Annotated in this window: 106 protein-coding genes, 5 tRNA genes and 1 riboswitch (1 of these 112 only partly in view); of the genes, 45 read left to right on the forward strand and 66 right to left on the reverse strand. The window is 38.0% G+C overall.

Features of this window, described 5'->3' with window-relative positions; translation table 11 throughout:
* Positions 1–278: 278 nt before the first annotated feature.
* Positions 279–1,100, reverse strand: coding sequence for a helix-turn-helix domain-containing protein (locus ACJVDH_RS01125; protein ID WP_443945748.1), 822 nt, complete (start codon positions 1,098–1,100; stop codon positions 279–281).
* A gap of 36 nt (positions 1,101–1,136) precedes the next feature.
* On the reverse strand, positions 1,137–2,108 hold the full coding sequence (locus ACJVDH_RS01130; protein ID WP_443945749.1) for an aldo/keto reductase: 972 nt from the start codon (positions 2,106–2,108) through the stop codon (positions 1,137–1,139).
* Between the two features lie 80 nt (positions 2,109–2,188).
* Between ACJVDH_RS01130 and ACJVDH_RS01135 the strand changes: the two genes are divergently transcribed.
* Together ACJVDH_RS01135 and queD are read left to right on the forward strand one after the other, a co-directional pair.
* Entirely contained in the window at positions 2,189–2,344 is a 156-nt protein-coding gene (locus ACJVDH_RS01135) for a hypothetical protein (protein WP_443945750.1), read from the forward strand.
* Positions 2,345–2,356: 12 nt separating this feature from the next.
* Positions 2,357–2,728 (forward strand): 6-carboxytetrahydropterin synthase QueD, encoded by a 372-nt coding sequence (queD, locus tag ACJVDH_RS01140; protein ID WP_443945751.1) that lies wholly within the window; start codon positions 2,357–2,359, stop codon positions 2,726–2,728.
* 69 nt (positions 2,729–2,797) lie between these two features.
* On the opposite strand, the gene ACJVDH_RS01145 is transcribed toward queD, so the two are convergent.
* On the reverse strand, positions 2,798–3,400 hold the full coding sequence (locus tag ACJVDH_RS01145) for an FMN-dependent NADH-azoreductase (protein WP_443945752.1): 603 nt from the start codon (positions 3,398–3,400) through the stop codon (positions 2,798–2,800).
* 191 nt (positions 3,401–3,591) lie between these two features.
* On the opposite strand from ACJVDH_RS01145, the gene ACJVDH_RS01150 reads away from it, so the two are divergent.
* Complete coding sequence (locus tag ACJVDH_RS01150) at positions 3,592–3,969, forward strand: winged helix-turn-helix transcriptional regulator (RefSeq protein WP_443945753.1); 378 nt, start codon at positions 3,592–3,594, stop codon at positions 3,967–3,969.
* 575 nt (positions 3,970–4,544) lie between these two features.
* Here ACJVDH_RS01150 and ACJVDH_RS01155 read toward each other — a convergent pair.
* From ACJVDH_RS01155 to ACJVDH_RS01200, 10 genes are all read right to left on the reverse strand, one after another.
* Positions 4,545–5,054: a hypothetical protein gene (locus tag ACJVDH_RS01155; RefSeq protein ID WP_443945754.1), complete on the reverse strand. Its 510-nt coding sequence runs from the start codon at positions 5,052–5,054 to the stop codon at positions 4,545–4,547.
* A gap of 35 nt (positions 5,055–5,089) precedes the next feature.
* Positions 5,090–5,560, reverse strand: a complete 471-nt coding sequence (locus ACJVDH_RS01160) for a hypothetical protein (RefSeq protein WP_443945755.1) — start codon at positions 5,558–5,560, stop codon at positions 5,090–5,092.
* Positions 5,561–5,565: 5 nt separating this feature from the next.
* Positions 5,566–7,299: a hypothetical protein gene (locus ACJVDH_RS01165; RefSeq protein ID WP_443945756.1), complete on the reverse strand. Its 1,734-nt coding sequence runs from the start codon at positions 7,297–7,299 to the stop codon at positions 5,566–5,568.
* Positions 7,300–7,303: 4 nt separating this feature from the next.
* The gene (locus ACJVDH_RS01170; RefSeq protein ID WP_443945757.1) at positions 7,304–7,951 is read right to left on the reverse strand and encodes an HNH endonuclease; all 648 of its coding nucleotides are present in this window, start codon (positions 7,949–7,951) and stop codon (positions 7,304–7,306) included.
* Positions 7,948–8,907 carry a hypothetical protein gene (locus ACJVDH_RS01175; RefSeq protein ID WP_443945758.1) on the reverse strand — a complete coding sequence of 320 codons (960 nt, stop codon included), beginning with the start codon at positions 8,905–8,907 and terminating at the stop codon, positions 7,948–7,950. The genes ACJVDH_RS01170 and ACJVDH_RS01175 overlap by 4 nt, the downstream gene beginning before the upstream one ends.
* Entirely contained in the window at positions 8,900–11,020 is a 2,121-nt protein-coding gene (locus ACJVDH_RS01180; protein WP_443945759.1) for an AAA family ATPase, read from the reverse strand. The genes ACJVDH_RS01175 and ACJVDH_RS01180 overlap by 8 nt, the downstream gene beginning before the upstream one ends.
* Complete coding sequence (locus tag ACJVDH_RS01185) at positions 11,017–11,694, reverse strand: hypothetical protein (RefSeq protein WP_443945760.1); 678 nt, start codon at positions 11,692–11,694, stop codon at positions 11,017–11,019. The genes ACJVDH_RS01180 and ACJVDH_RS01185 overlap by 4 nt, the downstream gene beginning before the upstream one ends.
* A 184-nt stretch (positions 11,695–11,878) precedes the next feature.
* Positions 11,879–12,370, reverse strand: a complete 492-nt coding sequence (locus ACJVDH_RS01190; protein WP_443945761.1) for a hypothetical protein — start codon at positions 12,368–12,370, stop codon at positions 11,879–11,881.
* Positions 12,371–12,376: 6 nt separating this feature from the next.
* Positions 12,377–14,383 carry an ATP-binding protein gene (locus ACJVDH_RS01195; protein WP_443945762.1) on the reverse strand — a complete coding sequence of 669 codons (2,007 nt, stop codon included), beginning with the start codon at positions 14,381–14,383 and terminating at the stop codon, positions 12,377–12,379.
* 4 nt (positions 14,384–14,387) lie between these two features.
* Complete coding sequence (locus ACJVDH_RS01200; protein ID WP_443945763.1) at positions 14,388–15,380, reverse strand: DNA-methyltransferase; 993 nt, start codon at positions 15,378–15,380, stop codon at positions 14,388–14,390.
* Between the two features lie 518 nt (positions 15,381–15,898).
* Here ACJVDH_RS01200 and ACJVDH_RS01205 point away from each other — a divergent pair.
* The gene (locus ACJVDH_RS01205; RefSeq protein WP_443945764.1) at positions 15,899–17,353 is read left to right on the forward strand and encodes a recombinase family protein; all 1,455 of its coding nucleotides are present in this window, start codon (positions 15,899–15,901) and stop codon (positions 17,351–17,353) included.
* A gap of 398 nt (positions 17,354–17,751) precedes the next feature.
* Here ACJVDH_RS01205 and ACJVDH_RS01210 read toward each other — a convergent pair.
* The 5 genes from ACJVDH_RS01210 to ACJVDH_RS01230 all read right to left on the reverse strand — a co-directional run bounded on the left by ACJVDH_RS01210 (position 17,752) and on the right by ACJVDH_RS01230 (position 19,424).
* Positions 17,752–17,823: transfer RNA gene (locus ACJVDH_RS01210), tRNA-Glu, on the reverse strand.
* A gap of 30 nt (positions 17,824–17,853) precedes the next feature.
* Positions 17,854–17,929: transfer RNA gene (locus ACJVDH_RS01215), tRNA-Met, on the reverse strand.
* Positions 17,930–18,053: 124 nt separating this feature from the next.
* Positions 18,054–18,548, reverse strand: coding sequence for a hypothetical protein (locus ACJVDH_RS01220; protein ID WP_443945765.1), 495 nt, complete (start codon positions 18,546–18,548; stop codon positions 18,054–18,056).
* Entirely contained in the window at positions 18,538–19,014 is a 477-nt protein-coding gene (locus ACJVDH_RS01225; RefSeq protein WP_443945766.1) for a hypothetical protein, read from the reverse strand. The genes ACJVDH_RS01220 and ACJVDH_RS01225 overlap by 11 nt, the downstream gene beginning before the upstream one ends.
* Before the next feature lie 59 nt (positions 19,015–19,073).
* Entirely contained in the window at positions 19,074–19,424 is a 351-nt protein-coding gene (locus ACJVDH_RS01230) for a DUF2200 domain-containing protein (protein ID WP_443945767.1), read from the reverse strand.
* A 365-nt stretch (positions 19,425–19,789) separates the two neighbouring features.
* Here ACJVDH_RS01230 and ACJVDH_RS01235 point away from each other — a divergent pair, with 365 nt between their 5' ends.
* The gene (locus ACJVDH_RS01235) at positions 19,790–20,425 is read left to right on the forward strand and encodes a DUF6266 family protein (RefSeq protein ID WP_443945768.1); all 636 of its coding nucleotides are present in this window, start codon (positions 19,790–19,792) and stop codon (positions 20,423–20,425) included.
* Between the two features lie 91 nt (positions 20,426–20,516).
* Here ACJVDH_RS01235 and ACJVDH_RS01240 read toward each other — a convergent pair.
* From ACJVDH_RS01240 to ACJVDH_RS01250, 3 genes are all read right to left on the reverse strand, one after another.
* Positions 20,517–20,588, reverse strand: a tRNA-Glu gene (locus ACJVDH_RS01240).
* Positions 20,589–20,672: 84 nt separating this feature from the next.
* Positions 20,673–20,744, reverse strand: a tRNA-Glu gene (locus ACJVDH_RS01245).
* Positions 20,745–20,772: 28 nt separating this feature from the next.
* Positions 20,773–20,848 (reverse strand) — tRNA-Met (locus ACJVDH_RS01250).
* A 112-nt stretch (positions 20,849–20,960) separates the two neighbouring features.
* Between ACJVDH_RS01250 and era the strand changes: the two genes are divergently transcribed.
* The 4 genes from era (at position 20,961) to ACJVDH_RS01270 (ending at position 24,834) form a co-directional block, all read left to right on the forward strand.
* The gene (era, locus tag ACJVDH_RS01255) at positions 20,961–21,863 is read left to right on the forward strand and encodes a GTPase Era (protein WP_443945769.1); all 903 of its coding nucleotides are present in this window, start codon (positions 20,961–20,963) and stop codon (positions 21,861–21,863) included.
* Between the two features lie 18 nt (positions 21,864–21,881).
* Positions 21,882–22,388, forward strand: a complete 507-nt coding sequence (locus ACJVDH_RS01260) for a TlpA family protein disulfide reductase (protein ID WP_443945770.1) — start codon at positions 21,882–21,884, stop codon at positions 22,386–22,388.
* A 186-nt stretch (positions 22,389–22,574) separates the two neighbouring features.
* On the forward strand, positions 22,575–23,876 hold the full coding sequence (gene der / locus ACJVDH_RS01265) for a ribosome biogenesis GTPase Der (protein WP_443945771.1): 1,302 nt from the start codon (positions 22,575–22,577) through the stop codon (positions 23,874–23,876).
* Between the two features lie 448 nt (positions 23,877–24,324).
* Positions 24,325–24,834: a GNAT family N-acetyltransferase gene (locus tag ACJVDH_RS01270; RefSeq protein WP_443945772.1), complete on the forward strand. Its 510-nt coding sequence runs from the start codon at positions 24,325–24,327 to the stop codon at positions 24,832–24,834.
* A 44-nt stretch (positions 24,835–24,878) separates the two neighbouring features.
* Here the strand turns inward: ACJVDH_RS01270 and ACJVDH_RS01275 are convergent, their stop codons facing one another.
* The 3 genes from ACJVDH_RS01275 to ACJVDH_RS01285 form a co-directional block, all read right to left on the reverse strand.
* Positions 24,879–25,385 (reverse strand): GNAT family N-acetyltransferase, encoded by a 507-nt coding sequence (locus ACJVDH_RS01275; protein ID WP_443945773.1) that lies wholly within the window; start codon positions 25,383–25,385, stop codon positions 24,879–24,881.
* Position 25,386: 1 nt separating this feature from the next.
* The gene (locus ACJVDH_RS01280; RefSeq protein ID WP_443945774.1) at positions 25,387–25,983 is read right to left on the reverse strand and encodes a short chain dehydrogenase; all 597 of its coding nucleotides are present in this window, start codon (positions 25,981–25,983) and stop codon (positions 25,387–25,389) included.
* Positions 25,984–26,073: 90 nt separating this feature from the next.
* On the reverse strand, positions 26,074–27,681 hold the full coding sequence (locus tag ACJVDH_RS01285; RefSeq protein ID WP_443945775.1) for a S41 family peptidase: 1,608 nt from the start codon (positions 27,679–27,681) through the stop codon (positions 26,074–26,076).
* Between the two features lie 189 nt (positions 27,682–27,870).
* Between ACJVDH_RS01285 and murQ the strand changes: the two genes are divergently transcribed.
* From murQ to ACJVDH_RS01300, 3 genes are all read left to right on the forward strand, one after another.
* Positions 27,871–28,686 carry an N-acetylmuramic acid 6-phosphate etherase gene (gene murQ, locus ACJVDH_RS01290; protein ID WP_443945776.1) on the forward strand — a complete coding sequence of 272 codons (816 nt, stop codon included), beginning with the start codon at positions 27,871–27,873 and terminating at the stop codon, positions 28,684–28,686.
* A gap of 71 nt (positions 28,687–28,757) precedes the next feature.
* Entirely contained in the window at positions 28,758–29,324 is a 567-nt protein-coding gene (locus ACJVDH_RS01295) for a hypothetical protein (protein ID WP_443945777.1), read from the forward strand.
* Between the two features lie 36 nt (positions 29,325–29,360).
* Positions 29,361–30,116 (forward strand): Bax inhibitor-1/YccA family protein, encoded by a 756-nt coding sequence (locus tag ACJVDH_RS01300; protein WP_443945778.1) that lies wholly within the window; start codon positions 29,361–29,363, stop codon positions 30,114–30,116.
* Positions 30,117–30,187: 71 nt separating this feature from the next.
* Here the strand turns inward: ACJVDH_RS01300 and ACJVDH_RS01305 are convergent, their stop codons facing one another.
* Positions 30,188–30,745, reverse strand: a complete 558-nt coding sequence (locus tag ACJVDH_RS01305) for a hypothetical protein (RefSeq protein ID WP_443945779.1) — start codon at positions 30,743–30,745, stop codon at positions 30,188–30,190.
* A gap of 210 nt (positions 30,746–30,955) precedes the next feature.
* Positions 30,956–31,061: riboswitch (SAM riboswitch) on the forward strand.
* A gap of 170 nt (positions 31,062–31,231) precedes the next feature.
* Between ACJVDH_RS01305 and metH the strand changes: the two genes are divergently transcribed.
* The 9 genes from metH (at position 31,232) to ACJVDH_RS01350 (ending at position 45,697) form a co-directional block, all read left to right on the forward strand.
* Positions 31,232–34,948, forward strand: a complete 3,717-nt coding sequence (metH, locus tag ACJVDH_RS01310) for a methionine synthase (protein WP_443945780.1) — start codon at positions 31,232–31,234, stop codon at positions 34,946–34,948.
* 69 nt (positions 34,949–35,017) lie between these two features.
* Positions 35,018–35,971 carry a methylenetetrahydrofolate reductase gene (locus ACJVDH_RS01315; RefSeq protein ID WP_443945781.1) on the forward strand — a complete coding sequence of 318 codons (954 nt, stop codon included), beginning with the start codon at positions 35,018–35,020 and terminating at the stop codon, positions 35,969–35,971.
* Positions 35,972–36,375: 404 nt separating this feature from the next.
* Positions 36,376–36,576: a class I lanthipeptide gene (locus ACJVDH_RS01320; RefSeq protein ID WP_443945782.1), complete on the forward strand. Its 201-nt coding sequence runs from the start codon at positions 36,376–36,378 to the stop codon at positions 36,574–36,576.
* Positions 36,577–36,665: 89 nt separating this feature from the next.
* Positions 36,666–37,604, forward strand: a complete 939-nt coding sequence (locus tag ACJVDH_RS01325; RefSeq protein ID WP_443945783.1) for a sensor histidine kinase — start codon at positions 36,666–36,668, stop codon at positions 37,602–37,604.
* Positions 37,601–38,323 (forward strand): LytR/AlgR family response regulator transcription factor, encoded by a 723-nt coding sequence (locus ACJVDH_RS01330; RefSeq protein ID WP_443945784.1) that lies wholly within the window; start codon positions 37,601–37,603, stop codon positions 38,321–38,323. The genes ACJVDH_RS01325 and ACJVDH_RS01330 overlap by 4 nt, the downstream gene beginning before the upstream one ends.
* A gap of 87 nt (positions 38,324–38,410) precedes the next feature.
* Positions 38,411–41,581, forward strand: coding sequence for a lantibiotic dehydratase (locus ACJVDH_RS01335; protein ID WP_443945785.1), 3,171 nt, complete (start codon positions 38,411–38,413; stop codon positions 41,579–41,581).
* 5 nt (positions 41,582–41,586) lie between these two features.
* Positions 41,587–43,776, forward strand: a complete 2,190-nt coding sequence (locus ACJVDH_RS01340) for a peptidase domain-containing ABC transporter (RefSeq protein WP_443945786.1) — start codon at positions 41,587–41,589, stop codon at positions 43,774–43,776.
* A gap of 1 nt (position 43,777) precedes the next feature.
* The gene (locus ACJVDH_RS01345; RefSeq protein WP_443945787.1) at positions 43,778–44,497 is read left to right on the forward strand and encodes an HlyD family efflux transporter periplasmic adaptor subunit; all 720 of its coding nucleotides are present in this window, start codon (positions 43,778–43,780) and stop codon (positions 44,495–44,497) included.
* Positions 44,498–45,697: a lanthionine synthetase C family protein gene (locus ACJVDH_RS01350; protein WP_443945788.1), complete on the forward strand. Its 1,200-nt coding sequence runs from the start codon at positions 44,498–44,500 to the stop codon at positions 45,695–45,697.
* A gap of 398 nt (positions 45,698–46,095) precedes the next feature.
* Here ACJVDH_RS01350 and ACJVDH_RS01355 read toward each other — a convergent pair whose 3' ends face one another.
* The 20 genes from ACJVDH_RS01355 to ACJVDH_RS01450 all read right to left on the reverse strand — a co-directional run bounded on the left by ACJVDH_RS01355 (position 46,096) and on the right by ACJVDH_RS01450 (position 55,554).
* Positions 46,096–46,305, reverse strand: a complete 210-nt coding sequence (locus ACJVDH_RS01355; RefSeq protein ID WP_443945789.1) for a class I lanthipeptide — start codon at positions 46,303–46,305, stop codon at positions 46,096–46,098.
* A 69-nt stretch (positions 46,306–46,374) separates the two neighbouring features.
* A complete protein-coding gene (locus ACJVDH_RS01360) occupies positions 46,375–46,584 on the reverse strand; it encodes a class I lanthipeptide (RefSeq protein ID WP_443945790.1) in 210 nt (69 codons plus the stop codon).
* Between the two features lie 69 nt (positions 46,585–46,653).
* Positions 46,654–46,863 carry a class I lanthipeptide gene (locus ACJVDH_RS01365; protein ID WP_443945791.1) on the reverse strand — a complete coding sequence of 70 codons (210 nt, stop codon included), beginning with the start codon at positions 46,861–46,863 and terminating at the stop codon, positions 46,654–46,656.
* Between the two features lie 69 nt (positions 46,864–46,932).
* Entirely contained in the window at positions 46,933–47,142 is a 210-nt protein-coding gene (locus tag ACJVDH_RS01370) for a class I lanthipeptide (RefSeq protein WP_443945791.1), read from the reverse strand.
* Positions 47,143–47,211: 69 nt separating this feature from the next.
* Positions 47,212–47,421, reverse strand: a complete 210-nt coding sequence (locus ACJVDH_RS01375) for a class I lanthipeptide (RefSeq protein ID WP_443945791.1) — start codon at positions 47,419–47,421, stop codon at positions 47,212–47,214.
* A 70-nt stretch (positions 47,422–47,491) separates the two neighbouring features.
* Positions 47,492–47,701 carry a class I lanthipeptide gene (locus ACJVDH_RS01380; RefSeq protein ID WP_443945791.1) on the reverse strand — a complete coding sequence of 70 codons (210 nt, stop codon included), beginning with the start codon at positions 47,699–47,701 and terminating at the stop codon, positions 47,492–47,494.
* Between the two features lie 70 nt (positions 47,702–47,771).
* Entirely contained in the window at positions 47,772–47,981 is a 210-nt protein-coding gene (locus ACJVDH_RS01385) for a class I lanthipeptide (RefSeq protein ID WP_443945791.1), read from the reverse strand.
* Positions 47,982–48,051: 70 nt separating this feature from the next.
* Positions 48,052–48,261, reverse strand: coding sequence for a class I lanthipeptide (locus ACJVDH_RS01390; RefSeq protein WP_443945791.1), 210 nt, complete (start codon positions 48,259–48,261; stop codon positions 48,052–48,054).
* A 70-nt stretch (positions 48,262–48,331) separates the two neighbouring features.
* Entirely contained in the window at positions 48,332–48,541 is a 210-nt protein-coding gene (locus ACJVDH_RS01395) for a class I lanthipeptide (protein WP_443945791.1), read from the reverse strand.
* Between the two features lie 69 nt (positions 48,542–48,610).
* Positions 48,611–48,820 carry a class I lanthipeptide gene (locus tag ACJVDH_RS01400; RefSeq protein WP_443945791.1) on the reverse strand — a complete coding sequence of 70 codons (210 nt, stop codon included), beginning with the start codon at positions 48,818–48,820 and terminating at the stop codon, positions 48,611–48,613.
* Positions 48,821–48,889: 69 nt separating this feature from the next.
* A complete protein-coding gene (locus tag ACJVDH_RS01405; protein ID WP_443945791.1) occupies positions 48,890–49,099 on the reverse strand; it encodes a class I lanthipeptide in 210 nt (69 codons plus the stop codon).
* 70 nt (positions 49,100–49,169) lie between these two features.
* The gene (locus ACJVDH_RS01410; RefSeq protein ID WP_443945790.1) at positions 49,170–49,379 is read right to left on the reverse strand and encodes a class I lanthipeptide; all 210 of its coding nucleotides are present in this window, start codon (positions 49,377–49,379) and stop codon (positions 49,170–49,172) included.
* Positions 49,380–49,447: 68 nt separating this feature from the next.
* Complete coding sequence (locus tag ACJVDH_RS01415) at positions 49,448–49,657, reverse strand: class I lanthipeptide (RefSeq protein ID WP_443945792.1); 210 nt, start codon at positions 49,655–49,657, stop codon at positions 49,448–49,450.
* A gap of 69 nt (positions 49,658–49,726) precedes the next feature.
* Positions 49,727–49,936, reverse strand: coding sequence for a class I lanthipeptide (locus tag ACJVDH_RS01420; RefSeq protein ID WP_443945791.1), 210 nt, complete (start codon positions 49,934–49,936; stop codon positions 49,727–49,729).
* Between the two features lie 68 nt (positions 49,937–50,004).
* Positions 50,005–50,214, reverse strand: coding sequence for a class I lanthipeptide (locus tag ACJVDH_RS01425; protein WP_443945790.1), 210 nt, complete (start codon positions 50,212–50,214; stop codon positions 50,005–50,007).
* Positions 50,215–50,298: 84 nt separating this feature from the next.
* Positions 50,299–50,502, reverse strand: coding sequence for a hypothetical protein (locus ACJVDH_RS01430; protein ID WP_443945793.1), 204 nt, complete (start codon positions 50,500–50,502; stop codon positions 50,299–50,301).
* Positions 50,503–50,506: 4 nt separating this feature from the next.
* A complete protein-coding gene (locus tag ACJVDH_RS01435) occupies positions 50,507–50,707 on the reverse strand; it encodes a class I lanthipeptide (protein ID WP_443945794.1) in 201 nt (66 codons plus the stop codon).
* Positions 50,708–50,966: 259 nt separating this feature from the next.
* Complete coding sequence (locus ACJVDH_RS01440; protein WP_443945795.1) at positions 50,967–52,199, reverse strand: ABC transporter permease; 1,233 nt, start codon at positions 52,197–52,199, stop codon at positions 50,967–50,969.
* Positions 52,200–52,202: 3 nt separating this feature from the next.
* Complete coding sequence (locus tag ACJVDH_RS01445; RefSeq protein WP_443945796.1) at positions 52,203–53,111, reverse strand: ABC transporter ATP-binding protein; 909 nt, start codon at positions 53,109–53,111, stop codon at positions 52,203–52,205.
* 19 nt (positions 53,112–53,130) lie between these two features.
* Positions 53,131–55,554 carry an outer membrane beta-barrel protein gene (locus tag ACJVDH_RS01450; RefSeq protein ID WP_443945797.1) on the reverse strand — a complete coding sequence of 808 codons (2,424 nt, stop codon included), beginning with the start codon at positions 55,552–55,554 and terminating at the stop codon, positions 53,131–53,133.
* Between the two features lie 257 nt (positions 55,555–55,811).
* Between ACJVDH_RS01450 and ACJVDH_RS01455 the strand changes: the two genes are divergently transcribed.
* Positions 55,812–56,117: a hypothetical protein gene (locus ACJVDH_RS01455; protein WP_443945798.1), complete on the forward strand. Its 306-nt coding sequence runs from the start codon at positions 55,812–55,814 to the stop codon at positions 56,115–56,117.
* Between the two features lie 69 nt (positions 56,118–56,186).
* Positions 56,187–56,600: a tail fiber domain-containing protein gene (locus tag ACJVDH_RS01460; RefSeq protein ID WP_443945799.1), complete on the forward strand. Its 414-nt coding sequence runs from the start codon at positions 56,187–56,189 to the stop codon at positions 56,598–56,600.
* Positions 56,601–58,542: 1,942 nt separating this feature from the next.
* Here the strand turns inward: ACJVDH_RS01460 and ACJVDH_RS01465 are convergent.
* Complete coding sequence (locus tag ACJVDH_RS01465) at positions 58,543–60,051, reverse strand: RagB/SusD family nutrient uptake outer membrane protein (RefSeq protein ID WP_443945800.1); 1,509 nt, start codon at positions 60,049–60,051, stop codon at positions 58,543–58,545.
* A 16-nt stretch (positions 60,052–60,067) separates the two neighbouring features.
* Positions 60,068–63,097 carry a SusC/RagA family TonB-linked outer membrane protein gene (locus tag ACJVDH_RS01470; RefSeq protein WP_443945801.1) on the reverse strand — a complete coding sequence of 1,010 codons (3,030 nt, stop codon included), beginning with the start codon at positions 63,095–63,097 and terminating at the stop codon, positions 60,068–60,070.
* Positions 63,098–63,504: 407 nt separating this feature from the next.
* On the opposite strand from ACJVDH_RS01470, the gene ACJVDH_RS01475 reads away from it, so the two are divergent.
* On the forward strand, positions 63,505–64,347 hold the full coding sequence (locus ACJVDH_RS01475) for an AraC family transcriptional regulator (protein ID WP_443945802.1): 843 nt from the start codon (positions 63,505–63,507) through the stop codon (positions 64,345–64,347).
* A 41-nt stretch (positions 64,348–64,388) separates the two neighbouring features.
* Here ACJVDH_RS01475 and ACJVDH_RS01480 read toward each other — a convergent pair whose 3' ends face one another.
* The 9 genes from ACJVDH_RS01480 to thrA form a co-directional block, all read right to left on the reverse strand.
* On the reverse strand, positions 64,389–65,519 hold the full coding sequence (locus tag ACJVDH_RS01480; RefSeq protein ID WP_443945803.1) for a cytochrome-c peroxidase: 1,131 nt from the start codon (positions 65,517–65,519) through the stop codon (positions 64,389–64,391).
* 1 nt (position 65,520) lies between these two features.
* Complete coding sequence (locus tag ACJVDH_RS01485) at positions 65,521–66,135, reverse strand: hypothetical protein (RefSeq protein ID WP_443945804.1); 615 nt, start codon at positions 66,133–66,135, stop codon at positions 65,521–65,523.
* An 11-nt stretch (positions 66,136–66,146) separates the two neighbouring features.
* Positions 66,147–67,574: a RagB/SusD family nutrient uptake outer membrane protein gene (locus ACJVDH_RS01490; RefSeq protein ID WP_443945805.1), complete on the reverse strand. Its 1,428-nt coding sequence runs from the start codon at positions 67,572–67,574 to the stop codon at positions 66,147–66,149.
* A gap of 10 nt (positions 67,575–67,584) precedes the next feature.
* Positions 67,585–70,812, reverse strand: a complete 3,228-nt coding sequence (locus tag ACJVDH_RS01495; protein WP_443945806.1) for a SusC/RagA family TonB-linked outer membrane protein — start codon at positions 70,810–70,812, stop codon at positions 67,585–67,587.
* Between the two features lie 47 nt (positions 70,813–70,859).
* The gene (locus tag ACJVDH_RS01500) at positions 70,860–71,882 is read right to left on the reverse strand and encodes a FecR family protein (protein WP_443945807.1); all 1,023 of its coding nucleotides are present in this window, start codon (positions 71,880–71,882) and stop codon (positions 70,860–70,862) included.
* A gap of 102 nt (positions 71,883–71,984) precedes the next feature.
* Positions 71,985–72,518, reverse strand: coding sequence for an RNA polymerase sigma factor (locus ACJVDH_RS01505; RefSeq protein WP_443945808.1), 534 nt, complete (start codon positions 72,516–72,518; stop codon positions 71,985–71,987).
* A 220-nt stretch (positions 72,519–72,738) separates the two neighbouring features.
* Positions 72,739–74,046, reverse strand: a complete 1,308-nt coding sequence (gene thrC, locus ACJVDH_RS01510) for a threonine synthase (RefSeq protein ID WP_443945809.1) — start codon at positions 74,044–74,046, stop codon at positions 72,739–72,741.
* A gap of 70 nt (positions 74,047–74,116) precedes the next feature.
* On the reverse strand, positions 74,117–75,049 hold the full coding sequence (locus ACJVDH_RS01515) for a homoserine kinase (RefSeq protein ID WP_443945810.1): 933 nt from the start codon (positions 75,047–75,049) through the stop codon (positions 74,117–74,119).
* 38 nt (positions 75,050–75,087) lie between these two features.
* The gene (thrA, locus tag ACJVDH_RS01520; protein WP_443945811.1) at positions 75,088–77,538 is read right to left on the reverse strand and encodes a bifunctional aspartate kinase/homoserine dehydrogenase I; all 2,451 of its coding nucleotides are present in this window, start codon (positions 77,536–77,538) and stop codon (positions 75,088–75,090) included.
* A gap of 474 nt (positions 77,539–78,012) precedes the next feature.
* Between thrA and rsgA the strand changes: the two genes are divergently transcribed.
* Both rsgA and ACJVDH_RS01530 read left to right on the forward strand, forming a co-directional pair.
* Positions 78,013–78,933: a ribosome small subunit-dependent GTPase A gene (gene rsgA / locus ACJVDH_RS01525; protein WP_443945812.1), complete on the forward strand. Its 921-nt coding sequence runs from the start codon at positions 78,013–78,015 to the stop codon at positions 78,931–78,933.
* Between the two features lie 124 nt (positions 78,934–79,057).
* A complete protein-coding gene (locus tag ACJVDH_RS01530; RefSeq protein WP_443945813.1) occupies positions 79,058–80,017 on the forward strand; it encodes a Smr/MutS family protein in 960 nt (319 codons plus the stop codon).
* A 75-nt stretch (positions 80,018–80,092) separates the two neighbouring features.
* Here ACJVDH_RS01530 and ACJVDH_RS01535 read toward each other — a convergent pair whose 3' ends face one another.
* The 3 genes from ACJVDH_RS01535 to ACJVDH_RS01545 form a co-directional block, all read right to left on the reverse strand.
* Complete coding sequence (locus tag ACJVDH_RS01535; RefSeq protein ID WP_443945814.1) at positions 80,093–80,779, reverse strand: pirin family protein; 687 nt, start codon at positions 80,777–80,779, stop codon at positions 80,093–80,095.
* A gap of 2 nt (positions 80,780–80,781) precedes the next feature.
* The gene (locus tag ACJVDH_RS01540) at positions 80,782–81,288 is read right to left on the reverse strand and encodes a hypothetical protein (protein WP_443945815.1); all 507 of its coding nucleotides are present in this window, start codon (positions 81,286–81,288) and stop codon (positions 80,782–80,784) included.
* A gap of 73 nt (positions 81,289–81,361) precedes the next feature.
* Complete coding sequence (locus ACJVDH_RS01545; protein WP_443945816.1) at positions 81,362–82,093, reverse strand: dioxygenase family protein; 732 nt, start codon at positions 82,091–82,093, stop codon at positions 81,362–81,364.
* Positions 82,094–82,375: 282 nt separating this feature from the next.
* On the opposite strand from ACJVDH_RS01545, the gene secA reads away from it, so the two are divergent.
* The 10 genes from secA to ACJVDH_RS01595 all read left to right on the forward strand — a co-directional run bounded on the left by secA (position 82,376) and on the right by ACJVDH_RS01595 (position 93,392).
* Complete coding sequence (gene secA / locus ACJVDH_RS01550; protein ID WP_443945817.1) at positions 82,376–85,675, forward strand: preprotein translocase subunit SecA; 3,300 nt, start codon at positions 82,376–82,378, stop codon at positions 85,673–85,675.
* Positions 85,676–85,794: 119 nt separating this feature from the next.
* Positions 85,795–86,022: a hypothetical protein gene (locus tag ACJVDH_RS01555; RefSeq protein WP_443945818.1), complete on the forward strand. Its 228-nt coding sequence runs from the start codon at positions 85,795–85,797 to the stop codon at positions 86,020–86,022.
* A 156-nt stretch (positions 86,023–86,178) separates the two neighbouring features.
* On the forward strand, positions 86,179–86,316 hold the full coding sequence (locus tag ACJVDH_RS01560) for a hypothetical protein (protein ID WP_443945819.1): 138 nt from the start codon (positions 86,179–86,181) through the stop codon (positions 86,314–86,316).
* Positions 86,317–86,434: 118 nt separating this feature from the next.
* Positions 86,435–86,875, forward strand: coding sequence for an SPOR domain-containing protein (locus tag ACJVDH_RS01565; RefSeq protein ID WP_443945820.1), 441 nt, complete (start codon positions 86,435–86,437; stop codon positions 86,873–86,875).
* Positions 86,862–88,046 carry a M20 metallopeptidase family protein gene (locus ACJVDH_RS01570; RefSeq protein WP_443945821.1) on the forward strand — a complete coding sequence of 395 codons (1,185 nt, stop codon included), beginning with the start codon at positions 86,862–86,864 and terminating at the stop codon, positions 88,044–88,046. The genes ACJVDH_RS01565 and ACJVDH_RS01570 overlap by 14 nt, the downstream gene beginning before the upstream one ends.
* Before the next feature lie 80 nt (positions 88,047–88,126).
* The gene (locus ACJVDH_RS01575; RefSeq protein WP_443945822.1) at positions 88,127–89,068 is read left to right on the forward strand and encodes a hypothetical protein; all 942 of its coding nucleotides are present in this window, start codon (positions 88,127–88,129) and stop codon (positions 89,066–89,068) included.
* Between the two features lie 113 nt (positions 89,069–89,181).
* Positions 89,182–89,781, forward strand: a complete 600-nt coding sequence (locus tag ACJVDH_RS01580; RefSeq protein WP_443945823.1) for an SGNH/GDSL hydrolase family protein — start codon at positions 89,182–89,184, stop codon at positions 89,779–89,781.
* A gap of 163 nt (positions 89,782–89,944) precedes the next feature.
* Complete coding sequence (dnaG, locus tag ACJVDH_RS01585; protein ID WP_443945824.1) at positions 89,945–91,921, forward strand: DNA primase; 1,977 nt, start codon at positions 89,945–89,947, stop codon at positions 91,919–91,921.
* 48 nt (positions 91,922–91,969) lie between these two features.
* Complete coding sequence (locus ACJVDH_RS01590; RefSeq protein ID WP_443945825.1) at positions 91,970–92,335, forward strand: YraN family protein; 366 nt, start codon at positions 91,970–91,972, stop codon at positions 92,333–92,335.
* Positions 92,313–93,392, forward strand: a complete 1,080-nt coding sequence (locus tag ACJVDH_RS01595; RefSeq protein WP_443945826.1) for a glutaminyl-peptide cyclotransferase — start codon at positions 92,313–92,315, stop codon at positions 93,390–93,392. The genes ACJVDH_RS01590 and ACJVDH_RS01595 overlap by 23 nt, the downstream gene beginning before the upstream one ends.
* A 33-nt stretch (positions 93,393–93,425) precedes the next feature.
* Here ACJVDH_RS01595 and ACJVDH_RS01600 read toward each other — a convergent pair whose 3' ends face one another.
* The 4 genes from ACJVDH_RS01600 to pgi form a co-directional block, all read right to left on the reverse strand.
* Complete coding sequence (locus ACJVDH_RS01600; RefSeq protein WP_443945827.1) at positions 93,426–93,956, reverse strand: DUF4251 domain-containing protein; 531 nt, start codon at positions 93,954–93,956, stop codon at positions 93,426–93,428.
* A gap of 191 nt (positions 93,957–94,147) precedes the next feature.
* Complete coding sequence (locus ACJVDH_RS01605) at positions 94,148–96,226, reverse strand: insulinase family protein (RefSeq protein WP_443945828.1); 2,079 nt, start codon at positions 96,224–96,226, stop codon at positions 94,148–94,150.
* Between the two features lie 33 nt (positions 96,227–96,259).
* Positions 96,260–97,573: a M16 family metallopeptidase gene (locus ACJVDH_RS01610; protein WP_443945829.1), complete on the reverse strand. Its 1,314-nt coding sequence runs from the start codon at positions 97,571–97,573 to the stop codon at positions 96,260–96,262.
* Positions 97,574–97,700: 127 nt separating this feature from the next.
* On the reverse strand, positions 97,701–99,347 hold the full coding sequence (gene pgi, locus ACJVDH_RS01615; protein ID WP_443945830.1) for a glucose-6-phosphate isomerase: 1,647 nt from the start codon (positions 99,345–99,347) through the stop codon (positions 97,701–97,703).
* Between the two features lie 166 nt (positions 99,348–99,513).
* On the opposite strand from pgi, the gene ACJVDH_RS01620 reads away from it, so the two are divergent.
* The 3 genes from ACJVDH_RS01620 (at position 99,514) to ACJVDH_RS01630 (ending at position 102,867) form a co-directional block, all read left to right on the forward strand.
* A complete protein-coding gene (locus ACJVDH_RS01620) occupies positions 99,514–100,818 on the forward strand; it encodes an amidohydrolase (protein ID WP_443945831.1) in 1,305 nt (434 codons plus the stop codon).
* Between the two features lie 56 nt (positions 100,819–100,874).
* Positions 100,875–101,949, forward strand: a protein-coding gene (gene prfB / locus ACJVDH_RS01625; protein ID WP_443945832.1) for a peptide chain release factor 2 whose coding sequence is annotated in 2 segments (ribosomal slippage) — positions 100,875–100,934 and positions 100,936–101,949 — 1,074 coding nt in all. Because the reading frame shifts where the segments join, the coding sequence is not laid out codon by codon here.
* A gap of 45 nt (positions 101,950–101,994) precedes the next feature.
* Positions 101,995–102,867, forward strand: coding sequence for an alpha/beta hydrolase (locus ACJVDH_RS01630; RefSeq protein ID WP_443945833.1), 873 nt, complete (start codon positions 101,995–101,997; stop codon positions 102,865–102,867).
* A 24-nt stretch (positions 102,868–102,891) separates the two neighbouring features.
* On the opposite strand, the gene ACJVDH_RS01635 is transcribed toward ACJVDH_RS01630, so the two are convergent.
* Together ACJVDH_RS01635 and ACJVDH_RS01640 are read right to left on the reverse strand one after the other, a co-directional pair.
* Positions 102,892–104,025 carry a glycoside hydrolase family 18 protein gene (locus tag ACJVDH_RS01635; RefSeq protein ID WP_443945834.1) on the reverse strand — a complete coding sequence of 378 codons (1,134 nt, stop codon included), beginning with the start codon at positions 104,023–104,025 and terminating at the stop codon, positions 102,892–102,894.
* Positions 104,026–104,051: 26 nt separating this feature from the next.
* Positions 104,052–104,909, reverse strand: coding sequence for a transglutaminase-like domain-containing protein (locus ACJVDH_RS01640; RefSeq protein WP_443945835.1), 858 nt, complete (start codon positions 104,907–104,909; stop codon positions 104,052–104,054).
* A 40-nt stretch (positions 104,910–104,949) separates the two neighbouring features.
* Between ACJVDH_RS01640 and ACJVDH_RS01645 the strand changes: the two genes are divergently transcribed.
* The 3 genes from ACJVDH_RS01645 to ACJVDH_RS01655 all read left to right on the forward strand — a co-directional run bounded on the left by ACJVDH_RS01645 (position 104,950) and on the right by ACJVDH_RS01655 (position 108,166).
* Positions 104,950–105,726 carry an SAM-dependent methyltransferase gene (locus ACJVDH_RS01645; RefSeq protein WP_443945836.1) on the forward strand — a complete coding sequence of 259 codons (777 nt, stop codon included), beginning with the start codon at positions 104,950–104,952 and terminating at the stop codon, positions 105,724–105,726.
* 494 nt (positions 105,727–106,220) lie between these two features.
* Positions 106,221–106,580, forward strand: a complete 360-nt coding sequence (locus ACJVDH_RS01650; protein WP_443945837.1) for a BlaI/MecI/CopY family transcriptional regulator — start codon at positions 106,221–106,223, stop codon at positions 106,578–106,580.
* A 155-nt stretch (positions 106,581–106,735) separates the two neighbouring features.
* Entirely contained in the window at positions 106,736–108,166 is a 1,431-nt protein-coding gene (locus tag ACJVDH_RS01655; protein ID WP_443945838.1) for a M56 family metallopeptidase, read from the forward strand.
* Between the two features lie 589 nt (positions 108,167–108,755).
* Here ACJVDH_RS01655 and ACJVDH_RS01660 read toward each other — a convergent pair.
* Positions 108,756–109,886, reverse strand: a complete 1,131-nt coding sequence (locus ACJVDH_RS01660) for a BamA/TamA family outer membrane protein (RefSeq protein WP_443945839.1) — start codon at positions 109,884–109,886, stop codon at positions 108,756–108,758.
* Between the two features lie 150 nt (positions 109,887–110,036).
* Between ACJVDH_RS01660 and ACJVDH_RS01665 the strand changes: the two genes are divergently transcribed.
* From ACJVDH_RS01665 to ACJVDH_RS01675, 3 genes are all read left to right on the forward strand, one after another.
* Positions 110,037–111,017, forward strand: a complete 981-nt coding sequence (locus ACJVDH_RS01665; protein WP_443945840.1) for a deoxyhypusine synthase family protein — start codon at positions 110,037–110,039, stop codon at positions 111,015–111,017.
* Positions 111,018–111,270: 253 nt separating this feature from the next.
* Complete coding sequence (locus ACJVDH_RS01670; RefSeq protein ID WP_443945841.1) at positions 111,271–112,563, forward strand: c-type cytochrome; 1,293 nt, start codon at positions 111,271–111,273, stop codon at positions 112,561–112,563.
* Positions 112,564–112,612: 49 nt separating this feature from the next.
* Positions 112,613–115,343 carry the 5' portion of a TAT-variant-translocated molybdopterin oxidoreductase gene (locus ACJVDH_RS01675; protein ID WP_443945842.1) on the forward strand. Its footprint extends 302 nt past the window's final position, so 2,731 of the gene's 3,033 nt are visible here — the first part of the coding sequence; its start codon is at positions 112,613–112,615; the stop codon falls past the right edge of the window.

Raw genomic sequence — 115,343 nt, forward strand, 5'->3', positions numbered from 1 at the left:
GTTTTTTATACTGGAGAATAGTATAACAATCAAAAGAAGATATCCAATTAATTTTCGGCTTTCCACGCAGATCAATTTGTACAATTGGCCGCAAACCTACGATTTTTTAGAAAAAGACGAGGTAAAAACTTCTGTTATTATGCAATCGGCATGAGTTTTACATGTTGAAATAATGCATTTTAAAGATTTAAACGCAATTCTTTTTTAAACTTTAGTAATGGCTTTTGGCTGAATTGTGCACAGCGAATTAAAACGTAAAAAGTTCAAATGCAGATTTCTTAGACCGATTGTAAGATCCATTCTGTTGGAGCTTTGCCGAATTTTTTCTTAAATGCGTGCGAGAAATGCGAGAGACTTTCAAAGCCGAGGTCTAAATAAATTGAAGAAGGTTTCCTGTTTTTATTTTCCATAAGATGGCGGGCTTCATCTAATCTTCTTTCTTGTAGCCAATGCCTTGGTGCCATACCAAATGCCTTCTGGAAATCGCGTTTAAATGCGGCGAGGCTTCGGCCAGTAAATTGTGCGAATTTCTCTACAGGTACATTAAAGTGGAAATTCTGCCGCATAAACTTTTCAAGGTCAATTTTATGGGGCGCAGAAAAATCGAAAAGAAAATCTTTAATTCCGGGTACGGCGTGGATAAGCAACTGCACTGCTTCTTTCACTTTTAGGATACCTAAAGATTCTGTGAGCTTTTCATTCGGATGCTGGATGTAGGGAACAATAGATTGAAAGAAGGCATGAAGAAAATCATTTCCGGGAATAAGAATGTTGGCTTGGCCCGTATATTTTTGGCCAATTTCAATCTGCTCTTCCAGGGCAATTTTTCTCAGCAAGTCTTCTTTCAAACTAATAACTATGGTTTGGTAATCTTCATCGGGTAATGGTATTTTGGTAATTTCGCCCAATTGGTTTTTTCTGATTAGCAGCATCTCGCCACGCGTCATAGAAAATTTTCCGCTTGCGGTAACAAAAGTAAACCGCCCCGAAACCTGCAATACCAATGTATTGTGTTCAGAAAAAGCAACCTTCTCTTTCCGCTTTGTAGCGAGATAAGAATAGAAGATCATTCCCGGAAAAATTTCAGTCGGTTTTGTCATAGCGTAAAGATACCAAAAGGCTTAATCTATTCTGCCTTAACGCTGAAGATATGTACCGCCCAATATTTCGCCTTCGGCAAAAGTACTGTTTAGCAATTGCAACTCTTCCGGACTAAAGGTGATGTGCATGGCTTGCAGGTTTTCTGGCAATCTGGAGCGGCGACTCATACTTACCAAAGGCATAATGTGTTCGCCCTGCGCGTTTACCCATGCAATAGCTATTTGTGTTGGTGTACAACCTTTATCATTTGCCAGTTGCTTCAGCACGTCTACTTTTTGTAAATTGTGTATCAGGTTATCGCCCTGAAAACGAGAAAAATGATTCAGGTGATCGTCTGCTGCTAACGGAGCAGTCATGTTTCCGGTTAATAAACCTTCTGCCGTATTCGCGAACGCCACAACACCAATGCCCAATGCTTTTGCCGTAGGAAGCAAATCGTGCTCAATCTGTCTGTCGGCTAAAGAATAACCAATTTCTAAAGCCGTAACTGGATAAATTTCATTTGCTTTTTTGAGCTGATCGGCCGTAATTTCAGAAACACCAAGATGGCGTACTTTTCCTTCTTTAATCAAATCTGCAACGGTACCAATAATGTCTTCAATAGGTACACTGTTGTCCATTCTGCAAGGCTGATATAAATCTATTGTGTCTATTCCTAAACGCACCAGTGAATAATTGATGAAATTTTTAATTGCAATAGGGCGGAGGTCTAACCCCAACCATTCACTTCCGTAAAATATTGCACCGAATTTCACGCTGATGAACGCGTCATCTCTGCGGCCTTTTATAGCTTTTCCAACGAGCAATTCATTGTGGCCGCTTCCGTAAAAATCGCCAGTGTTTAAGAAATTTATTCCCCTATCCAAGGCTTCCTGAATGGTTGCAATGCTTTCTGTTTCATCCTGAGCTTTGCTACCCCAAACCGGCGACATACGCATGCAGCCTAAACCCAATTTAGATACTAACGGGCCGTTTTTTCCTAATGATATTTTATTAATTGATTCCATAATGATCTTATTTTATGGGTACAAAATTGCTTAAAATGTTATTTTTCTGGTTTCGTTTACGGCTCATATTACTTGTTTGTATGGCTCAAATTAATTTCAGGTCAAGTCGTAACAAAAGAAATATCCCATTTATTGTAGAACTGGATAAAGCAGTTTTTGTTCGGTATTGGGAGGCAGAGTCGTATTTGAGCGCAATCATTTTTGAAGCTGATGAAATGCATATTCAGGCCAATTAGAAATGACAATATTTGAGAAAAATTCTAATGGTTACCATTTATAAAACATTTGCTTTTGATGCAGCACATTTTTTGCCTAATGTGCCAGAAGGGCATAGATGCAAACAGCTGCACGGACATACGTATCATGTGGGGATTTACCTTAAAGGTCATTTAAAAATGCCCGAAGGTTGGGTGATGGATTACGGCGATTTGAAATCAATTCTTCATCCAATACTGAATAAACTTGATCACCAGCTTTTAAACAATGTGGAAGGTTTGGAAAACCCAACAGCAGAAATGCTGGTGTTGTGGTTATGGAACAAAATTAAACCGCTGATCCCAGAGTTGGATCGGGTTGAATTAAAAGAGACAGATAGCTCGGGCGCAATTTATGGGAGTTGAGCACCTATCTTAAAGAGCAAACGTTTTAAAACGTTTGCTCTGATTGTTAGTGATTGCTGCGATTGATCATCAATCGATATAAATGCTGTCGATTCCTTTTTGTAAGGCATTTTCCATAAATCCAGGTACTTTTACGCCTTCCGCACGGAAAACAGAAACATCTGTCATCCCCAATAAACCTAAAAATGCTCTTAGAAATGGTGCTACAAAATCGTTTTCTTTCGTAGGACCTTCAGAATAGATGCCACCAGAAGACATTGCTACATAAACTTTCTTCCCTAAAACTTTTCCAACAGGTCCTTTTTCAGAATAGCCAAATGTAATGCCCGCCCGCGTGACGTGATCTGCCCATGATTTTAAGGTGCTGGGAATCGTTAAGTTGTATAGCGGCGCACCAATGACCAGGATGTCGGTATCCAGCAGTTGCTGAACAGCAAAATTTGAATACGCTAGCGAAGCCCGTGTTTCATCAGTAAGCTGATCCGCCGGCGTAAACATAGATTGAAGGATTTTCGGATTCAAATGGGGTAGATCTAAAGTATTCAGATCGACCTCAACAACAGTACTGCCGGGATACTGTGCAACAATTTTTTCGACAATGGCATTTCCTAATTTCAGGCTATAAGATTGCGCGCCTTGAATGGTAGAGATTAAATGAAGTATACGTTTCATAATAAATTGAATTACATTTTAAATGGATTTGCTGCACTTGGTCAGGTTTATGATTTCCGATCTCCAGTCACCGATTTTTTCGCTGTTTTGCAGACAAATTCTTTGGACAAAAGTACTTGCTTAAGCTATTAAAAGGATAGTACTTACCTAAAGGAAAGCGCTTACGTTTAGGAAAGTATGTATCTTTGGGCATGACAAATCCCTTGATGGCCAACATGATCAGCAGAGAAGAATGCAACAGTTCACTTGCGAATGTTATGGATGCTTTGTACGTGTTAAATGGAAAATGGAAGCTACCTTTAATTTTGAGCCTGATGCATTCGTCTAAACGTTTTAATGAAATTCAGCAAGAGTTAAAAGGCATTTCACCCAAGGTATTGGCCAATGAATTAAAAGATCTGGAACTGAATGATTTTATTAAACGCAATGTTTATCCCACAACGCCGGTTACCATATTATATGAAGCGACAGATTACAGCCTGACATTGAAAAGCGTGCTCAATGAACTGAGCAATTGGGGCGAGCAGCACCGTGAAAAAATTAAGCAAAGCATGCGGACGGTGAAGTAAGGATTCTGCTGAAAATAGTTATCAGGGTAATATCTGAGTTTTATACCGTTGTTGAAATGTTCCCGTAAAACGTCTGCATTGATATATCGGATATTTATGATTAAATTCTCCTGGATTTAAAATGATGGGTGCAGAATAGTCAAGTATGTAAAAAACTGATTTTCCCATTTGAGCAAGGATTGATTTTAAAACAAAATCGCAAAAAAAAACCTGCTAAATTTATTTAGCAGGTTTGTAGCCCGAACAGTACTAAAGTCGAACCAAATTTTTGATGATTTAGTGAGATTGGCATCCCTAAATCAGGATCCATTGCTCAAAAATATACGACGGGAGCTAGAACCAAAAATGAATATTGCATTGAGGACAAAGAATAAATCAAAGGGATTTAGGCTTTAGAGGTCTAAGATTTAATTCTTAATACTATTTATTTATACCTGATTTACTGAATGGGAATAAAATTTTCGTCCACTTTTGTAACCGACAAAATTATAATTTTTATTTTCACTTTAGCTTATGCAGGTGGTTACCTAAATAAGAGGTTGACGACCATTTAGTTTAAGAAAATCAATCTAATGTCAATAATGCTTTCTCATCTGTCCAAAATGATTACTTTCATTTTCAAGAGTAAAGTACCGGCCAAACAAAGTATTTTGCATGCGTTGATGAAATGTGCTTTGATCAACGGGTAATTCTATGCCATTCCACGTATCACTTACATCGAATAAGGCTGGATTAATTTCAAATATTTTCTCACTTCTTTTATTGTGCAAATAACCCAGAAGATAATGTGGTAATAAACCTCCTTTTAAAGTAACTTCCTTTTGATAGGGGAAAAAACTCTTTTCATAAATAGGTAAATCAGTAGCTTCCATATTAATATCCCTCCTTAGAATTCTGGAATCGGGAACACTTAATACTCCTTCGTATTTGTAAGGCACCCATCCAAAAATAATCAAAGGGTTTTCACTATCTTTTTCCTCTTTACTTGATGCAAATTTAGAAGCTTGCGAAAAATCAATGCTTGTACTTAGTAAAAAAGAAGAAGCATAATATTCACTTTTACTGACATGATGTAATAAACCCAAATAATAATCCCGTACAATAATCTGCTGTTTTGTAGTTAGATTGGATATAATATCAATAAACTGATCTTCATTGTATTGATTACAAAAAAATCAATAACTCCTGATTCTCTCTTTTTAAATTCACCAACAAATTTTCTAGTTAATCCAAAAGGGAATTCTCTATTTAGCAAATTTGATATCATTTTGAAAATGATATTAAATACACTACTGTTTGCATCATCAATATTTATTTCGTTCATACCCGGCAGTCTTGTAAGAAACATATTAGCTTTTGCTCCTAAAATGAATAACGTATCTCGAAATCGTTCGTCAGAACTTTCTTTGTCTAATCCATAAATTGGGTATAGCTTTTCTTTTTTATCACCACGATATATAAACTTATCATTATTGCGATAAATCTTATTGATGCAATTAAAAAAGTGAATTCTTTGTTCTTCGGATAGATCTCTTCCATTGGTCTTTAAAGTATAAGCGTAATAATTAGGAATCATATCTACCTTTTTCATGATAATTATTTTAAGTTATAAGCACTTGAAAGAAACATATTCAAATCCACAAACATCTCATCAACACAGTCGTAAACTTGCCAAATAGCGTCCGCATAATTATTCGAAATGGCATTAGGCTGTATTCCCAAATCCGCTAACGCTTTATGAAGTCTTGTTTTTGAATCATTAGTTTTATGAGCATCTAACTGTCTGATGCTATTCACAGATGATAACTCTACTAATACGTTAAATTTTTTAATTTCTAAAACTCTCTCTACGATGGTTTCTTTATTATCTAAAGGATGTAAGCCACTTTCGTCTGTCATTTTCAGATATGCTATAATCAATTCAAGTAATTTTATACTTCTTAATTTTTCAGTTTCTGAAACTGGGAAACCCAACATATCTACTATTCTACGTAGAGGTTTTTCTTTCAAATTTTCTCCTAACAAAATATATAGCTTTTTACATCGGGATATGAATTGCTCCTTGGAAAAAGATTTTAAATCTACGTGTTGAGCAATAGCATTGAATTCGGGGAATTCTGACCATCCTGTATATTCAATATATTCTTCATCTAAACCAATTAAGTCTTTTGCCGAATAATTAAGTTCGAATAAGTGGTTAAATAAACCTGTAAATATTCGTCCGAACAGAAAAAACTTTCTAGTTAGACGTTCTGCTTTTTCAGCAATATTCTCTCCTTCAATAATTTCGGATGGATGAATAGAAAATTTATTCCAATAGTCAATTATCGTATATCTATTACCCTCGTATAGTTTTTTGATTTCAATTTTAATAGCATTTTTTCCAACACGATCACAATGTGTTACTGACCATTGATTCCTATAGTTGACACTCCCTGATAAAGGATGAACTTCATAATCTTCGTCTGCTTCATATACTGCCAATACTTTATCCGAAACATATACATACTCAAACGGTATTTCGTATCTTGCTCGCCACTCTGTTACCAACCCATCAATTCCTTTCCAATAATGCCCTATAACTGTTTCTTCTTCCTGATTATTCTCACTATTTTCTAGTAAAACCTTGAAGCCATTTATTTCTAAGCGAGCTATATCCTCTTTGTGGTCAAATCTGGTAAGCCTTATTTCGAACTGCTTAAATTCTTCTATAAAGTATTTTTTATTTTTAAGCAGTGTGGAGATTTCTTCGTCTATTACGATATCTCTTTTTATAGTAAATACCTGTACCGCAACTTTCTTTCTGAAAGCTAAGTAAGTTTCCAAATAATCCTTATTGACTTTTACATAAGCTTCGGAATGTGTTGGGAAATCATATTCAGAAAGAGGTTTGACTTTTACTACATCGTATTCTGGTTCTTTCAAGTCATCCCATAAAATTTCACTGTCCAATAAACGTGGTGATAATTTAAAGGCACTTAGAAACCCCTGATCAACCATGAAGGTGGTGTGATTTCCAGAGCACCAAGAAACAACCAAAGGTTCTGCTTTACTTAATCCTGAAGATTTTGAAAGGTATAATGCGAATAAAGGTTTATATTCATAATCTTCTCTATAGTATGCTCCTGACAGATTTACATAAGGGTTAACATGTGATGATTTTATTTTACTAATTAGACTTGGCGAAACTAAAGCCGTATTGATATCAATGGTTTCGTTCAATCCGTGCTTATCAATTGTTTTTAGTTCAGCAACGGTAATATGTTCTCCACCTGTTTGAATGTCCAACAGATTGCCTATTAGTTTTGATATAATTTCATCTGTTTTCATAGTATTATTTACTGGAATCCTTTTTTATCTTATAAAGCGAGTTATGATATTTTATACTTTTTGAAGAAATTGTATGACGAATTACTTTGAACATATTTTCATTTAATGGAATAGCTTTAAAGTCTAACTCTATGTGACAATTTGGGCAGACACATACCATGTTTTCTAGAGCATCAATTCCATTGTGAGGTTTCCCTAATGGAATAATGTGATGAATTTCAGAGTAATATTTTTTGTCCCCAATTACAACTTGGGTATCACATAATTGACAGGTACTATTGTAGAGCTTTTTTATTTTCTCAACTAAGTTCCTTTTGCGAAGAATGATTTCAATTTCTCTTATAACACGAATTGTATGCTCTTCATTATCCTCAGCTACAAAGTCAATAATGTTGATTAATTCCCTTTCTCTTTTTGAAAACTTCACATAATTAGCAAGACTTTCTATCCCATCCGTTATATGTAAATCTTTTTTTACTTGTAATTTAGGATTATTAATATAACTCTCTTCATTATTAAATATTATATAGCCATTCTTATCAAATAATACCCCCGGAAATTTGGTGAGATTATGATACCATTTTCCATCCTCTCTATACAAGGCGTGTTTTGCATTTATAGACAATATTTTATTCAGATAACTTCCTTTCATATTAAATTTGCCTCATCAAAATACTTTTCAATGATATATCTCGCTAGCCCTGAATATTCTTGATCAGCATCTTTAAATTTTCTCAGTATTTTCATTTCTTCTCTCATAATCCCTTCAAACCATATCCTTTTTTCGTCAGTTGTAGCTAGATGGTCATTATAGTTTTTTACGGCAATTTCCACTCTGCGGATCTGAGCTTTTATTTGTAAGATCTTTTCTTCCCGGGCTAATGTTAGTGGTAACCTGTGTAGCGCGTAGGTGAGGATTGAGGTTCGGGCTTTTTTTTCTTCAAGAACAGTTAACCCGTCATTCGAAATAATGGCACCATTATCATCAAACTTGAAGTATCTTTCAATATGATCATCCTTGCAAGGATTCAATAATAACCTCTCGGATTCTTCACGCTCAAAAGCTTGGTTATAACTTGCACTATCTGTAAAATAAATTAGACCGTGCGTATATTTTAAACGATGCGTTTCTGTATTTAAAGGAAACTGATCCAGTTTCCCAAAAACTGCTTCTTCAATATTATTTCCATTTTTGAACTCATGTGTATTCGTTTGATTACAGAATGGACAGGCAAATAATAAATTTTCCCATTCTGAAGCTAGCCAAAAGTACCCAGGCTTGGAGGGATTAACATCTTTAATTTCTCCTTTCGGCCTGAAATGTTCTATATCACCATTATAAATTGCTGTGATCTTGCTTTCACAGTAGGAACACTTTCCATGAAACATTTTTATAAGTAGCTTTCTAACACTTTTATCAGAGTATATGGTATATCCCTGCTCAACTCTTTTTTTTCCTCTTTTTCCTGTTCTTTTATATTTCTCCGGGTGATTGGCAACATCCTGAAAATAAATAATGGCGTCTTTAGTTTCCCATTCGCCATCGCTTTCAGGAGTTATGCCAATTTTAAGAATATCTGGGCAATCTGATCTTTTAACGTTAATCATCGGCCTCAAGATTTAGATTTTTCCAAACTTCTTTTACTCTTTGCACAGCCTCTTCCTTTAGGCTGTTACGGTCGAAAGATTGTTTATTAAAAACCACTTTTTCAGCCAGTAATTTATCTATTACTGTGTACATTAACTCCTCCCTTAAGGAGACTCCTAACTGTTTCTTATTCCTGAGAAAATCTTTCAACTGATCAATTTCTGCCTTTTCACCTTGTGTTGCTTTATCGTTTTTAGCCAGCAGTTCATAATAGCGGTTAAACCTGGCTTCTATCTCAGGGTCAACAAGGCTGCTTAAGCCAAAGAACTCCGAAGCTAGGATTTGATCTACCCTTAAAGAAGCAGGATCAGGTAATTCAGTATTGGTAACAACCTCATTATCTAAATTCCTGAGCAGTAAAATTTCTTCTCTTTCCGCACCTCTTAAACAGAGGGGATGGTGAGTAGAAATAATAAAGTTAATATTAGGAAATACCTTCCGCAATTGCTTTACGATCCTCATTTGCCACCTTGGGTGTAACTGGTTGCCCAACTCATCAATTAACACAATTCCAGACATTTTATCCATGTCTGATTGTGCATCAGAGAGTTTCATCATGATATCAATAGCTAAAGTAATAGTACTTTTATAACCATCACTTAATTCAGCAAATAAAGTTTCAGAATCACCTAGCACTATTTCGCCATTCTTTATGGAAAGATCAGTATCGGGTTTATCGTGTGGTAATAATTGTTTAATAGAAAAAGCTATGCGATTAAAGAAATCAATATCGTTTTTATGTATTGACCTCAACCATTTGGTTACATCATTTAAAGCATTGGTAGGCTTGAATAAATTTTGATAGCTCATTTTTGAGGTGTCTTTTGGAGAGCTACTTTCAATCTCATCAACAGAAAGCCTTAATGAACCATAACCAATTAAGTAGGAATTAAAATTACCTGATTGCTCTACCGTACCAGTCTTACGGACTAGTTTAGTATGGATAATATTATCACTATTCCTTTCTTTGATTAGAATTTCAGAGGTTTGTTTTCGTTTCTTAATAAGAGAACGAATTGCATCTTCATTAATAAGTTTTCTATCCAACTTTAGCCCTACTGCAATTGCCTGAAGAATTGAGCTTTTCCCAACCCCATTTTCCCCAAGCAAGAACAACCATGATTTTTTATTTAATTCATCTTCTTTAAAATCAATTCTCAGATCAGCGATGGATTTAAAGTTTTTGATGTGAATGTATTCAATTGGAAAATAATCGCTAACCAGCACATCTTTTTTTGAAAACATTTCTTTTGCCGGAATTGCAATCTTTTCAATCCAGTCCTCGTCATGCTGGTAATCTTCGAGATTCAAGATCTGTCCTAAAAAAGGTGTCGTCTCTAATTCATTAAGCAACACCCATTTTTTATAGGATAAAAATTCTATCCCAGGATCTTCCAGCTCATATATATTAGCAAGATGCCTTTTAAGTGTTTCATTTTTTACCTGACTTCCATTGATCAAAGACTCTACCTCATCTAATAGGTCCCTTCTTGCTCTTTGCCTTCCTTCTATCAGGTCAGTTCTGTTTAAGCGCAATAATTCAATTGTTTGATTACCTTCTTCTGTTAAGGCATCAATACGACCATGCTCAGTATATTCATATGTTAAATGATTCTCAGGTTCATCCAAGTATGGGTTCAAAAGCATTCGATGTTCACTTTCATAATCATCATTTTCATTCAATGCACGTCTTCCTTTTATTGGAAAATAATTTCCCTTAAACTGGTTACATTCTTTACAGGAATAAACCAGGTTGTCCCACTCAAATGTTAGCCACCAATATAAATCCTGGTGATATTCATTTTGATCTCTTACTCCATTATTGGGCCTGTACCTGTCAACCGCTCCAAGATCGGGATATTCAATTTTCGTTTCACAATAGCCACATTTTCCATGGAATGCTTCATGCAGATATTTCTTAAGCTCCTTATCTATTTCTCTGTTAAAAGGCCAGTCATATCGTTTTTGGCTTCTGTTTTTAGATGCGAAGAACTCTTCCAGCTTCTCAACAGCCAGGTTAATCATTGAAGAACTTAGATAGTCGGGGGCTTTTTGTTTCTCTATCTTAATCATCTTCCTATAGATCTTTTAGCAAATTTCTCCAGTATGTTAGAACTTGGATAATTCGTTAATGAAATAAGTTTATTGGCAACAGCAACAGGAATTAATGCATTTTCGTATATATCACATCTTAGTTTATCAATATTCATGAGTATTTCCTGGATATTTTTCAGATCAGTTAATTCCGGCTGGTTGTAATATGTGTTGTGGTTCTCAACAGGTAATGTTAAAACATACACTCTTCCATCAAATGATTTATAAATAAATTTCCCACTGTAATATGATGTACTTCCATACTGCTGTTGTTTGTGGTCGCCCACTTGTATATAAGTGTAGATATGCTCGTTGTTTAGTAAAAAAACCTGGCCAGGATTTAGTTTGTCTTTGATCTGCCTGGCATGATCTACAAAAGCACCGGAAGTTTCAACTCCAACCAGGTTGATCTTATTGGTCTTATTAAGATGAGTCAGCAATGCCTGCATGGGTTTATGCATATTAGCAGTTTCTCCGCCAAAACTTAAAGGTCCATCTTTTACAAATAAAAAGCGATCTACCAATCCATCTTCAATTTCCAATAATCTTTTAATCGAATGAAGTGTTAGAAAACTTTCTGTAACGCTTTCCAGGTAAGTGATAATGCCAGTCGCTCCTGTATTGTCATCAACTTTCTCAAACAGCCGGAACACATCAGTAATTAGTATTTCCTTACCACATTTATCATGTGTACAATTCCAGGAATAATTTTTTAAGTCTATTTTGTCTTTATTTAAAACAATATGATTTGTTCCGCAATGGGGGCACTGGGAAAGCTTATAATCACTTTTTGTTGAAGAAGGGTTATATTTTTCAAATAGGAACCAGTATAAAGTTTCAAGAATAGATGTAGTTCCTGAATGTTTTTTTTTTGAAAAATTCGTGAATAGCTTCTCTAACTGTGGTTCTGAAATCAATCCCCTTTTTTAATGCAACATTTTTTGTGGGGAGCACAAACTTTTCACGTTCTATTTTCTTCAGTTTATTGATATCAGAAGGAGACACAAACGGCTTCTTTTCCATCTCATCCAGATCAGAGCCTTTTATAAGAAGAGAACCAAATTGAAAGAAAGTGATTAATGAAGAAGGAAAGCTCTTTTTTACCGGGATGGTTGTACTTTCTCCATCAACAGCAACAATAAATTCAATTGTATTTTTTTCCGGATATACAATATCATGTTGAAGGCTTTCATTCAGATGTACGTCTTCTGCCTCAACAGGAATCTCGCAACTGTTCAGGTATTGCTTTACTTCTTCATCGTTAATAATATAACTATGAGCTATCAGGCTACCCCGTTCAAAACTGCTATTTGCATGATCATTTGACATAATCCGTTATTTAAAAAGGCCTATTTGTACAGGAACAACAAAAGGATTGGAATAGGTTTTCATCCGGACAAATCCTTTATCATTCTTTGCACTAAACTTAATCAAAGCATCTGCAAAATCGCTGAAGTCGTAGAATTTACGTAGCTCTTTCACTTCATCCTCATTGTTTAAGTGGGCTATGAACCAGTTTTGTGTATTTTTAAGAATGTTTGAACTGATCGAGCTTACCTCCTGCGTCGCGTACACCATTCCTAAATTAAGTTTGGCCCCTTCTTTAGCGATCCTATTGTAGATCTGGCTCAGATCTTTGTCGTCCTTTTTAGGAAAGAGATTATGGGCTTCTTCAAAATAGAATTGTATGAAATTGTTGGGGTGAGCGTCTATGAAATTGTTCATTGAGCTACTAAAAATGCTCTGACATATCTTTTCGGAAAAAATTCTTTGTACTTGTGGGTTCCCTTGGGATAAATCTACAATCACAATCTTTCCATTTCTCAAAGAATTTACTATATCTATTTGAAAGGAGGAGTTAGTTTTGCTAGTATGTAATTTAGCCGCAACTTTTAGTTTTTGGTATCCACTTACTTGTTGTCCAGTTTCTTTCTTCTGAAAAAGCATTACAAGCAAAGAACGAATTTCTTCGGTCAGCCAATCTTTTCCTTTATTAGCTTTTTTTAATTTAGCAAAACACTCATGATCTTTATTTTTCCAAACTATTTCCCAAAAATAATACGCTTCGCTAATCGTAAAATCTTTAGATGTGTCAAATTTGTCGTCATTCTCCTTTATGAGTGCATCGATTTCAGCATTTGATTTGATTTTTACAGTCAAACCTTTCGGAAGGTCAAAACCTGCCTTCTCTAAGCAGCAGAAATATATTGACTTGTGTTTATTGAATTTATTCCAGCCATTAAAATCATTTTCTTCCGGTCTTGCAAAATCAATTACTTTAAACCCTGTCAAATAATCACTATTATCTTCAGATAAAAATTGAAGAATATATTCAAATCCTGTTTGTACATCACTAAAGAAGTTTACTTTCATTATTTCAAATCCGTCTTCCTGTTTATCTTGAATGCTATAGCGTTTTGTATTACTAGAGTATTTTTCGAAAATAGCGGTCCCGTCCTGTAAATTTTTATTCGCATACTCGCCATTAATATCAAATATTATTTGCCCGACAGAATATTTTGGAATCTCGCTTGTCGTAAAAGGTTTCGCCTTTTCTATCAAATTTTCATTTGCTGTCTTAATATCCATTTTAGATTTAGACGATAAGCTAACAGTAGCGTCAATAAGCTTTTTAACCGTATTTGATTTACCGGTCCTGGTCATGCCAAACAAAGCTGTTCTCTTCCCAAGTATATCTTTAGTATGCATGTAAACCTTTTCATCAGTACCCGTATTTTCAGAATGATTTTTCCGGCTTGAACTGTAACGGACTTCTCCTATCTGAAAATTGGAATCGGGCTTTAATGGGCCATCATCATCCCGTAGGTTTACAATATATTGAAGATATTTACCCGAAGGTTTGTACACTTTGTATAAGTGCGGAGAATAAAAGTTTTCCAGATCTGCGCCAAATTCCACTTTTCCGCCCGATGTTTTATAAAATGTACCAAGTATAGAACATTCCATACCAGAGCAACTAAATTCAAATCGGGTGAATTGATCAATTTGCCTGTTCTTCCCAGCTGTTTTAAGTTCTTCTTTAAAATATTCTATTCTCGAACTGATCACGCCATTATCGCTTGGAATAGCAGTAGGTCTCAATGCCCTTAATAGTAATGCTTCATTTACAATCTCTTCTCCAAAATCGTTTTCATAAAATGCTAAAAGAAAACAGCCCTGGGCAATGCCTCCAACCTTATATTTCCAATCATCACATGTCAATAAACTTGTTTTGTCATAGTCTATTTTAAAGGGATTTCCTACAAAATTCTTAGCATCTTTGGCAACTTCAAAAATGTCTGTCTTGGCAATTTTTTCAAATTCGTCTCTTAGGCTTTCCATAATTTTACAACGCTTTTAATTGAGATTTTAAATCGGGTTCGCTAAACCTGATAACAGCTTGCTTTATATAATCCTCTTTAACTTCAAATGATATCCATTTGCGGTTTAATTTTTCAGCACAATATCCAGTAGTATTACTTCCCGAGAATGGATCCAAGATCAGGTCGCCCTCATCTGTCAGAAATTGTATAAAGAAGTTTACCAATCCACCAGACATCCTTGCAGGATGCGGTGTAATTCCTTTCTCTCTGCAAGTTTTAAGAAAATAATCATTAGAATTAGTGTTTGAAAAACTCAATACACTATGCGGTAATCTTACTTCGCGTTTTTCATCTAGAGCCTCCATTTCAAAAAAGTTATGGGAAATACTACCGCCATTATCTTTTAAGAATCCTGCTTCGCTGATTTGATGTTCTGATGGTCGTTTACCTGAATTATACGATTGTCGTTTAAGCAGCTGCTCCATACTCTTACTGTAAGGACGTAATACTTTGCTATTATCTGCTTTAGGAAAATCATTTTTAGCTATCCACCAAACGTGTGTATAGCTATCTACAGTTCGGAATCTATTTACGGTTACCCATTGAGCTGGTGAAGGCAGCTTTGAAGGATTGTAGCAGATAAATTCCTGGATTAATCTTAAGTTAGCCTCAGGATGTTTTACCATTCCTAAAAGGCATTCTAAATGCAATAGGGATTGAACAGGCCTTTCTGGTTCCCACGCATTACCAATTTCTATAACTAATGAACCATCATCGGCCAAAAGATCAGAAAATATTGGAGCTAATTTTAAAAACCAATCCTTATATTCTTCTCCTTTTTCATTCCCATATTGCTTTTTATTATTCAAAGGAAATGGAGGAGAGGTTACTATAAGATTTACTTTACCTTTTAATGCAGAAATTTCTTTGTCGTTCTCAAGTAATTCAATGGAATTTCCTTGAACAAGCATTCCTAGCTTTGATTTGTAGATGTTACTTTTATTCTTTTGGGACATTAACTAGTGCTTGTTCGATTTATAAATAAATGAGCTAAATGTTATCATATTTTTATTTGTTATTCATGTAAATTAGGCAAATGTATTCGTGTTAAATTATCTGGATGAATTTATAAATTATTTCCTAGTTAGAGACTTTCTTAGAAGACATAAGTAAGTCTTTAACAATGTAATTATTTTCTTTCAAAAAGAAATGGACTTGAAATAAGTTCTATGTATTTTAGAGTAAAGAGATAGCTTTTATACGCCAGTTTGAGCACATACGATCAAAAAGATGCTATTCCTTACCTTAAAAGCGGGTCAGCTATAAAATATTTTGAGTGTGATATTATTGAAATTAAGGCAGATGTGATGAGAACTATTCGGCAAAGAATTTAAGCCAGCCTGAATTAAATAATGTTGATAAATTTTACTTACTAATCTTCTTTTAGGAATGTATTTGACTGGCTGCCTTATCCAAATTGTACACTTCTAGATCTTTTTTCGTTAGAGAATCAGATGGACAAGTAAAGTATGCTATGAAAACAGCTTATCTATATGTTCGCGTCAGTACGGATGAACAAAAAAGAAAAGGCTATTCCCTTCCGGAGCAGGAGGATCAGCTATTAAGACACTGTGATCATTACGGTATTGCGGTAAAGGGAATCTATCGAGAAGATTTTTCCGCAAAGAACTTCAATAGGCCGGAATGGAAAAAAATGGTTGCCACCATAAGGAGTGATCAATCTACTGAAAAAAATATACTCTTTATTAAATGGGACCGGTTCAGCCGTAACATAGAATATGCCTATGAAATGATTGGCTTACTACGGAAATTCAAAACTGTGCCAATGGCGATCGACCAGCCAATTGATTTCTCCATCCCTGAGAGCTCAGTAATGCTCGCCGTATACCTGTCCGTCCCAGAAGCGGAGAATACCAGGAGGGCATTGAATACGGCAAATGGAATACGAAGAGCAAAGTTGCTCGGCAGGTATCCAAACAAGGCCCCGTTAGGATATATCAACCTGGCAGCGTTGGATGGTAAAAAATATATCGCCCAGAAACAGCCAGAAGCTGCTGCCATAAGGTGGGTTTTCCAGCAGCTTGCCAAAAATTCTTTTAAGATCGAGGAGGTTCGGAAGATGGTCCAGGCCAGAGGATTGGACTGTTCACGCTCATACTTTGCAAAGCTGATACGCAACCCCGTTTATTGTGGCCTGGTAAAAATACAGACGAGTTCAGGGGAAATACAAATGATCAAGGGGCTTCATGTTCCCCTGATTTCCGAAAGCCTTTTTTTCGAGGTACAGAATATCATCAATACGAATAGGAAACCCAGCAGTAAAACAGAAGAGCTTAAGACTACCTTCTTTTTGAAGGGATACCTTTTCTGTCCAGTCTGCAACAGGAAGCTTCGCGGAAGTTTTTCACGGGGCTCTTCAAGGAGATATCCCTATTACCACTGTTCGGGCAGCTGCAAGGTAAGGGCCAATGCAGAACTGCTCAATAACAGTTACGACAGCGGGCTGCAGGGACTAGTGCTTTCCAAAAAAGCCTTGGGACTATTCAGCCTTGTCCTGGAGGATATAAATGTGGGGACCCAGAGAGTAGACTGTCTAAGGGGTAGGAGGATACTGCTCAAGCAAATCGATGAACAGGACGCGATGCTTTCAAAGGCAAGAAAACTATTTGTTGCTGACAGGCTCAAGTTTGATGATTTTAAGGAGATAAAGAAAGAATGTTTGGCCCTGACAGATGGGGTAAAAAAAGAATTGGGTAGCCTCAATGCGAAATTGAGGTTCATGGATCGACAGTCTGTACTTTGGGACAGGTCCTCACTTGATGTTTTTCGAGGCTATCTTGATATGGAGGCTTCCGACAAAAAGCAGTTGGTGAGCCTTATGCCCCCTGTTGGAATCGATATCCATGCTGGCAGGGTTTCCCTGGGGCTCGGTGAAGCCCTATCGAAGATATTATTGTTTAAGAAGTAACCCTATATCCGTTTGAGATGGAAGATACTATTTATAGAACACCGAATTTCATAGATAAAAGAATATCGCCTAAAAAGGCTGTGGAAATTTTGGACCAAAATGATATACAGGTTAGTGAGGAGGAAGCTGCTGTAATACTGGACTTTCTGTATGTAATTGCCAAAACCTACAATAGGAATGAGGAAAGTCAGAAACGGGGTAATCGTTAAGAGGAAATCGAACTGAGTAAAAACGGCTCCTAAAGTTATTTAGAGCATGCTTTTAATCAAACGAACAGAATTACAATAGTTTTTTATTGGAGAAAATCGAACTAAAACAAAGCTGTGTTTAACTGTTTGTGCCGTAGATATTTATGGGCATAAAAAAAGGAAACAACTGTGTTATGTTGTTTCCTTAAGTAGCCCGTAGGGGAATCGAACCCCTGTTTCCAGAATGAAAATCTGGCGTCCTAACCCCTAGACGAACGGGCCATTTTTAATCAGAGTGTCTTTCAACTCTTTTGGTAGCGGGGACACGACTCGAACGTGCGACCTTCGGGTTATGAGCCCGACGAGCTACCAACTGCTCCACCCCGCACTCTATACTTCAGTTATTTTGTGTTGCTGAAGGAGTGCAAAGGTACTATTATTTATTTATTTTGCAAATGCCTGTATGGAGTATTTGTTGAAGTGTCTATAAATCAGTCGATTTATTTTTTCAATTATCGAATCTGGTTCTGTTTAATCTCCATTTTCAATTCCTGGATCTGTTCCTTCGCTTGTCTGTTTTCCAGATAGTAATAAATGGCAAAACCCAAAAATATTTTTCCCAGAACAAATACAGCAGCAAATACCCAACGCCATGCCTTATGAATACGCATGTGGCTGTTTTGAGATTCTACTTCGATATATGGATTAGACTTTTCTCTGCGCTCATCATCCGGAGTATCTATAGATATTGGTTTTCGCAGAGTACGGTTTTCGCGCAGTTGAATCTCGTGAATATGATCTTCAATTTTTTCAAGCATACCGGCGGGCGGTTCAATGGCATTTAGCTGGGCAAAGTTTTCCATATCCAGCTCAATCTGATACAAAGCCGTGCGGACTTCTGCATACTTCTTTTGGTAAGATAAAACCTGTTCGGCCTCTTCATCAGTCGCGACACCCATTACATAGGTTTCTAAAAGACCACTTTCTATGATTTCTCTAATTTCCACGGGCGTTCCTAATTTTATCTAATGAAAGTTTGAATTGGTTGCGTATAAAAGTCTCGTTTTCTTGCAACGCAGTTGCAAGGTCATTGATCGATTTTCCATGATAATAAATGGCACAAAAAATCTCTTTTTGTTTTTGATCCAGCAAACTCAGGTAAACATTCTCTGGAAAGCCAGTTTCTAACTGTTTGTTTTTATCTTCAATACGCGTATGGCTAACAAACGCAGACATCGACAAAAAATTACATGCGTATTGTCTTAATTTTAGCCAAGTTACGTTTTTGTTCAATACATCGGTATTAAAATCGACCACAAACTGGCTCAATATCATCACAAGATATTCTTCAGACTTTTCCCTATCTCCCGTAACGGAATAAATATAGCCCAATAAACTGGGCGAATATTTTTGACTTAAATGGCGTACGTAATTCTGAATGCCGAGTAGATTTTGTTTTTCGGTTTTGAGCATAAATCGGGATGAACCTCTATAAATCAGTGCAAATATACCTCGATTTTGGAAAGATTCTATTACTTCCTCAAAATCTTTTCCATCGTTTTGCCTTTAGCCAGTTCGTCAATGAGCTTGTCTAAATAGCGAACTTTTTGCATCAGCTTATCTTCAATTTCTTCTACCCGATAGCCGCAAATGACACCGGTGATTTTAGAAACATTCGGGTTGAGAAGCGGCGCCTCGCTGAAAAAGTGTTCAAAATCCGTTTTATTCTCAATCAGTTTCTTCAGGCTTATTTCATCGTAGCCGGTTAGCCAAAATATAATTTCGTCTACCTCAGCTTTGGTGCGCCCTTTTTTTTCGGCTTTATTGATGTAATGCGGATAAACTCCGGCAAAAGACATTTTGTACACTCTGGAATGGTCCATAAAATTGAGATTGCTAACCAAAGTTAATTTTTTTTAGTCCGGGTCGCAACCGTCGATAAATATTTCGAATGGTTTTGCCGTGCTTGATACCTAAGCGCGCGTCATGCTGGATAATTGTGTCTTCGGTTTATTTGTGGACTCGCTCATCAGGAATAAGAAAATTTAAATACATATATAATTTAGCAACAACTTGTAAAGACGGTTAGAGTTTAAACTGAATTTAACCGGCATTTCACCGGAGCTTAATCGGAGCTCTATCGGGATAATCAGTATGAAATCAGGTAAAAGTACGGGTGAAAAGCGAATGGACTTACTTTAATTGGTTGATAATGTATAACTTAATTCAGTTTTTAAATGTTAAGGTTATGGCAAGGATTAAAAATGGAATTATGGGTGCTTTCTCTGGTAAAGTAGGTTCAGTTGTTGGTGTGAGTTACAGGAATGGGAATTATTTACGTAGCCTGCCCGCAACGACCAAAACAGAGCCAACAGTAAAACAGCTGGCAAGCCGGGCGCGGTTTAAATTTTTTAATGCCTGGCGCAATCCCTTAAGTCCGTTTTTTGCCATTACTTTCCAGAATCAAACAGAAACTTTTTCTGCACAGAATGCAGCGCACTTTTTTAATAAAGGTGCTGTAACGGGAGATTATCCCGATTTTAAGTTAGATTTTCAAAAAATCGTGATCAGCCAGGGTGATCTGCCACCCGTTTTGGAACTCAAAATGGAGCAGTCAGAGGCAGATCGATTGCGTTTTACCTGGTTGCCAAATCTGTTGGATAAAGCGAAGGCTACGGATTTACTCGCTTTGCTCATTTGTTATGAAAATGATGTTCAGGTAATCGATAGCGTTACAAATGGTGCGGAACGCATAGCCGGTGCTTTTGATTTTATTCTTAGTGGCGTAGGGAAGGGGAAAGTTGGGCATGTTTATGTCACATTTATTGCCAACGATAGGAAAAAAGCTGCAAATAGTGTGTATCTGGGGGAAGTTAGGTTTTGAGGTTCAACAGCATCTGTAATGCCTTAACATTCTTCAATTGAGCTGAGATTTCACCATTTGGAATGATGCTCTGAAAAGAAAAATGTGTTTGTAGCCCGTAGGGGAATCGAACCCCTGTTTCCAGAATGAAAATCTGACGTCCTAACCCCTAGACGAACGGGCCGTTTTTTGGATTGCCTTGTTAACGGCAAGTTTAAGAACGGCATTAAATTAAGAATCCCGCTCTACAGTAGTAAAGCGGGATTTGTAGCCCGTAGGGGAATCGAACCCCTGTTTCCAGAATGAAAATCTGGCGTCCTCACCCCTAGACGAACGGGCCATTAAATTAAAAGTGTCTTTCAACTTTTTGGTAGCGGGGACACGACTCGAACGTGCGACCTTCGGGTTATGAGCCCGACGAGCTACCAACTGCTCCACCCCGCACTCTATACAATCCGTTTTTGTCTTCGTTAAATCCTTAACAGCGTTTCCGAATTGGAATGCAAAGATATAATTCGTTTCTTTGTAGTGCAAATTTTTTTAAAAAAATATTTAGATGGCTCATAAAGCAGGTTTTGTAAGTATTATTGGTAAACCCAATGTAGGTAAATCAACATTGATGAATGCCCTTGTGGGCGAACGACTTAGCATCATAACGCCTAAGGCGCAAACCACCAGGCACCGGATTCTCGGTATCGTAAATGAGGAAGATTACCAGATCGTTTTTTCTGATACACCCGGAATTATCAAACCAAAATACAGCTTGCAAGAAAGTATGATGAGCTTTGTAAACGGATCTTTGACCGATGCAGATGTGCTTTTGTTCGTTACTGATGTAAATGAAACGCATGACGAGGAAGATGTTTTGGAGAAATTGCTGAACAACAATATCCCAACTATTGTACTTATTAATAAAATAGACACTGCAGATCAGGATAAGGTGGAAGAAAAAATTGCGTATTGGCAAGAACGCTTAAAACCAGTTTCCATTTATGCCATTTCTGCATTACATAATCATAATTTGTCCGGATTAATGGATCAGATTCTGGGTATGATGCCAGAACATCCGGCGTATTACGATAAAGAAGATCTTACAGATCGTACAGAACGTTTCTTTGTTTCTGAAATTATCCGGGAGAAAATCTTCCTGAATTATCAAAAAGAAATTCCATATAGTACAGAAGTCATCGTTAAAAGTTTTAAAGAAGAGGAATTGCGTAGCGGTAAAGCTGGCGGTTTAATGATTCGCATTTCTGCAGAAATTGTAGTAGAGCGAGACTCCCAAAAAAATATTTTAATCGGCAAAAATGGAACTATGCTTAAAAAAGTTGGAACAGAAGCACGCTTGCAGATTGAAAAGTTTCTGGACAATAAAGTATTTCTGGAGCTTTTTGTAAAGGTGATTCCCGACTGGAGAAGTAAGAAGAATTATTTGAAAAGCTTTGGCTACGACAATTAATTTTTCCGAACTTTAAGTATGAAAAAAATACTCACTTTAATCCTTCTTTGCTGTGCAACGGTGGCTTTTGCACAAGAATCCAACAACAATAAAAAGTTGTGGGCCAAATCCATATTAAATGAAAAAGCACCCGATTTGGTTGTTGAACAATGGATTTCTGAAAAACCTGACACAAAAGGCAAATTTGTACTCATTGATTTCTGGGCAACCTGGTGCGGCCCTTGCAGAAAGTATATTCCAACACTAAACGAACTTCAGAAAAAATATGGAGATCAACTGGTTGTAATCGGTTTATCTGATGAAAATGCAGAAAAGGTAAAAGCATTTGACAATCCAAAAATCAGTTATTTCGAAGCTATAGATCAGCAGGGGACGGTAAAGGATCAACTGGAAGTAAAAGGAATTCCTCACGCAATATTGATTGATCCAAATGGAATTGTACGTTGGGAAGGTTTTCCATTGCTCACACAGCATGAATTAACCGAAGAAGTCATTGCAGGTTTATTAAAAAAGTATAAAAATTAAATGTTTAGAGGTTACGAAAAATAACCTTACCTTTGCAGGCCTTTATAAAAAAGGTTAATGACTGATAGTCAGGATTAAAGTTTAGGCAGATTCAGTTTTGAGCATGTCTCCTCTTTAAATTTATAAACCATCAGCCAGACAAAATAAGCATACACAACGTTCACTGTAACGTTTCAATAACATATCATGAGTAATATTATAGCTATCGTAGGTAGGCCTAACGTGGGCAAAAGCACCCTTTTTAATAGATTAACAGAAAGCCGCAAGGCAATTGTTGACGATTTTAGTGGCGTAACACGCGATAGACACTATGGTGTTGGCGAGTGGACAGATAAACAATTTACCGTTATTGATACGGGTGGTTACGTGTCTGGCTCTGATGACGTTTTTGAAGCCGCTATACGCGAACAGGTTTTAATTGCCATTGAAGAGGCCAGTGTGGTTTTATTTATGGTGGATGTAACTACTGGTGTAACGGATTTGGATGACGAAATTGCCAAAGTACTTCGCAGAAGTAAAAAACCGGTATTTGTAATTTCCAATAAAGTAGATAACACAGCTTTACATAATGAAACAGGCGTTTTCTACAGCTTCGGTTTAGGAGAAGTGCACGCCATTTCTTCTATGACAGGTTCTGGCACCGGCGATTTACTTGATGAAGTGATTAAGCATTTTGAAGATGTTCCGGAAGAAGAAAATTCATTGCCAAAAATTACAATTGTAGGTCGGCCTAACGTAGGAAAATCATCATTAATTAATGCTTTAATTGGTAAGGACAGAAATATTGTAACCGATGTTGCCGGTACGACCCGCGATTCAATTAAAATTCACTACAACCAGTTTGGACATGAATTTACATTAATTGATACTGCCGGTTTACGTAAGAAAACCAAAGTAAAAGAAAACATAGAGTTTTATTCGGTAATGCGTACCATCAAAGCCCTTGAAGAGGCAGACGTGGTGGTGTTGATGATTGATGCAGTTGAAGGTATCGAAAGTCAGGATATTAATATTTTCCACCTTGCAGAAAAAAACAAAAAAGGCGTGGTAATTTTGGTGAATAAATGGGATTTAATTGAAAAAAACACTAAAACCATGAAGGTTTTTGAAGATGAAATCAAAGAACGTATAAAGCCATTTACTGATGTTCCAATTATCTTTACTTCTGTTTTAAATAAACAACGTATTTTCAAGGCCATAGAAGAGGCATTAACCGTATTCGAAAACAGAGGCAAGAAGATCCCGACTTCTAAATTGAATGACGTCATGCTGCCGTTAATTGAGAACTATCCGCCACCTGCGCTAAAGGGTAAACACATTAAAATTAAGTACATTACCCAAATCAATGGAACATCTCCAATGTTTGCCTTCTTTTGTAATTTGCCTCAATACATAAAAGATCCATATAAACGATTTCTGGAGAACAAGCTTAGAGAAAATTTCAACTTCGCAGGCGCACCAATCCAGATTTTCTTCAGACAAAAGTAGGGAGAAGTCGGACGTCGGTAGTCCGATGACGGAAGTTTGGGCATTTAGCGTAAACCCAGGCTAATGTTATTACCTGCGGATTTCGCGTCATCTCGAATCCAGTGAGAGATCTATAAGATTAAGTTGATTAGATTTCTCTCTTCACTGCGTTTCGTATAGAAATGACGTTAGGTTAGATAACCGTCATTGCGAACTGAAGGTTGGGTGGTGTCGTAGCGTGAAGCAATCTCTTAAAAAAAAGTTTCTAATGGTTCTGAGATCTAGCGATGGAAGTTTGGATTTCGCGTCAATTCGAATGGAATGGTTTCGCGTCATCTCGAATGCAGCGAGAGATCTACAAGATTAAGCTATTAGATTTCTAACTGCACTGCGTTTCGTATCGAAATGACATAGAAATTCTATAAAGCAGGTTGTATCTTTGTCGAATTTCCATCAAAATACTTCAGGCATGAGCATTCAAGTCGTTAACAGCAATTCTACAGACATCGATCTTATTTTCGACTTTTATGATATGGCTATTGTCCATCAAAAAAAAGTCTTTAACAAACACTGGCAAGGATTCAGTAAAGAATTGGTTGAGACAGAAATTTCGGAAAACCGACAGTATAAAGTTCTGGTTGACGGTGTTGTTGCCTGTATTTTTGCGGTTACTTTTGAAGATAAACTCATTTGGGGCGATCGCGATCAGGATTCTATTTACATTCATAGAATTGTAACACACCCCGATTTTCGTGGCTATGCCTTCGTAAAAGAAATTATAAACTGGGCGAAAGGTTATACTGTAGAGAAAGATTTGAAATTTATACGGATGGACACCTGGGCTGATAATCAAAAACTATTGGAATATTATACGGGTTGTGGATTCGATTATGTTGGTGTTGTAGCGCTTCATGAGTCAGAAGGACTGCCAAAACATTATGAAGGCATTAGTTTAAGTTTATTTGAAATCAGGCTTTAGTGAAATTACTTTGCGAACTGGATTCTGGTTTTTTGGTTCGCATTTTATTTTAATATCAACTTCCAGCTTAACATATCGTCTACCTCACCGATATGTACAAAGTTATTTTTTTCCAGTATAGAGTAAGACGCAATATTTTCTTTAGCCGTAGCCGCAAATATAGATTTAATTTTTTCCTGTGTTTTTGCCCACTCAATAATACCTGCAACAGCTTCTGTCATATATCCGCGGGCACGAAATTCGGGATATATCCCGTAACCAATTTCAATTTCTCCTTCAGGATCTGGTTCTCCGACAAAACAGATATCGCCGGCAATTCTATTGTTCTCTTTAGAAATTATAATCCATAAGGTATGATATAGATAATCTCTATCTTTATTGGACACATTTGGCAAAATGCTGCTTTCTAAAGCGTGTTGAAGTGACGGTGATATATTTCCTTTGGAAGGTTTTAATTGCAATTCTGACTCAAGAGAGTGGTCATCCCGGATGAATTTGAGTAATTGATTGTGCGTGAGTGGCAGCAAGCGCAGGCGTACAGTGTCCAGCATATTAATAAACCTGGATAATTTGACCGTTAACAATTCCCAAAACACTTTTCTCAAATGCCTTAACAACTTTTTGCATGGATACGGGAGTTTCTCCCGGAAAGGAATCAAAATATGCCGGAGAGTCTTCTACAACGTTCGGGCTTACAACATTTAATCTGACGTGATTTTGAAGTTCTAATGCTGCCGCCTTTACAAAAGAATTGATTCCACCATTTACCGTGCTTAATGCACTTCCGGCAAAAACCGGATGGTCAGACAGAATACCAGATGTTAATGTGAAAGAGCCATTTGGACGAATAAAGTGCTGTCCAATAAGTACCAGATTAATTTGGCCCAACAGTTTATTCAATAATCCCGATTGCATTTGTGCTGAAGTCATCTCCGGAACAGGTACAAAGGGCGCTTTGCCAGTTGTACTGATTAAGGCATCAAAAGGACCAATTTTTTCAAACATCTTTTGGATTGATGTTTCGCTGGCGATATCAACCTGAAAATCGCCACGGCTATTGCCTACGCGGATAATTTCGTTTTTTGCCTCAAATGCAGTGGCTATTTTGCTACCCAACGTGCCGGTGGCGCCAACAATGATAATCTTCATATTCAGTACTGATTAAGGTTGAACAATATTTTGTTCAGTGATCAATACTGCATAAACAAATAATGTAGGTAAAATTGTTTTGAAAAACGATTATTGTAAACTAACCAAAGCCTGTTTTACGACATTGTCATTTTGGTTGGCCGCTCTGTAATAACCAACATCACCCATATAATATCTGCAAAGCAATGCTTTAAGGTCATTCAAAATTACATTTTTAGAGTTGTTCAGTTGCGCGCGATCGACCTGAACATTTTTCCGCTGAATAAAGGCAAGAAAATCTTTAAAATCATTATCGCCGAAATTGAACGTATTGATGTTCGCTTCTACGTATGCGGCATTGTATTTATTGGTCAGGATATTGAATACATAATCCGACAGTATTTTTCTACTTACCAGAGTGCTATAGGTTTTATTGTAACCCGCTGTATCTAATTTTACAAAAATATCAGGCTGTATACCACCAATTGGACGGGTTCTTTTTACCAGTGGTGTAGAAACACCTTCGGCCTTTTCTACTGAATCTCGAAATGATGTATGATCGCCAGTCAATTCGCCATCCATCATTCGGTCGTCGAGCTCGTGTTTATAGGCATCGTATCCTTTTTTGTAAGATTTTTGAATGCTTTTTCCAGATGGCGTATAATACCTCGCAATGGTTAAATTGAGTGCAGAACCATCTTCAAAAGCAAATTGTTCCTGTACCAATCCTTTACCGAAAGAACGGCGACCAATAATTACGCCTCGACCAAGATCTTGTATCGCACCAGCAACAATTTCACTGGCTGAAGCCGTGTTTTCATTAATGAGGATGGCCAGTTTACCGTTTTGAAATGTTCCGGTACCGGTAGACATGTAATCCGTTCTGGGTTCGTGTTTACCCTGTGTAAACACAATAAGCTTGTTTTCTGGTAAAAACTGATCTGCCAATCCGGTTGCTGCGGTAAAATATCCGCCACCATTATCCCGTAAATCTAAGATCAACTTTTTCATGCCTTTTGCCTTCAGGTTATTGGCACTTGTTGCAAAATCAGCATCGGTATTGGCGCCAAACTTACTGATCCGGATATAGCCCGTTTCATTATTGATCATATAAGTCGCATCAATGCTGCTTACATTTACCTTTCCGCGGGTAACCATTAGCCTTTGTGGTTGTGTACTGCCTGTATGAATCAAAGTTACACCCACTCCAGTACCCGATTTCCCTCTGAAACGGCCGCTAAGCTGACTTTTTTCCAGCTTTCTGCCGCTTACAAAAGTAGAGTCTATTGCCAGAATTTTATCGCCAAGTTTAATGCCTGCCTGAGAAGCTGGCCCGTCTTTCACTAGGCCGGTAACCATCATGGTGTCATTCAGCATATAGTATTCAATACCTACACCTTCGAAATTACCTTCAAGATTATCTGTCATATCCTGCGCATCGGTTGGAGGCAAATAAACACTATGTGGATCGAGCTGATGCAGAACGCTGTCAATAGAAAGATTATGCAAAGAATCGGTATTGATTTCATCCACATAATTTTTATTGATAATGTGAAGAATTTCATTCAGCTTTTCATCGCTGTTTGTTGCCAGTTGAGGACTTTTTTGCACACCATACCCTTGATCTTTAATGAATTTAATGCCTAAAACCATCCCAACAATAAGTATGATGGAATAAGTCAGGGCAATTAACAGGTTATATCGGGTATTCTTTTTCATAGCGTTACCGCAAATTTATGAAAATTAGCGGTTTGATCTATTTTTTAACCCCATTTTCTATGGTTTTGTTTCCAATTTTACGTATAAATTGAGGTTCGTATTTTTTGCTTTCTTTGAATCAATGTATATTTTTGAAATTTTACTCAGATTTTTAGAAAGAATTTACCGATTTTTATCAAAATTAAATTTATGAACAGAGTTACCGAGCAGGAATCTAATTACAGCCACATCGAACAGATGTCGGTATTGGAAGTTTTGCAGGGCATTAATAATGAAGATAAAACGGTTGCATATGCCGTAGAAAAATCTTTGCCTCAAATAGAGAAACTTACTGTTGCCGTAACAGAACGGATGAAAAAAGGCGGCCGTTTATTCTATATCGGCGCAGGTACTAGCGGCCGTTTGGGGGTAGTTGATGCTTCAGAATGTCCGCCAACTTATGGAGTTCCGTTTGATTGGGTTGTGGGTATTATTGCCGGAGGAGATGGTGCCATCCGTAAGGCAGTGGAGTTTGCTGAAGATGACGCGGAGCAAGCCTGGAATGATTTGCAAGAATTTAATATTAATGAGACAGATTGTTTGGTGGGCTTAGCTGCATCTGGTACTACACCTTATGTTGTTGGTGGCTTACAAATGGCACGCAAAGCTGGCGTTTTAACAGGTTGTATTGTATGCAATACGGGCGGACCGATTGCTGCAGAATCTGATTTCCCTGTAGAAGTTGTAGTTGGCCCTGAGTTTGTAACCGGTTCTACACGTATGAAATCGGGTACCGCGCAGAAATTGGTTTTAAATATGCTGAGTACCACCGTAATGGTTCAACTGGGTAGAGTAGTAGGTAATAAAATGGTGGATATGCAGTTAACCAATAATAAACTGGTTGACCGCGGAACACAGATGGTTGCCGATGAATTGAATATCGCTTACAACGAAGCCGCAGAGTTGTTAAACCGTTATGGAAGTGTACGTAAAGCGGTAGAAGCCGGCCAGCAGGAACCACATTAAAATAGATCACGAGTTTAGATTTACGGCTTCGGGCTATCTAAATCCGTTGATCAGAAATCAAAAGATAACTCATGCACGAGATTGAACCCTATTACCAATGGAGAGATGAATACATCTCAGCAGAAGATGAACGTTCTCCTTTTTACAATACAGAATATTCAGAGTTGTATTTCGATAAACAGATTTACAATTTCTTATTGCATCCCCAATGGGATGAATTTGGATCCAATACACTTTATTTAAAGGTTCTTTTTACCGATTATGATCGGTCTTACGCCATTATTGAAATGATTGGAGAATGGAATGATGCCATTAACAACGATATCATGCTATTAAAAAGAGATATTTTGGAGCTGATGATGGATGAAGGCATTACAAAATTTATCCTGATTGGCGAAAACGTACTGAATTTCCACGCCTCTGACGACAGTTATTATGAAGAATGGTTTCAGGAAGTTGAAGATGGCTGGATTGTTGGTGTTAATTTTCAGGAGCACGTTATCCGCGAGTTTAAGGAAAACAACATCGATTACTATATTAACTTCGGTGGTGCCTTTGATGAAATGCCCTGGAGAACATTAAAACCTTTGCAGTTCTTTAAAAAAGTTGAAGAGCAGTTGACAAAAAGGTTAAACTAAAAGATTATTTTTATATTATTAAATACACAACATACAATGGAACAACAAAATTATCAATATCAGAAAGACAGCGTTTTTGTACAGGGGAAATCTGCTTCAAAACGTTTTTTCGGAAATGTATTCTCGTGGATGTTCGTTGCTTTAGTCATTTCGACGTTTGCGGCATATTTCATAGCGAGTACACCTGCCGTTATGGATTATCTCGTTTCTTATAATCCCAACACGGGTAAAGCAGGATTCACAGTATTGGGATATATAGCAATATTTGCACCTCTGGGGCTTGTATTTTTAATGGGCGCAAGGATGCAATCGATGTCTTATCAATCTTTGATTGGCGTGTTTATTCTCTATTCTGTGCTAACTGGCATTATGTTGAGCTTCATCTTGTTGACTTATTCTCTGCCATCGGTAGTGATAAGTTTTGGAGCAGCTGCAGCAATATTTGCGGTAATGGCAATTATGGGGTATACTACTAATACTGATTTAAGTAAATTTGGCCCTATTCTTTTCGCTGGGGTGATCGGTTTGGTCATTATTAGCGTGATCAACATGTTTATAGGAAGCTCCACTTTAGGCTATATTATGGGATTTTTCGGCGTGGCAATTTTCACCGCGCTGACAGCTTATAAAGTGCAGGAACTAAAGAAAATAGGGGAAGGATTGGATGAAGACGGCAATGCTTTTGGTGTTAACGACAGCAAAAAACTTGCAATAATGGGAGCGCTTACTCTATATATTACTTTCATTAATTTGTTCTTATCTCTTTTAAGGATTTTCGGTGGAAGAAAATAAGCAATATTAAAAGCTATAAAAAAAGCGATATTCAATTGAATATCGCTTTTTTTTGTGCAAAATCATTTCAATTATTCTACTGCGAAACAAGCCACAATGGTATTGCTGTTCGCAAGTGCATTTGGGTTTGAAACGATGATTCCATATTCTCCCGGATCTAAACCAGGAATATTTAACTGATATGAACTTTCTTTATACTTTTTGGACTTATATGGGATATAATTTTGGTTGTTTGTTGAAGCTCCGGAGAATGTTCCGACAGAACTGAGTTCAGATTTTCGTTGTCTGCTCGTTGCTTCAAACTTCACAATGCTGATAATGGATAAAGGGTCTGATTTATTATCGAAGCTTTTCACAATAAACGTTAGCGGCGCTACTGCCGGTAACTTTACAGGAGAAGAATTGCCCTCTATGACCATTTTCGATTTTACCTTTCCAATTCCAGTAATCAATAATGATGCACCAGCTTTGGCCTGTACTTTTACGGCTTCTTTTTCTAAAGGTGTAACAGCGTTCTCTGGCGATACATAAACGGCTTCGCCAATGTACTCAGGTTCTTCTACGTTAATTTGGCCGTAGGCGGAAAATCCTCCGTAAAGAAGGAATAATCCAATGATTAGTTTTTTCATATGCGTGTTTATTTAAGATATACTACTAAGTTAGTTTTAAAATATAGAGTATCAAGATTTGTGTTTATGTGTCAGTATTTTTTTACAAGGGTCAATTTTTTGTTCAGAATAATATATTGATGAATGAAGGAATGTATGGCTGCTGTGTAATTTTATTTGGCATGGGGGTGATAAATTTTGGAAATGATGTAGCTTTGTTGCATTTTTGTATGCTTATTAAGAAAGACGGAGGGATTAGACCCAACGAAGTCTTAGCAACCTGTGCCAACAAGGTGCTAAATTCTATCTCGGTTTTTAATACGGGAACAGATAAGTTTAGGAGTACAATCGTGTACCAACTTTTTAAATAAGCCTTTTTAAGTATCGGGTATTAATATCAAGTATCAAGTTTGATGAGCTTGTCTTGATTGCTATCGTCCGAACGCCTGTATTAATAAATCAAGAAAATCTTGGTACTTGATACTCGCTACTTACTACTACGAACAAATGAGTATAAGAGAAGAATTAGAAAAGCGTATTCTGGTGATTGATGGTGCAATGGGCACAATGATCCAGCGATACAGCTTAACAGAAGAGGATTTTAGAGGGGAGCGTTTTAAAGATCATCCCAGTGATGTGAAAGGCAATAACGATTTGCTTAACATTACACGCCCGGATGTGATTAAACAAATCCACCTGGAATATTTGCAAAGTGGTGCAGATATTATCGAAACCAATACGTTTAGTACACAGCGTATTTCTATGGCCGATTACCAGATGGAGGCACTTAGTTATGAACTGAGTTATGAAGGCGCACGTATTGCAAAAGAAGCAACGTTAGAATTTATGCAGCAAAATCCAGATCGGGTATGTTTTGTTGCAGGTGCAGTTGGGCCAACAAACCGTACACTTTCTCTTTCTCCTGATGTTAATGATCCCGGATTCCGTGCCATTAGTTACGACGAACTGTTTGATGCTTATTATGAACAGGTTCGCGGATTGGTAGATGGCGGTTCTGATGTTTTGCTTATAGAAACCATTTTTGATACCTTAAATGCAAAAGTTGCCATTGCGGCAATTAAACAATACGAGGCTGTGATTGGCCGTAAACTGGAAATTATGATTTCCGGTACCATTACAGATGCCTCTGGCAGAACCCTTTCCGGGCAAACTGCCGAAGCTTTTCTGAATTCTGTTATGCACGCAAAACCATTAAGTATTGGTTTTAACTGTGCTTTAGGTGCAAAAGAAATGCGGCCGCATATTGAAGAACTTGCGGCAAAAGCCGGATGTTATGTTTCTGCTTATCCAAATGCCGGTTTACCAAATGAGTTTGGGGCATATGACGAGCAACCGCATGAAACTGCACATTTGGTAGATGATTTTATCGCATCTGGATTTGTAAATATTGTAGGGGGCTGTTGTGGTACAACGCCGGATCATATTGGCTGTATTGCGGCAAATGCACGTAAAGCAGAACCTCGTAAAATTCCATCGGCTCTGCCTAATATGCGGTTAAGCGGATTAGAACCCGTAACCATTACGCCAGAAAGCATTTTCGTAAATGTTGGCGAAAGAACCAATATTACGGGTTCTCCGAAGTTTTCTAAATTGATTTTAAGCGGCGATTATGAAGCTGCACTTGCGGTTGCCCGTCAGCAGGTAGAAGGTGGTGCGCAAGTGATTGACGTGAACATGGATGAAGGTATGTTGGATTCTGAAGCAGCAATGACCAAGTTTTTAAACCTCATTGCATCAGAACCTGATATTGCCAAATTGCCCATCATGGTCGATTCTTCAAAATGGAGTGTAATCGAAGCCGGATTAAAATGTTTGCAAGGCAAAGGAATTGTAAATTCTATTTCACTTAAAGAAGGGGAAGAGAAATTTATTGAAAGTGCGCGTAAGATTTTAACTTACGGTGCAGCCGTTGTCGTAATGGCATTCGATGAAAAAGGCCAGGCCGATAATTATGAAAGAAGAATAGAAATCTGTAAACGCAGTTACGATATCCTGGTTGATGGCGTTGGTTTTCCTCCGCAAGACATCATCTTTGATCCGAATATTCTTACTGTAGCTACTGGTTTAGAAGAACACAATAATTACGCTGTTGATTTCATTAATGCCACACGTTGGATCAAACAGAATTTACCTTATGCCAAGGTAAGTGGTGGTGTTTCCAATATTTCATTTTCTTTCCGAGGAAATAATGTGGTTCGAGAAGCCATGCACTCTGCATTTTTATACCACGCCATCCAGGCCGGTATGGATATGGGCATTGTAAATGCCGGGATGCTTGAAGTTTACCAGGAAATACCGCCAGAACTTTTAGAGCGCGTAGAAGATGTGCTGCTAAACAGAAGGGATGACGCAACAGAACGCCTTGTAGAATTTGCAGAAACCGTAAAATCTAAAGGCAAAGAAATTGTTAAAAATGAAGAATGGCGTAAAGGAACAGTAGAAGAACGTTTGTCTCATTCCCTTGTTAAGGGCTTGATTGAATATCTGGACGATGACGTTGAAGAAGCCAGACAAAAATATGCCCGCCCGATTCAGGTGATTGAAGGCCCTTTGATGGATGGAATGAATATTGTAGGCGATCTTTTTGGCGCAGGTAAAATGTTTCTTCCACAGGTGGTAAAATCTGCCCGCGTAATGAAAAAAGCCGTTGCTTATTTATTACCTTTTATTGAGCAGGAAAAGCTGGATAACCCGGATCAGAACCAAAACTCGTCGGCCGGAAAAGTATTGATGGCCACGGTTAAAGGCGATGTTCATGATATCGGCAAAAACATCGTAGGCGTAGTGCTGGCTTGTAATAATTTCGAAATTGTAGATATGGGCGTAATGGTGCCTGCTCAGGATATCATTAAAAAAGCCAAAGAAATTAATGCAGATATTATTGGATTAAGCGGATTAATTACACCATCACTGGATGAAATGGTCCATTTTGCAAAAGAGATGGAGCGCGAGAATTTCACGATTCCATTAATTTTAGGTGGTGCCACAACATCACGCATTCATGCAGCAGTTAAAGTTGCACCAAATTATTCTGGTCCGGCGATACATGTTTTAGATGCCTCAAGAAGTGTAACGGTTTGCAGCACGTTGATGAATCCGGAAACTCGCGGCGATTATATTGACGGCATAAAAGCAGAATACGATAAAGCACGTGAAGCCCATTTGAATAAACGTTCTGATAAGCGATTTAAAACACTTGAAGAAGCACGCAACAATAAATTTAAGATAGAGTTTGATCAGAATCTTCCGGTTCCGGTATTTACAGGTACACGGGTTTTTGATGAGTATCCGCTGGAGGAATTGGTGCCATATATAGATTGGACGCCGTTTTTTCATACCTGGGAGCTACGCGGAAGTTATCCGAAAATCTTCGACGATAAGAATGTTGGTGATGAAGCCCGGAAACTATTTGATGATGCACAGGTTTTGCTGAATAGGATTGTAGATGAAAAATTACTTACTGCAAGAGGTGTAATTGGTTTTTGGCCCGCAAATTCTGTTGGCGATGATATTGTTCTGGAAGTCCGAAGTCAAGAGACTGAGGATGGAACTTTGCTGACAGGCGCCGGACTTCCGACTTCCGGCATCCGACACCAAACTATTCATACGCTTCGCCAGCAGGCCGAAAAAGTAGATGGGCAACCTTATTACGCATTGTCTGATTTCATCGCGCCAAAAGAAAGTGGAATACAAGATTATTTTGGCGGTTTTGCCGTAACTACCGGAATTGGAATTGATGAATTGGTGAATGCATTTGAAGCCAACCATGACGATTACAACAGCATTATGGTTAAGGCGCTTGCCGATCGTTTGGCAGAAGCCTTTGCAGAGCGTATGCATGAGCGTGTTCGGAAAGAATTTTGGGGTTATGCTCAAGATGAAAATCTGAGCAACCAGGAACTGATTAAAGAGGAATATGCAGGCATCAGACCAGCACCCGGTTATCCAGCCTGCCCGGAACACACAGAAAAAGGTACTTTATTTGAGCTCTTAGATGCTGAGGCAAAAATTGGTTTACGTTTAACAGAAAGTTATGCGATGTATCCAACGGCGGCAGTAAGCGGATTTTATTTTGCTCATCCGCAATCGCGTTACTTCGGTTTGGGCAAAATTACCAAAGATCAGATCGAAGATTATGCCATCCGAAAAAATATGCCAGTTGAAGAAGTTGAACGTTGGTTAAGCCCGAATCTGGCCTATTAAAACAAAAGGAAAAAAATTTTTCCACTATATTGATACACTAAATACCCAAGCCCCTTTTAGGCTTTGACTATGAAAATTACAGACCATATTAATAATGCGAAAGGTAAAACCTTGTTCTCTTTTGAGCTTTTACCACCAATTAAAGGCCAAAGTATACAATGGGTTTACGATGCAATTGATCCTCTGCTGGAGTTTGAACCACCTTTTATAGATGTCACTTCGCTTCGCGAAGATTATATCTACAAGGAACAAGAGAATGGATTATTGCAAAAAGTATCGTATCGTAAGCGCCCCGGAACAATTGCAATTTGTGCAGCAATTATTCATAAATATAAAATTGATGCTGTTCCGCATTTAATTTGCGGTGGATTTACCAAAGAAGAGACGGAGAATGCGCTTATTGATCTTCAGTTTCTGGGCATAGATAATGTGTTGGCTTTACGTGGAGATGCACGCCAGGCCGATGCCGCTTTTATACCAACCAAAGGCGGCCATTGCTACGCAACGGAGTTGATTGAACACATTAAAAATCATAATGAAGGTAAATTTTTGCATGAAGATGTAGAGACGTTTAGAAGTGATTTCTGTATCGGCGTTGCCGGATATCCTGAAAAACATTTTGAAGCACCGAACCTAAACGCCGATTTTAAGTATTTGAAAAAGAAAGTAGATATGGGCGCAGAGTTTATCGTAACGCAGATGTTTTTTGACAATCAGAAATATTTTGATTTTGTACGAAAATGCCGCGAAAATGATATTCATGTTCCTATCATTCCAGGACTAAAGCCAATCAGTACCGCGAAACAGTTGGTTGCTTTGCCGAAAATTTTCCATATCGATATTCCTGATGATTTGAGTGACGCTGTTGAGCATGCAAAAACAGCTGCCGATATTCGTGAAGTTGGAACGGAGTTTATGATTAAACAGTGTAAAGAACTGATGGATTTTGGCGTTCCGGTTTTACACTTTTATACAATGGGCAAACCCGAACAAACCAAACGGATTGCAAAAGCAATTTTTTAATTATTCACAACAACGGCACACGGCTTAGCTATTTGCACCACAATGTGGCAACAAACGTCTTGCTGTGACAGTATGTATTGGTTTATTTTTTCGTATCTCACACACTTAGAAAAAAATTCCTTATTCCCAATCTGGGTGTTCTAGAAAAATGAAGGTAATCAGCTAAAATGTTTTGATTTATTTTCTATCAGCGAAATGATTATCTATATTGAAATCTTTAGTTAAAGAAAGAGGCTTTTCTCGGGGAAAGCCTCTTTTACATCTATTGAAACTGAAAAGTGTACAGGTCTAAAAACGGGCTTACATCTCTTGTTTTTTTAAAACTGTACATACAATTTGCCAATCGGTGTAAAATATGAGGGTGATGTAATGAAAGAAATTACCTTTATAAAAAAACAAACGACATGAAAAAAACAATTAACACTCAGCCAACAAAGAAATTATTTTTTAACAAAAAAACGATCGTATTATTGGATCAACAAGGTATGAGCAGTATTATCGGTGGGGGAGAGGATATTCTTCGTACAACAACTGCAAATACAGAATCCAGAACTACAGGAGTAACATTAGAAACAATATTAACCGGAGGGATAATTTCTCTTTAATACCAATGTAATTGACAAAATTTCGTAAATACAAAAACGTAATAATACATATTGCTTGCTGGACACTTTATATATCCTATGCAATCATTATGTATTATTTTACTTTTAAGGCAAGATTTCAGTTTAAAGATTTGCTGATCGGCCATTTGATGGCCGTTGCATTATTTTATGCTTTAGTTTATTGGGTTATTCCCTCATTCAGGGATAAAAAAAAGCGGATGTTCGGCATCCTGTATTTCTTTTTATCCCTGTTGTTATTTTGCTTTTTCAGATACCTTTCCAAAGGCGTATCTGACTTAAACATTCTAAAAAAACCGTTTGATTCTTTTCTGCACCCGGCTTTTTTTAATTTTTGCCTATATGTATTCTTTGAATACTTTATCTACGCACTGGGTTTTTGGTTCGCGGTAGACAGTATAAAGAAGAATAGAAATATTGCTGTTTTGGAACAGCAGCGTTTGGAAATTGAAAACCAGTTTCTGAAGGAACAACTGAGTCCGCATTTTTTATACAATACATTAAGTTTTTTCTATACCAAAACACTCGCCTTAGATGATAATCTGGCAGAAGGACTTATGATATTAACCGATATTTTAAGATATTCATTAAAAACAGATGGTGAAAAAGTTCCGCTTGAACTGGAGGTGGAACATATTGAAAATCTTATTAAAATAAACAACCTGCGTTTTAGTGGTAAACTAAACTTTGTTTTTAATAAAAACTTTGAAACGGAAAGCGAGCACCTGCTTATCCCTCATGTTCTGATCACTTTTGTTGAAAATGCATTCAAATATGGAGATTCGACTGATCCGGATAACCCGATACGAATTGACCTGAAAACAACCAAAGAAGGTATATATTTTGAAATCCGTAATAAGAAGGCTGTAGGTTTTAGGGTTCACTCTACAGGTATAGGTCTTTCCAGCCTGAAGAAAAGATTAGATTTTTTGTATAAAGAAGATTATTTGCTTGAAATTGAGAATGAACCTACCTGGTACAATGTAAAATTATTTATTAAAGGGTTATGATTAAATGTTTAATATTGGATGATGAGCAGCATGCTATAGATCTGCTCAAAACATATATAGAAAAAATACCATTACTGGAGTTGGTTCATGCCACTACAAGTCCGCTTGAAGCCTTAACAGTATTGGGCCAAAAAAAGGTAGATCTTGTTTTTTCTGATATTAATATGCCCGAAATATCGGGCATAGATTTTACACGCGCAATTGCGAATAAGCAGCAAATTATTTTTACCAGCGCGCATGGCGAATTTGCACTTGAAGGTTTTGAGAATGACGTTGTTGACTTTCTTTTAAAGCCGATTGCCTTTTCCAGATTTTTAAAGAGCGTGCAAAAGGCGTCTGCATTGATAAGTTCAGCCAAGCAATTGCAAACCAGTGCAGAAGAAAATTTCATTTTCGTAAAAACAGAGCAAAAGGGCAAATTGATCAAAATAAATTTTGATGATATTGATTATGTAGAAGGGATGAAAAATTACGTCGGGATTTATCTGAAAGGTGAATGTGTGATGGCATTGATGAATATGAAATATCTTGAAGAAATACTACCTGAGCGTCTGTTTGTGCGGGTACACAATTCATATATTATTTCAATTAATAATATAGAAATGGTAGAAGGTAACCAGGTTCGCCTGAGAAATGTATCTGGTAAAATTCCAATAGGTGTTACCTACAAACCTAATTTTATAGAACGGATAAACCTGAAGGGTAAAGATATTTTTTAAATCCGTACCTACTAAACTCAAATTGGTGTAACCAATTCGGAGTACTAAAGATTCCTTTTTATCATTGATCATACAATTCGAAAAGATATGAAAAATGATAAAAAGGACTTCCCATACGAGTTCCATCCAAAATTAATCTTGCGAACTCCACGTTACGCTTTCAAAAATTTAAATAAGGTAAACGATATTCATCATTTTCTGAATGATGAAGCTTTTCTGGAAGCGATCTACCTGGCTTCTCCAGTACTTCACAGAGAGTGTTTACGCTTAAAGCATAACGAAATAAAAGAACAAAAAGATATCATTAGAGTAACCAATTCTCTGGTAAAATACATCAGCAGAATGAGTTCAAGATCTACACCATTTGGTCTGTTTTCAGGTTGTTCTATAACCTCATGGAGCAATCAGCCAACTGAAGTCTCTTTTGATCAGGAACATTTTGGCAGACATACGCGTTTAGATATGCATTATCTATGTGCAATGGCACAGGATCTTGCGAACAGACCCGAAATTAAACCATGGCTTCAGTACTTTCCAAATTCAAGTATCTATTCCATCACTGATGAGATACGTTATGTCGAATATAAATATCAGAATGGAAGCCGTTCTTATAGAATAAGCGCAGTAAATAATTCGGAATATATACAGCAAATTGTTGCACTAAGTGCTAACGGAAAATCACTGTTAGATCTTGCTTCTGCGTTGGTGAATGATGAAATCAGTTTGGAAGATGCTATATTCTTTATCGATGAATTGATTACCGCTCAGGTTTTGGTTAGCGAATTGGAACCTGCAGTGACCGGCCCGGAGTTTATACACCAAATTTTAACAATCCTGCACAAAATATCTGCGGAACATGAAAGCGACGCGCTAAACAATATTATTGAAACTGTTGAAGAAATCAGACAACGTTTAGCGAACCTTGACAGTGAAGTTCGGAACCCCATCTCCGCTTACCGCGAACTGACAAGCTTGATCAGCAGCTTAGGTGTCGCTTTTGATGAGAGTAAATTGTTTCAGACCGATATGAGTAAAGCAGTATCTGCAGATCGTGTAAATGAAGCTGTTCAGGAAAGTTTAGCCGAGGCTTTCGCTCTTGCAAATGCACTTTACCCTGAAGTAAGACAAAGTAATTTAACCTCCTTCGCAAAACGCTTCTATGAGCGATATGAAGATCAGTTAATGCCAATGTTAGATGTTTTGGATACCGAAACTGGAATTGGTTACCTGGAAAATAGCAATCAAAATATTTCACCGCTTATTGAAGGTATTGTTTTACCCAGACGTGGAACTTCTGGCGGACAGCCAATTCCGTTTGATAAAACTTCGAGGCTTTTATTTAATAAGTTGAAAAAAGTAAGTTCGGACGGAAATTTTGAAGCTGTATTCACAGAGGAAGACTTTAACAATTTTGAACCAAACTGGAAAAATACGCCACCATCGGTATCTATACTATTTAAGTTGGTAAATAATGAAGATGATCTGGTTATGGTAGAAACTATCGGCGGATCCAGCGGCGCAAACTTATTGGGCAGGTTTACTCACGCAGATCAGGAAATTCATAAAGTAGTAATGGATATTACTCAGCGTGAACAAGAGCTTAATAAAGAGGTCGTTTTTGCCGAAATTATACATCTGCCGGAAAACAGAATAGGGAATATTATGCTGCATACTGTTTTCAGAGACTATGAGATTCCTTACTTAGGCAAGTCATCCTTACCTGCAGAACAGCAGATTGATGCTTCAGATCTAATGATTGGAGTGCGCCACAATAAGATCATTCTTTTTTCTAAAAAATTGGGCAAAGAAATCATTCCCCGTTTAAGTACAGCCCATAACTTCAGTTACAAGGCGCTTCCTGTTTATCAGTTTCTGTGCGATTTACAAACACAAGACATTCGCGCCGGCTTTAAATTTACCTGGGGTTCAATGGCCTCGCAATATTCATTTTTACCCAGAATGCGCTATAAAAACTTAATTCTGGCACCTGCACAATGGCAACTGACCAAAAATGAATTTAAAGGCTTATTAGCAGCGAAAGATGATCAGTTGCAGGAAGAAATTCAATCGTTCCTCGGTAAATGGACGATGCCCCGATATGTATGCCTTGCAGATGGCGACAATGAATTGCTAATTGATTTTGAGAATACCCAAAGCATTAGAAGCTGGCTTAAAACAATAGAGAACAGGTCAAATATTATTTTAAAGGAATTCCTCTTTGGCGAAAAATCATCAATTTGTACGAATGGCGGAGAAGCAGTAACCAACCAATTTATCGCTACTTTAATTAATAAAAATCCGGTTTACGATCTTCCGCTTTCCGAAAAATTTAAAGACGATGAAGAAGGAGATGGTATACGCCGCTTTGGCCCTGGTTCTGAATGGGTTTATTTCAAACTTTACTGCGGTCCAAAATCTGCTGATAAAATACTGGAAGAAAATATTGCTCAGATTGTATCCGAATTGAAAAAACTAGATCTGATCGATAAATGGTTTTTTATCCGATACAATGATCCGCATTTCCATTTGAGGGTTCGTTTTCATTTAACAGATATCGAAAACATCGGTACCTGTATGAATATCATAAATCAGTTCACTGCGCACCTTCAGGTACAAGGTTTGATCTGGAAATCTCAGATTGATTCTTATCAAAGAGAAATAGAACGTTATGGAAAAAACAGTATTGAACTGGCCGAATCTCTTTTTTGTGCAGACAGCGAAGCATTGCTTGGCTTTTTGGAGGAAACTCAGGGCGATGCAAGGGAAGATATCAGATGGTTATGGGGATTGAAATCTGCTGATGCCTTGTTAGATGATTTTGCCCTTTCATTAGAAGAAAAAAGCGAACTTCTGAATGTAATCAAAACGGGTTTTGCTTTGGAATTTAATATGGACAAAAATCTCAAACTTCAGATCAACAAAAAGTATGCAGACCATCGGCCAATGATTGCCATGATGATGGATAAAACCAATGCAAATACAGAAACATTTATGCCGCTGTTCAAAATAATAGAAAACAGATCGGCAGCTTCTGCAACAATTACCAAACAAATTTTGGCACTTAAAGAAAAAAGACAGCTGAAGGTGCCTTTATCGGATTTACTTGGCGCTTACCTGCACATGTTATTAAATAGATTATTCATCGCCGATGCGCGTGTCCATGAATTGATTGTATATGATATTATGGCAAAATATTATCAATCGCAAATTGCTCAAATAAAAAAGAAACAGCAGCTACAAATAACAGGCTTAAACTAAATATAATGTTGAAGAAATTTCCCTCTTATAAACAACATGACGAAATGGATTGCGGGCCCAGCTGCCTCAAGATCATAGCACAATATTATGGAAAATCCTTTTCCCTGGAATATTTAAGGCAATTGTGCCAAACCAACAGGGCAGGCAGTACTTTGTTAAGTATAAGTGCTGCTGCAGAAAATATTGGATTCCGAACTATTGGAGCAAAGATTGAGTTTGAAGAAATACAAACCGAAGATTTATTTCCATGTATTGCTTATTGGCGACAAAAACATTTTGTTGTAGTGTATAAGATTAAAAAAGACGTGGTATATGTTTCTGATCCTGCATATGGATTGATTACTTACTCTAAACAGGAGTTCATGAAAAACTGGTCTACAGATGGAAAATCTGGAATTGTGATGGCCATTGAACCCACTTCAGATTTTTTTGAATCTGAAGAAGATGAACAAGCCAAGAGCCCCAGAAAGGGCCTTGGCGTTCTGTTGAAGTATCTGGTTCCGTACAAAAAAATGCTATTTCAGGTTTTTCTCGGACTTATCGTGGGTAGCGCTTTACAGCTGGTTATCCCATTTTTAACGCAAAGTATTGTAGACGTTGGGATCAAACAGAATAACCTCAATTTTATAAATCTTATTTTAATTGCACAACTGGTTCTCTTTATCGGGCGAACCAGTGTCGAATTTATCAGGGCCTATATTCTTTTACATGTAAGCGCCCGGATAAATATCAGGCTGATCTCAGATTTTTTCATCAAACTGATGAAACTTCCCCTGGGCTTTTTTGATACCAAATTAACCGGCGATATTTTACAACGAATTGCAGATCATCAACGGGTAGAATCTTTTTTAACCACAGGTTCGTTAAATATTTTGTTTTCCTGTATTAACATCATCGTGTTTGGTGGTGTACTGGCCTACTATAACGTAATGATTTTTGTAGTATTTCTCTTTGGAAGTGCATTTTATTTCATTTGGATTTCAATATTCATGAAGAAACGTGCTGAGCTGGATTATAAACGCTTTTCTCAATTATCAGTCAATCAGGAGAAAAACCTGGAATTGATTTATGGGATGCAAGAGATTAAACTTCACAATGCTGAACGCAAAAAACGGTGGCAGTGGGAACACATTCAGATAAAGCTATTCAAAGTAAACTTAAAAGGTTTGTCTTTAAGACAAAGCCAAACAGCAGGTTCATCACTAATCAATGAGCTTAAAAATATCTTTATTACCTTTTTATCTGCAAAGCTGGTGTTACAAGGTGATATCAGTTTGGGGATGATGCTGTCTATTTCTTACATAAACGGCCAGTTGAATAGTCCGGTTGCACAACTTTTAGAGTTCTTCCAATCTTACCAGGATGCTAAAATCAGTGTTGCGCGAATTAACGAAATACATCAAAAGCCAGATGAGGAGCGGACAGATGTAGTTCATCTTGATGTTCCCGAAGCTGGAGATATGGAACTCAAAAATGTTTCTTTTTCTTATGAAAAAAGTTCGAGAAACAAATTGATTTTAAAGGACATCAATTTAACCGTACCACGAAATAAGGTAACTGCAATTGTTGGATCGAGCGGAAGTGGAAAAACCACGCTTTTAAAGCTTTTACTTAAATTTTATGAACCAGACGAAGGGGAAATCCTTATTGGGGCAAATTCCATTGGCGATGTATCTCATTACAACTGGAGAAATCAGGTTGGATCAGTTATGCAGGAAGGTTATGTTTTCTCAGATAGTATTGTAAATAATATTGCAGTAGGCGAGGAGGTGCCGGATAAAACCAGGCTTCTGGAGTGTTTAAAAATTGCCAATATTGACGATTTTGTAAGTAAACTGCCTTTAGCTATGGAAACGAAAATCGGACCGAATGGATATGGCTTAAGTACCGGACAAAAACAACGGTTATTAATTGCAAGATCCTTATATAAAAATCCGTCATTCTTGTTTTTTGATGAAGCCACCAGCGCATTAGATGCCAACAATGAAAAAGTGATTATGGAAAGGCTTGAGCATGCATTTAAAGGCAGAACGGTACTGACAATTGCTCATCGGTTAAGTACAGTGAAAAATGCAGATAAAATTGTTGTTCTGGAAGAGGGAAGAATTGCAGAAGAGGGTACACATGAGGAGCTGGTTTTAAAAAAGGGACTTTATTTTACATTAATCAAAAACCAATTAGAATTAGGAACATAATATGGAACAATATACAGATAAAGCAGAGGAGCACAATCTTTTGAATGACGGAGAAGTAAATCAATTACTAGGAACTGGGCCATCCAAAATCGTCATTTTGGGCAATACGATATTACTCGCACTCATCATTTCATTGGGATTTTTAGCCTGGTATATTAAAATTCCTGAAACCATTAACGGTTTTACTACATTGAAACCGATAGAGGCAGGGCAGTTGGTTACTACAAATGAAGATATTGTTATCGCCAATGTTTTTAAAAAAAATGGTGACCTTGTTAAGCCTGGCGATACATTATATACTGGAAACAACGCGCAGACGATCCTCGCCAATACTTCAGGTAAAGTTGTTTACCTCAAACAAATTTATACTGGTGAAAAGATTGTAGCAGGAACTCAAATGATGGCTGTTACCCCCCTGAAGACTAACCTTGATGTGAGTGCCTTCGTTCCACTATCCGCCTACTGTAAAGTGAAACTCGGACAAAAAGTAATGATTTCATTATCCGGACAAGAATTCGGTGGGTTAGAAAAAATAACAGGAGAAGTTCAAGGACTGAGAATTCCGAAACACGGTGAAAAATATGGAACCGTGGAGATAAAAATTGATCAGAAATTATCTGAAATTATTTCTACCCAAGGGCAAATTTTATATCCGGTATCTGGGTTGGTTAATATTTTATATAAAGAAGCTAGCCTATTCAACCTGCTATTTCAATCATAGATGTGCGGGCCTCAAGACTTGAATGTGTTTATACAGGAAAAACTAAAAAGTATCAACCTATTCCTTTATCATAAAATAAAAAGTAAAGACTTTGTACATAACTTATCGCTAATCTCGGGCACGTCGGGATTAGCGTTATTTTTTTATGAAAATGATCGGTTAAATCCAGCAGCTGAGTCAAAAAAGATCTGCTCAAAAGCAATCGAATACACCTATAAATCTGTTGAACAAGCAACTGCACTTCCTGCTTCGCTTGCTTCAGGACTGGCAGGATGGGGTTGGTTTTTGTCGTACATCCGTTATCCGGATGCTTACTATTACGAAACTTGTACTGAAATAGATCCGCTTTTATTAAATGAATATAACCGTTTTATAGATGCCCAACATTATGATCTTTTGCATGGTGCCATTGGCGTAGGGTTATACTTAATGAAACGTCAAAAATATGAATCTGTTGAAATTTTACTCAAGGCGCTGTACAGCAACGGAATTTTTGAAAATGGTGAAGTAAAATGGGAGAGATATGATCAGTTTAATTATCAGGAGCATATTATAGATTTTGGATTTGCTCATGGTGTTGCGGGCATCTTGGCATTTGTATTGAAGTGTTATGAAAAAAACATTTGTAAGGATCTTTGTATTGAACTGATGGAAAAGGGATTCAGATTCTACCAGAATAATATGAATCCGCATAGCGAAACAGGCTCATTTTTTCCAACAAAAATTCAGTCTCGCTTTTATGGTAGTGAAGTCGTTCATCCCCCGGCAATGCAAAGCTGGTGTTATGGCGATTTGGCTATCTCTCTCATTTTGCTTAAAATTTCAAAAGCTTTACAGAATCAGGAAAAGGAGAAACAGGTGATCAGGATTCTACATCAAATTGTGGGGAGGCGAATAGTTGATGAACAGAAAATTACAGATGCCGGATTTTGCCATGGCTCGAGTGGAATTGCATATTTGTACCTGAAGATATGTAAGATATTGCCGCATACAATTTTTGAACAGGAACTTGACTACTGGATGTCGAAGCTGGTTGGAGAAACTGCTGGTTTTGAGTTTTACCTGGGAGAAAATAAGGGTTGGGGGGAGGTAACCGGATTGCTGAATGGAATCACCGGAACAGGCATGGTACTTCTTAGCTACTTAAACCGTAATTTAGAAACAGGAACGGCATGGGACGAATGCCTGTTATTGTCCTGATGCCAAATATCTGGCTTATCTTTTGCGTAATAGGAAGATCTTAAAACAGAAGTTTATTATTCTTTTAGTTTCTCTGAATAGGAAAAGGGATACTTGCGTTAGGCCAAATATCCCTTTTCTATTTTTGTTTAAATTCCAAAAATTAAGTTTACTGTTATGGGCAGAATATACACTAATTATGTACTTCGTTCGTATTGGTTTCTGTACTATTTGCTAGAGGTGGATACTGGCTTGTAATTGTAGGTTTCCCTACGATGGATTAAATTTATTACGGGTTATTTTATTTTAAAAGAGCATTAGCACTTTTGTTATTTTGACGATTGATTTCAAGATTTTAGCTTGAATTTTCATCCGTTTTTTCTGGGTTGTTTTATTATTATAGCAGACTGTGAAAGCATTTACCGGATTAAAGTCGCGGTTATGGTGGTTGATGGTTCAATGGTTGGTACCAGAGAGGTCAATGTCCAGAAGGTATCAGATGATTCACCCTGGCCTAATTGTGAGTCTGCTGCTGCTCCTCCGCCGTTTAAGCTTGCCATTGCACTTTGGTCTAGTTTAGCGATGGTTTTTCTGTCGATGTTTAATTTGTTGTTTTTAACTGGTTTCATGTTTTTGGTTTTAGATTTTAAAAAGCCTACTCTGTTTGAGCTTTTCGGCATCCGCTCATGATGTTTTGTTTAGTAAACTGTGGTTACAGTTGTTGCAGTTGTCGTTTGTGTGGTTGGTATCAGGGAGGTAACCGTCCAGAAAGTTGCAGTTGTACCGGCATTATCCAATTCCTGTTCTGCTGCTGCTCCTCCGCCGTTTAAGCTTGCCATTGCGCTTTGGTCTAGTTTAGCGATGGTTTTTCTGTCGATGTTTAATTTGTTGTTTTTAACTGGTTTCATGTTTTTGGTTTTAGATTTTTAAAAGCCTACTCTGTTTGAGCTTTTCGGCATCCGCTCGTGATGTTTTGCTTAGTAAACTGTGGTTACAGTTGTTGCAGTTGTCGTTTGTGTGGTTGGTATCAGAGAGGTTACCGTCCAGAAAGTTGCAGTTGTACCGGCATTATCCACTTCCTGTTCTGCTGCTGCTCCTCCGCCGTTTAAGCTTGCCATTGCACTTTGGTCTAGTTTAGCGATGGTTTTTCTGTCGATGTTTAGTTTGTTGTTTTTAACTGGTTTCATGTTTTTGGTTTTAGATTTTTACAGGCCTACTCTGTTTGAGCTTTTCGGCATCCGCTCATGATGTTTTGTTTAGTAAACTGTGGTTACAGTTGTTGCAGTTGTCGTTTGTGTGGTTGGTATCAGGGAGGTAACCGTCCAGAAAGTTGCAGTTGTACCGGCATTATCCACTTCCTGTTCTGCTGCTGCTCCTCCGCCGTTTAAGCTTGCCATTGCACTTTGGTCTAGTTTAGCGATGGTTTTTCTGTCGATGTTTAGTTTGTTGTTTTTAACTGGTTTCATGTTTTTGGTTTTAGATTTTTACAGGCCTACTCTGTTTGAGCTTTTCGGCATCCGCTCATGATGTTTTGTTTAGTAAACTGTGGTTACAGTTGTTGCAGTTGTCGTTTGTGTGGTTGGTATCAGGGAGGTAACCGTCCAGAAAGTTGCAGTTGTACCGGCATTATCCACTTCCTGTTCTGCTGCTGCTCCTCCGCCGTTTAAGCTTGCCATTGCGCTTTGGTCTAGTTTAGCGATGGTTTTTCTGTCGATGTTTAGTTTGTTGTTTTTAACTGGTTTCATGTTTTTGGTTTTAGATTTTTTACAGGCCTACTCTGTTTGAGCTTTTCGGCATCCGCTCATGATGTTTTGTTTAGTAAACTGTGGTTACAGTTGTTGCAGTTGTCGTTTGTGTGGTTGGTATCAGGGAGGTTACCGTCCAGAAAGTTGCAGTTGTACCGGCATTATCCACTTCCTGTTCTGCTGCCGCTCCTCCGCCGTTTAAGCTTGCCATTGCACTTTGGTCTAGTTTAGCGATGGTTTTTCTGTCGATGTTTAGTTTGTTGTTTTTAACTGGTTTCATGTTTTTGGTTTTAGATTTTTTACAGGCCTACTCTGTTTGAGCTTTTCGGCATCCGCTCATGATGTTTTGTTTAGTAAACTGTGGTTACAGTTGTTGCAGTTGTCGTTTGTGTGGTTGGTATCAGGGAGGTTACCGTCCAGAAAGTTGCAGTTGTACCGGCATTATCCACTTCCTGTTCTGCTGCCGCTCCTCCGCCGTTTAAGCTTGCCATTGCACTTTGGTCTAGTTTAGCGATGGTTTTTCTGTCGATGTTTAGTTTGTTGTTTTTAACTGGTTTCATGTTTTTGGTTTTAGATTTTTTACAGGCCTACTCTGTTTGAGCTTTTCGGCATCCGCTCGTGATGTTTTGTTTAGTAAACTGTGGTTACAGTTGTTGCAGTTGTCGTTTGTGTGGTTGGTATCAGGGAGGTAACCGTCCAGAAAGTTGCAGTTGTACCGGCATTATCCACTTCCTGTTCTGCTGCTGCTCCTCCGCCGTTTAAGCTTGCCATTGCGCTTTGGTCTAGTTTAGCGATGGTTTTTCTGTCGATGTTTAGTTTGTTGTTTTTAACTGGTTTCATGTTTTTGGTTTTAGATTTTTTACAGGCCTACTCTGTTTGAGCTTTTCGGCATCCGCTCGTGATGTTTTGTTTAGTAAACTGTGGTTACAGTTGTTGCAGTTGTCGTTTGTGTGGTTGGTATCAGAGAGGTTACCGTCCAGAAAGTTGCAGTTGTACCGGCATTATCCACTTCCTGTTCTGCTGCTGCTCCTCCGCCGTTTAAGCTTGCCATTGCGCTTTGGTCTAGTTTAGCGATGGTTTTTCTGTCGATGTTTAGTTTGTTGTTTTTAACTGGTTTCATGTTTTTGGTTTTAGATTTTTACAGGCCTACTCTGTTTGAGCTTTTCGGCATCCGCTCGTGATGTTTTGTTTAGTAAACTGTGGTTACAGTTGTTGCAGTTGTCGTTTGTGTGGTTGGTATCAGGGAGGTAACCGTCCAGAAAGTTGCAGTTGTACCGGCGTTATCCACTTCTTGTTCTGCTGCTGCTCCTCCGCCGTTTAAGCTTGCCATTGCACTTTGGTCTAGTTTAGCGATGGTTTTTCTGTCGATGTTTAGTTTGTTGTTTTTAACTGGTTTCATGTTTTTGGTTTTAGATTTTTAAAAGCCTACTCTGTTTGAGCTTTTCGGCATCCGCTCATGATGTTTTGTTTAGTAAACTGTGGTTACAGTTGTTGCAGTTGTCGTTTGTGTGGTTGGTATCAGAGAGGTTACCGTCCAGAAAGTTGCAGTTGTACCGGCATTATCCACTTCCTGTTCTGCTGCTGCTCCTCCGCCGTTTAAGCTTGCCATTGCGCTTTGGTCTAGTTTAGCGATGGTTTTTCTGTCGATGTTTAATTTGTTGTTTTTAACTGGTTTCATGTTTTTGGTTTTAGATTTTTTACAGGCCTACTCTGTTTGAGCTTTTCGGCATCCGCTCATGATGTTTTGTTTAGTAAACTGTGGTTACAGTTGTTGCAGTTGTCGTTTGTGTGGTTGGTATCAGGGAGGTAACCGTCCAGAAAGTTGCAGTTGTACCGGCGTTATCCAATTCCTGTTCTGCTGCTGCTCCTCCGCCGTTTAAGCTTGCCATTGCACTTTGGTCTAGTTTAGCGATGGTTTTTCTGTCGATGTTTAGTTTGTTGTTTTTAACTGGTTTCATGTTTTTGTTTTAGATTTTTACAGGCCTACTCTGTTTGAGCTTTTCGGCATCCGCTCGTGATGTTTTGCTTAGTAAATTGTGGTTACAGTTGTTGCAGTTGTCGTTTGTGTGGTTGGTATCAGGGAGGTAACCGTCCAGAAAGTTGCAGTTGTACCGGCATTATCCACTTCCTGTTCTGCTGCTGCTCCTCCGCCGTTTAAGCTTGCCATTGCGCTTTGGTCTAGTTTAGCGATGGTTTTTCTGTCGATGTTTAATTTGTTGTTTTTAACTGGTTTCATGTTTTTGGTTTTAGATTTTTAAAAGCCTACTCTGTTTGAGCTTTTCGGCATCCGCTCGTGATGTTTTGTTTAGTAAACTGTGGTTACAGTTGTTGCAGTTGTCGTTTGTGTGGTTGGTATCAGAGAGGTTACCGTCCAGAAAGTTGCAGTTGTACCGGCGTTATCCACTTCTTGTTCTGCTGCTGCTCCTCCGCCGTTTAAGCTTGCCATTGCGCTTTGGTCTAGTTTAGCGATGGTTTTTCTGTCGATGTTTAATTTGTTGTTTTTAACTGGTTTCATGTTTTTGGTTTTAGATTTAAAAAGCCTACTCTGTTTGAGCTTTTCGGCATCCGCTCATGATGTTTTGTTTAGTAAACTGTGGTTACAGTTGTTGCAGTTGTCGTTTGTGTGGTTGGTATCAGAGAGGTTACCGTCCAGAAAGTTGCAGTTGTTCCGGCGTTATCCAATTCCTGTTCTGCTGCTGCTCCTCCGCCGTTTAAGCTTGCCATTGCGCTTTGGTCTAGTTTAGCGATGGTTTTTCTGTCGATGTTTAGTTTGTTGTTTTTAACTGGTTTCATGTTTTTAGTTTTAGTTTTTTTACAGGCCTACTCTGTTTGAGCTTTTCGGCATCCGCTCGTGATGTTTTGCTTAGTAAATTGTGGTTACAGTTGTTGAGTAGGATCAATAATTGTTTTAGAGGTTGTTGGGCCTGGCTCGCAGCACAATACGTTAGTACAATCAAAGAAAGATGTGGTAAATAAACCTTCGTTGATCTGTTGTTGCCCTCCAACAATTCTTTTTTGATTATCATGGGATAAACCGATGATAACTTTCTTATCAAGTTGCAGTGGTTTTCTTCTTTTCATTGTTTTATGCTGTTGGTGCTGGTAAAGTTGTCCATGTTGGTACAAAAGTCGTGGTCTGTGGAGAGTCGATACTTGTTGGAATGTCTGCTGTGGTTACAGCCATTTCATTCTGTCCGCCATTCAGACTTGCCATTTCATTTTGATCCAGTTTGGCTACAGTTTTCCGGTCAATGTTTAGTTTTTTGTTGTTTAATTTTTGTTTCATAATGTTAAAATTTAGATAAAGTGATCCCATTTACAGGTTTTTAAGCCTTGTATTAATTGTGTTTTTAGTCGTTTATTATTAAAAAAAAGTGGTGAATGATAACCGTTTACCTGCAGTTTTTACGGTGTACCCTTTGTATACATTTCTTCTTCAGTCGTTCAATCCAGCTGTAGTCATTCGAGTAGACGCATTTTGGGCTCTTTAGATTGCCGGACAGGGTTAATAAATATGGTGTTCATGAGCGTTAATTAAAGTAGGGTTAAGGTGTTTTCTTAATTCGGTTATGTCTATTGATACGCATTAAAAAATCTTTAAATCCAAATGATTTCTCATAAGTTAAAATCCTTTTTTTATAGATCTCTGATCCAAGCCAGATGAGCGAGGCAAATGTTGCCGCTAGAGTGCCGAGAGATAAAACAATATCTGCTATCGGTATGCCAAATGGTAAACGAACCATCACTGCTATTGGAGAGGTAAAGGGTAAAACAGATAACCAATATGCTATACTGCCATTTGGATCTTGCAGGATGACATTCTGAGCAATCATTATAGTAAATATCAATGGTGCAGTTACAGGCAAAATATACTGCTGTGATTCTGATTCACTATCAACTGATGATGCAATGGCGGCGAATAAAGCGCTATATAATAAGTATCCTCCAATAAAATAGGCTATAAATATGACTAGCATCATAGTTGTATTGTAATAGAGATGGAGATCAGAAAAAATATTAAAATTAATTTGATCGACCTGAAAAACCAGCATACAGAGCAGTCCGCAAGCAATCCATAAGGTAAATTGACTCAGGCCAACCAGGCCCACACCAATTACTTTTCCAAGTATGAGTTCAAAAGGTTTTACCGAAGAGATAATGATCTCTGCAATTCTGTTTGATTTCTCCTCCACTATTCCTTTCATTACCTGGTTGCTATAAAGAAATATGGATAAATAGATGAGTGTAGCCAACAGAATTCCTAAGATGCCCCGTGATTTCATATTCTCTGTTGAATTGTCTGATCCGATTATGTTTTTCCTCACAGCGATCTCATAATTTGCCTGCATTGCACCAACATCCTTCAATAAATACTTAAGATATTGTTGCTGAAGCCGGTTTTCGATTAAGTAAAGCAGTTTCTGATCAATTGCCTTCGCAGCATATATCTCTATCGCCTGTTTTTCTCTAAAGTCTGACGGAATATATATGGCGAGCATATTTGGATTATTTTCCAGGATTTTGCTAACCCGGTTTATACTTTTAGAAGTGTATTCAGAAGAAATCCCATTTACATTACCAAAATCTAAAAATAAATCTCCTTTTTGCTCAACTACCAGTATCTTTTTTATGTCGTTTTTCTGATTGTTATTTAATTTTTCCGCACCAATGAATAAAGTATAAATTAGTAATGGAGAAAGTAAGGTGGTAATCAAGTAAGATTGTTTCCGAACTCTGGTTATATATTCTCTGGATATAATTAGCGCCAGCTTTTTCATATTTTAGTTCGTTAGGTTGACTGTGTTGATGAAGATTTCATTCATAGACGGAATGACTTCGTTGAAACTTACCACCTCAATGTTTTGATGTAGGGTATCTCTAAGAAACTGATCTGCAGTATATCCGTCTTTTATGGTCATTGTAAAGCTTTTTGTATCATTATTAAAGTGTTCTGACAGGATATATATTCCTTTATTGGCTCTAAAACCTTTTGAAATGCCACGATATTGAATAGCGTATGTTGCATTTTTGAAAGCTTCCCTGATTTCATTTACATTTCCTTCAAGTATTTTTGCTGATTTGTTAATTAACACAACAGTACAGCATAGTTCTTCCACAGTTTCCATTCTGTGTGTAGATAAAATAACGGTTGCACCACTTTTATTCAATTCGAGAATATTTTCTTTCATCAATTCTGATGCTACAGGATCCAGGCCTGTAAAAGGTTCGTCAAGAATAATCAGCTTTGGCTGATGAAGAACTGCTGCAATAAACTGTACTTTTTGCTGCATCCCTTTAGAAAGTTGTTCCAGTTTTTTTTGTTTTAAATGACTAATCATCAGTTTGTCAAGCCAGTAATCCAACTGGTTTTTAGCGTCGGACTGTCTTGTGCCTCTCAACCGGCACAAATACAAAAGTTGTTCTTCTACACCCATTTTCTTATAAAGACCCCGTTCTTCAGGTAAATATCCTATGGAGCGTATATGTTTCTCCTGGAGTTGTTCTTCGTTAATCGTTATCATCCCAGCGTCTGATGGTATAATCTGGTTTATGATCCTCAGCAGAGTTGTTTTGCCTGCCCCATTTGGGCCAAGTAAACCGAATATTTCTTTTGGAGGAACATTGAAGCTTACATTATCTAAGGCTTTATGCCCTGCATATTGCTTAGTAATATTTTTTATCGTTAACATTGCTTTCTGCTTTAAACGGTTACTGCCCAATCCTTTTTTCTTCCTTATCGATAGATAGTTTTCTATCAACCTGTTTCTTTACACGCGCATTTCCAAATCTTTGTGTGTAAGTAAGTGTAAGCGATCGGGTGTCATATCGCGCAATATTCTGTAAATTGATATTGCTGTATTGAGCGGTATAGTACATCTTATAGCTTTTAAAAACATCGCTTGATGTAAGTTTTATACTGGAGTTACTATTCAGCACTTTTGTGATTCCAGCATTTAGCAAAAAATTGCTTTTGTAGTCGTAGAACCCATCAGAATATGGCAATGAGTAAAGCGACATCACATCTGCACTCCAGCCCTTTCCAAGTATTATCCCGTTCGTTGCTGTTAAATTTAAACTGGGTGTAGATTTGCGTGTTACAATGTTTGGATAGGATCCTTTAAAGTAGCTGCTTGCAAAATTTCCACTAAATCCCCACCATTTCTTTATCATTTTGCTCACTGCAATATTCAGGTTTAATGACTGAGCATTGCTGTAATTATCAAAATAGCTAACGATGCCTTTTGTTACCGGATCTTGCTTATAAAACGTTCCATAAAAATCTTTTATATAATTGTAGCTCAGTGAAGTAAATACAGTTTGTTTATATGACCATGAGAATTGAAGCTCATGTTTTGTCATTGGATTCAGATTGGGATTACCCTGAAAGTAATTGTAAGTGCTTTGGAAAATCAGGAATGGATTAACATATTGATATAAAGGTCTTTCTATGCTCTTTCTATAGCTCAGTGAAAATTGATTTGTGGGTGATTTTGTATATTGAAAAGCTATACTCGGGAACAGCTGGAAATAGTTCTTATTAAATTCAGTATTCATAGTAATCGAATTCCCCGTAACATTAGTTTGTTCTCCCCTTAACATCAGCTGCATGCCAATTTTTTTCATTTGCCGGCTTAATCCAACATAAGCTGCACTGATGTTTTCATCATAAATGAAATGGTTTGTTTTGCTTTGATCAACGTTCCAACTTTTGTTGTCGAAATTCTCCCAGGTCACATCGTTATTTGTGGTTGTAAATGCGCTTTTTAGTCCTGCAGATAGTGTACCGAGTTTAACCTTTTTCTCATAATCAGCTGTTATAGATTTTATGCTGATATAACCTGGAGAGTTGTCCCTGATTTGCGTTCCGGAATGTAAAAACTGATTCTGATTTCCAAAATAATTATTTGTATAAATATTGTTAGAAGTTTTTCCGTATCGATAGAAATCGCCATTTACAGTGAGCAATTGTTTTTTTGAAAGATCATTGAACTTATAAAACAAATTGGCTGATGGACTTACCCATGAGGAGTTTCCGTTGATATTCGTTAATATAGTTGAATCAACAGACTGGTTTACCAGACCAATAGGTGTTGTAGATTCATCCTGTCTGTTTCGGTTGGTAAAATTCCCCCTTAGCAATATGCCAATGCTGTTTTTAGAGTTGATATCATAATCGGCGCCGGCTTTTACTGTGTTTACATTCATTCCTTTTTCTGAATACTGATCTTCATTTAAAAAAGTTACCTGATTATTGTTTTGAAGGATTCTATTGTTTACCAGTGATGAAAATTGTTTTAAACCCATGAAATTGTAACTTCCATATATATTGATTTTTTCTTTCCGGTAGTTAAGGTTTACACCTGAATTGCCTCGGCCAAATTTTCCAGAACCAGCGCCAAGCGTAAAACTTCCATTCGAACCATAATTTAACATCTTCGTGGTTTTTATATTGATGATAGCCGATGATGCAGCATCGTATTTCGCCGAAGGATTACTGATAAGCTCTATTTTATCAATTGCATTACTCGGTTGCGAGCTAAGCCAATTCTTCAATTCCTCTCCGCTGAGATAGCTTTGTCTTCCATCTATCTGAACCGTAACATTTTTTGAGTTCAGGGAAACATTTCCAGACTCGGCGAGTTGTACGCCTGGCGCCTGCCGAAGTATTTCAAGTGCTGTAGTTCCTGCAGATAACGAGCTCTCAGAGATATTCATTGTAACCTTATCTAAGGTCATTGTAATAAGCGGCTTTTTCGATTGGATATTTACCGTTTTTAGATTATTCAATTCCAAAGAGAGTTTTATCGGATTGATGCTGATATCGGAGGTAGTAACATGTATATTTTTTCGATGATATTCTTTATAACCTACATATTTTACAAGCAAAGTATAGTCACCAGGTTTTGTTGTAAAAACGAAATTTCCGGCTACATTCGTTGTAGTTGTTTGTTTACTTCCGTCTGAGTCGTTTTCTAAAATCAGTCCGGCATTTGGTAAAGAAAAATTGCTTACAGAATCCACAACTACTCCAGATAGCTTGATGGTTTCATTTTGTTGTGCATGTACACCTATAGAAAACCCGACGATTACTAAAATAAATACGAGTTTTGGCAATATTTTTTTTGTTTCCATAGCAGTTTTTTTATCTGTTCATTTATTATGAATCAAACATATATAAACTGCTTTTTTTGATTAAAAATAATACACTGATTTGCTTAATGTGCGGACGGATTGTGCTATAATTTAGATTAAATTCTCTTGAATGACCGGATAAAGTCTATTAAAATAAGACGATGTTAAACCCTTGTAGTAGTAGCATATGAATAATTCTTACAGAACTTTAACGATACTTTATTTGTTATATAGCTATAGGTGCTATATTTGTAAACATGACACGGGTTAATTTTAAATATCTGCTAATCATTTTTCTTTCACTTGCTTTGCTTGTGAAAGTGGGAAATGTACTTTCGTATTTAAAATCATCCATCACAAATACCGAGCTTTCATCGGTCAATAGTGATGCAGCAGAAAAGGAAGAAAAAAAGGTCGAAAACGAGTTTTTTACCGATCATTCCTTTTTTCAATTGCAGAATGTGGTTTTTAATGTCGCAGAGAAAAAAATCATCCCGCTAGGCCGGTCGTTCCGTTTAAATTATTTCCCAGAGGTATTGACACCGCCGCCTTCTGGCGCATAAGGCAATTTCTTATCTATCCATTGCGCACCGCAATGTAAATTCATTTGTACATTCTAAATAAATACTAATATGAAACGAGCAATTTCATTTGTAGTCCTTTTGGTGGCTGCGACATTAACCATCCATGCACAAGAAGTTGTGCAGCAAAATGTAAAACCGGTAGATAACGCATTAGAAGTGGTATCTAAACTTCAGCCGGTAAGCTTTAACTACGATAAGGCCTGGGCACAGAAGTTAAAAATTTCTGATCAACCACAATTTGGGTTTGTGGGCATGGAAGCGAAGTCGGCTGCACCGGAAGTGATAACGGTAACTGCAAAAACATATCCGGCAGGTAAAAATGCCCAAAATTCTGCTACAATTACGAAAGTGGATTACGAAAAATTAATTCCTTTATTGGTCGGCAGCATTAAAGAACAGCAAGTGCAAATTGATGCGCTGAAGCGCGAAATTCAAACGCTTAAAGCGCATGCCGCAAAATAAAAAAAAGGGGATCAGATTTTTCTGATCCCCTTTTTTGGGTTTCAACTTCATCTTGTTAACGTCTGTAATTGTGCAATATTTCTGCGTTTTGTATCCTCCTTTGGAGGGACAGGGGGAGGACTTATAGTCGTTAAGGTTTTCCACCCCCTTTACTTCCCCCGCGGGCGGGGGATACATGTTGCTAAACCCCTCAAAGTTTTAAATTTTGATATTTTTCCGCGTTTTGTATCCTCCTTTGGAGGGACAGGGGGAGGACTTATAGTCGTTAAGGTTTTCCACCCCCTTTACTTCCCCCGCGGGCGGGGGATACATGTTGCTAAACCCCTCAAAGTTTTAAATTTTTCGGTTTTCTACACTCTTTGTCCCACTCTTGAGGGGCAAGGGGGAGGAATTAAAATTATCGCAGTTTTCCACCCCCTTTAATTCCCCCGCGAGCGGGGGATACATGTTGCTAAACCACTCAAATTTTTGAATTTTTCGGTTTTCTATACTCTTTATCCCGCTTTTGAGGGGCAAGGGGGAGGAATTAAAATTATCGCAGTTTTCCACCCCCTTTAATTCCCCCGCGAGCGGGGGATACATGTTGCTAAACCACTCAAATTTTTGAATTTTTGTTTTCTATACTCTTTATCCCCATCTTGAGGGGGCAGGGGGAGGAATTAAAATTATCGCAGTTTTCCACCACCTTTAATTCCCCCGCTCGCGGGGGATACATGTTGCTAAACCACTCAAATTTTTGATTTTTTCGGTTTTCTATACTCTTTATCCCGCTTTTGAGGGGGCAGGGGGAGGAATTAAAATTATCGCAGTTTTCCACCCCTTTAATTCCCCCGCGAGCGGGGAATACATGTTGCTAAACCACTCGTATTTTTAATTTTTGTTTTCTATACTCTTTATCCCCCTTTTGAGGGGGTAAGGGGGAGGAATTAAAATTATCGTAGTTTTCCACCCCCTTTAATTCCCCCGCGAGCGGGGGATAGATGTTATTAAACCACTCAAATTTTTGAATTTTTGTTTTCTATACTCTTTATCCCCCTTTTGAGGGGGCAAGGGGCGGAATTAAAATTATCGCAGTTTTCCACCCCCCTTTAATTCCCCCGCGGGCGGGGGATAGATGTTATTAAACCACTCAAATTTTTGAATTTTTGTTTTCTATACTCTTTATCCCCCTTTTGAGGGGGTAAGGGGGAGGAATTAAAATTATCGCAGTTTTCCACCCCCTTTAATTCCCCCGCGGGCGGGGGATAGATGTTATTAAACCACTCAAATTTTTGAATTTTTGTTTTCTATACTCTTTATCCCCCTTTTGAGGGGGTAAGGGGGAGGAATTAAAATTATCGCAGTTTTCCACCCCCTTTAATTCCCCCGCGGGCGGGGGATAGATGTTATTAAACCACTCAAATTTTTGAATTTTTGTTTTCTATACTCTTTATCCCCCTTTTGAGGGGGTAAGGGGGAGGAATTAAAATTATCGCAGTTTTCCACCCCCTTTAATTCCCCCGCGGGCGGGGGATAGATGTTATTAAACCACTCAAATTTTTGAATTTTTGTTTTCTATACTCTTTATCCCCCTTTTGAGGGGGTAAGGGGGAGGAATTAAAATTATCGCAGTTTTCCACCACCTTTAATTCCCCCGCGGGCGGGGGATACATGTTATTAAACCACTCAAATTTTTGAATTTTTGTTTTCTATACTCTTTATCCCCCTCTTGAGGGGGCAGGGGGAGGAATTATGCTCAGATAATGAAGTAGAAAGCGTACTCACTTTCAGACAATGAATATGCAGCGCGCTCATCACAACAATTTCAAGACTATCAATAATCTGTGAAGCCATTACAAAAGCTCTTTACTTCCGCAAAATACCAAAAAAATGTCTGTACGCTCCACCTCTTCAAAGAGTAGGAACATACAGACAATATTATTATTCACAGAAAAACCTGGATTTAATAACCCGGATTTTGTGGCAAATTCGGATTTGCAATCTGATTATCCGGAATTGGAAATAAAAGATATTTCGGATCATCTACACCTTTTTCCTGTCTGGCCTGAAGGAATTTCCCAAAGCGGATTAAGTCTTGTCTTCTAAAGCCTTCCCAGTACAATTCTCTTGCACGCTCATCCAGTAAAATATCCAGAGTTAAGCTGGTCAAAGCTGATGCACCGCGTACAGTTCTGATACTGTTTACTACGGTTAAAGCTTCGGCGTTTTGTGAAGTTCTCAATTGCGCTTCTGCTTTCATCAACAATACATCTGCGTAGCGAAAATATACCCAATCATTCTCCATTTGTCTTGAACCCAGGTTGGCAATATCAACCGGATATTTAAACACGCGAATGCCGGCAACTTCCAGGTGATTCTGATCTCTTTCGATAATGCTTACTTCAGGTGTAAAAGCCAAATTGTTGCCTCTACGGTCTTTAAGTGCAACACCATTTTGATTAACCTGCTGGCCAACGAGAAAACCGATACGCAAGCCATTGATATTCGTTTGGCCGGCATAACTCATTCCACGGCGCGTATCTGAAGCTTCGAATTTATTGTACATATCCGATAGCGTACAAAAGCCATTATTACCACTCGGATTTTGGTTGTAGTGTAACGTGGTAGAATACAGACTAAAAATATCACTTCCGGCTACGCCACCGGTATTTTGAGCAGTAAAGATGTTCTCTGTAGAAAGCGTCGCATTTGCAGGAGCAAAATTATCGAAATAGTTTGGTGTTAAGGTATAACCGGATAAGCCGATCTGATTGGCAAGCGTAATAACATTGGCCATATCTGCGGGATCAAATGTTGGATTGCTGCGGTTTAAAAATACACCTTTATTCAGGTAAAGCTTCATCAGCAATGTTCTTGCCGCATTTTTATTTGCCACATTTGCGGGTCCATCCGGCAGGTTAGGAATTATTGTTGTAAGCTCAGTAGTCAGAAAAGTGATCGCTTCACTTGCAGAACGTACGTTTGACGGCTGAGTAAGATCTTCACCAAATACACGATATGGAACTTTGCCCCAGCCATCTAATATTGAAAATTGTGCGAATGCTCTTAAAAACCGAAGCTGTGCGGCTTGTGATGCTGATGGATTATAGCCTAGAGCATTTGTAGTTACGTAGGTGATGCTATTCAAATCGCGAAATACATCTGATATTCTGGCGTGATCTGGCGCCCATCGATGTAAAAACAATGCGCGCCATGCGCCATTATCATCCCAATCGCCACCTCTTGTTGGTACAATGGTTTCATCTGATGTAACCTGCTGCAGAGCCTGCCAATTGTAAGGACCTTGATAAGGGCCAACCATTGATGCGTAACTTGCCGCAACCAAACTGGTTACATTGTTGGAACTGATTCCCGAATTTCCGATCTGGCCATTCAGATTTTCATCAAGCTTGGTACAGGAAGAAGCGGAAAACATAAGCGTGATCAAGCCAATTATATATTTAGTTTTCATGTCAGTTAAGTTAAGGTTAAAGAGAAAAATTTACACCGAAGTTGAATGTTCTGGCTGTTGGATAAGCAGTATAATCTATTCCTGCAGATGGAACGCCACTTACACTTTTATTTACATTTACTTCGGGATCAAAACCTGTGTACTTCGTGATCACGAATAGGTTTTGTCCGTTCACATACACATTAAGCGATTTGATGGATTTGCCGATATTACCAAAGTTATAGTTGATGGTTGCATTAGCCAGTTTTACGTAATCACCTTTTTCTATATATCTGGAAGAAGCCGTAATTGGATTAGCGAGGGCTTCCTGTATGTTTTGATTCACCAAAGACGAAGCAATATTTCTTGTGCCTAAGTTAGAAATGGCCAATACTGAGTTTGCCGTGTTGTTGTAAATGTCTTGTCCGAATGCGCCATTAAAATTCGCAGTAAATGAGAGTTTTTTATATGTAAGTGTCGTTGTAAACCCCATAATTACATTTGGATTTGGATTTCCGACATAGTAATTCGTGAAACCATCTGCTGTATATGTAGAGAAACCATCGCTGCTTAAACCATTATATTGTCTGGTTACCATTGCAAACAACGGAAGACCGTTCTGAATCACCTCCATCGTTACGCCACTTAAACCCTGTCCATTTAAAGAACCCGTTCTAATGGTTTGAGGTACATTTTGAACAGTGTTTTTAATAAACGTGGCATTTCCACCTACAGACCAACTCAGGTTTTCCTGGCTAATTAAAGTACCGTTTAAATTTAACTCCAGACCTTTGTTTATAATTTGTCCTTGCAGGTTAACCCATGTTGGAACTGCTCCAGGAACAGATGGTACAAATGCAATTTGCGGGAATAATAAATCGTTGGTTTTCTTGTAGAAATAATCTACCGAACCTGTTAAACGGTTGCCAAATAAACCAAAATCTGCACCAATATTGGTTTGTTCATCAGACTGCCACTTCAGATTCGGGTTTGCATTATTGATCGAAATCAAAGTAGGTTGACCATTTGTATTGCCGAAATCATACCGCTGTTGCGATGATCCGGAAGGGAAATCCTGATTTCCGGTTTTACCATAACCTGCACGAAGCTTCAGTACATCGAGCCAGCGGGTATCGGCCAGAAATTTCTCGCTTTTAATATTCCACGCAGCAGCGAATGAAGGGAAATAGCCATAACGGTTAGCGGCACCAAACTTGGTCGAACCATCCGCTCTAAAAGTTGCGGTAAGGATGTATTTGCTGTCGTAACTTAAAATTGCGCGGGCAAAATAAGATTGAAGTTCAGTAGTTGGATTGTTAAATGCTGAAAAAGTTCTGTTTGCAGGCGCGGTAGTTTGAAAAGCGTCTGTATAATCTGCAGAAATATTTCCAAAACCCCTGGCGGTATTGGTTGTTCCTTTGTTAATGAAATTTGAGTATTCATAACCTAACACTGCATTCAGGTTTAATTTAGAAACGATTTCTTTATTAAAGGTTAAAGTATTGGTAAACTGTTGCGTAATCAGCTCAGTATTAGAAAAACTGGCATAGCCACCCAGAAAATCATTTGTGGCCATTATACCACTAATGTTTAAAAAACTACGTGTAGAAGATCTTCTAAGACCGGCACTGTAGTTTACGCTGGCTAACATGCGGTACTCAAGCCAGGGAGTGATTTTATAGTAAGGAGAAACGCTTCCCAATATGGTGGTTACTTTTGCTTTATCGCTGTTTGCGGCCAAAGCGGCCAATGGATTTACAATAGTTGATCCGTTATCTATAAATAAACTTCCATCTGCATTGTAAAAAGATTGCGTTGGGTTCCATGCCAAAGCCTGACTGATCAAACTGCCTGTAAAACCAGCATCGGTGGTAATTGGAGCGATATTTTCTAAATACTGGTTGCTGATCATATTTACATCCAATCCAAGTTTTTTGCTTTCAAGGAATTTAAAATTGCCATTAAAAGCAGCGCTGTATTTTTTAAAATCGGAGGTTTTAATAATTCCTTGTTGATTCTGGTAGCCCAGAGATGCACGAAAAGTATTTCCGTTGTTTCCTCCGCTTATGCCTACAGAATAATTTTGATTGTATGCCGTACGTGTTATTGCATCTAATGCATCTACACTATTGCCAAAGTTTCCTGATGTCAGGTTATAACGGCTTAAAGCATTTCTGTATTCATCTCCGGTCAAAACATCAATCTTTCTTGCAATATTGCTTATGCCTGTAGATGCACCAATATCTACTTTGGTCTCTCCGGATTTTCCACGTTTTGTTGTAATTAAAACTACGCCGTAGGCCGCCCGCGATCCGTAAATGGCAGTAGCCGACGCATCTTTCAGAATTTCCATTGTTTCGATATCTGCAGGATTGATAAAGTTTAATGGATTTCCATCGGGAGCTGTTCCAATACCCGCACTACTGGATGGCCTCGCTGAACGGCCGTCTAATGCCACTCCATCAACAACATATAAAGGTTGTCCGGTTCCGGTAATAGCTGAATTTCCGCGTATTCTAACTGTAGATGCACCGCCCGGTTGTCCGCTATTATTGATCATTTGAACGCCTGCAACTTTGCCTTGAATCAATTGGTCTGGAGCATTTAGCGGGCCTTTATTAAAATCTTTTGCAGAAACGGTAACTGCGGCTCCTGTTAAATCATTTTTCTTGACAGATGCATATCCAATTACCGTAACGGCCTCAAGATCGTTTGTAGTTTTCATGGTTACCGTAATTGTGGTTTGGTTGTTTACACTAACAGTTTGTGATTCAAAGCCTACGAAAGTGAAAATCAGCTTTGCTGTAGCAGGAGACGCTACGCTAATACTGAATTTTCCTTCTGCATCGGTTTGTGCTTTGGTTGCTGCGCCTACAACTTGTATGGTTGCACCAGTGAGGGGGATTTTTGTGTCATCGTACACAATACCCTTTACTATAGTTTGCGCAAAAACCGGGGATGTAAACAGCAAAAATAGTGTGGTAAATAATGCAAATACTCTGCTTACATGTGGCCAATACATACGCAATGGTACGCACAAGTTGGATTTTGTCGGAAATGTTCTCATATTTAATCGTGTTATTGGTTAGCATGGATTAATCTTTTGCGTACACACAACAATGTGCAGACTCATCCAACCGGAATTTATCCAAGAATTAGCTGAATACATTTTTTTGATGACTTAAAGTGTACGGTTGATATTGGTTTATGCAGATGCCTGTTCCTACTTATTGCCTCCTGATCAATGACCAGGGATTTACAGTTTAAATCATGATCTCTGAAGAGCGAAAATCATTTGAACTGAGAATTTTTAAAAAGTAATCCCATCTGACGATTAAAAAAATATTCGGTTAAAAGTTTTTTTATAAACAAAAATGTAGTTTCTTTATTAAGTTAGATCATCCTTCATTCATTATTTATTATACTTTATTAATCTTTTTTATCATTAATAGACTTCTAATTTTTTGATTAACAATGAGGATTCAATACGAAATTGTGAAACCCGATGAGGGTTCTTCTTTCAGATTTGTTCATAGAGATAAGTTTGAAGGCGGCCAGGAATATCCCTTTCATTTTCATCCGGAAATCGAACTGTTGTGTGTACGGTCAGGAGCTGGAACCAGGCGAGTCGGCAATCACGAAAGTACGTTTATAGATGGCGATCTTGTATTAATTGGTTCTAATGTACCGCATACTACTGTTCAAGCTGAAACTGCTGAGCAAGAACATGTCAGTATTCAGATTAAGCCAGAAATTATGGAACAATGGCTAACGGATTTTCCAGAAATGAAAGCATTGGCAGGTTTAATAGAAAAATCCAAACACGGAATTAAATTTTCTGGCAGCGTAAAAAGAAACATTACACTGGCGCTGTTTAAAATGGCTCATTTTGCACCATTAGATAAGTATCTGGGTTTGGTTAAAGTTTTAAATCAACTTGCGCAAACGGAAGAATATGAGTACTTAAATAAAGATCATTTTAAAAAAGAAGCTGCAAACCGATATCGGAGTCGCCTGCAGAAACTCTTTACTTTTGTAGAAGAAAACTACCATCGCGAAATTGATATACGTGAAGTTGCAGCGTTATTCAATATCTCTGTGCCTTCATTTTGTAACTATTTTAAGAAGACAACCAATACCACTTTTACGCGGTTTCTGAATAATTACAGGGTACAAAAAGCTTGCTTGCGTTTGCATGAAGATAAAACCATTGCAGAAGTTTGCTTTCAATGTGGTTTTAATAATGTAACCTACTTCAATAAAATTTTTAAACTTGCTTTAGGAAAAACACCTTCTGATTATCGTGAAGGGAAATAATATATAAAAGCCGTAACAAATTAATTCGGTACGGCTTTCTATTATTCTGGCAAAACAGGTGGAATAATTTTATTTACACGCGTGCTTATTGATTTGAGAAAGGCCTCAAGTGCATCTTGTTCTGTTAGAGATAAATTTAATTTTTTTAATATCGCCGATTTCGGAACATTTAATGAATCTACAATTTTAACATTTCTTTGAATAGTAACCGGATTGCCAAGGTTGTAAAATTCGATTACATCTTTCAACGAAGGGAAGTTTCCATGGTGCATCCATGGACCAGTGATACTGGTCTCTCGTAAAGAAGGTGTTCTGAATTTTCCGATATCTTCCAGTTTTCCGGTAAGGGCATAACGACCAAAATCTTGCATTTTTGAGCCGTAGAGTGTTTGCCCGTCGTTATGGAATTTATTGTCGCTAAATAATGGTGTATTGTGGCAATTGATGCAGCGTGCTTTGGTACGGAAGAGGTGCAAACCCAAAACTTCCTGGTCTTTTAATGCATCTTTTTTACCTTTTACAAAAGCGTCAAAACGAGAGTTTGTACTTACAATCCCACGCTCAAAAGTTGCAATAGCTTGTTGTATTTTATCTAAACTGATGTCTTTTGACCCGAAAGCTTTTTCAAACAAAGGCCTGTAACCTTTTATTTTCGAAATGTTTTTAACCATTGCTTTAAGGTTGTGGTTCATTTCTACTTTATCCTGAACAGGAAAAATTGCCTGATTTTCTAAGCTTGCTGCGCGGCCATCCCAAAAGAGCTTATCGTAAAATGCTGTATTCAAAATGGTCATCGCATTTCTTTTTCCATTTTGCCTAGCGTGGCCATACGCTACACGACGGCCATCGCCCCAACCCAATTCCGGATCATGACAGGAAGCGCAGGCAATTTGTTTTGAAACCGACATACGCGGATCGAAAAAAAGTAATTTGCCCAGTTTTTCTTTTTCTGCAGAATATGGATTTTCTGAAGGATAATCCGGCCGGCCGAGGTAACCAATATCTTTAAAGCCTGGTTTTGCCTCGTCGTCCAAGTCTGGTTTTGGCCATTTAGATTCGTCTCCACTGTATAGTTCACGCAGTTGTGCAATAGAATATTCATCGCTCTGCAAAAAAGCTGTAGTGCATACAAAAGCTGTACATACTACAGCAACGTAAAAGATTCTTTTCATACTAAAGTGAAAGTGCCGTTGGGCTTAACTTGTACTGAAAAGTACGCGTGGTGCCACCAATAGCCGTTTCGTTAAATGTAATACTGAGGTCAATCAGTTTTGTAGTTTCGTTATAGGTGCCATTTCCGCTCAATCCGATTTTGAATGTTCCTCCATCAGATTTTGTTAAAATTACATCTTGTGTTTTTACTTTTACAACACCGGTTTTTGCGCCTTCATAATCCGGGAAGAACTGCAATACCTGATCTGCATTGATTTTTGCTGTTTTAATATTTGTTGTATTCGTAAAGCTGCTGTACAACCTAACCATGTCAAACATTGGTACACCGCTATCTACCACATATGGATTTGTAAACCCTAAATAACTTGCATCTGTAAGTGATATTGTAGAAAAATGCCCGGCAATTCTACTTGTCCACGAAAGTGTGGAAGGTTCATATCGGTACACAAACATTTGATAATATGCACTTGGCTGATGAAAAACCGACATTACAGATGAAGATGGAGTAGACAGAGGTTGTTCTGGATACAAATCTGCTTTATCTGCAGGCTGATCTTTTTTACACGCTGAAAAGGAAATGATCAGCAAAAATATTGGGATAAGAATTTTTTTCATTTAGGATTGGATTAATAACCTTCGTTTTGGATCATTTTGTTATTTACGTTCATGGTGGCAATTGGAATAGGCATTACCAATCGATAATCTGTAGCGGTAAAGTTTTTAACCGAACTGGTTACGTCTACACGTTCTACGTCTTTTTTGCGCCTGGTCAAATCAAACAGCAGATTGCCTTCAAAAGCCAGTTCTTTCCGTCTTTCCAATAAAATGGAATTGATGAGATCTGTTTTATTTGTCAGGTTAAGTGTTGTAGCAGATGCATCTGCACGTTTGCGGATGGTATTCAGATCTGCATTAGCTTGCGTGAAATCTGTTAGTGTTTTTTCTACAGCTGCCTCTGCGCGGATCAGGTAAAGTTCTGATAAACGCAGAATTTTTACCGGCGTTGCCGATGTGCCTCCGGTTGCATATTTCTTGGTGAAATAATAATTTGTACCGCTTATTGTCAAAAGATTAAATAGTGAAGCTCTGCTTCTAACATCGGATGTGTTGTATAAGCTCAGGATATCATTTGTTGCAGCAAACTGCCTGTATGAGGTATTGCTCACATCGTAATAGGTTCCCAAACTGTTGCCACTAAAAGTAGTTTCAATAGCCAACTCTAAAATAGATTCTGAAGATGGTATTTTTCCAGTCCAGCTGGCAACATAATTTGCATTGCTTAATAAAGTGTATTTGCCAGATTTGATTAAGGCATCTGACAATAAAAATGCCTGATCCCATTTGTTGGCATACAAATACACTTTTGCCAAAAGTGCTTGTGCCGAGCTTTTGGTAAAAAAATGTTGTTTGTACGTACTGGTTAAAGCTGGTGCTTCTGTATCATCAAATGCATTAATCGCATCTGTTAAATCTGTGATAATGGTTTGATAGCATTCTTCAATTGTTGCACGTTGTGGTGCGGCATCAGAATACAATTGCGGTTGCAACACCAATGCAATGCCAGGTAAAGCGTTGCCAGATTGGTAATTGTAAGGCCGGGCAAAAATGCGTATCAAATCGAAATGAATCAATGCACGAATTGATTTTGCTTCTGCAACAATTTTAATCCGGTCGGTTTCTGAACCAGATGCCTGCGGTGTATACTTTATCACATTATTCACATTGTTTAACTCACTGTAAAGCTTTGTGTAGGTATCGCTCATTGAAGATTCTGTCGGGTTTTGTATGGCGTTGTACACATCGCTCAGAATAATAGCGCTTTCTTTGCTATACTTCAGGTTTCCGGCCAAAAGTTCCGGGAAAATCATGGTTTTAGTTTGGTAATGATCTGTACTAAGCAGATTGCTGTAAGCACCTGCTAAAGCTGTTTTGCTTCCGGCAACATCTTTGAACAAATCTTCTATAGAAAGCTGATCGGTTGGGTCTTTATCCAGGATTTTTTCACAAGAACTGAATGCGATAATGACCAAAAGGGAATATATAATTTTTTTCATTTTGATAATGTTATAAGCCAATTTTAATACCTGCAGTTAAAGCCATTGATTCTGGATAAACGAATCGTTTTTCGGCGATTCCGTTCCGGCCTTTTGTACCCGCATCGTTGTATAAATAAAATAAATTGGTGCCATTGGCGAACAGGCTTAATCGGCTGAGGTGCAGTTTTTTGATCACACTGTCTTTAAACGTATAGCCGACGGATACATTAGATAGTTTGAGATAGCTGACATCGTATACATATCTGGAAGAATTGCTAATTAAAGATGGTGTAATGCTTAGTTTTGGAATTTCAGTTATATCACCGGGTCTTTGCCATCTGTCGAGCAAGTTTACACTTTGATTTCTGTGTTGTAAATTTCGCCCGTCAGATTCATCTGCATTGCTAAAAATGGCATCTGCGCCATAGCTGTACAAAATATTGAAAGTTAACGTGAAATTTTTATACGTGAAACGGTTCACCAATCCACCTTGAAAATCTGGCAAGCGCTCGCCCAAAACCTGGCTGTTGCTTATTGGCAAAGCATTTATTTGCGAGGCCGTAAGCAATTGGCGGTTCGGACCGTAAAACATTTCAATTCCGGTATCTGGATTTACACCGGCAGATTCATAACCATAAATTGCTGTACTGCTATTGCCTACTTTAAATGCATAAGCATAATCTCGATAGCCATATAATGCGCCGTAGTTGTTATTGTAAGCAAGCAGTTTATTGTGGTTGATACCGAAATTAAACGCAATGTTCCAGTTGAATTCCTTCCGATCAAAAACATCTGTATTGATACTCAGTTCAAAACCATTGTTGCGCATTTTACTGGTATTTGCAGATATCTGGCTGAAGCCCGTTTCCTGTGCAACATCAACACTTGAAATCATATCAGTAATCGTGTTGTTATAGTATTCGGCGGTAACCTGAACTTTGTTTAACAAGGTAAAATCGAGCCCGAAATTGAGCTTGTAATTCTTTTCCCAACCTAAATCCGGATTTGGTGCTGCGGTAGATGCAGGATAAGAAACAATATTGCCATCATAGGTTCCATTTGTGCCGAAGTTGTATAATCCTCTGGCAGAATAATTCCCAATACGTGAGTTTCCGGTTGAACCAAATGTAGAACGAAGACGTAAAAAAGTCAGGAACTTGTTCCCTGCAAGGAAATTTTCTTTTGAAATGATCCAGGCTAAACCTGCAGATCCATTTAACGATACTTGTTTATCGCCACCAAAAATGGACGATTTATCAATCCTTGCATTAAAATTGGCGAAGTATTTTTTCTTAATATCATAACCCAATTGCGAGTAATAAGATACCGTAGCATTTGATGTATTTGAGGATGAAGAAGATCTGGTGGTTGCAGAACTAAGCGTTCTTAAACGGTCAAATGTAAAACCTGTACCTTGCCCTAAAAGTAAATCTACCTGTTCATTTTCTACCTGTGTACCAATCAGGAAGTTTACGGTATGGATATCTGCAAAAGTTTTATCGTAAGTTCCCTGTAGAAAACCTGTATAACCCAAGCGGTTTCGATCATAGATTCGAAGTGATCCGCCTTGCGTTTCTCCTGTAGAATTTAAGCCAGAATTGTATCGTGTCTGTTTGGTTTGATATGCGTTTGCGCCCAATGTTCCGGAGAAGAGAATGGATTTGCTTACGCGATAACTTGCATTGGCAATGGCCTGTAAATCTACGCCTTTAGTACTGTTTTCATTTTGTGCCAACACTGCTAACGGATTTGGAACACCTTGAAATTTGGCGTAAGATCCATCTGCATTATATGGCAATTGATTGGGCGGCAAAATAACCGATCCATAATTTGACAATGCATTTTGTTGCGTAAGCGTAGAGCTCAGGTTAAAACCAATGCTAAATTTTTCTGCAACTTTATGGTCAACGCGCAATCTCAGATACACTTTTTCCAGATCATTCCCGTATGAATTGGCCTGTTGATTTCTGTAACCGCCACTAAAGCGGAAAGTCGTATTTTCATTTCCACCTTCAACCTGTAAACCTGCATTGTGGTAAACGGCATTGCGATTGGTTAAATCAAACCAATTTACGTCATTCGTTTTGCTGCCGGCAAGCGACGATGCATCTGCAACAGACCTTCCATCGTTAATATAAGCTTCGCGCAGCAAACTGTAATATTGCGGTCCGCTTAGCCATTTATATTCATTAATGAAGCTGGATACGCCAGTATCATAATTGAAATTAAAACGGGTTCGATCTGCTTTACCTGCTTTTGTGGTAATGATAATTACGCCATTCGCGGCATTGGCACCGTATAAAGCAGAAGCTGTAGCATCTTTAAGAATCGAAATACTTTTAATATCATCTGGGTTGATGTTTGACAATGGATTCAAATAGCTATCGGTGGTGAATGCTGAAGATTCATTACCGGGTTGCTGTTCATAAACAGGCAATCCATCAATAACGTATAAAGGTTGAGATGAAGTTGTACGCATCGTGGTTCCGTAAGACGGAAGCGACCCTTGTCCGCGGATATTCACTTTTACAGGCGTATTCAGTTCTGTAGTGGTTTCTACATATACCCCGGCAACCATTCCTTCAAGCATTTTATCAAAACTTTCTATAGGTCTGTCGGTTTGGAGCCGTTCTGCACTGATCTGTGCAATACTTCCAACCACTTCTTCGCGGCGTTTATCTTTGGTGTAAGAACCTGTAACTACCACTTCATCCATTCCGAAAGATTCATTCTCCAGTTCTACGCTAAAAAACACGTCTTTGCCCAGTATAACTTCCTTACTTTTCATACCAATGTAACTGACCATCAATACCGTTTTATCAATATTTGCGGCAGTAACTGTGTATACAAAAGTACCCTGCGAATTGGTCACAGCGCCTTGTTTGGTTCCTTTAATAAAAACATTTGCACCGGGGATAAATTCTCCTGTGGTTTGATCCGTCACTTTTCCAGAAATCGTTCTGCTTTGTTTCCGGACAGGTTTAGCGCCTTGCCTAAGTGAAATTACTTTGCCGGATAGGCTATGCTCTAAGCCCAATTCTTCTTTAAATGCGGCAAGTAAAGCCGATAACGTAGAAGTAGAGTTGGCGCGGATTGTTTGTTTGAGGTTAATCTCATTTTGATCGTAACTAAACGTAAAACCACTTTGTTTTTCGACACTTTGTAACACTTCAGAAAGTGTTTTTCCGTTTGATGAGAGTTTTATTTTTGTATTTTCAATACTTTGCTGTGCATAAACCTGGGGTACACTGAGCAAAAAAAATGTAACGATTAGCAAGAGTAGACAACAGGGGTAAGGTTTGTTCATTTTTTGGAAATAAGGGTTATTGTTTGGTCTAATTGATTAAAAGTTAAATTCTTAGAAAAGCAAATGCTTTTTATGACGGTGAGGTAATCTGTTTTTTCAAAACGGCCGGTATAATTCCAAAGAGTATCATCGGTTTTATTCAGCAAAGTGATGCCGTATACATTTAAAAACGTACTTTGGATGTCTTTAAATGATGCGTTATGAAAAGCAATCACCGCATTTTTCCATTCTAAAATGTCGTTTTTATCGAAGCGGGTCTTCTCTATTCGTTTTGATTTTGATGAAAATACGGCCATTTCGTTTGGTTTTAGCAGCATTTTTTGATTCTGGTTAGATGCCGAAAACTCGACGTTTCCTTCAAGCAAGGCAACCTTTATTTTATCCATGTCCTGATATGCAGAAACGTTAAATTTTGTGCCCAAAACCCTTGTTTTAGTTCCATTTGCTTGTACGGTGAATGGACGCGATTTATCTTTCGCGACTTCAAAAAACGCTTCGCCACTTAATTTAACATCTCGTTTTTGTGCGCTAAATTTTTTTGGATACGTTAAAGTACTGTTTGCATTCAGGGTTATTTTTGAACCGTCTGATAACCAAATAATCGAAATTTTTTGATGTCCGTTGTAGCGTGTTACATAAGATTGAACGGTGCTTGGATTTTTGCTTTGTTTGTAGATAAATATGCTCCCTATACTTATTATAAAGAATATAGATAAAATCAATGCAAATCTTTTGCCGTTGAATTTTTGCGGAGATATTTTCGTTTCTTCAATGGTCGCGGCGCTAACCGAAAGGAAATCTTCGAAACGATTTTTTTCTATATTAAATTCATCTGTAGGCAAGCGAAGCGTTAATGCGTCAATCAATCTTTCTGCATTTAATACTTCATCTAGCTTTTCCGGATTTCTGCTAATCCAGTCTTCCCAGAAATGAATGGCCGATTCGTCTGTTCTGAGATAATAGGCAATGAAGGATTCATCGGAAGCAAAATCTTCCGCTTGATACAAACTAAAGTTCATTCAAAAATGGTTAATAGGTAAATAATGTTTTTCTGGCTTTCTTTATAGAGTAAAACCGTTTACATTTTTACCAGACATTTCTGGATTTTTTTTGAAAAAAGATTATTTCAGTTCTGCGCGTAAACTGCTAATGGCGGAATAAACGTGGTTGTAAACCGTGCGCGGCTTGATTTCGAGTTGAAGTGCTATGGCATCGTAGCTTAAACCTTCAAAAAATTTTAACGACATAATTTCACGCTGCATCGGCGTAAGTTTATTTAATGCGTCCCAAATGCGGATTTTGTCTTCCTGCAGTTGCTGAGACTCAATCAAAAGTTGTTCATAAGAATATTCTTTGAGTTGAAATACTTCTTCATGTTCATCAATTGCATCAATATTTTGATCGAGTTTAATTTCCCGTAAAACGCGGTTGCGCACACAGGTTTTTAAGTAGGCTTTAATGTGTTCAACCTGACTTAGATTTTCGCGGTTTTGCCATACCTCACAGAAGATTTCATGCAGACAATCTTTAACCTTGTCGGGGTCTGGAAGGATGCGTAAAGCAGCAACGTACAAATCCTGATAAGAATCCTGATAAAGGACTTTCATGGCATTTGCATCGCCATTTCGGATCTGTTCCCAAATTTCTGCTTTCATTTCTGGCGCAAAGATAAGCGCTTTTTGTTCTTATTTAGAATTTTTCTTAATAGTCTGCTTGTTTTTATGCAAAAACCTGAATATGAGACTTGTATCTGTGTGTCTTTTCAAGGGTTTTATTGTTCGGAAGATTTCGCCTTCTCATAAATCGGGAAAGAGGAAACTAAAAAGGCCGATAAATAATGTATCGGCCTTTGTAAGTTTATGTTTTGGTAAGTTGTTATCTTTTAAGTAGATATTCTTTAAAACCGGCAAAATCTGTATGCAATTGATCGGCTTGCTTTGGTTGGTTTTCCAAAGCCGTTACTTGTTCTGGGATTTCTATTTTAGCCGCAATATCTGCCGGGAAAATATCCGGAAATTTGCAGGCATGTGCAGTAGAAAGAAATACGGCTGCGCTATCGTCTAGCGGGTTTTCTTCGCGGTATTTTTCTACGGCTAAATAAGCAATTGCGGTATGCGGACAAGCAACGTAATTAAATTTCTGATCAATTTTTTTAATTGCGTCAAGGGTTTCTTCATCATTAAAGCGGTATGCAGTGACGATTTTTTTCAGGTCAGCTACTTCTTGCCCAAATAAATCCATAATTCTAACCCAGTTGCTTGGTGCGCCAACGTCCATTGCATTTGCATAGGTTTGTACCGATGGTTTGGTATCGTAAACACCAGTTTCCAGAAAACGCGGAACGGTATCATTTACATTGGTTGCGGCAATAAACTGTTGTACGGGTAAGCCGAGTTTATACGCAAGCAAACCTGCACCAATATTTCCGAAATTTCCACTTGGAACAGAAAATACAATTTTGTCTAAACCTCTTCTTTTCAATTGCGCATAAGTGTGGAAATAATAAAACGTTTGCGGAATCAATCTGGAGATATTGATGGAATTTGCCGAAGTAAGTCTGAATTTCTCATTTAATTCTGCATCGGCAAACGCTTGTTTCACCAATGCCTGGCAATCGTCAAAAGTTCCGTTTACTTCAATTGCGCGTATGTTTTGTCCGTTTGTTGTAAGTTGCAATTCCTGAATTGGGCTTACTTTTCCTTCGGGATACAGAATGGTTACGCGAGTGTTTGGCACACCGAGAAAACCCAAAGCAACCGCGCCGCCGGTATCGCCAGAAGTGGCTACCAAAACATCAAGTAATTGTTCGCCATCTTTAAGAAAATAAGCCATTATCCGGCTCATAAAACGTGCGCCAAAATCTTTGAAAGCCAGTGATGGCCCGTGGAATAATTCCAGTACAAATGTTTTCTGATCTAAAGCCACGGCGGGCGCATCAAAGTTGATGGCGTCATCAATCAATGCCTTTAAATCATCAGCGGGAATTTCTTCTTTCAAAAGTGTTGAGGCAATTTCAAAAGCAATTTCTGGTAGCGTGTATTTCTCAATATTTTGGATAAATTCCGGATTTAATTGCGGCACATCTACCGGCATATATAAGCCTTTGTCCTGCGGCATACTGTTAAATACGGCTTCCTGAAAAGAAACGCGTAAATCTTTATTGTTGGTTGAATATAGTTTCATTTGGAGGGTTTAAAGGTGGAAAGTAGGAGTTAGAAGGTTGAGGCCGTCTAACCTTCTAACTTCCGGCTTATTATATTTCTCTCGGCCCTTCGGCATTTACAGAAGAAACAAAAGCTTTGCTGTTAATATTAAGTTTATTGAGGTATTGCTGTTGTGCTTTGGTAATTTTTTTCGCGGTGTCTTCATCTTTTGTAAGGGAAAAAACAGAAGGGCCGGATCCAGAAATCCCGAATCCGATTGCTCCGTTTTCCATGGCTAAACTGCGCAGATCTTCAAAACCCGGAATCAGTATAGAGCGTGTGGGTTCTACCAAAACATCTTTCATACTTCTGCCAATCAGTTCAAAATCGTTCATGAAAAGACCGCTTACCAAGCCGGCAACATTTCCCCATTGGGTAACCGCATCTTTAAGAAATACTTTGTTTCTGATCATTTGACGGGCATCTTTTGTGGGTACATCAACTTCAGGATATACAATTGCCGCGAACATACCATCTGGTGTTGGTAATGAAATTACATCTAGCGGATCATAACTGCGAATCAATACAAAACCACCCATAATTGCCGGCGCTACATTATCTGCGTGGCCATAACCGCAGGCTAGTTCTTCACCCTTCATGGCGAATGGAACCAACTCTTTTGCGGTAAGTAAATTGCCCATTAATTTGTTTATGGCGTATAAACCGGCAACCGTGCTTGCCGAGCTAGAACCCAATCCGCTGCCAATGGGCATTTTTTTGTGCAGTTCAATTTCTACACCAATATCCAATCTGTCTATGTGTTTTAAATAATGTTGTACGCTTGCGCTAACGGTGTTTTTTTCTGCAGTCAATGGTAAGCGGCCCTCATCGCCAGTTATTCTTTTTATTGTTACACCAGGTGTGTTGGTTAAACGCATTTCAACTTCATCGCCGGGTTCATTTACGGCGAAGCCCAGAACATCAAATCCGCAAACAACATTTGCTACGGTGGCAGGGGCAAAAACTTTTATATAGTCTTTCATTTTTTGGCTTATCGCTATTCTATTTTTCTAATTGGTTTTTAGCTCAATGTGCCTACATTAATAATATCTGCAAATACGCCGGCTGCGGTTACTTCTGCACCTGCGCCTGGTCCTTTTACTACAAGTGGGCGGTTTTTATAACGATCTGTAGTAAAAGAAATAATATTATCGCTTCCAGAAAGCATGTAAAACGGGTGGCTGTCATCTACCATTTGCAGGCTGATTTCTACATTTCCATTTTCCAGTTTACCAATATAACGCAGTACTTTTTTCTCACTTGCAGCTTGGTTTTTCAAGTCTTCAAAATATTGAGCATTGGCTTTCAGTTCTGCATAAAAATCATCAACGGTTGCCGCTTTTAAACAAGCTTCTGGTAAAATGTTGTCAATCTTTACGTTTTCAGCTTCTAAAGGATAGCCGGCGTCGCGTGCCAAAATCAACATCTTGCGCATAAAATCTTTTCCGTTTAAATCGTCACGTGGATCAGGTTCTGTATAACCAAGTTCCTGAGCTTCTTTAACGGTTTCATAAAAACCAGCGTTGTCTTTAAAATTGTTGAAGATGTAAGAAATTGTACCAGACAAGATGGCTTCAATGCTGGCAACTTTATCTCCGCTCATCATCAGTTCTTTTAATGTACGGATGATTGGTAAACCGGCCCCAACATTGGTTTCGTAATAAAAATCTACACCAAATTTCCGGGCAGTATCTTTAAAAGATCTGTATTGTGCGTAATCTGCAGAATTTCCTTTTTTGTTACAGGTTACAATAGAAATGCTGTTTTCAAAAATACCCTGATAAAAAGAGATTGGTGCTTCGCTCGCCGTATTGTCTACAAAAACCGCGTTTGGTAAATTCAAGGCTTTCATTTTTTCTACAAATACAGAAAGATTGGCGCTTTCACCATCGCTATTTAGTTCATTTTCCCAGTTTTCTAATGATAAACCATCGGCATTCAGGATCATTTTGCGTGTATTGCAAATGCCGGTAACTTTTACCTGTAAATCATTATTTTCTGCCAAAAAAGGCATTTGTTCTTTTAGTTGATTGAATAACGTTTTGCCGATATTTCCGGTGCCTAAACAAAAGATATTCAGTGTTCTCTTCAAGTCTGTAAAGAATGCATCATGTACAGCGTTCACAGCTTTCGATAAATCGTCTTTGCTGATAATTACCGAGATATTATATTCTGATGAGCCTTGTGCAATTGCACGTACATTGATACCGTTACGGCCAAGTGCATTAAATAATCTGCCACTCATGCCGGGTGTATGTTTCATGTTTTCGCCAACAATAGCCAAAACCGAAAGGTTGTTTTCTACTTCTGGCAATGCAAGTTTGTTGGCATCTAACTCCAGTTCAAATTCTTTTTTGATAAGGGCAATCGCTTGGCTGGCATCAGTTGGTTTAACAGCAAAAGTAATGCTGTGTTCTGATGACGATTGCGTAATCAAAACAACGTTTATTTGTTCGCGTGAAAGAAGTGAAAACAGTCGGCCGCTAAAACCGGCTTTGCCTACCATTCCGCTTCCGGAAAGGTTTATAATGCTGATGTGGTCTATAGAAGAAATTCCTTTGATCGGCATTTGAGACGATTTTACATCGCTTTTAATATACGTTCCGGCGAAATCTGGTTCAAAAGTATTTTTGATAACGATTGGAATTTTCTTCATAAACGCCGGAATCATTGTTGGCGGATAAATTACTTTAGCTCCAAAATAACTCAGTTCCATTGCTTCGGTATAACTCAGTTCAGATAGAGAAAAAGCTTTTTTCACAATGCGCGGATCTGCTGTCATCATTCCGTTTACATCTGTCCAGATTTGGATTTCACTGGCCTGTAATGCTGCGCCCCAAACGGCTGCAGTATAATCTGAACCGCCTCTGCCCAAAGTGGTTACACGGCCGGCGGCATTGCTGGCAATGAAGCCAGTGACAAAAAGTACTTTGCCTTTGTTGGATTGATAGAAATCTTTAATCAGGATGTCCGTTAGTTCTGTATCTACTTTTGCCTGGCCAAAATTGCTGTCGGTTTTAATCAGTTCTGCGCCGTTTACAAAAACTGCTTCAGAAAATTGTTGTGCAGCAATATGGGCAATCATAAAAGTGGAACAACGCTCGCCATAGCTTATAATCTGATCTTTGGTTTGTAAGCTCAGTTCGCGCAGGTTTGCCACAGCTTGTAAAAGATCCTCCAGCTCATTGAAGAAAATTTTTAATCGGGTAAATACCGGATTTTGTGCGGCCGCTGGTAATAGCGAGCGGATTACCGCAAAATGTTTGTCTTCAATGTCTTTTAAGTGCGTTTCATACGCTTCTCCACGTTCTGCTTTTTCAGCAGCATCGGTAAGTAAGTTGGTTACTCCGCTCATAGCCGATAATACAACTACCGGATTTTCTTGTTGTTTTTCTTCGCCTACAAGGCGCAAAAGTGTTTTAATGTTCTCGGCCGAACCTACGGATGTGCCACCGAATTTGAGTACTTTCATAGTTTTTTGGGTTTAAAAAAAAACGCCCCGATTTTCATCGGGGCGTTTTCTGTTGTTTTATCATTTTTCAATTCACAGCAATTAGCCCCTCTGGTTTCTACCGGTGGTAATAATAATTGATGTAATAATTGAAGTATTAAAATTCATGTCGTTTGGTGTACTTTGTACACCGTAAATATAGAAGTTAATTTTTCTAAAATGCAAATGCTTTCTAAATTTTATTTGAAATTTTTTAATAAAACGATTAAGCGTATGCTAAAACCGCATTTTTCTGTTTTAATTAGGTAACAGACATACGACCACAAAACGTGCAGAATAAACCTGATGTCCGCGAGCACGTTAGTGTAATGGAGTAAAGCAGACAGCAGGAAGGCTTTTCCCAAATGAATTACAGGCATTGCTTTTCAAATCATTTTGAGCCTTGTGCGGTTTAAGGCCAACATCTTATATCCTTTTTATACCTTTGTTGCAAATATGCAAGGCTTAGTTATAAAATCTACCGGAAGTTGGTATAGCGTTTTGGCTGATGATGGCGAACGTTACGATTGCCGGATTGTAGGAAAATTCAGAATTAAAGGCATTAAAACCACCAATCCTATTGCGGTTGGCGATCGGGTAAATTTTGACTTGGAGCCAGGCAGTTCTCAGGGGATTATTCATGAGTTGCTGCCGCGGAAAAACTATATTATCCGTAAATCTATTAACCTGAGTAAACAGGCTCAAATTCTGGCCGCCAATCTAGATCAGGCCATTCTGGTGGTTACACTTGCATCGCCCAGAACATCACTTGGCTTTATCGATCGTTTTCTGGTTACTGCAGAAGCCTATGATGTGCCTGCGGTTTTGGTTTTTAATAAGTTGGATTTGTTTAGTACGCAGGGACTGGAGATTTTACAGGAGTTTAAAGATATTTATGAAAATATCGGTTACCCTTGTTATGCAGTCTCTGCATTAAAAGGGATTAATATTCCATTAATTCAGGAACTGATTACCGATAAGATTACGCTTATTTCTGGGCATTCTGGCGTTGGAAAATCCAGCTTAATTAATACACTTTTACCGGGAAGGGAATTGCGAACCGGAGAGGTTTCAGATTGGAGCGATAAAGGCCAGCATACTACAACCTTTGCAGAAATGTTCGAATTGCCACAAGGTGGATTTATTGTAGACAGCCCTGGCATTCGAGAACTTGGTATTATTGATATTGAAAAAGAAGAGCTTGGGCATTTCTTTCCAGAAATTTTCAAGAAATCTCATGATTGCCGGTTTAACAATTGCCGCCATGTAAATGAACCAGGTTGTGCGGTTATGGAAGCCGTAGAAGCCGATGAAATTGCCATTTCGAGATACGAAAGTTACCTGAGTATTTACCACGGGCACGATACGCGGCATTAATTTTTCCGGCTCCATTAACTGGGTTGGAAAATCATATTGTAATTGATAAATAGTATTATCTGTTTTGGGCAATTTGCCTGAAACTATAGAAAGGAGAAGTTCCCTTTAAGGGGATTTGATTGTTATGAAATTCAAACTTGGAGATTTTGTACGTTTTGTAGATGAAAAACGTGAAGGATATGTAACCAAAATAATTGATGCGCAGACATTAGGCGTAACAGATGAAGATGGCTTTGAAATTCCGGTTGCGATAACTAATCTGACTTCTGTGTTTGGACATGGCCCGGATAATGCACAAAAAGCAGAAGACGCTCCGGCTAAAGTGTATGTTCCTGTTTTAAGCCAGGTAGAAAATGGTATTTATGTTGCAGTGGCTGCAGATGGAAAAGCCGGAAATGTGGTTCATTTTCACCTGCAAAACCATACCAATAGCACTATTTTGGTTGCGATAACCACAGAAAGAAAAGAGAAATATAGCGGTGTTTTTAACGGCATACTTGTGGCACATAGCTCAGAATCGGTGTATTCTGCTTCGCTTGCAGATTTGGACGTTTGGCCAAATTTTACTTTTCAAATCCTGGTGTTTAACAAAGCTGATATTAAGCCCATTAATCCATTGGTCATTCAGAAGAAATTTAGAGCGAAAGATTTTAGTATCGAACAAAAAGAATTGCCGCAATTGAAAAATAAAGGCTGGTTAATTCGTTTGGATGAATTGGCAGAAGTTAAAATCGATGCACAGAAGTTGAAAGAAAGTTTTTTTAAATCTGCGGAAGAAAAAAAGACCGTTCCCGCACCAGCAAAGGAAATTGATTTACATATTGAAAAATTGAGAGACGATCATCATTTTCTTCAGCCAGATGAAATGTTGAACATTCAAATTGCTGCCTTTAACCACGCAATGGATGGCGCAATTGTTCACCACTTTGAAAAAATGACGTTTATTCATGGTTCCGGAAACGGCACTTTAAGAAATAAAATACATAAGTTGATTAGCCAGAATCCGCATGTTAAAACCTATATGGATGCACAAAAAGAAAAATTTGGTTATGGCGCCACAGAGGTTATTTTTAAAACTTCTTAAATCAGAAAAAGCCGGTACTATTGATCAATGTGCCGGCTTTTTTCAAACAATAGAATTGCTTACTAATCAGGAATGTTAGGGGTGCTCAATTACAACAACAATAGCGTTATTGCTTAAAGCTTCCAGTTCGGCTTGATTGATTTCCCAAAGCGCCAATCCGTCTCTGGCATGTAGCAGTCTTCCTTCAATTTCAAATGCGCCATCTATTACAAAAGCGAAAATGCGGTTCGTATTGTCTTTTACAGAATAATTGACTTCAGTACGGCCGGAAAATCTTCCTGTGCTCAAGAAAAATGGAAGTTTATAACTGGCAATAACATTGATCAATGTGTTGGGCTTTTCGTCAAAATTGAAGTTAAATGGTTCTTTCTGTTTAAAGAAAAAAGCTTCGGTTTTTAATCCAATTTGTAAGTAGTTCACGGTGTCTTTTGGGTAAGGATTGCTGATTTCCAAAACTTCCCCTTTCTCTACCATAAATACCTGAACCTGTCCGGTTTCTACCGCATATTCTTCTTCTTTAACCAGAATATCCAAACCGCCTGTAATCGGGAAGAAAATCTGGATGGAGTTTTCCTTCGCCAGAAAAAAGTTCAGTTTTCCACCAGCAATAAATTCATCGTTAAAAAGGAAAAGCGCAGATGAAGGTTCGCGGTGTTCATTTTGGTAACGTTCAAAATTAAAAATACAATGTTTTTGAACAGATGCGTTTTCAATAATACCGCGCTGATCGGCGAGGTAAATTTGTCCGGGATTGAGTTCCATGTTTAATCGATATGCTTTAGAGAATGAATGCTTAAATAAGGTTGTAGTTGAAACAGGTTTGTAAAAAAATCTGTTTCGGATTCTCCCTTTTCTTGTGATACAAGTAAATAATTATCAACGGTATCGTGCCAAATGAATGGTTTAGAAAAAAAGTTGATGGCTATCTTATGTTTTTGGATATCGCGCAGATCTGAATTGATGATTTCGAACCTGAAATTTTCGAATGAGATAAAGCGCCGACCAAGATTGTCGAGTACATCTGGAACAATTCCTTTTAATTGCTGCATGTATCCGGTTATTGCCGCACTAACCAAAAAGTGTAGTTTGTCGGCACCCGGAACGTGTATCAATAAGTCTGAAAACGAGTTGTATTTTTGTTCTGGATTAAATAATTGTGCCTGCATTCTAAATTCAGAAAAGCTATCTTCATGCACATATTGATCCCAAAGGGATGTATGATTTATGTCGATTATCTTCCGGTAACATAAAATGATAACTTTTTTTGCCATAATAAAAGAGATAAAAAAAGACGTTAACCTGCGTTAACGTCTGATAAAAGTAAGATAAACAACAAGGATATTTTTAAGCTTTCACATTTAATTTAAAGGTAAGTTGAAAACCGGCAGTAAGTGAACCGGTTACTGTTGCAATTTCAACACCTGTGGTATCGTCACTAAAAATATTATCGGCATTATTATACGTGTAGCCAGTCATTCCTTTAGCATAACCATTTACTAGAGCCAATGAAGTGCCACTGCCTTCCGGAAATGCAATTTGCGTTACATTAAGCGAAGTTCCGGAAGAGTTGTATACATGCACATGTATGTGTGTTGCCCGCCCACTGTACCAACCCGGAAAAATTGAAGTGAAGCTCACCAACCCATTACTGTCTGTGGTTTGGCGGCCGCGTAGAAAATGTACCGATTGATAGTTGGTACTTTGCATACCCGAACCACCGTATTCAGAATAATTTCCTTCGGCATCACAATGCCAAATATCTACAATAGCACCAGAAAGGGCAGCACAACTGTTGTTGATGTTCCCGATTGTAATTTTAATAGATAATGCATAGCCGCTGCGGCCGTCTGTAATGTCGCTTCTTACGTAAGAAGCCGGAGATTTTGTTGGAAAAGGCCCTTCCGTTTCTGTAGGTGCAACCGTGCAAGTTCCATTTGTGCTTGTTGTTGTTCCTGCCGTTCCGGAACCTGAGGATTCGCTTGCATCTTCAATACTACTTTTTTTGCAGGCATCAATAAGTACCGGTGTTGATACCGCGCCAATCATAAGGCTGCGGATGAAGTTTTTTCTTTCCATGGCAATAGGGGGTGTTTTGTTTCGTAAAATGAAAGTAGATATCGCACTTTAAAGTAACGGTAATGTGACGATGCAGCGCCGTATTGTATCGTTAAATGCCCGGAAGTCTCCAATCAATTGCACAATCAGACATTAAATCATCTTTATCTTATTAATATCTATTCAATTATGAAATATATCCTTAATTTTAGCCCATCATACTGCCAAAGTGACCTGGCCAAATCAATGGCTTGGTTGTTGTAACAAGCAGTTTTTTTTATAACAAATACGATTTAAAATATAATGTTAGGATTTTTAGCGAAGGTTTTCGGAAGTAAATCAGAAAGAGATATTAAAGCCATTCAGCCCCTGGTTGGCAAAATAAATGAGCATTACGCAAAGCTCTCTACACTTAGTAATGATGAATTACGTGGAAAAACAATTGAATTTAAAGGGCGGATTTCTGCTTTTCTAAGTGATATTGACGGTAAAATTACCGCTTTAAAATCTGATGCCGAAGCAGAAGATTTAGATCTTCACCAAAAAACGGCACTTTACGATCAGGTAGATGCTTTAGGTAAAGAACGCGATGCGGAACTTGAAAAGGTTTTGTTAGAATTGCTTCCTGAAGCTTTTGCTGTAGTCAAAGAAACTTCGCGCAGATTAAGCGAAAACGAATTTCTTGAAGTAACCGCAACACAATTTGACCGCGATTATGCAGCCAGACGTAACAATGTGAAAATTGTAGGCGATAAAGCACAATGGGCAAATACTTGGGACGCCGCAGGTACGCAAGTACTGTGGAACATGGTACATTATGATGTACAGTTAATTGGTGGTATTGTTCTGCACAGCGGTAAAATTGCCGAGATGGCTACGGGTGAGGGTAAAACTCTTGTAAGTACTTTGCCTGCATATTTGAACGCTTTAGCCGGACAAGGCGTGCACATCGTTACCGTGAATGATTACCTTGCGCGAAGGGATAGTGAGTGGAACGGTCCGTTATTTGAATTTCATGGTTTATCTGTAGATTGTATTGATAAGCACGAACCGAATTCTGAAGAGAGAAGAAAAGCTTATGCTGCAGATATAACGTACGGTACCAATAATGAATTTGGTTTCGATTACCTGCGTGACAATATGTCGCAAACGCCAGATCAGTTGGTGCAGCGTAAACAACATTTTGCGATGGTAGATGAGGTCGATTCTGTTTTGATTGATGATGCCCGTACTCCATTAATTATTTCTGGTCCTATTCCACACGGCGATCAACACGAGTTTTATGAGCTGAAACCACGTATCGAGCGTTTGGTAAATGCACAAAAAGCTTACGTAACTCAAGCATTGAATGATGCAAAAAAACTCATCAATGCAGGTAACAACGGAACTGAAGAAGGCGAAGGTGGATTGGCTTTATTACGCGCATACCGCGGTTTGCCAAAAAACAAAGCGTTAATTAAATTCTTGAGTGAGCAAGGCGTTCGCCAATTGTTATTAAAGGTTGAAAACCATTACATGGCCGATCAATCTAAAAACATGCCTAAGGTAGATGCCGAACTTTATTTCTATATAGACGAAAAAAATAATCAGGTTGAACTAACTGAAAAGGGTATCGAATTGATTACCCAATCGGGAGAAGATCCACAATTTTTCGTATTGCCGGATGTAGGTACTGAAATTGCTGAATTGGAGAAAGCAGATCTTCCAATGGAAGAAAAAGTTGGAACCAAAGATGCATTAATGAGAGATTATTCTGTAAAAGCAGAACGTATCCACTCTGTTAATCAATTGCTAAAAGCCTATACTTTATTCGAAATTGATGTTGAATACATTATTGACGAAGGCAAAATTAAAATTGTTGATGAGCAAACTGGTCGTATTATGGATGGCCGTCGTTACTCAGACGGTTTACACCAGGCAATTGAGGCTAAAGAAAATGTTAAAGTAGAAGATGCTACCCAAACTTATGCAACGGTAACGCTGCAAAACTATTTCCGTATGTACCACAAACTTTGCGGTATGACGGGTACAGCGACTACAGAAGCCGGAGAATTCTGGTCTATTTATAAGTTAGACGTTGTAGAAATTCCAACCAATAGAATAATTTCAAGAAAAGACGAACAAGATTACGTGTATCGTACCGTTCGCGAAAAATATAATGCCGTTGCAGATGAAATTGTAAAATTAACCCAAGCTGGGCGCCCAGTTTTGGTGGGAACAACTTCTGTAGAAATTTCTGAATTGTTAAGCCGTATGCTGAAACTTCGCGGAATTAAACACAACGTGTTAAATGCGAAGATGCACCAGAAAGAGGCAGATATTGTTGCCGAAGCTGGTCAGGCCGGAACAGTAACTATTGCAACAAATATGGCAGGTCGTGGTACCGATATCAAATTGGGTGCCGGCGTAAAAGATGCAGGCGGTTTGGCTATTGTGGGTACAGAACGTCATGAATCTCGTCGTGTCGATCGCCAGTTACGCGGTCGTGCAGGTCGTCAGGGCGATCCGGGTTCTTCTCAGTTTTTCGTCTCACTTGAAGATAACCTAATGCGTTTATTCGGTTCTGAGCGTATTGCAAGCATTATGGTTCGTATGGGAATCGAAGATGGCGAAGTCATTCAGCACTCTATGATTACCAAATCTATTGAACGTGCACAGAAAAAAGTTGAAGAAAATAACTTCGGTATTCGTAAACGTTTATTGGAATACGATGATGTAATGAACTCTCAACGTACTGTTATTTATGCGAAACGTAAAAATGCCTTGTTTGGTGAGCGTTTAGATGTAGACATGAACAATATGGTTTTTGATGTTGCTGAAGATATCGTTACAGAATATAAAGAAGAAGCAAATTACGAAGGTTTCAAACTGGAAGTAATCAAAAACTTTTCTGTAGATACAGCAATAACCGAGAAAGATTTTTCTTCTACAAACATCACTCAGTTAACAGAGCGTTTGTTTGAAGAGGCAGAAGCTTTTTACAACCGTAAATCTGAAGCTATCATTGCACAATCTTTACCTGTATTAACCCAGGTATACGATGAAAGAGGTCAACACATCGAACAGATTGTTGTTCCTTTTACAGACGGTATTCGCGGTATACAAGTTGCGGTAGACCTTAAAAAGGCAATCGATAATAAAGGCAGAGAAGTGGTTCGCGCTTTCGAGAAAACCATTGTTTTAGCTTTAATTGACGAAAGCTGGAAAGAGCATTTACGCGAAATGGACGAGTTAAAACAGTCTGTTCAGAATGCGGTTTATGAGCAAAAAGATCCATTGGTAATTTATAAAATGGAAGCTTTCAATTTGTTTAAAAACATGTTGAATGCAGTAAATAAAGAAGTTGTAAGTTTCTTATATAAAGGTGGAATTCCGGTTCAGCAAGATCCTGAACAAGTAAGGGAAGCTCCGGCGCCGGTTAAACAACCAAAATTGCAAACTACAAAACAGGAATTTGGCCGCGAAGAACCAGGAATTGAATTTGGTGATACAAGAGAAGCACTTCCTCAGCAACCTGTTCGCAAAGAAGCAACAATAGGCCGCAATGAGCCTTGTCCGTGCGGTAGTGGCAAAAAATATAAAAACTGCCACGGCGCGAGTTAATAAGATTATATTAGTTACTATAATATCGAAGCCCTGGCAATTGCCAGGGCTTTTTTGTATAGAGAAATTTGATCCGTTTGATTATACACATTTTCCTTGTAATTTAGTGTTTTTGATATATGGAAACATTGTTGATTAAAATTCCAGATGATAAAAGTTTAATAGTAAAACAGGTTCTAAAAGAATTTGGTATTACTAGTATTAATCAGGAATTAAAAAGCAATATTTTAAATCTATCACCCGAACAGAAAGTAGAAATCACTTCATCCCAAGAACAAATTAATAATGGTTTGTTTATGGAGCAGGCAATGCTCGATGATGAAATTGATTTATGGCTAAGAAAATAATTTAGTCTCATAAAGCTAAAATTAGGCTTTACTTAATTCTTGAGTTTTATGCGAACAGAAATGGAAGCAAAAAATATTCGGCAAAATTGTATAAACTTTTTCAGAAAGAATTAAAAACTTCTTAAGAAGTTTCCAGAAATAGGAACAAAAACTTCAATGGAAAAGATAAGAGGCTTAATTGTATTAGATTACATCATTTTCTATGAGTCTGATGATATTCACCTCGTTGTGCACACAATTTGGCCGACAAATCTAAATCCGGATAAATTACCGATTGAGATTAAGAATGATTGACATTTGCACAACCCGTAAAGAATGCCGAATTTTGTGAAAGTTCGGCATTTTTGTTGTAGCACCTTTCCCGAATGGCAGAAACGATGGTTCGTTGAATAGTGCCGATATCTTAAAACACATGAAAATAACATTTACTTGTATTCTGGCTTTCTTCTTTTCTGCGGTTGCTTTCGCACAAAAGGGAGAAGTAATTGTAAACAAAGATCCGCTGATTGATAGTTTGATCGCTAAAAGAATAGAAGTTTACCGTTCAACTGGCGAGGTGAAATCCAATAAACCCATTGTATCTTCATTCGGTTACCGTGTTCAGATCTTTTATGGATCAGACCGGCGCGAAGTATTCAGTCAGCAAGCAAGATTTAAGTCGGGCTACCCGAAACTCAATTCTTACATAACTTACAAGGAGCCCAATTACTATGTACGCGTGGGCGATTTTCGTACACGTATAGAAGCACAACGTTTAATGAACGAGCTTCGCCCAACTTTTCCTACCTTATTCATTTTCAGGGAAAAAATCAATGCACCAATTTTAGATACCACAACCAATGATCAAAAATAAAATCAAAGAACTTGCTGCCGAGATATTTAATGAAATTGTATCTTATCGTCAGCATTTACATGCGCATCCAGAACTGTCTTTTAAAGAATTTGAAACGTCGTTATTTGTACAGGATAAATTAAAAAAATGGGGTATAGAGTTTAGCAGTTGCGCCAATACAGGTGTTGTAGGTTTAATTAAAGGAAACTTGCCTTCGGATAAAATCATCGCTCTGCGTGGCGATATGGATGCTTTACCTATTCATGAAGATAGCGATAAACCCTACCGATCAAAAAACCAGGGCGTAATGCATGCCTGCGGGCACGATGTACATACCTCTTCTTTATTGGGTACGGCATTTATCTTAAACCAGATGAAAGATGAGTTTGGCGGAACAATTAAGTTGATTTTTCAACCTGCAGAAGAACTGATTCCGGGTGGAGCAAGTATTATGATAAAAGAAGGCGTATTGGAAAATCCAAAACCGCAATACATCGTTGGCCAACACGTTATGCCAATGATCGATGCTGGTAAAGTTGGTTTTCGCTCTGGCATTTACATGGCATCTGCAGATGAACTGTATGTAACGGTAACCGGGAAAGGCGGCCATGGTGCGCAACCACATCAAAATATAGATCCAGTAGTAATCGCATCGCACATCATTATCGCTTTGCAACAAATTGTTAGTCGCAATGCAGATCCAAGGATTCCGTCTGTTTTATCTTTTGGAAAAGTGAATGCAAACGGGGCTACAAATATTATCCCGAACGAAGTTAAGATAGAAGGAACATTTAGAACATTAGATGAAGAATGGCGTGCAGATGCACATTTGCGCATGAAGAAAATGGCCGAAGGTATCGCCGAAAGCATGGGTGGAAGTTGCCATTTCGATATTCATAAAGGTTATCCGTTTTTAATTAATGAAGAAAAACTGACCGCCAATGCCAGAAGTTTTGCAGAAGATTTTCTTGGGAAAGAAAATGTAGTTGATCTGGATATTTGGATGGCTGCAGAAGATTTTTCTTTCTATTCTCAGGTTACAGATGCATGTTTTTACCGTTTGGGTACCGGCAATGCAGCAAAGGATACACAATACTCTGTACACACGCCAAAGTTTGATATTGATGAAGATGCTTTAAAAATATCTACAGGCTTAATGGCTTATATTGCACTAAAACAGCTGGGCAATTAAATCTATTTTCGCGCCAGATGTAAGTTCAATCGTCTGGCGCATTATTCAATTTGCATCATTTCTTTGTCTATCGGTTTTAAATGAAAAAAATAATCATTTGTATTTCTCTAGCTCTTTTTTTCTTTGAGGGCTATGCTCAAAAAATTGAACGTTTTAATCCCGATACGTTAAAAACAATCACTTTAGACTCGACCGTAAATATTAAAGCCGAGAAACTAAATGTTGAAACCTTTATCAATAAAATTATAAGCGACACGTCGTTTTATCAATCTTTTAGAGATATGAAACGATACAGTTTTATTGCAGAGAACCGCATTTTTACATACGACAAAAAAAATAAAGTAAGCGGAAAAATTTACCGGAAAATTAGGCACCGCAACAGTGGCCCCAATAAAATTGAATATCTGGTTAAACAAGATACCGGTAAGATGTTTAAAAAGAATGGCAAGTACCAACTGTACACCGTAGAAATGTTTGATTATATTTTTATGAACGCCTACAGTGCCGATTTTGTGCCGAATGCCCCAATGGATAACGGTAAAGGCGGCGGAACAAATGAAGGATATAAAGACAAGCTGAAAACCTTAATTTTTAATCCCGGCAGACCTGTAAAAGGGATTCCATTCATAGGAAGTAAGACAGAAATTTTTACGGCTAATATGAGGCAGTATTATGATTATAGTTTTGCTTCAGGAACCTACCTGGATTCTATTCCGGTTTATCGGTTTAAAGTTTTGGTAAAACCTGATTTAAGTAAGTGGACCAAAGACGGAATCATGATTAAAGAATTGGTGACCATTTTTGACAAAAGAAATTTCAATATTCTTGGCCGGTACGTAGATATGAAATACAGCAATATGCTGTTCGATTTTGATGTGCAGATGAATATAGAAATGGGTTACTTTGGCGATGACAAATTGCCAACTAAGATCACATACCAAGGCAATTGGAATATACCGTTTAAAAAAGAAGAACGTGCCAGTTTTATGGTGCTACATAAAGATTATCAGGTAGGGAAATAAGGTTGTCGCGTTAATTTTTTATCTTTAACTACACCCTAAATATCTCAATAATGAAAAATTTGTTTTCCCTAAAGTTTTTAATTCTTATTCCATGTTTAATTTTTTTAATGTCGATGAGTTATAAACCAAAACGCGTTATATTTTTCGGCGATTCGATTACTCAGCAAGGCGTTTCCAAAAATGGATACGTTACGTTAATTAAGAAAAGTTTAGATTCAACACAGTACGAGTTTTCTGGTGCCGGCATTGGCGGCAACAAAGTGTATGATTTGTACTTACGGATGGAAGATGATGTACTGAATAAAAAGCCGGATGTTGTGGTTATTTATGTTGGCATTAACGACGTATGGCATAAACAGTCCTCGCACACCGGAACAGATTATGATAAGTTTCTGAAATTTTATCAGGCAATGATTAATAAAATTCAAGGTGTGGGAAGTAAAGTAATTCTTTGCACCCCTTCGGTTATTGGTGAAAAGAAAAACGGCGGAAATGATCTGGATGCTGAACTCGATAAATACGCAGAAGGTATCAGACAATTGGCTGCTAAAAATCAATTGCCTGTTTGCGACTTGCGAAAAATTTTTACGGATTATGAACATGAAAACAACACCGCAGATGTTGAAAAAGGAATACTGACTGGCGATCGGGTACATTTGAATGAGAATGGAAATAAATTGGTTGCCGATCATTTATTGCCTTTAATAAAGTAAAAATTCGTCATTGCGAACGGAAGCGTTAGGTTGAGGATTGGAGTGAAGCAATCTTTGTGAAAAAGTCAGGCATGAGAGATTGCTTCGTCGTTCCTCCTCGCAATGACGGATTTTGTACTCTGTCGTCATTGCGAACAGAAGAAAATACTATTGAAAATTAAGAATGATAAATCGCGAAACGATAGATAAGATAATGGATACCGCCCGGATTGAGGAGGTAGTGGGAGATTTTGTGCATTTAAAAAAGCGCGGTACCAGCTTAATTGGCAATTGTCCTTTCCATGGAGAAAAGACGCCATCATTTCACGTTTCGGTAACAAAAGGTATCTACAAGTGTTTCGGCTGTGGAAAAGGAGGAGATTCTGTCCGCTTTATTATGGATCATGAAAAGTATTCCTATCCGGAGGCTTTAAAATTCCTTGCCAATAAATACAATATTGAAGTAGAAGAAGCCGAACTTTCTCCTCAAAATACTGAAGCGCAAAATGCCAAAGAAAGCCTGTATATTGTTTCACAGTTTGCGTCAACATTTTTTGTTAAACAACTTTGGGAGACCGACGAAGGGAAGGGAATTGGACTCAGCTATTTCAAGGAACGTGGTTTCCGGGAAGATATCCTTAAAAAATTTGAGGTTGGATACTCTCCCGACATTTGGGAAGCTTTAACCAATAGTGCGACAAATGCTGGGCACAAAATAGAGTTACTGGAAAAAACGGGTCTATCCATCAAAAATGAAAAAGGAAAAATATACGACCGTTTTCGTGGGCGTGTAATGTTTCCAATCCATAATTTTACAGGTAGAGTGATCGGTTTTGGTGGGCGAACACTAAAAACCGATAAAAATGTTCCTAAATATGTAAATTCACCAGAGAGCGAAATCTACCACAAATCGAATGTTTTATACGGTTTGTTTCATGCTAAAAAAGCCATTCGCGATCTGGATAATTGTTATCTCGCAGAAGGTTATGCCGATGTACTTTCGGTTCATCAGGCTGGCGTAGAAAATGTAGTCGCTTCGTCCGGAACATCCTTAACTACAGAACAGATCAAACTTATCGGGCGTTTTACTCAAAATATAACCATTCTTTTTGATGGAGATGCCGCCGGAATAAAAGCTTCTTTACGCGGATTGGATATGATCCTGGAAGAAGGTTTGAATGTGAAAATTGTTTCATTCCCCGATGGTCATGATCCGGATTCGTATATGCACCATGTAGGTGCGGGTGCTTTTAAATCGTATATAGAGCAAAACCGAAAAGATTTTATCCTGTATAAAGCAAATGTTCTACTTAAAGAAGCCGGCACAGATCCGATAAAACGTGCAGGTATTATCCGCGATATTGTTGAAAGTATTTCTAAAATTCCAGATCCGATAAAAGCGTCTGTTTTTGTACGTGAAAGCAGCAGTTTGCTCGAAATTGAAGAACGCATTTTATTAACCGAACTGAATAAAATGCGCGCCTCAAAAGGCAAAAAAAACTACGACAATAACAATAAAACAAATTATGGCAATCCGGCATTCGGTGGCGGACCACCAGAACCACTTGGTCCGCCAGATGATTTGTGGGACGATCAAGCCGGGCCAGGCGGACATACAGCAGCGCCTGTAGAAGCCGATGAGAATCAGGAAAAGGAAATCGTCCGGTTACTACTTGCTTACGGCCACGAGCTCGTGAACTGGGATAAAATAGATGATATGTATATCGGTTCTTTTGTGATGCAAAATCTTGCCGATGTAGAGTTTGAAAATAAAATCTGTAAACAAATTATCGACTATTACAAAAGCGAGATTGACAACGGACGATTGCCAACAGCGAATCATTTCATTAAACATCAGGATCGTGATATTGCAGATCTGGCGATTACGCTGTCTACATCGCCGTATGCGTTGAGCGAAAACTGGCTAAATAAACACCTTATTTATGTGAAAGATGAAACCATGAATTTAAAAGCGACAATTCTGGGCGGTATTTTTCACCTCAAAAAACGTAAAGTAGATAAGATTTTGGTTAATTTGCTCAAAGAGATTAAAGAAGAGACAGACGCCGATAACCAGATGATTTTAATGCAACGCTATGGCGTAATTAAAGGTGTAGAAAGAGAGATTTCGAAATTTCTGGGATCCGTTATCGTAAAATAGATTCGGTGTTTCCTCTCCATGATATTGACATTTTGAGTGAAGTTTAAGATGGCACAACACAATGAATTGGGTAAAAAAGGAGAAGAAATCGCCAGATTGTATTTAGAAAACCAGGGTTATGAAATACTGGATGAAAACTGGGTACATGGAAAAGCAGAAATTGATCTGATTGCCTATATCGATCGGAAAATAATTTTCGTTGAAGTTAAAAGCAGGACTTCCAGCGCTTTTGGTGAGCCAGAAGATTTTGTTAGCCTCGCCAAACAAAAACAGATGGAGATTGCTTCTCTTGCCTATATCGAATTGATGGATCATCAAAATGAAATCCGATTTGATATCGTCTCCATATTATTTAATAAAGAAAACCAATATACATTAAAACACATAGAAGATGCTTTTTGGCCACAAGATTAAAACCATAAAATACATTCTGCCAATTTTGGTAATCAGCGCAATTGCTGCGTGTAAGGATGATAAAGCAAGTACGTACAGAAGCTTTATTTCGCCGTTAATAGGACAAAATATTTCGTCAGGCAAAGCCTTTGAACTCAAGTTGCTGTTTGGTAGCGAAAAAAAAGTAGATTCTGTAGTTTACCTGATAGATACCACTAAAATTGCTTCTACAACCGACACAACATCGATAGAAGTAAAAACAAATGGCTGGAAACTTGGGAACCATTTGCTTACCGCCAGAATTTACTCCGGTGCAGAAGCAGATGAACTTACATCGAATATTAATGTACTTGCAGCAAACAGCCCGGAAGAATATACCTACAAAATCATAAAAACGCTTCCGCATGATACCGCTTCTTATGTAGAAGGTTTAGAATACCACGATGGTTTTTTATATGAAAGTGCAGGCGATTATGGCCATTCCAGTTTAAGAAAAGTAGAGTTGAACACTGGCAAAATTCTTCAGAAAACGGAATTGGATAAACAATATTTTGGAGAAGGAATGACTGTGGTAGGTGATAAAATTGTTCAGCTTACGTACAAAGAAAAGGTAGGTTTCGTGTACGATAAAAATACATTGAAGAAACAATCGGAATTTCCCTATACAGTGGGCAGAGAAGGCTGGGGGCTGGCTTTTGATGGAGAAAAGATCCTAACTACAGATGGTTCAAACACCATTTATTTTCTGGATAAAAACAACTATTCTAAAATCGGTTCAATTGATGTTTTCGATAACAAAGGTCAGATTGATAATCTGAATGAACTGGAAATTATAGAGGGTAAAATTTACGCCAATATCTACACAACCAATACAATTGTTATTATTGATCCTAAAAGTGGAGCTGTAGAAGGCCGGATTGATTTAAAAGGTTTATTGCCCGAAAATTATTTCCAGAATGAAGAGGCAAGGGCAAACAACGTTCTTAATGGAATTGCTTACGATAAAGCCGGCAAACGTTTATTCGTAACCGGGAAAAAATGGCCACATCTTTTTGAAATTCAGTTAATCAGGAAATAAAATAAAAAACCCAGCCTAAGCTGGGTTTTTTATTTAGTCTTTTTTGGCAGGTTCATCCAGATAGCCATTAAAAAAAATCGCTTGTTTATTTACGCTGCTTGCAGTTAAAGTTGCATAACCGGTAGTTGTAATGGTTAGCGTAAGCATATAATTTTCGCGCTTCAGATCTTTAGTATTCATCTGGATGGTATATGTTCCTTTTTTGTTTTTTGACTCTTTATAAGTGAAATCTTTCGAGGTAAATTTTATCCCACCTTCTGATGGGTTATAAGGCGCATTAAATGACCGACCGTAAAATGGTAGATACGCAACCAAACTATCTTTGGTTACTTTAAGATCGTATTGCTGTCCGCTTAAATTGATTACAGAACCACCGGTTGATCCGGGCATTCGGTTTAAAATAGCACTAACATCATTATTGGATAAAGGCATTGCAGAATTTGCAACAAAAGTATACTGTTTATCCTGTACAATTCTGGAAGTAGTTTGGACATCTGTTTGTGCAAAAGTATGCGCAGCAATCAGAATCAATGCTATGCTGAATAGAGATTTTAAATGTTTCATCGTGTTGCTTTTTGTTTATAACAAAGTAAAGATGCCGAGGTTCTTTAAATTCCATAAGAGATTCTTGCCCGGAGCATAAATTTACTGCTTTGTATCCAAATTACGGCAGGATGAGGTTCCACTCATCTCACACCATAAAAAAAAACCGCCACAACAGAAGTTATGGCGGTTTTAATTGCAATTAGTCGATTTTAATTAAAATCCGTTGCTTTCAATTCAGAATTTACTTTAATATCCTTAACAACGATATTTAAAGTTTGAGAACCCATTTGGCTTTGCATGGTTTGCGTTATAGCAAATGGAAACATAACGTCACCAACTTTCTTATAATCTGCAAATTCGAAAATCTGAGTGATTTCTGTGCCTTGCTGATTCATTGTTCTTTCCTCTTTAAGCAATAAACCAGATCTGGCACTGAAGTATTGAACTTTCTTCTTGCCGCTAACTTGTGTTACTACAACTTTATATGCTTGTTCTGTACCTAAAGTAGTGGTTCCGGCAAGTTCCGTTTTTGTGCCATCAGTAGCATAATCTAAAATACTAAATATTCTTTTTTCTGTTTTTGCCTCTGCGGTATCATCTGCACCAAGTTCTTTTTTCTGTCCGCCTTGCATCATGTAACCAGTTGTTCCATTAAATACCTGCTTCATAACGGTCTGTCCCATCATGCTCGCTTCTGTGCTACTTAAATTAGGTGCCAGTTTTTTGGTGCTTAACGCCAATTTTGCTCCTTGTACTTCAGCTTCTGCAGTTTGGTTTATAGAATTTACTTTTTTCAAAGCAGCTTCTCCGCCAAGTGCGGTAATATAATCTGTAAATATTTGATTCACCGTTTTAGTTGGTACAGCAGAAGTACTGGTTGCTTTTACCGGACTTGCATAATTGTCGAACGGTAAAACATTAAAACCAGATTTTTTAAGTCCGGCAGTAAATGCATCGGTATTTCCAACAACTACAACACGCGTATTGTCATGATTGAAATATTTTTTGGTTACACGTAAAATGTCATCCGTTGTTACGGCATTAATTTTTTGAAGATACGTGCGGTAGAAATCTTTAGGCAAACCATTGATGAGAATGCTGCTGGCAAAAGAAGCCGTTCGTGCCGGATTTTCCAGTCCCAGTGCAAAAGATCCGTTATATAGATTCTTCGCATTTTGTAGTTCTTCAGCAGTTACTTTTTCTGTGCGGATTTTATTGATTTCGTTTAGAAATTCAACAACTGCGCTATCCACTTTCTCATTCCGAACGGCTGCTGTTGCAGAGAATGTAGATTGAAAACGCCCGGCACCAGCGCTAGAATATGCGCCATAAGTAAAACCATGCTTTTCGCGCAGATTTAGGAATAATCTGCCATCAGAACCACCACCTAAAATTTGATTGGCCAATAATACCGCAAAATAATCTGGATTGCTCATGGGCAAATCAATCAGATTCACTACTGTGATTTCTGATTGTACGGCGTTGCTAACGTTTACGACATCAACTTCAGTTTTTGCTGGGTTGTTTACCTTCGCCAAAGTTGGCAATGTTAAGGCTGTTCCTTTCCAATCGCCGAAGGCTTTTTCTGCCAATGCTTTTGCATCTGCAGGTTTAATATCACCAACAAAAGTTAAATATCCTCTTGACGGTGTGATGTATTTTTGATAAATGGCTTTAACATCATTCAACGTAATACTGTTGATAGACGCCTCAGTTGTAAACTCACCTGATGGATGATTGATTCCATACGTAAGCGCATTAACCACGCGGGAAGAAATTGCTTTCGCACTTTTCTCATTCGATTTCAGTCCGGTTAAAGTTTGAGATTTTAATTTCTCAAATGAACTTTCCGGGAACGACGGTTTGCGTATCGCTTCAGCCATTAAGGCGAAAGCCTGCGGAAAATATCTGGTTAAAGCAGATGCAGAACCGCCGCGTGCAGATGCACCAACATCTGCGCCAAGTTGGTCTACAGCTTCATCAAATTGTGCTTTAGTTTTGGTGGTTGTACCTTCATTTAACATACTGCCCATTAAACTTAGTACACCAGCTTTAGAGCCTTCGGTAATTGGACCCGCGTCAATACTATAACTGGCAGATACTTTTGGCAATTTATGGTTTTCTACAACCAGAACTGTGATGCCATTGGCCAGCATATATATTACAGGATCACCAATGGTGATTACAGGCGCTGGTCCGGGTTTGGGTTGATGTGTACGATCTATGGTTTGTGCTGAGATACTTTGGGTACATAAAGCAACTGCAGCGATAAAAAATAATTTTTTCATGATGTTGATAATTGATATGAATGCAAACAGTTGTTATTTCTTTGGTAAGTAATACAATACCACGCGTTGATTTTTATTGAGATATTTTTTGGCAACATCTCTTATTTCTTCGCGGGTAATGGATTTTATTACATCCAGTTCTTTATTGATATCGTCTGTATCTTTATGATGGAAAGTATAGCCATTAGCTAAATTTTCTGCCACGCCCAACATTTTACTGTTTGCACTTACATAACTGTTTTCGAATTGATTCTGCAGTTTTTTGTATTCTGTTTCACTAATCAGGTCGGTTTGTAAACGGACAACCTCTGCATCAATATCTGTTAATAGATCATTTAACGGAGTGTTTTTGTTCGGAAGTGCTAAAGTGATATATGCGCCATAATCTTCAAGAGAATAGTTGAATGCCGCCACCTGAAGTGCGGTTTTCTTTTCATCAACCATTTTGGTACTCAATCTGGAGCTGCCACCACCAGACAAAATTGTACTGATCATGCCCAGAACTTTACTGTCTCGGCTTTCCATACCAGGAACACGATAAGCAGCAAAGATGGCCGGAATCTGAATATTTGCATCGTAAGCGGTGTCAATAACTTCTTTGGTTATTGGTGCAAGGTCATATTTTTTGTGTTCAACTGGCGCACCTTTTGGCACTTCAGAAAAATAAGAATTTACCAGGCCTTTGGTTTTACTTACATCAATATCACCTGCGATGGTTAATACGGCATTATTTGGTACGTAATATTTTTTAAAGAAAGCGATAAACTCTTCCAGCTTTGCAGCATCTAAATGTTCCATTGAACCAATTGGTTGCCAGCGATACGGATGACCATCAAACAAGTGGGTAAATATTTTTTCGGTAAATTTCCCGTAAGGAGAATTGTCTATACGCAATCTTTTTTCTTCTTTAACCACTTCGTTCTGTGTTTTTACACCTTGTTGGTTAATTACAGGATGCAACATTCTTTCGCTTTCCAGCCATAAACCCAATTCCAATTGATTAGATGGGAAAACCTCATAATAAAAGGTTCTGTCTTGCGAGGTGTTGGCATTGTTTTGTCCGCCGTTGCTGCTCACAATTTTCATGAACTCCCCTTTTTTGATATTGTCAGTACCTTCAAAAAGAAGGTGCTCAAAGAAATGCGCAAAACCGGTGCGTTGGGTTTCTTCGTTTTTAGAACCTACGTGGTACATTACAGAAACCGCAACAACAGGTGCGCTTTTATCTTGATGGAGAATTACATGCAGACCATTGTCTAAATCGTATTCTGTAAATTGTACTTTCTGGGCAAAAGTACCGATACAAAATCCGGAGAGGGCCATTGTTAAAAGGAATTTTCTTTTCATTTTGAATAAAAGATATAGTTAATATTTAGTCTGAAAGTAACTATTTTATTAGTTCCTAAATTAGACAATATGTTACAAAAAAGGCGAACAATCGTTCGCCTAAGAGTTTTTTTATGTGTTTTGAAGATTATCTCCAGTTTTTGTATTGGTTAATTAAACCGTTGGTAGAAGAATCATGACTGGTTACATCGTTATCTCCTTCCAATTCTGGTAAGATTTTCTTTGCAAGTTGTTTGCCCAGTTCTACACCCCATTGATCAAAACTAAAGATGTTCCAGATTATACCTTGCACAAAAATTTTATGCTCGTACATGGCTACTAAACTACCCAACGTGTAAGGTGTTACCTTTTTAAGTAAAATAGAATTGGTTGGCCTGTTGCCTTCGAAAACTTTAAATGGTGCTAGCGTTGCAATTTCCTCATCAGATTTTCCGTCTTTTTTCAGTTCTGCGGTTACTTCTTCATCGGTTTTACCATTCATTAAAGCCTCCGTTTGTGCGAAGAAATTAGACAATAAAATTGGATGATGATCGCCAAGTGGATTTAAACTTTGTGCCGGTGCGATGAAATCTGCCGGAATGATACGTGTACCTTGATGAATCAGCTGATAAAAGGCATGTTGGCCATTTGTACCAGGTTCACCCCAAATGATTGGTCCGGTTTCATAATCTACCTCATTGCCATTCCGGTCTACATGTTTTCCGTTACTTTCCATATCGCCCTGTTGAAAGTACGCCGCAAAGCGATGCATGTATTGATCGTAAGGTAAAATCACCTGCGTTTCTGCATTGTAAAAGTTGATGTACCAAACGCCAAGTAAACCCAAAATTACCGGAATATTGCTTTCAAATTCTGCTGTTTTGAAATGATTGTCTGCTGCATGTGCGCCGGCAAGCAATTGTTTAAAATTATCGAAACCGATGCTTAATGAAATAGATAAGCCAATTGCACTCCAAAGCGAGTAACGGCCGCCTACCCAATCCCAAAATTCAAACATGTTTTCTGTATCAATTCCAAATGCAGAAACATCTTTTGCATTTGTAGATAAAGCAGCAAAGTGTTTTGCAATATCCGCTTCCTGAGCGCCACTATCTAAAAACCATGTGCGTGCAGAATGTGCATTGGTCATGGTTTCCTGAGTGGTAAAGGTTTTAGATGCGACCAAAAATAAAGTAGTTTCGGCATCCAGATTTTTAAGTGTTTCCGCAATATGCGTACCGTCAATATTGGATACGAAATGGATATTCAGGTGGTTTTTATAGTGTTTTAACGCCTCGGTAACCATCACCGGACCCAGATCTGATCCTCCGATACCAATATTCACTACGTCAGTAATTGCTTTACCGGTGTAACCTTTCCAGCTTCCGGAGATAATGGCGTTACTGAATTTTTCCATTTTAGCCAACACAGCATTAACTTCTGGCATAACATCTTTTCCGTCAGAAAAAATTGGTGTGCCACTTAGGTTACGTAAAGCAATATGAAGTACGGCGCGGTCTTCAGTTTCGTTGATTTTATCGCCAGAGTACATTGCTTTTATCGCTTCATCCAATTTACACTCGCGTGCAAGTTGCATGAGTAAAGCAAGCGTTTCATCGTTGATCCTGTTTTTGCTGTAATCCAGTAGAATATCTTCGAAAATGAGCGAAAATTTATTGAAACGGTCCGCATCATCAGCAAATAAATCTTTAATACTTTTCTGATTGATGTCAATAAAATGGTCAGCCAAATACTTATAGGCTTCAGTTTCTGTGAAATTTATTTTAGGCAACATAGTTTTCAATTTTTGTAAAAGTAATAAAGGGAACGTTTACTTCTGTCTTTTTAATGTTCAAAAATTATTAAAGTAAAGTTGGTTTCGTTAATCCATTTGGATTGCTCAAACTGTTATTGCAATTTATTTTCTATTTTTATAATCATCTCAACCTAAACTCACCTACATGAAGAAAATTTACCTTTCGCTATTGTCTATAATTGCGCTTCAATCTTTCGCACAAAAATCTGATTTAAGAACTTCAGTTTCCAAAAAGGCCGATGCTTTAGAGCAGAAAGTAATATCCTGGCGGCGAGATTTTCATGAACATCCTGAGCTTGGAAATAACGAATTTCGTACCGCAGGAATAATTACCAAACACCTGCAGTCATTGGGGATAGATGTGCAAACAGGAGTCGCAAAAACCGGAGTGGTAGGTGTATTGAAAGGTGGTAAACCAGGGCCCGTTGTTGCACTCCGTGCAGATATGGATGGTTTACCCGTCACAGAAAGGGTTGATGTTCCTTTTGCATCTAAGGTAAAAACCCAATATAATGGACAGGAGGTAGGTGTCATGCATGCTTGTGGCCATGATAGTCACGTTGCCATCTTGATGGGGGTGGCAGAAGTGTTGGCTTCGATGAAAAAAGACATTCAGGGAACAGTAAAGTTTATTTTTCAGCCCGCAGAAGAAGGCGCACCAGAAGGAGAAGAGGGCGGAGCGGCACTGATGATTAAAGAGGGGGTGCTGGAAAATCCAAAAGTTGATGCAATATTTGGCCTTCACATTAATTCTCAGACGGCAGCAGGCGATGTGACATACAAACCCGGCGGCACAATGGCTGCTGTAAATGATATGAAAATCACCATCAAAGGAAAACAGGCCCACGGCGCATATCCCTGGAGCAGTATAGATCCAATTGTGATTTCCGCACAAATTGTTAATAATCTGCAAACCATCGTGAGCAGAAATCTGAATGTTACAGAAAATCCCGGCGTGGTTACCATTGGTTCCATTGTTGGAGGTGTACGCTCAAATATTATTCCTGAGAAAGTTGAAATGCTTGGTACAGTGCGCAACTTTAGTGCAGAAGATGAGAAAATGTTCATCAACCGTATTAAAACTATCGTAACTAAAACTGCCGAAGCTGGTGGCGCTACTGCCGAAATTAAAATTCCCTACAGCAACCATTACCCGGTTACTTTTAATAATGTTCAGCTGACAGAAAAAATGCTGCCAAGTATGCAGGCAACTGCTGGGAAAGCGCATGTAAAACTCAGACCTCCGGTTACAGGTGCTGAAGATTTCTCATTCTTTCAGGAAAAAGTACCGGGATTGTTTGTTTTTCTTGGTGGAATGCCAAAAGAACAAAATCCGCTTCAGGCTCCGTCACACCATACGCCGGATTTTTACCTGGATGAAAGTGGCTTCATTCTTGGAGTTAAACTGCTGAGCAATTTGACGCTGGATTATATGGCATTAAAGAAATAAGTCTGCAGCCATGTAGACATTCGTAGTAAAAGCCGAAATTCTATATATTTGCATTTATGACCAAAGAGCAATTGCAGGATTTAAGGGACAGAGTAGAGTCCCTGAGGAGGTATCTTTGACGTTGAAGAGCTCCTTTATGAAATTCGGGAAGAAGAAAAACTGACCATGGCCCCCGATTTTTGGGACGATCCAAAAAAAGCCGAAAAAATACTCGCGCAAATTAGCAGCAAAAAGAAATGGACTGATGGTTTTACACAAACCAATAGTGCAGTAGAAGATGCTGTAGTATTGTATGAGTTTTTTCAATCCGGAGATGCCTCGGAAGCAGAGATGGAAGATCAGTTCGAGATCAGTAAACAAGCTGTTGTAGATCTTGAACTTAAAAATATGCTGCGCAATAAAGAAGATCAGCTTTCTGCCGTAATGCAAATTACTGCAGGAGCCGGTGGTACTGAAAGTTGCGATTGGGCAAGTATGCTGATGCGAATGTATTTAATGTGGGGCGAGAAAAACGGATATAAGATTACCGAACAAGATAGTCAGGAAGGTGATGTTGCCGGTATTAAAACCGTAACGCTTCAGTTTGACGGGGAATTTTCTTATGGATATCTGAAAGGCGAAAACGGTGTTCATCGTTTGGTGCGAATTTCTCCATTTGATTCTAACGCACGCAGACACACCTCTTTCGCTTCTGTTTATGTATATCCTCTTGTTGACGACAGTATCGAGATTGATATCAATCCCGGAGACATTGAATTTGAGACATTTAGAGCTGGCGGTGCCGGCGGACAAAATGTAAACAAAGTTGAAACAGCAGTTCGTTTGTATCACAAACCATCGGGTATTATAATCAAAAATCAAGAATCACGCTCGCAGCTGCAAAATAAAGAAAATGCAATTCGCCTGTTAAAATCGCAATTGTATGAGATCGAAGAACGCAAACGCAATGAAGCCATTGCGGCGGTAGAAGGTTCTAAAAAGAAAATAGAGTGGGGTTCGCAAATTAGAAGTTATGTTTTGGATGATCGTCGCGTTAAAGATCACCGCACAAATTTCCAGACATCTAATCCGGATGCAGTTTTGAATGGCGAGATTAACGATTTTTTAAAAGCATATTTAATGGAATTTTAAGTTTAAATTATGGTAAGGACAATTCTTTTTTCTCTCTTTTTATTTATGGCATCACAATCTAATGCGCAGCAAATCATCCCCTTGTACGCGAATGATGTGCCAGGTGCAAAAACCTCTGAAACCTATAAAGAGAAATCTGATACTGGTGGAGATGGTGTAGAAAGAATTTCAAAAGTAACTGTCCCTACCTTAACCTATTTTCCGGCGCCAGCCGATAAAGCTACCGGAACAGCTGTAATTATTTGTCCGGGCGGTGGATATTCCATTCTGGCAATTAACCATGAGGGATACAATGTTGCCAAACGTTTTAATGAAATTGGTGTTGCAGCATTTGTATTGAAATATAGGTTGCCGAGCGATGAAATTATGGCAGATAAAACTTTTGCTTTATTGCAAGATGCTCAGCAAGCTATTTATCTCGTGCGTAGAGATGCCCGGAAATATGGAATTAAAACAAACAAGATTGGCATAATGGGCTTTTCTGCCGGCGGGCATTTTGCGTCTACTTTACTCACCCATTACAGTGATGTGAAAATTACAGAATCGAAAAAAATTAGTTTAAGACCTGATTTTGGTGTATTGATTTATCCGGTAATTAGTTTCGAAGAATCTGTGCACACCGGAACCATGAAAAACCTGTTGGGTCCAAATCCTTCAGATTCATTAAAACATTATTTTTCGGCCAATCAAAATATTACCAAAAAAACACCGCCAACGTTTTTGGTGCACGCCAAAGACGATAAAACTGTTCCGGTTGCAAACAGTATTTTGTTTAATGATGCGCTTAAAAAAGAAAATGTAGCTACCGAATTGTATTTGTATGAAAATGGCGGACATGGTTTCGGACTTAAAAACAAAACCTCTGATGTAGATTGGTTTAATTTGTTAAGTGCCTGGATGAAAAAAGAAAACTTCTAATCCATGCGGAAAAAGAAATTTTTGCTACTTATCTGATGTTTTAGATGCTTTTATTGTCAAATCAATAGCATCTAAAAGGCCATCTGTATACGTATCATCATTTAATTCCCAAAACATAATGCCATTTAGCTTATTATCAATTACATAATTGGTTTTGAAGGCAAGAGATTTGGCATCGTCAAAAGATGCTATGGTTTTGGTTTCCGCATTATAAAAATATGGTGCTTTGGCTACATCATCCCAATAGTATTTGAAGCCTTTTTCAGTAGAAAAATCCTTTGTGAAATTACGAAATGACGTGCCGTAAGAGTATTTTGTGGGTTGATAAAGTCCATTGTTGGATTCAGTAGTGTTGGTGAAAACCTTTGCGTAAAATGCGGCACCCAAAGCAATTTTAGCTTTTGGAACACCATATGCAATCATTTCTTTAATGGCATAATCTGCAGATAATTTTTGCTCAGGAGTAGAGAACAAAGGTGTATGATGTCCGCTTATTGTTGCATATCCATTGACCAAATCGTAGCTCATAAGGTTAACCCGATCTACCAATGGCATAACTTTTTTCCATTCAAAACAAGAATCTATACAGTTTTTACTTCCGCCTGCAGCAAAACTAATTTCAGCTTTTTTACCAAGCGTTTTGCGCAACTCTTTAATTAAAGCTGTAAAATGGAATTTGTCTTCTACAGTATAAAGATGGCCTGGATAACCTTCAACTGCAGGATATTCCCAATCGATATCAATCCCATCGGCATGAAAAAAATCAAGTAAACTTTTAGTTGTTTTGGCAAAGGTTTCGCGCCCCTTCGCGCGGCTAAATACCTCAGAACAATTTGGGCAAGCGCTCCAGCCGCCCATGGCCAACATAATTTTTAATTCAGGATTTCTCTTTTTCAGGCCAACCATTTGAGCAATCAATGCAGAATCTTTTGCGGTATGAATATACATACTATCACCTTTTAAATGCCCGAAACTGTAAATCAAATGGCTCAATTTTTCTATCGGATATTTATCAATTTCGGTTCCATTTCCTGTATAATAGGCAATTACATTTGGTTTGGAAGTTTGTTGTGCATGCGCAGGAGTATCGAAAATTAAAATAAAAGACAGTAAAGCAATTACGGTTGAAATAGAAAAGTGTGGGATGATTTTCTGCACGATTGATGATTTTGAAAGGGTGTATTTTAAGCAATAATTTCTTGAAGGAGGTTCAGTTCGGCAACTTTATCTGTTGCGCCTGCATTTTCGTACGCAGAAACCAGATTTCTTATTACACGGCGAATAATATCTGTATTGGTACATGGACGATAATATTCTGGAATTGCTTCAAGATTGAGCTGTCTAAGAAATTGATCCACATCATGTTTGCCAAAAATATTACCGCGATTAAATGCATTGATGTAAAAAAGAACACTATAATCATTTGGATCTTGTTTACTTTCATCCGTATATCCTAAAATGAAATGCTGAGGTAAATTGATACCATAAATGGGTAAATCCAGTTTTTGTGCAAGTGTAGAGTAAATAATGGCCAAAGAAATCTGGTTGCCTTTTTTACTTTCTAAAACCTGACTGATATATGAGTTTTGCGGATCGTGGTGGTTTTTGGTATTTCCGCCAAAACCATGTTGTTGGTATAAAACATGGTTAATCAGTTTGACCTTTTCTACAGAACTCATTTCATACTGTAAACCCATCCAGATATCGCGTTTTATTTCTTCAATTTGATTGATTACTTTTTGCTCGTCAAGGTCTGGATATTGATATCTGTTAATAATCATAGCGCCTTGAAGCAAATCAAAAGCACCGCTCAGATACCATAATTTTAAATCTTCTTTTACATTGTTGAATTGAATCTGGTGTACAATATTTTCAATACGCTCTTGCAATAAGCTATCAAAAGATTGTTCCCAGGCATTTTCCAGAAAAGAAATTACTTCTCCACCATATTCCAGCAATTTTTTTTCTACGTGATGATATACTTCTTCATCCGGATCATCCAATAACCTAACTAATGCACCAATCTCTGTGTTATTCTCCATAAAAATGTATTCCTTTAACGGGTTTGCTTACTTTTGCAAAATGCATTTTCAATTTATTGCTGATTATTTAAAACATCGGTTAATTGCCAACAACAGACATGGAACACATTCGCCATTTGTTTATTCATTAGCCGATGAGGTAATTTACGATTTTAGCCATAAACCTGAATATAAAAGTATTGAAGCACTACGAAAAAAACTTTTGAATGACGATTCTGGTATTCTATTGAAAGATTTTTTACCTGATTCAGGATTTCCGCCCAAAAAAAACTATAAGATATCGCGCTTGTCCAGGTTTCTAATGAATACATCTAAAATAGATCAATTATTGTTCCGCATTATTCGGGCAGCGCAAACTGAAACCACATTTGAAATGCAATCTAATTTTGGAATTACAAGTGCTTATCTGGCTGCGGCAAAACCATCATCAAAAGTTGTTGCGATAGAAAGCGAAGAAGTACTGCGCGAAATTGCCACTAGAAATCTTCAATCTCTAAAAATTGAAAATGTTCAACAGTTGCCAAATGGATACACTTTAGAGAGTACTTTAACGAACATTTCGAAACTCGACGTGCTTTACATCCACGCTAAAAACTCTGCGATTGATATATTTCGTGAATTTGAAATGTGTTTGCCAAAAATACACGTCAACTCATTTTTGATTTTTGATCACATTTATGCAAATAAAAATCGGAAGGCGTCATGGAGTGAAATTAAAAACCATCCGCAGGTAACGGTTACAATTGATCTTTTCTGGATTGGCCTGGTTTATTTTAGAAAAGGTCAGGCTAAACAGCATTTCAAATTAAAGCTGTAGTTTCTCCCGCTGGTTTGTGAGAAATGGGCTAGAAGTTTGTTTACGGCAGTGTTTTTACTCTGCTGGATTTTGATACAATCGAAGCGTTATTTACGCACGCATTAGAAACGAGCGCAAGAAGATAGAAAGCTGTTTGCAAGAATATTTTATTGCGAAAGCTTTTATAATGGAAGTGCTACTTATGCACTTGTCAATTTCTACTAACACATGGAAATTTTTTGGGCTGTATTTCCTTTAAGACTGAGATAAGAATCTAGCAGGTTGCGCATTCTACCGGAGCATCATCGGAGATTAGTCGGAAATTCATCGGAGTTTGTTCGGGTTGAGCCGATTAAACTTAGTTCTTAATCCGATTTATTCCAATATTAATTCATTAGACAATCTTAATCTGTAATAAATTTTTCTCCATAAGTTTAAATGCATTGATTTTAAATGCTTTACTTTATAACTTATTTTTTAGTTTTAAAACTGAAAAATAAGTTATACATTTGGGTATGGAAGAATTAACTAAGTCAGAAGAACGCATAATGCAGGTTTTATGGAAGCTCGAAAAGGCATTTGTTAAAGATATCATCGAACAGTTAGAAGAAATTCCCAAACCACCTTATAATACGATTTCCTCGATCGTTAGACTGCTAGTGAAAAAAGGTTATGCAACATATAAAGCTTACGGAAAAACGTATGAATATTATCCGGCTGTTGCCAAGGCAGATTATGCAAAAACCAGTTTCTCGAAGTTGTTTTCTGGTTATTTCGATAACTCGCCTAGTGATCTGTTATCTTTTATGGTAAACGAAGAAAAATTAAGCGAGAAAGATATCGAAGAATTAAAAGCATTAATTAACCAAAAATAGTAGTTATGGAATGGATCAACTATTTGCTTAAAGTGAGTATCTGCAATGCCGTTTTTTTTGCATTTTATCTTCTTTTTCTTAGAAAACTTACTTTTTTTAAAGTGAGCCGTTTTTATTTGCTTGCCACATTGTTGCTAAGTTTTACAATTCCGGCATTGCAGATCAATCTTCATCGGGAGGTTAATGTTAAGTCAATTGTCGTAGAAAAAAGAGAAAAAACAATTGCGATAGATGAATCAACTAAACCTTTAGATAAAAAGGTTTTTCAGCAATTGGTGCAGAAAACGGAATCATTTAACTGGTTTTCAATATTGACTTGGGTTTACACTTTTGTTGCCTGCGTTCTCCTTACCATAGCTTTATTCAGGCTTTCTCGCTTACTTAGTTACTTAATAGGTAGCAGTAAAAATATAGACGGATTGAAAATAATAAATAAAACTTCTGGTTTTACCAATTGCTCATTCTTCAGTTATGTATTTGTCAATAAAAATAGTTTAACCAAAGATGAACTTATGATCCTAATAAGGCATGAAAAAGTACATGCCGAACAGTTTCATTCTCTAGACAAATTGATTTTGCTCCCGGTGAAAATCTTATTGTGGTTTAGTCCGGTAATTTACTTTTATGACAGTGCCTTGGAACAGGTTCACGAGTATGAAGCAGATGAAAAAACGGCTGCTGATTTTGGTAGTCAGAAATACGCTAATTTATTGTTGAAGCTGGCTGTTGAGCTTTCTGGAGTTTCTTTCGTCCATAATTTAGTTAAGAGTCCAATTAAAGATCGAATTAAAATGTTGTTTAATGATAAATCTAATAAATCCAAGAAAATGAGTTATTGGGCGGCATTTCCTTTGTGCTTTGTGCTGGTTTGGTGGTTTAGTGTACAAATTGTATATGCTCAGAAAACAGAGAAGTTTTTGAATGGCGAACTACATCTGGGAAGAGAACTTGTAAATGAGCCATCAAATTCTAAAAATAGTAATAGTATTGACGAAAGCAGATTCCAAAATAAGAGCTCTGTCGGGGTTTCTTTCAAAGGAAAACCTTTAACAGTAACTGAAGAAAAACCAGAATTCCTTGTACAAGATAAAATTGATACTTCAAAAGTATCTAAAGTCGCGGTGTTTAAAATCATTTCTTATACTCATTTGGAAGGAAATAAGCAAAGCAGTAAGTTTTATATGGAAAATGCTGTCGTCGATTTTTTCGCAGGACTGTTGAAAGCGGAGTATGTGGAATATGATCGAGCAGACAGTACTATCGTAGCCAAAAAGGCAAGCCTACTCAAAAATGGGAACCTTATCAAAGCAGATCAAATGAATTTCAACTTTGCCAGGCAAACAGTTGGCTTAATTAACGATGGTGAACAGCAGGGTAAGGTTTTTCAGTATCGTGCAGATACCGTTCGTTTTAGTAAAGATAAATCTCAAATCATGCTACTTGGACGTGCGCAACTGACCACGGATAAAGGAATTACAAATGCTGATAAAATTGTTGTGAATACAAAGGTAGATCCAAAGACTGGAAAAAGTATTATCGATCTGATCCGGTTTGAGGGTAATATAAAAGGGAGTTTGAATAATTAGAAACTTCGCGCAAGCATAATTACTTTCCCGTTCGTTTATACCGAGTGGGAAAGTAGTTTATCGTTAAAAACGAGGATTAAATATTTTGTACTTTTAGGTTTCGATACAATCGAAGAGTTATTTGTGCGCTCGGTATAAACGAGCGCAAGCCTTATAGTTTTTCTCCCGCTCGTTTATACCGAGTGGGAAAGTAGTTTATCGTTAAAAACGAGGATTAAAGAAACCTGCACATTTAGGTTTCGATACAATCGAAGAGTTACTTGTGCGCTCGTTATAAACGGGCGCAAGCCTTATAGTTTTCTCCTGCTCGTTTATAACGAGTGGGAAAGTAGTTTATCGTTTGAAACGAGGATTAAAGAAACCTGCACTTTTAGGTTTTGATACAATCGAAGCGTTATTTGTGCGCTCGGTATAAACGGGCGCAAGCCTTATAGTTTTCTCCCGCTCGTTTATACCGAGTGGGAAAGTAGTTTATCGTTTGAAACGAAGATTAAAGAAACCTGCACATTTAGGTTTCGATACAATCGAAGAGTTACTTGTGCGCTCGTTATAAACGGTCGCAGTTTCTATTATATTGCATAAATTCTACCTAAAACGCCTCAGCTAAACTGATATATGCACCACTTTGACGAGGTTCATTTGCCCTTTTCTCACCAATACCATAATCTAACCTAACACTTAAGCCCTTTGCCGGATCGAAAAAGTAGCGGATACCCGCGCCATAATTGGGTTTAAACGTATCCATGGCGAAAGCCGAATGTCCCCAAACGGTACCTGTGCCAGCAAAAAGTACTGCACCAAAACGATTGTTGTAGCGGTAACGAAGTTCTGCCTGTGCGGCCAATAAATTTTTATCACGGTAGCGACCAGCATAATAACCACGCATCAAAGCATCACTACCCAATTGTTGCAGCATGTAAAAAGGGGTATCTTTACTTTGTATGGTAGAATAAAAGCCTTGTGCAGCCAGAACAAATTTTGGCCCAACCGTCCAGAAGTTCCTTAAATTTAATTTAATCTGGCTTCCATTAAAATTATCTCCACCGAAAAAATCAGGCGCATACTGATATGTAACCCGTCCAAAAAAACCTTTAGTCGGGTAATTGTTAGAGTTACGTGTATCATAACTTTGGGAAAGCCCTACCAAAATAACGTTTCCTCCGGTTCTCCCTAAAATTCTATTGTCTTGATCGAAAATTCCTCCTGCAGTGCGGTCTTCAAATTGGTAATCCTCAAAACCTAAGGAAATACCGGAGTAAGCATTTTTTACAAAAGTTTTTTCCAGATCGAACGCAAGTTTTATTTGTTCTTGTACCAAGGGATCTTCATCGGCATTATATGTGTTATTGCCCAGCCCGTAAAAATCAAAAGGCATTCTTCTAAAGCGAATTTCAGTAATTGCGTGATACAGATTTCCCCTGCTCCAGGCATCGCCTTTAATCGTCAGGTTATATGTTTTTTTAGTAGAATAAGAAGCTGCACCGTAAAAATTAGAACTCCGGTTGGTTGTATCTTTCCGGTCTACAAAAAAAGAATACAGAACACCGACCCCCAATTCGAGACCCGTTTCTTGAGCATATCCAAAAACGGGAATGGGCATGAAACTGGCCTTACGCGTAGTATCTTTCGTGTTTGAAAGCATTTTTCTGATCAATTTCATCTGTGCCTGTCCGGTCAGCGAAATTGTACAAAGAAAAAGAAAAAGAGAAATACGTTTCATGCCGCAAAGAAAAGGAAATTTAATGATAGGTAAATTGAATAATTGTCTTAATTATAAAAGTCTATGCTTTTATATCTGATGAAGTATTGCCAGCAATTTGTAGAGTTAAACAAAAAACCGCTATTTTTGCGCCAAACAATATAAAAGGAAATGAGCAATACTAGAGGACCAATTTCTCAGTTTATGGAGCGCAATTATCTCCATTTCAATGCTGCAGCTATGATGGATGCGGCTAAAGGTTATGAATCGCATTTGGACGAAGGTGGTAAAATGATGATTACCCTTGCCGGTGCAATGAGTACAGCTGAATTGGGTATTTCACTTGCAGAAATGATTCGTCAGGATAAAGTGTCAATTATTTCTTGTACAGGAGCAAACCTTGAAGAAGATATTATGAATTTGGTGGCGCACTCTCATTACAAACGCGTGCCTAATTATCGTGACCTGAGTCCGCAGGACGAATGGGATTTATTAGAGAATCATTATAATCGTGTTACAGATACTTGTATTCCGGAAGAAGAAGCTTTCCGTCGTTTGCAAAAACACATCCATAAAATATGGAAAGATGCAGACCGCAGCGGCGAGCGTTATTTTCCACATGAGTTTATGTACAAAATGCTTTTAAGCGGAGATTTGGAACAGTATTATGAAATTGATCCAAAAAATTCATGGATGTTGGCAGCAGCAGAGAAGAATTTGCCAATTGTAGTACCGGGATGGGAAGATTCTACTATGGGTAATATTTTTGCCTCTTATGTAATGAAAGGTGAACTTCAGGCTACCACAATGAAAAGCGGAATTGAGTATATGGGTTGGTTGGCCAACTGGTATATTGCCAATAGCGAAGGTAAAGGAATTGGATTTTTTCAGATTGGTGGCGGTATTGCCGGAGATTTCCCGATTTGCGTTGTTCCGATGTTGTATCAGGATATGGAAATGGAAAACATTCCGTTCTGGAGCTATTTTTGTCAGATCTCAGATTCTACCACGTCTTACGGTTCATATTCTGGCGCTGTACCAAACGAAAAAATTACCTGGGGTAAATTAGATATACATACACCTAAGTTTATTGTAGAAAGTGATGCAACGATTGTAGCACCTTTGATGTTCGCTTGGATATTAAAACAATAATTATATATTAGGTTTAGACCTTCGAGAATTTTAAAAATGCCCGTTTCCGAAAAATCAGGAAATGGGCATTTTTCTTGCCTGACAGGCTTGAAACGCATTTGTTTAGAATGATTATAAATTGTATTTCACGTCAGTATTATGTCATGGGATTTATTAATAAGTTATACTTTTGTTCAAGTTTTGAATAGGCCTACACAGTTCTATTATCAATTTCACAACAAAAAATAAATTAAATTAGTATAAAGTGTTCATTATGAGAGATATCTCGATGATTTTAAAAAGCGTTTGGAAGTCGTTATTCGTGTTTTCAGCCATTTCCGTAATAGCGGTTTCTACCGTAAGTGCGCAAGATGCTGCAGAGGGAAGGACACTTTTCAAGGCTAAATGTTCTTCATGCCACGCCTTAGATGCAAAATTAGTTGGTCCGGCTTTAACTGGAGTGAGTGATCGTCACTCTGAAGAATTCCTTTTAAAATGGATTCCAAATTCACAAGGTCTAGTTGCTGCTGGAAATCCTGAAGCGGTTAAATTGTTTAACGACAATGGTAAAGTAGCGATGACTTCTTTCCCTGAGTTAGACGAAGCAAAAGTAAAAAGCATTTTAGCTTACATTAAAGAAGGTGAGCCTAAGAAAGCTGCAGATGCGAATGGTGGTGCTGTGAAAGATGATACAACTTCAGGTTTATCAATTGCAGGTATTGTTGCTATTGTTCTGATCGCAATTGTAATCTTGATTATCTTAGGTCGTGCAAGTAAATTGCTTGAGCGTTTAATTCTTCAAAAACAAGGTATTGAGATTGAAGAAGATGTTCCTTTGAAAGTTGGCGTTCGCAAAATGTTCAAGAACAAGAAGTTTGTTATGTTCTTTATTTTGTGTCTGATCATCTCTTTAGGATCATGGGGTTGGATGAGTATGTGGAATACAGGTGTTCACACCGGTTATCAGCCAGTTCAGCCAATTAAATTCTCTCACGAGTTGCACGCTGGTATTAATCAGATTGATTGTCAATACTGTCACTCAGGCGCATTCAAATCTAAAAATGCATCTATTCCTTCATTAAATGTTTGTATGAACTGCCATAAAGCGGTACAGGCAAGAGATAATTATGATGGTGAGATTTCTCCGGAGATCAAAAAAATCTATAATGCATTGGGTTACGATCCGGAAACTCAGAAATACGATGAGAGCAAAGCAAAACCAATTGAATGGGTGCGTGTACACAATTTGCCAGATTTCGCTTATTTCAATCACTCACAACACGTTGTGGTTGCTGAAGATGCAATCCGCCAGGCAAAAGGTTTACAACCAAACGAGCCAGTATGTTTCGCTTGTCACGGTCCGGTTAATACAATGGAAGAGATTTATCAATATTCTCCATTAACTATGAAATGGTGTATCAACTGTCACAAAGAGACTGATATTTCTGGTCAGAAAAATAATGCTTTCTACGCTAAGGTTATTGAAGCGCACGAGAAGATTAAAAAAGGCGAGAAAATTACCCCGGCATTGTTGGGTGGTTTAGAGTGTGGTAAATGCCACTATTAATAGAGTAGAGTTTAGTAAGAACATTCGAATAAACAGTAATATAGCTTAAATGGAAAGCAATAAAAAATACTGGAAAGGCTTAGAGGAGTATAACAATACCCCCGATTTTGTTAAAAACAACAAAAACGAATTTGCTGAGCCACTTCCAATAGAAGATGTTTTAAATGAGGCAGGTTTAAGTACCGTAACGCCACGCCGCGACTTTTTAAAGGCGCTAGGTTTTGGTTTAGGTGCGGTAACTTTAGCGGCTTGCCAGAGTACACCGTTAAAAAAATCAATCCCTTATCTGGTAAAACCTGAAGAAGTAACTCCAGGGATACCTAACTATTATACATCTAGTTTTAACGGACAGAGTATCTTAGTAAAAACAAGAGAAGGTCGTCCAATTAAAATTGAACCAAATCCAAATGCAGGTGAATTTAACTGCGGTACGGATGCGAGAGCACAGGCTTCAGTTTTAGATTTATACGATGTATCTAAACTAAAAGCGCCAGCTTTTGTAAAAGATGGAAATGCCGAGGAAACAACCTGGGCTAAATTAGATGCTTTCGTAAAAGACGGTTTAACTAAAGCGCAAGCATCGGGTAAAAAAATCCGTATTGTAGCTTCAACAGTAAACAGTCCGTCTACAAATGCAGTAATTGCACAATTTATAGCAAAATATCCGGCAGCTAAATTGGTTCAGTATGATGCAGTATCTTATACAGGTATCATTCAGGCAAACCAGAATAGTTTCGGAAAAGCTGTATTGCCAAAATACAACTTCGATAAAGCAGACTTAATCGTAAGTATTAATGCAGATTTCTTAGGTACCTGGATTAGCGGTGAGGAATACACTTCTCAATATACCGCTAACCGTAACTATAAATCATTAGAGAATAAAAAAATGAGCCGCCACATTCAGTTTGAAAGTGGAATGAGCTTAACCGGTACAAATGCAGATACCCGTATTCCAATTAAATTATCGGAAGAAGGACCTGTTTTGATCGCTTTATATAATGCCATTACAGGTGCTGCTTTACCAGGTGCTACACTAGGTAACAACACTACTGCCGATAAGGTAGTTAAATTAGCCGCAAAAGAATTGTTGCAGGCAAAAGGTAAAGCGCTTGTAGTTTGTGGATCAAATGATGTTTCTACACAGATTTTGGTAAATGCAATCAATGCAGCAATCAGCAGTTATGGTACAACAATCGATTTAGATAATCCTTGTTTTTTATATGCAGGTAACGATGCCGAATTTAATGGCTTAGTTGCAGAAATGAGTAGAGGTGAAGTTGGAGCAGTATTGTTCTTGAACAGTAATCCTGCATATGATTTTGCAAATGTTCAGGCATTTAAAGATGCTTTGGCAAAAGTAACCACTAAGGTATCTTTCTCAGATCGTGCAGATGAAACTGCTTCGCTTTGTGATGCTGTTGCCATTAACCATAACTACTTAGAATCATGGGGTGATGCAAATGCTTATGAAGGATATTACTCTATCGTTCAGCCAACTATTCACCCGGTATTCAATAGCCGCCAGGCAGAAGAAAGTTTATTAACCTGGGCAGATGCGCCAGTTAAAGAATATTATCAGTTTGTACGCAGCAACTGGGAAAGCAAAATGCTTCCGGCTATTGGCATGAACTGGGAAGATGTTTTAGATAAAGGTGTAGTTAAAGTTGCTGCAAAACCTGCGGCTGCATATAGCTTTACTTTATCATTAACAGCAGTTGCCGCTTCAATTTTGAATAGCAGCAAAGCTTTATCTAAAGACATTCAACTTCAGGTTTACGAAAACGTGCCGATGCGCGATGGTAAACTGGCCAACAATGCATTCCTTCAGGAATTGCCAGATCCAGTTTCTAAAGTAACCTGGGATAACTATGTTGCACTTGCACCTAAAACTGCAGAAGGCTTAAAAGTTAGCGAATTTGATGTTGTAACTGTAAAAGGAAGTAACGGATATTCAGTTGATCTTCCTGTGCTAATCCAACCAGGTCAGGCTCAAGGTACAGCTTCAATTGCTGTAGGTTATGGCCGTACCAAAGTTGGTAAAGCAGGTGATAATGTAGGAAAAAATGCTTTCCCGTTTGTTTCATTCGTAAATGGAACAATGCAGTATGCAACTACAGTAACCATTACACCAACAGGTGCTACATACGAACTTGCTCAAACGCAAACGCACCATTCATTTGAAGGTCGTGCGGTAATTAAAGAAGCATCGTTCAAAGAATATCTTAAAAATCCATCGGCTGGAAACCATAAAGGTGACCATAAGGATTATGATCTTTGGGATCAATATGAGAAACCAGGAAACAGCTGGGTTATGGCAATCGATTTGAATGCTTGTACAGGTTGCGGTTCTTGTATTGTGGCATGTAACGTAGAAAATAACATTCCTGTTGTAGGCCGTGACGAGGTCCGCCGTCGTCGTGAAATGCACTGGATTCGTATTGATCGTTATTACAGCTACGAAACTCCAGAAGGAGATGTGACTAAAGAGAAAGAAATTGCAAAATTATCAGACTTAGATCACGTATCTGTTGTGCATCAACCAATGTTGTGTCAACATTGCGATCACGCACCTTGCGAAACAGTATGTCCGGTATTGGCAACAGTACACTCATCAGAAGGTTTAAACCAGATGGCGTACAACCGTTGTGTAGGTACACGTTACTGCGCAAATAACTGTCCGTATAAAGTACGTCGTTTCAACTGGTTCAACTACTGGAATGATTCACGTTTCGATAACTATCTGAACAACGAATTTACTCAATTGGTATTGAATCCAGATG

Source organism: Pedobacter terrestris, from assembly GCF_052343045.1.
Taxonomy (GTDB): Bacteria; Bacteroidota; Bacteroidia; order Sphingobacteriales; family Sphingobacteriaceae; genus Pedobacter.

Bases quoted from the DNA above. Each gene is read 5' to 3' on its own strand.
- ACJVDH_RS01125 (WP_443945748.1), bottom strand. From the start codon at position 1,100: ATGACAAAACCGACTGAAATTTTTCCGGGAATGATCTTCTATTCTTAT.
- ACJVDH_RS01130 (WP_443945749.1), bottom strand. From the start codon at position 2,108: ATGGAATCAATTAATAAAATATCATTAGGAAAAAACGGCCCGTTAGTA.
- ACJVDH_RS01135 (WP_443945750.1), top strand. From the start codon at position 2,189: ATGGCTCAAATTAATTTCAGGTCAAGTCGTAACAAAAGAAATATCCCA.
- ACJVDH_RS01145 (WP_443945752.1), bottom strand. From the start codon at position 3,400: ATGAAACGTATACTTCATTTAATCTCTACCATTCAAGGCGCGCAATCT.
- ACJVDH_RS01150 (WP_443945753.1), top strand. From the start codon at position 3,592: ATGACAAATCCCTTGATGGCCAACATGATCAGCAGAGAAGAATGCAAC.
- ACJVDH_RS01160 (WP_443945755.1), bottom strand. From the start codon at position 5,560: ATGAAAAAGGTAGATATGATTCCTAATTATTACGCTTATACTTTAAAG.
- ACJVDH_RS01165 (WP_443945756.1), bottom strand. From the start codon at position 7,299: ATGAAAACAGATGAAATTATATCAAAACTAATAGGCAATCTGTTGGAC.
- ACJVDH_RS01170 (WP_443945757.1), bottom strand. From the start codon at position 7,951: ATGAAAGGAAGTTATCTGAATAAAATATTGTCTATAAATGCAAAACAC.
- ACJVDH_RS01175 (WP_443945758.1), bottom strand. From the start codon at position 8,907: ATGATTAACGTTAAAAGATCAGATTGCCCAGATATTCTTAAAATTGGC.
- ACJVDH_RS01180 (WP_443945759.1), bottom strand. From the start codon at position 11,020: ATGATTAAGATAGAGAAACAAAAAGCCCCCGACTATCTAAGTTCTTCA.
- ACJVDH_RS01190 (WP_443945761.1), bottom strand. From the start codon at position 12,370: ATGTCAAATGATCATGCAAATAGCAGTTTTGAACGGGGTAGCCTGATA.
- ACJVDH_RS01195 (WP_443945762.1), bottom strand. From the start codon at position 14,383: ATGGAAAGCCTAAGAGACGAATTTGAAAAAATTGCCAAGACAGACATT.
- ACJVDH_RS01200 (WP_443945763.1), bottom strand. From the start codon at position 15,380: ATGTCCCAAAAGAATAAAAGTAACATCTACAAATCAAAGCTAGGAATG.
- ACJVDH_RS01205 (WP_443945764.1), top strand. From the start codon at position 15,899: ATGAAAACAGCTTATCTATATGTTCGCGTCAGTACGGATGAACAAAAA.
- ACJVDH_RS01225 (WP_443945766.1), bottom strand. From the start codon at position 19,014: ATGCTCAAAACCGAAAAACAAAATCTACTCGGCATTCAGAATTACGTA.
- ACJVDH_RS01230 (WP_443945767.1), bottom strand. From the start codon at position 19,424: ATGGACCATTCCAGAGTGTACAAAATGTCTTTTGCCGGAGTTTATCCG.
- ACJVDH_RS01235 (WP_443945768.1), top strand. From the start codon at position 19,790: ATGGCAAGGATTAAAAATGGAATTATGGGTGCTTTCTCTGGTAAAGTA.
- era (WP_443945769.1), top strand. From the start codon at position 20,961: ATGGCTCATAAAGCAGGTTTTGTAAGTATTATTGGTAAACCCAATGTA.
- ACJVDH_RS01260 (WP_443945770.1), top strand. From the start codon at position 21,882: ATGAAAAAAATACTCACTTTAATCCTTCTTTGCTGTGCAACGGTGGCT.
- der (WP_443945771.1), top strand. From the start codon at position 22,575: ATGAGTAATATTATAGCTATCGTAGGTAGGCCTAACGTGGGCAAAAGC.
- ACJVDH_RS01270 (WP_443945772.1), top strand. From the start codon at position 24,325: ATGAGCATTCAAGTCGTTAACAGCAATTCTACAGACATCGATCTTATT.
- ACJVDH_RS01275 (WP_443945773.1), bottom strand. From the start codon at position 25,385: ATGCTGGACACTGTACGCCTGCGCTTGCTGCCACTCACGCACAATCAA.
- ACJVDH_RS01280 (WP_443945774.1), bottom strand. From the start codon at position 25,983: ATGAAGATTATCATTGTTGGCGCCACCGGCACGTTGGGTAGCAAAATA.
- ACJVDH_RS01285 (WP_443945775.1), bottom strand. From the start codon at position 27,681: ATGAAAAAGAATACCCGATATAACCTGTTAATTGCCCTGACTTATTCC.
- murQ (WP_443945776.1), top strand. From the start codon at position 27,871: ATGAACAGAGTTACCGAGCAGGAATCTAATTACAGCCACATCGAACAG.
- ACJVDH_RS01295 (WP_443945777.1), top strand. From the start codon at position 28,758: ATGCACGAGATTGAACCCTATTACCAATGGAGAGATGAATACATCTCA.
- ACJVDH_RS01300 (WP_443945778.1), top strand. From the start codon at position 29,361: ATGGAACAACAAAATTATCAATATCAGAAAGACAGCGTTTTTGTACAG.
- ACJVDH_RS01305 (WP_443945779.1), bottom strand. From the start codon at position 30,745: ATGAAAAAACTAATCATTGGATTATTCCTTCTTTACGGAGGATTTTCC.
- metH (WP_443945780.1), top strand. From the start codon at position 31,232: ATGAGTATAAGAGAAGAATTAGAAAAGCGTATTCTGGTGATTGATGGT.
- ACJVDH_RS01315 (WP_443945781.1), top strand. From the start codon at position 35,018: ATGAAAATTACAGACCATATTAATAATGCGAAAGGTAAAACCTTGTTC.
- ACJVDH_RS01320 (WP_443945782.1), top strand. From the start codon at position 36,376: ATGAAAAAAACAATTAACACTCAGCCAACAAAGAAATTATTTTTTAAC.
- ACJVDH_RS01325 (WP_443945783.1), top strand. From the start codon at position 36,666: ATGTATTATTTTACTTTTAAGGCAAGATTTCAGTTTAAAGATTTGCTG.
- ACJVDH_RS01330 (WP_443945784.1), top strand. From the start codon at position 37,601: ATGATTAAATGTTTAATATTGGATGATGAGCAGCATGCTATAGATCTG.
- ACJVDH_RS01335 (WP_443945785.1), top strand. From the start codon at position 38,411: ATGAAAAATGATAAAAAGGACTTCCCATACGAGTTCCATCCAAAATTA.
- ACJVDH_RS01340 (WP_443945786.1), top strand. From the start codon at position 41,587: ATGTTGAAGAAATTTCCCTCTTATAAACAACATGACGAAATGGATTGC.
- ACJVDH_RS01345 (WP_443945787.1), top strand. From the start codon at position 43,778: ATGGAACAATATACAGATAAAGCAGAGGAGCACAATCTTTTGAATGAC.
- ACJVDH_RS01350 (WP_443945788.1), top strand. From the start codon at position 44,498: ATGTGCGGGCCTCAAGACTTGAATGTGTTTATACAGGAAAAACTAAAA.
- ACJVDH_RS01355 (WP_443945789.1), bottom strand. From the start codon at position 46,305: ATGAAACCAGTTAAAAACAACAAATTAAACATCGACAGAAAAACCATC.
- ACJVDH_RS01360 (WP_443945790.1), bottom strand. From the start codon at position 46,584: ATGAAACCAGTTAAAAACAACAAATTAAACATCGACAGAAAAACCATC.
- ACJVDH_RS01365 (WP_443945791.1), bottom strand. From the start codon at position 46,863: ATGAAACCAGTTAAAAACAACAAACTAAACATCGACAGAAAAACCATC.
- ACJVDH_RS01370 (WP_443945791.1), bottom strand. From the start codon at position 47,142: ATGAAACCAGTTAAAAACAACAAACTAAACATCGACAGAAAAACCATC.
- ACJVDH_RS01375 (WP_443945791.1), bottom strand. From the start codon at position 47,421: ATGAAACCAGTTAAAAACAACAAACTAAACATCGACAGAAAAACCATC.
- ACJVDH_RS01380 (WP_443945791.1), bottom strand. From the start codon at position 47,701: ATGAAACCAGTTAAAAACAACAAACTAAACATCGACAGAAAAACCATC.
- ACJVDH_RS01385 (WP_443945791.1), bottom strand. From the start codon at position 47,981: ATGAAACCAGTTAAAAACAACAAACTAAACATCGACAGAAAAACCATC.
- ACJVDH_RS01390 (WP_443945791.1), bottom strand. From the start codon at position 48,261: ATGAAACCAGTTAAAAACAACAAACTAAACATCGACAGAAAAACCATC.
- ACJVDH_RS01395 (WP_443945791.1), bottom strand. From the start codon at position 48,541: ATGAAACCAGTTAAAAACAACAAACTAAACATCGACAGAAAAACCATC.
- ACJVDH_RS01400 (WP_443945791.1), bottom strand. From the start codon at position 48,820: ATGAAACCAGTTAAAAACAACAAACTAAACATCGACAGAAAAACCATC.
- ACJVDH_RS01405 (WP_443945791.1), bottom strand. From the start codon at position 49,099: ATGAAACCAGTTAAAAACAACAAATTAAACATCGACAGAAAAACCATC.
- ACJVDH_RS01410 (WP_443945790.1), bottom strand. From the start codon at position 49,379: ATGAAACCAGTTAAAAACAACAAACTAAACATCGACAGAAAAACCATC.
- ACJVDH_RS01415 (WP_443945792.1), bottom strand. From the start codon at position 49,657: ATGAAACCAGTTAAAAACAACAAATTAAACATCGACAGAAAAACCATC.
- ACJVDH_RS01420 (WP_443945791.1), bottom strand. From the start codon at position 49,936: ATGAAACCAGTTAAAAACAACAAATTAAACATCGACAGAAAAACCATC.
- ACJVDH_RS01425 (WP_443945790.1), bottom strand. From the start codon at position 50,214: ATGAAACCAGTTAAAAACAACAAACTAAACATCGACAGAAAAACCATC.
- ACJVDH_RS01430 (WP_443945793.1), bottom strand. From the start codon at position 50,502: ATGAAAAGAAGAAAACCACTGCAACTTGATAAGAAAGTTATCATCGGT.
- ACJVDH_RS01435 (WP_443945794.1), bottom strand. From the start codon at position 50,707: ATGAAACAAAAATTAAACAACAAAAAACTAAACATTGACCGGAAAACT.
- ACJVDH_RS01440 (WP_443945795.1), bottom strand. From the start codon at position 52,199: ATGAAAAAGCTGGCGCTAATTATATCCAGAGAATATATAACCAGAGTT.
- ACJVDH_RS01445 (WP_443945796.1), bottom strand. From the start codon at position 53,111: ATGTTAACGATAAAAAATATTACTAAGCAATATGCAGGGCATAAAGCC.
- ACJVDH_RS01450 (WP_443945797.1), bottom strand. From the start codon at position 55,554: ATGGAAACAAAAAAAATATTGCCAAAACTCGTATTTATTTTAGTAATC.
- ACJVDH_RS01455 (WP_443945798.1), top strand. From the start codon at position 55,812: ATGACACGGGTTAATTTTAAATATCTGCTAATCATTTTTCTTTCACTT.
- ACJVDH_RS01460 (WP_443945799.1), top strand. From the start codon at position 56,187: ATGAAACGAGCAATTTCATTTGTAGTCCTTTTGGTGGCTGCGACATTA.
- ACJVDH_RS01465 (WP_443945800.1), bottom strand. From the start codon at position 60,051: ATGAAAACTAAATATATAATTGGCTTGATCACGCTTATGTTTTCCGCT.
- ACJVDH_RS01470 (WP_443945801.1), bottom strand. From the start codon at position 63,097: ATGAGAACATTTCCGACAAAATCCAACTTGTGCGTACCATTGCGTATG.
- ACJVDH_RS01475 (WP_443945802.1), top strand. From the start codon at position 63,505: ATGAGGATTCAATACGAAATTGTGAAACCCGATGAGGGTTCTTCTTTC.
- ACJVDH_RS01480 (WP_443945803.1), bottom strand. From the start codon at position 65,519: ATGAAAAGAATCTTTTACGTTGCTGTAGTATGTACAGCTTTTGTATGC.
- ACJVDH_RS01485 (WP_443945804.1), bottom strand. From the start codon at position 66,135: ATGAAAAAAATTCTTATCCCAATATTTTTGCTGATCATTTCCTTTTCA.
- ACJVDH_RS01490 (WP_443945805.1), bottom strand. From the start codon at position 67,574: ATGAAAAAAATTATATATTCCCTTTTGGTCATTATCGCATTCAGTTCT.
- ACJVDH_RS01500 (WP_443945807.1), bottom strand. From the start codon at position 71,882: ATGAACTTTAGTTTGTATCAAGCGGAAGATTTTGCTTCCGATGAATCC.
- ACJVDH_RS01505 (WP_443945808.1), bottom strand. From the start codon at position 72,518: ATGAAAGCAGAAATTTGGGAACAGATCCGAAATGGCGATGCAAATGCC.
- thrC (WP_443945809.1), bottom strand. From the start codon at position 74,046: ATGAAACTATATTCAACCAACAATAAAGATTTACGCGTTTCTTTTCAG.
- ACJVDH_RS01515 (WP_443945810.1), bottom strand. From the start codon at position 75,049: ATGAAAGACTATATAAAAGTTTTTGCCCCTGCCACCGTAGCAAATGTT.
- thrA (WP_443945811.1), bottom strand. From the start codon at position 77,538: ATGAAAGTACTCAAATTCGGTGGCACATCCGTAGGTTCGGCCGAGAAC.
- rsgA (WP_443945812.1), top strand. From the start codon at position 78,013: ATGCAAGGCTTAGTTATAAAATCTACCGGAAGTTGGTATAGCGTTTTG.
- ACJVDH_RS01530 (WP_443945813.1), top strand. From the start codon at position 79,058: ATGAAATTCAAACTTGGAGATTTTGTACGTTTTGTAGATGAAAAACGT.
- ACJVDH_RS01535 (WP_443945814.1), bottom strand. From the start codon at position 80,779: ATGGAACTCAATCCCGGACAAATTTACCTCGCCGATCAGCGCGGTATT.
- ACJVDH_RS01540 (WP_443945815.1), bottom strand. From the start codon at position 81,288: ATGGCAAAAAAAGTTATCATTTTATGTTACCGGAAGATAATCGACATA.
- ACJVDH_RS01545 (WP_443945816.1), bottom strand. From the start codon at position 82,093: ATGGAAAGAAAAAACTTCATCCGCAGCCTTATGATTGGCGCGGTATCA.
- secA (WP_443945817.1), top strand. From the start codon at position 82,376: ATGTTAGGATTTTTAGCGAAGGTTTTCGGAAGTAAATCAGAAAGAGAT.
- ACJVDH_RS01555 (WP_443945818.1), top strand. From the start codon at position 85,795: ATGGAAACATTGTTGATTAAAATTCCAGATGATAAAAGTTTAATAGTA.
- ACJVDH_RS01560 (WP_443945819.1), top strand. From the start codon at position 86,179: ATGGAAAAGATAAGAGGCTTAATTGTATTAGATTACATCATTTTCTAT.
- ACJVDH_RS01565 (WP_443945820.1), top strand. From the start codon at position 86,435: ATGAAAATAACATTTACTTGTATTCTGGCTTTCTTCTTTTCTGCGGTT.
- ACJVDH_RS01570 (WP_443945821.1), top strand. From the start codon at position 86,862: ATGATCAAAAATAAAATCAAAGAACTTGCTGCCGAGATATTTAATGAA.
- ACJVDH_RS01575 (WP_443945822.1), top strand. From the start codon at position 88,127: ATGAAAAAAATAATCATTTGTATTTCTCTAGCTCTTTTTTTCTTTGAG.
- ACJVDH_RS01580 (WP_443945823.1), top strand. From the start codon at position 89,182: ATGAGTTATAAACCAAAACGCGTTATATTTTTCGGCGATTCGATTACT.
- dnaG (WP_443945824.1), top strand. From the start codon at position 89,945: ATGATAAATCGCGAAACGATAGATAAGATAATGGATACCGCCCGGATT.
- ACJVDH_RS01590 (WP_443945825.1), top strand. From the start codon at position 91,970: ATGGCACAACACAATGAATTGGGTAAAAAAGGAGAAGAAATCGCCAGA.
- ACJVDH_RS01595 (WP_443945826.1), top strand. From the start codon at position 92,313: ATGCTTTTTGGCCACAAGATTAAAACCATAAAATACATTCTGCCAATT.
- ACJVDH_RS01600 (WP_443945827.1), bottom strand. From the start codon at position 93,956: ATGAAACATTTAAAATCTCTATTCAGCATAGCATTGATTCTGATTGCT.
- ACJVDH_RS01605 (WP_443945828.1), bottom strand. From the start codon at position 96,226: ATGAAAAAATTATTTTTTATCGCTGCAGTTGCTTTATGTACCCAAAGT.
- ACJVDH_RS01610 (WP_443945829.1), bottom strand. From the start codon at position 97,573: ATGAAAAGAAAATTCCTTTTAACAATGGCCCTCTCCGGATTTTGTATC.
- pgi (WP_443945830.1), bottom strand. From the start codon at position 99,347: ATGTTGCCTAAAATAAATTTCACAGAAACTGAAGCCTATAAGTATTTG.
- ACJVDH_RS01620 (WP_443945831.1), top strand. From the start codon at position 99,514: ATGAAGAAAATTTACCTTTCGCTATTGTCTATAATTGCGCTTCAATCT.
- ACJVDH_RS01630 (WP_443945833.1), top strand. From the start codon at position 101,995: ATGGCATCACAATCTAATGCGCAGCAAATCATCCCCTTGTACGCGAAT.
- ACJVDH_RS01640 (WP_443945835.1), bottom strand. From the start codon at position 104,909: ATGGAGAATAACACAGAGATTGGTGCATTAGTTAGGTTATTGGATGAT.
- ACJVDH_RS01645 (WP_443945836.1), top strand. From the start codon at position 104,950: ATGCATTTTCAATTTATTGCTGATTATTTAAAACATCGGTTAATTGCC.
- ACJVDH_RS01650 (WP_443945837.1), top strand. From the start codon at position 106,221: ATGGAAGAATTAACTAAGTCAGAAGAACGCATAATGCAGGTTTTATGG.
- ACJVDH_RS01660 (WP_443945839.1), bottom strand. From the start codon at position 109,886: ATGAAACGTATTTCTCTTTTTCTTTTTCTTTGTACAATTTCGCTGACC.
- ACJVDH_RS01665 (WP_443945840.1), top strand. From the start codon at position 110,037: ATGAGCAATACTAGAGGACCAATTTCTCAGTTTATGGAGCGCAATTAT.
- ACJVDH_RS01670 (WP_443945841.1), top strand. From the start codon at position 111,271: ATGAGAGATATCTCGATGATTTTAAAAAGCGTTTGGAAGTCGTTATTC.